106 protein-coding genes (1 of these 106 cut by a window edge) are annotated in these 105,048 nt (G+C 70.1%); 47 read left to right on the forward strand and 59 right to left on the reverse strand.

The annotated features are described in order from the left end of the window. Nucleotides 1-364: the final stretch of an MFS transporter gene (locus ABC271_RS16920; protein WP_412926002.1), read on the forward strand. Its footprint begins 860 nt before the window's first position; only the last 364 of its 1,224 coding nucleotides appear in the window; its start codon lies off the left edge, out of view; its stop codon occupies nt 362-364. A gap of 26 nt (nt 365-390) precedes the next feature. Beyond that, nucleotides 391-1,857 (forward strand): sucrose phosphorylase, encoded by a 1,467-nt coding sequence (gene gtfA / locus ABC271_RS16925; protein WP_412926003.1) that lies wholly within the window; start codon nt 391-393, stop codon nt 1,855-1,857. A gap of 17 nt (nt 1,858-1,874) precedes the next feature. Here the strand turns inward: gtfA and ABC271_RS16930 are convergent, their stop codons facing one another. From ABC271_RS16930 to ABC271_RS16970, 9 genes are all read right to left on the reverse strand, one after another. Further along, nucleotides 1,875-2,963 carry a helix-turn-helix domain-containing protein gene (locus ABC271_RS16930; protein ID WP_412926004.1) on the reverse strand — a complete coding sequence of 363 codons (1,089 nt, stop codon included), beginning with the start codon at nt 2,961-2,963 and terminating at the stop codon, nt 1,875-1,877. A 152-nt stretch (nt 2,964-3,115) separates the two neighbouring features. Beyond that, complete coding sequence (locus tag ABC271_RS16935) at nt 3,116-3,949, reverse strand: alpha/beta hydrolase (protein ID WP_412926005.1); 834 nt, start codon at nt 3,947-3,949, stop codon at nt 3,116-3,118. A gap of 43 nt (nt 3,950-3,992) precedes the next feature. Further along, nucleotides 3,993-5,009, reverse strand: coding sequence for an alpha/beta hydrolase (locus ABC271_RS16940; protein ID WP_412926006.1), 1,017 nt, complete (start codon nt 5,007-5,009; stop codon nt 3,993-3,995). A 5-nt stretch (nt 5,010-5,014) separates the two neighbouring features. Next, nucleotides 5,015-5,839, reverse strand: a complete 825-nt coding sequence (locus ABC271_RS16945) for a carbohydrate ABC transporter permease (RefSeq protein ID WP_412926007.1) — start codon at nt 5,837-5,839, stop codon at nt 5,015-5,017. A 3-nt stretch (nt 5,840-5,842) separates the two neighbouring features. Further along, on the reverse strand, nt 5,843-6,745 hold the full coding sequence (locus tag ABC271_RS16950; RefSeq protein ID WP_412926008.1) for a carbohydrate ABC transporter permease: 903 nt from the start codon (nt 6,743-6,745) through the stop codon (nt 5,843-5,845). Continuing rightward, a complete protein-coding gene (locus ABC271_RS16955) occupies nt 6,742-8,115 on the reverse strand; it encodes an ABC transporter substrate-binding protein (protein ID WP_412926009.1) in 1,374 nt (457 codons plus the stop codon). Before ABC271_RS16955 ends, ABC271_RS16950 begins: the two co-directional genes overlap by 4 nt. A 222-nt stretch (nt 8,116-8,337) precedes the next feature. Next, nucleotides 8,338-9,651, reverse strand: coding sequence for a dihydrolipoamide acetyltransferase family protein (locus ABC271_RS16960; protein WP_412926010.1), 1,314 nt, complete (start codon nt 9,649-9,651; stop codon nt 8,338-8,340). Nucleotides 9,652-9,763: 112 nt separating this feature from the next. Continuing rightward, the gene (locus tag ABC271_RS16965) at nt 9,764-10,741 is read right to left on the reverse strand and encodes an alpha-ketoacid dehydrogenase subunit beta (RefSeq protein ID WP_412926011.1); all 978 of its coding nucleotides are present in this window, start codon (nt 10,739-10,741) and stop codon (nt 9,764-9,766) included. Continuing rightward, complete coding sequence (locus ABC271_RS16970) at nt 10,738-11,868, reverse strand: thiamine pyrophosphate-dependent enzyme (RefSeq protein WP_412926012.1); 1,131 nt, start codon at nt 11,866-11,868, stop codon at nt 10,738-10,740. Before ABC271_RS16970 ends, ABC271_RS16965 begins: the two co-directional genes overlap by 4 nt. Nucleotides 11,869-12,072: 204 nt before the next feature. Between ABC271_RS16970 and ABC271_RS16975 the strand changes: the two genes are divergently transcribed. Further along, on the forward strand, nt 12,073-12,999 hold the full coding sequence (locus tag ABC271_RS16975; protein ID WP_412926013.1) for an NHL repeat-containing protein: 927 nt from the start codon (nt 12,073-12,075) through the stop codon (nt 12,997-12,999). Here ABC271_RS16975 and ABC271_RS16980 read toward each other — a convergent pair. Beyond that, nucleotides 12,975-14,450, reverse strand: a complete 1,476-nt coding sequence (locus ABC271_RS16980) for a glycoside hydrolase family 43 protein (RefSeq protein WP_412926014.1) — start codon at nt 14,448-14,450, stop codon at nt 12,975-12,977. The two genes, ABC271_RS16975 and ABC271_RS16980, sit on opposite strands and share 25 nt — an antisense overlap. A gap of 8 nt (nt 14,451-14,458) precedes the next feature. Next, nucleotides 14,459-15,535 (reverse strand): histidinol-phosphate transaminase, encoded by a 1,077-nt coding sequence (locus ABC271_RS16985; RefSeq protein ID WP_412926015.1) that lies wholly within the window; start codon nt 15,533-15,535, stop codon nt 14,459-14,461. Between the two features lie 59 nt (nt 15,536-15,594). Here ABC271_RS16985 and ABC271_RS16990 point away from each other — a divergent pair, with 59 nt between their 5' ends. From ABC271_RS16990 to ABC271_RS17005, 4 genes are all read left to right on the forward strand, one after another. Continuing rightward, nucleotides 15,595-15,999, forward strand: a complete 405-nt coding sequence (locus ABC271_RS16990; protein ID WP_412926016.1) for a phage holin family protein — start codon at nt 15,595-15,597, stop codon at nt 15,997-15,999. Between the two features lie 34 nt (nt 16,000-16,033). Then, nucleotides 16,034-16,540 (forward strand): low molecular weight protein-tyrosine-phosphatase, encoded by a 507-nt coding sequence (locus ABC271_RS16995; protein ID WP_412926017.1) that lies wholly within the window; start codon nt 16,034-16,036, stop codon nt 16,538-16,540. A gap of 27 nt (nt 16,541-16,567) precedes the next feature. Next, entirely contained in the window at nt 16,568-17,947 is a 1,380-nt protein-coding gene (gene purB, locus ABC271_RS17000) for an adenylosuccinate lyase (protein ID WP_412926018.1), read from the forward strand. A 113-nt stretch (nt 17,948-18,060) separates the two neighbouring features. Further along, a complete protein-coding gene (locus ABC271_RS17005; RefSeq protein WP_412926019.1) occupies nt 18,061-19,101 on the forward strand; it encodes a zinc-dependent alcohol dehydrogenase family protein in 1,041 nt (346 codons plus the stop codon). A gap of 349 nt (nt 19,102-19,450) precedes the next feature. Here ABC271_RS17005 and ABC271_RS17010 read toward each other — a convergent pair whose 3' ends face one another. The 4 genes from ABC271_RS17010 to ABC271_RS17025 all read right to left on the reverse strand — a co-directional run bounded on the left by ABC271_RS17010 (nt 19,451) and on the right by ABC271_RS17025 (nt 24,708). After that, entirely contained in the window at nt 19,451-20,080 is a 630-nt protein-coding gene (locus ABC271_RS17010) for an acyl-CoA synthetase (protein WP_412926020.1), read from the reverse strand. A 187-nt stretch (nt 20,081-20,267) separates the two neighbouring features. Beyond that, nucleotides 20,268-21,329 (reverse strand): WxL protein peptidoglycan domain-containing protein, encoded by a 1,062-nt coding sequence (locus ABC271_RS17015; RefSeq protein WP_412926021.1) that lies wholly within the window; start codon nt 21,327-21,329, stop codon nt 20,268-20,270. Nucleotides 21,330-21,388: 59 nt separating this feature from the next. Beyond that, nucleotides 21,389-23,377 carry a purple acid phosphatase family protein gene (locus ABC271_RS17020; RefSeq protein ID WP_412926022.1) on the reverse strand — a complete coding sequence of 663 codons (1,989 nt, stop codon included), beginning with the start codon at nt 23,375-23,377 and terminating at the stop codon, nt 21,389-21,391. A gap of 116 nt (nt 23,378-23,493) precedes the next feature. After that, nucleotides 23,494-24,708 carry a HupE/UreJ family protein gene (locus ABC271_RS17025; protein ID WP_412926023.1) on the reverse strand — a complete coding sequence of 405 codons (1,215 nt, stop codon included), beginning with the start codon at nt 24,706-24,708 and terminating at the stop codon, nt 23,494-23,496. A gap of 126 nt (nt 24,709-24,834) precedes the next feature. On the opposite strand from ABC271_RS17025, the gene ABC271_RS17030 reads away from it, so the two are divergent. Together ABC271_RS17030 and ABC271_RS17035 are read left to right on the forward strand one after the other, a co-directional pair. Continuing rightward, the gene (locus ABC271_RS17030) at nt 24,835-25,485 is read left to right on the forward strand and encodes a type 1 periplasmic-binding domain-containing protein (protein ID WP_412926186.1); all 651 of its coding nucleotides are present in this window, start codon (nt 24,835-24,837) and stop codon (nt 25,483-25,485) included. Nucleotides 25,486-25,719: 234 nt separating this feature from the next. Beyond that, on the forward strand, nt 25,720-26,739 hold the full coding sequence (locus ABC271_RS17035) for a serine/threonine-protein kinase (RefSeq protein ID WP_412926024.1): 1,020 nt from the start codon (nt 25,720-25,722) through the stop codon (nt 26,737-26,739). Nucleotides 26,740-26,772: 33 nt separating this feature from the next. On the opposite strand, the gene ABC271_RS17040 is transcribed toward ABC271_RS17035, so the two are convergent. Beyond that, nucleotides 26,773-27,117, reverse strand: a complete 345-nt coding sequence (locus ABC271_RS17040; RefSeq protein ID WP_412926025.1) for an LPXTG cell wall anchor domain-containing protein — start codon at nt 27,115-27,117, stop codon at nt 26,773-26,775. 192 nt (nt 27,118-27,309) lie between these two features. Between ABC271_RS17040 and ABC271_RS17045 the strand changes: the two genes are divergently transcribed. Beyond that, on the forward strand, nt 27,310-28,179 hold the full coding sequence (locus ABC271_RS17045; protein WP_412926026.1) for a pyruvate, water dikinase regulatory protein: 870 nt from the start codon (nt 27,310-27,312) through the stop codon (nt 28,177-28,179). Beyond that, nucleotides 28,176-30,593 (forward strand): phosphoenolpyruvate synthase, encoded by a 2,418-nt coding sequence (gene ppsA, locus ABC271_RS17050; protein WP_412926027.1) that lies wholly within the window; start codon nt 28,176-28,178, stop codon nt 30,591-30,593. The genes ABC271_RS17045 and ppsA overlap by 4 nt, the downstream gene beginning before the upstream one ends. Nucleotides 30,594-30,644: 51 nt before the next feature. On the opposite strand, the gene ABC271_RS17055 is transcribed toward ppsA, so the two are convergent. Further along, entirely contained in the window at nt 30,645-32,774 is a 2,130-nt protein-coding gene (locus tag ABC271_RS17055; protein WP_412926028.1) for an MMPL family transporter, read from the reverse strand. 76 nt (nt 32,775-32,850) lie between these two features. Here ABC271_RS17055 and ABC271_RS17060 point away from each other — a divergent pair, with 76 nt between their 5' ends. The 5 genes from ABC271_RS17060 (at nt 32,851) to ABC271_RS17080 (ending at nt 36,470) form a co-directional block, all read left to right on the forward strand. Beyond that, nucleotides 32,851-33,345 carry a MarR family winged helix-turn-helix transcriptional regulator gene (locus tag ABC271_RS17060; protein WP_412926029.1) on the forward strand — a complete coding sequence of 165 codons (495 nt, stop codon included), beginning with the start codon at nt 32,851-32,853 and terminating at the stop codon, nt 33,343-33,345. 114 nt (nt 33,346-33,459) lie between these two features. Beyond that, nucleotides 33,460-34,215 (forward strand): ABC transporter ATP-binding protein, encoded by a 756-nt coding sequence (locus ABC271_RS17065; RefSeq protein WP_412926030.1) that lies wholly within the window; start codon nt 33,460-33,462, stop codon nt 34,213-34,215. Further along, nucleotides 34,212-35,537 carry an FtsX-like permease family protein gene (locus ABC271_RS17070; RefSeq protein WP_412926031.1) on the forward strand — a complete coding sequence of 442 codons (1,326 nt, stop codon included), beginning with the start codon at nt 34,212-34,214 and terminating at the stop codon, nt 35,535-35,537. The genes ABC271_RS17065 and ABC271_RS17070 overlap by 4 nt, the downstream gene beginning before the upstream one ends. A 54-nt stretch (nt 35,538-35,591) precedes the next feature. Beyond that, nucleotides 35,592-35,999 carry an NUDIX hydrolase gene (locus tag ABC271_RS17075; protein WP_412926032.1) on the forward strand — a complete coding sequence of 136 codons (408 nt, stop codon included), beginning with the start codon at nt 35,592-35,594 and terminating at the stop codon, nt 35,997-35,999. 120 nt (nt 36,000-36,119) lie between these two features. Continuing rightward, nucleotides 36,120-36,470 (forward strand): hypothetical protein, encoded by a 351-nt coding sequence (locus tag ABC271_RS17080; protein WP_412926033.1) that lies wholly within the window; start codon nt 36,120-36,122, stop codon nt 36,468-36,470. 32 nt (nt 36,471-36,502) lie between these two features. Here the strand turns inward: ABC271_RS17080 and ABC271_RS17085 are convergent, their stop codons facing one another. From ABC271_RS17085 to ABC271_RS17110, 6 genes are all read right to left on the reverse strand, one after another. Further along, nucleotides 36,503-37,990 (reverse strand): SDR family NAD(P)-dependent oxidoreductase, encoded by a 1,488-nt coding sequence (locus tag ABC271_RS17085; RefSeq protein ID WP_412926034.1) that lies wholly within the window; start codon nt 37,988-37,990, stop codon nt 36,503-36,505. 50 nt (nt 37,991-38,040) lie between these two features. Beyond that, nucleotides 38,041-38,391: a hypothetical protein gene (locus tag ABC271_RS17090; RefSeq protein ID WP_412926035.1), complete on the reverse strand. Its 351-nt coding sequence runs from the start codon at nt 38,389-38,391 to the stop codon at nt 38,041-38,043. 56 nt (nt 38,392-38,447) lie between these two features. Continuing rightward, a complete protein-coding gene (locus ABC271_RS17095; RefSeq protein WP_412926036.1) occupies nt 38,448-39,077 on the reverse strand; it encodes a nucleotidyltransferase domain-containing protein in 630 nt (209 codons plus the stop codon). 198 nt (nt 39,078-39,275) lie between these two features. Beyond that, the gene (locus ABC271_RS17100) at nt 39,276-39,428 is read right to left on the reverse strand and encodes a hypothetical protein (protein ID WP_412926037.1); all 153 of its coding nucleotides are present in this window, start codon (nt 39,426-39,428) and stop codon (nt 39,276-39,278) included. Nucleotides 39,429-39,677: 249 nt separating this feature from the next. Beyond that, nucleotides 39,678-40,823 (reverse strand): acyltransferase family protein, encoded by a 1,146-nt coding sequence (locus tag ABC271_RS17105; RefSeq protein ID WP_412926038.1) that lies wholly within the window; start codon nt 40,821-40,823, stop codon nt 39,678-39,680. A gap of 276 nt (nt 40,824-41,099) precedes the next feature. After that, nucleotides 41,100-41,708, reverse strand: a complete 609-nt coding sequence (locus tag ABC271_RS17110) for a TetR/AcrR family transcriptional regulator (RefSeq protein ID WP_412926039.1) — start codon at nt 41,706-41,708, stop codon at nt 41,100-41,102. 106 nt (nt 41,709-41,814) lie between these two features. Between ABC271_RS17110 and ABC271_RS17115 the strand changes: the two genes are divergently transcribed. The 3 genes from ABC271_RS17115 to ABC271_RS17125 all read left to right on the forward strand — a co-directional run bounded on the left by ABC271_RS17115 (nt 41,815) and on the right by ABC271_RS17125 (nt 45,548). Further along, nucleotides 41,815-42,651, forward strand: a complete 837-nt coding sequence (locus ABC271_RS17115; protein WP_412926040.1) for a sugar phosphate isomerase/epimerase family protein — start codon at nt 41,815-41,817, stop codon at nt 42,649-42,651. Then, nucleotides 42,648-43,775: a Gfo/Idh/MocA family protein gene (locus tag ABC271_RS17120; RefSeq protein ID WP_412926041.1), complete on the forward strand. Its 1,128-nt coding sequence runs from the start codon at nt 42,648-42,650 to the stop codon at nt 43,773-43,775. Before ABC271_RS17115 ends, ABC271_RS17120 begins: the two co-directional genes overlap by 4 nt. Before the next feature lie 342 nt (nt 43,776-44,117). Beyond that, nucleotides 44,118-45,548, forward strand: a complete 1,431-nt coding sequence (locus ABC271_RS17125) for an HNH endonuclease signature motif containing protein (RefSeq protein WP_412926042.1) — start codon at nt 44,118-44,120, stop codon at nt 45,546-45,548. Between the two features lie 415 nt (nt 45,549-45,963). Here the strand turns inward: ABC271_RS17125 and ABC271_RS17130 are convergent, their stop codons facing one another. Next, entirely contained in the window at nt 45,964-46,713 is a 750-nt protein-coding gene (locus tag ABC271_RS17130) for an MBL fold metallo-hydrolase (protein WP_412926043.1), read from the reverse strand. A 68-nt stretch (nt 46,714-46,781) separates the two neighbouring features. Between ABC271_RS17130 and ABC271_RS17135 the strand changes: the two genes are divergently transcribed. Continuing rightward, entirely contained in the window at nt 46,782-47,126 is a 345-nt protein-coding gene (locus ABC271_RS17135) for a hypothetical protein (RefSeq protein WP_412926044.1), read from the forward strand. A 23-nt stretch (nt 47,127-47,149) separates the two neighbouring features. Here the strand turns inward: ABC271_RS17135 and yicI are convergent, their stop codons facing one another. From yicI to ABC271_RS17185, 10 genes are all read right to left on the reverse strand, one after another. Beyond that, nucleotides 47,150-49,381, reverse strand: coding sequence for an alpha-xylosidase (gene yicI, locus ABC271_RS17140; protein WP_412926045.1), 2,232 nt, complete (start codon nt 49,379-49,381; stop codon nt 47,150-47,152). 58 nt (nt 49,382-49,439) lie between these two features. Next, nucleotides 49,440-50,327: a carbohydrate ABC transporter permease gene (locus ABC271_RS17145; RefSeq protein WP_412926046.1), complete on the reverse strand. Its 888-nt coding sequence runs from the start codon at nt 50,325-50,327 to the stop codon at nt 49,440-49,442. Next, entirely contained in the window at nt 50,324-51,289 is a 966-nt protein-coding gene (locus ABC271_RS17150; protein WP_412926047.1) for a carbohydrate ABC transporter permease, read from the reverse strand. Before ABC271_RS17150 ends, ABC271_RS17145 begins: the two co-directional genes overlap by 4 nt. Further along, nucleotides 51,289-52,611, reverse strand: coding sequence for an ABC transporter substrate-binding protein (locus ABC271_RS17155; RefSeq protein WP_412926048.1), 1,323 nt, complete (start codon nt 52,609-52,611; stop codon nt 51,289-51,291). Before ABC271_RS17155 ends, ABC271_RS17150 begins: the two co-directional genes overlap by 1 nt. A 160-nt stretch (nt 52,612-52,771) precedes the next feature. Continuing rightward, a complete protein-coding gene (locus ABC271_RS17160) occupies nt 52,772-53,788 on the reverse strand; it encodes a LacI family DNA-binding transcriptional regulator (protein WP_412926049.1) in 1,017 nt (338 codons plus the stop codon). 108 nt (nt 53,789-53,896) lie between these two features. Next, a complete protein-coding gene (locus tag ABC271_RS17165) occupies nt 53,897-55,171 on the reverse strand; it encodes an FAD-binding oxidoreductase (RefSeq protein ID WP_412926050.1) in 1,275 nt (424 codons plus the stop codon). Continuing rightward, nucleotides 55,171-55,905 carry an SDR family NAD(P)-dependent oxidoreductase gene (locus ABC271_RS17170; RefSeq protein WP_412926051.1) on the reverse strand — a complete coding sequence of 245 codons (735 nt, stop codon included), beginning with the start codon at nt 55,903-55,905 and terminating at the stop codon, nt 55,171-55,173. The genes ABC271_RS17165 and ABC271_RS17170 overlap by 1 nt, the downstream gene beginning before the upstream one ends. Next, on the reverse strand, nt 55,902-56,369 hold the full coding sequence (locus ABC271_RS17175) for a MarR family winged helix-turn-helix transcriptional regulator (protein ID WP_412926052.1): 468 nt from the start codon (nt 56,367-56,369) through the stop codon (nt 55,902-55,904). The genes ABC271_RS17170 and ABC271_RS17175 overlap by 4 nt, the downstream gene beginning before the upstream one ends. A 56-nt stretch (nt 56,370-56,425) precedes the next feature. Next, entirely contained in the window at nt 56,426-57,571 is a 1,146-nt protein-coding gene (locus tag ABC271_RS17180; RefSeq protein ID WP_412926053.1) for an epoxide hydrolase family protein, read from the reverse strand. Then, entirely contained in the window at nt 57,568-58,011 is a 444-nt protein-coding gene (locus ABC271_RS17185) for a nuclear transport factor 2 family protein (protein WP_412926054.1), read from the reverse strand. Before ABC271_RS17185 ends, ABC271_RS17180 begins: the two co-directional genes overlap by 4 nt. 48 nt (nt 58,012-58,059) lie before the next feature. On the opposite strand from ABC271_RS17185, the gene ABC271_RS17190 reads away from it, so the two are divergent. After that, entirely contained in the window at nt 58,060-58,563 is a 504-nt protein-coding gene (locus tag ABC271_RS17190; protein ID WP_412926055.1) for a MarR family winged helix-turn-helix transcriptional regulator, read from the forward strand. A gap of 29 nt (nt 58,564-58,592) precedes the next feature. Continuing rightward, nucleotides 58,593-59,207 carry a hypothetical protein gene (locus tag ABC271_RS17195; RefSeq protein WP_412926056.1) on the forward strand — a complete coding sequence of 205 codons (615 nt, stop codon included), beginning with the start codon at nt 58,593-58,595 and terminating at the stop codon, nt 59,205-59,207. A gap of 7 nt (nt 59,208-59,214) precedes the next feature. Here ABC271_RS17195 and pdxH read toward each other — a convergent pair whose 3' ends face one another. Beyond that, nucleotides 59,215-59,856, reverse strand: coding sequence for a pyridoxamine 5'-phosphate oxidase (pdxH, locus tag ABC271_RS17200; RefSeq protein ID WP_412926057.1), 642 nt, complete (start codon nt 59,854-59,856; stop codon nt 59,215-59,217). Between the two features lie 107 nt (nt 59,857-59,963). Between pdxH and ABC271_RS17205 the strand changes: the two genes are divergently transcribed. Beyond that, the gene (locus ABC271_RS17205; protein WP_412926058.1) at nt 59,964-60,572 is read left to right on the forward strand and encodes a hypothetical protein; all 609 of its coding nucleotides are present in this window, start codon (nt 59,964-59,966) and stop codon (nt 60,570-60,572) included. 84 nt (nt 60,573-60,656) lie between these two features. After that, on the forward strand, nt 60,657-61,733 hold the full coding sequence (locus ABC271_RS17210) for an alkene reductase (RefSeq protein ID WP_412926059.1): 1,077 nt from the start codon (nt 60,657-60,659) through the stop codon (nt 61,731-61,733). A gap of 489 nt (nt 61,734-62,222) precedes the next feature. Here the strand turns inward: ABC271_RS17210 and ABC271_RS17215 are convergent, their stop codons facing one another. Beyond that, nucleotides 62,223-62,882, reverse strand: coding sequence for an MBL fold metallo-hydrolase (locus ABC271_RS17215; protein ID WP_412926060.1), 660 nt, complete (start codon nt 62,880-62,882; stop codon nt 62,223-62,225). A 324-nt stretch (nt 62,883-63,206) separates the two neighbouring features. Between ABC271_RS17215 and ABC271_RS17220 the strand changes: the two genes are divergently transcribed. Further along, nucleotides 63,207-63,488, forward strand: coding sequence for a winged helix-turn-helix transcriptional regulator (locus tag ABC271_RS17220; protein ID WP_412926061.1), 282 nt, complete (start codon nt 63,207-63,209; stop codon nt 63,486-63,488). 23 nt (nt 63,489-63,511) lie between these two features. On the opposite strand, the gene ABC271_RS17225 is transcribed toward ABC271_RS17220, so the two are convergent. From ABC271_RS17225 to ABC271_RS17240, 4 genes are all read right to left on the reverse strand, one after another. Next, a complete protein-coding gene (locus ABC271_RS17225) occupies nt 63,512-64,216 on the reverse strand; it encodes an SDR family oxidoreductase (RefSeq protein ID WP_412926062.1) in 705 nt (234 codons plus the stop codon). Then, nucleotides 64,213-64,731 carry a YbhB/YbcL family Raf kinase inhibitor-like protein gene (locus ABC271_RS17230; RefSeq protein WP_412926063.1) on the reverse strand — a complete coding sequence of 173 codons (519 nt, stop codon included), beginning with the start codon at nt 64,729-64,731 and terminating at the stop codon, nt 64,213-64,215. The genes ABC271_RS17225 and ABC271_RS17230 overlap by 4 nt, the downstream gene beginning before the upstream one ends. Nucleotides 64,732-64,805: 74 nt before the next feature. Next, nucleotides 64,806-65,852: a zinc-binding alcohol dehydrogenase family protein gene (locus tag ABC271_RS17235; RefSeq protein ID WP_412926064.1), complete on the reverse strand. Its 1,047-nt coding sequence runs from the start codon at nt 65,850-65,852 to the stop codon at nt 64,806-64,808. 167 nt (nt 65,853-66,019) lie between these two features. Next, nucleotides 66,020-66,841: a helix-turn-helix transcriptional regulator gene (locus ABC271_RS17240; protein ID WP_412926065.1), complete on the reverse strand. Its 822-nt coding sequence runs from the start codon at nt 66,839-66,841 to the stop codon at nt 66,020-66,022. A gap of 130 nt (nt 66,842-66,971) precedes the next feature. Between ABC271_RS17240 and ABC271_RS17245 the strand changes: the two genes are divergently transcribed. Together ABC271_RS17245 and ABC271_RS17250 are read left to right on the forward strand one after the other, a co-directional pair. Continuing rightward, complete coding sequence (locus ABC271_RS17245) at nt 66,972-67,814, forward strand: SDR family oxidoreductase (protein ID WP_412926066.1); 843 nt, start codon at nt 66,972-66,974, stop codon at nt 67,812-67,814. After that, nucleotides 67,811-68,581, forward strand: coding sequence for an SDR family NAD(P)-dependent oxidoreductase (locus ABC271_RS17250; RefSeq protein WP_412926067.1), 771 nt, complete (start codon nt 67,811-67,813; stop codon nt 68,579-68,581). Before ABC271_RS17245 ends, ABC271_RS17250 begins: the two co-directional genes overlap by 4 nt. A 366-nt stretch (nt 68,582-68,947) precedes the next feature. Here ABC271_RS17250 and ABC271_RS17255 read toward each other — a convergent pair whose 3' ends face one another. Beyond that, nucleotides 68,948-70,123: an FAD-binding oxidoreductase gene (locus tag ABC271_RS17255; protein WP_412926068.1), complete on the reverse strand. Its 1,176-nt coding sequence runs from the start codon at nt 70,121-70,123 to the stop codon at nt 68,948-68,950. On the opposite strand from ABC271_RS17255, the gene ABC271_RS17260 reads away from it, so the two are divergent. Genes ABC271_RS17260 through ABC271_RS17270 form a run of 3 tightly spaced genes read left to right on the forward strand, consistent with a single transcriptional unit; the run spans nt 70,122 to nt 72,185 of the window. Next, on the forward strand, nt 70,122-71,330 hold the full coding sequence (locus ABC271_RS17260) for an MFS transporter (RefSeq protein WP_412926069.1): 1,209 nt from the start codon (nt 70,122-70,124) through the stop codon (nt 71,328-71,330). The two genes, ABC271_RS17255 and ABC271_RS17260, sit on opposite strands and share 2 nt — an antisense overlap. Nucleotides 71,331-71,358: 28 nt before the next feature. Then, nucleotides 71,359-71,820 (forward strand): MarR family winged helix-turn-helix transcriptional regulator, encoded by a 462-nt coding sequence (locus ABC271_RS17265; protein ID WP_412926070.1) that lies wholly within the window; start codon nt 71,359-71,361, stop codon nt 71,818-71,820. Then, complete coding sequence (locus ABC271_RS17270) at nt 71,817-72,185, forward strand: hypothetical protein (protein ID WP_412926071.1); 369 nt, start codon at nt 71,817-71,819, stop codon at nt 72,183-72,185. The genes ABC271_RS17265 and ABC271_RS17270 overlap by 4 nt, the downstream gene beginning before the upstream one ends. 49 nt (nt 72,186-72,234) lie before the next feature. Here ABC271_RS17270 and ABC271_RS17275 read toward each other — a convergent pair whose 3' ends face one another. The 10 genes from ABC271_RS17275 to ABC271_RS17320 all read right to left on the reverse strand — a co-directional run bounded on the left by ABC271_RS17275 (nt 72,235) and on the right by ABC271_RS17320 (nt 83,152). Then, nucleotides 72,235-72,924 (reverse strand): cation efflux transmembrane domain-containing protein, encoded by a 690-nt coding sequence (locus ABC271_RS17275; RefSeq protein ID WP_412926072.1) that lies wholly within the window; start codon nt 72,922-72,924, stop codon nt 72,235-72,237. Beyond that, entirely contained in the window at nt 72,921-73,259 is a 339-nt protein-coding gene (locus ABC271_RS17280) for an ArsR/SmtB family transcription factor (RefSeq protein ID WP_412926073.1), read from the reverse strand. The genes ABC271_RS17275 and ABC271_RS17280 overlap by 4 nt, the downstream gene beginning before the upstream one ends. 140 nt (nt 73,260-73,399) lie before the next feature. Continuing rightward, on the reverse strand, nt 73,400-73,696 hold the full coding sequence (locus ABC271_RS17285; RefSeq protein ID WP_412926074.1) for a hypothetical protein: 297 nt from the start codon (nt 73,694-73,696) through the stop codon (nt 73,400-73,402). After that, nucleotides 73,696-73,971 carry an ArsR/SmtB family transcription factor gene (locus ABC271_RS17290; RefSeq protein WP_412926075.1) on the reverse strand — a complete coding sequence of 92 codons (276 nt, stop codon included), beginning with the start codon at nt 73,969-73,971 and terminating at the stop codon, nt 73,696-73,698. The genes ABC271_RS17285 and ABC271_RS17290 overlap by 1 nt, the downstream gene beginning before the upstream one ends. A 365-nt stretch (nt 73,972-74,336) precedes the next feature. Next, on the reverse strand, nt 74,337-75,866 hold the full coding sequence (locus ABC271_RS17295; RefSeq protein ID WP_151487482.1) for a multicopper oxidase family protein: 1,530 nt from the start codon (nt 75,864-75,866) through the stop codon (nt 74,337-74,339). Next, nucleotides 75,859-78,480 (reverse strand): heavy metal translocating P-type ATPase, encoded by a 2,622-nt coding sequence (locus ABC271_RS17300; RefSeq protein WP_067165129.1) that lies wholly within the window; start codon nt 78,478-78,480, stop codon nt 75,859-75,861. Before ABC271_RS17300 ends, ABC271_RS17295 begins: the two co-directional genes overlap by 8 nt. Next, nucleotides 78,477-80,930 (reverse strand): phosphoketolase family protein, encoded by a 2,454-nt coding sequence (locus ABC271_RS17305; RefSeq protein WP_412926076.1) that lies wholly within the window; start codon nt 80,928-80,930, stop codon nt 78,477-78,479. The genes ABC271_RS17300 and ABC271_RS17305 overlap by 4 nt, the downstream gene beginning before the upstream one ends. Before the next feature lie 58 nt (nt 80,931-80,988). Continuing rightward, entirely contained in the window at nt 80,989-81,849 is an 861-nt protein-coding gene (locus tag ABC271_RS17310; RefSeq protein ID WP_060959933.1) for a F510_1955 family glycosylhydrolase, read from the reverse strand. A 117-nt stretch (nt 81,850-81,966) separates the two neighbouring features. Next, complete coding sequence (locus tag ABC271_RS17315; RefSeq protein ID WP_056207384.1) at nt 81,967-82,581, reverse strand: DUF305 domain-containing protein; 615 nt, start codon at nt 82,579-82,581, stop codon at nt 81,967-81,969. Nucleotides 82,582-82,681: 100 nt separating this feature from the next. Then, the gene (locus ABC271_RS17320) at nt 82,682-83,152 is read right to left on the reverse strand and encodes a DUF6153 family protein (RefSeq protein ID WP_036286051.1); all 471 of its coding nucleotides are present in this window, start codon (nt 83,150-83,152) and stop codon (nt 82,682-82,684) included. A 164-nt stretch (nt 83,153-83,316) separates the two neighbouring features. On the opposite strand from ABC271_RS17320, the gene ABC271_RS17325 reads away from it, so the two are divergent. The 9 genes from ABC271_RS17325 (at nt 83,317) to ABC271_RS17365 (ending at nt 91,624) form a co-directional block, all read left to right on the forward strand. Continuing rightward, nucleotides 83,317-83,772: a DUF6153 family protein gene (locus ABC271_RS17325; protein ID WP_412926077.1), complete on the forward strand. Its 456-nt coding sequence runs from the start codon at nt 83,317-83,319 to the stop codon at nt 83,770-83,772. 394 nt (nt 83,773-84,166) lie between these two features. Further along, on the forward strand, nt 84,167-84,838 hold the full coding sequence (locus ABC271_RS17330; protein ID WP_005049595.1) for a M23 family metallopeptidase: 672 nt from the start codon (nt 84,167-84,169) through the stop codon (nt 84,836-84,838). Beyond that, entirely contained in the window at nt 84,838-85,728 is an 891-nt protein-coding gene (gene lgt, locus ABC271_RS17335) for a prolipoprotein diacylglyceryl transferase (RefSeq protein ID WP_005049593.1), read from the forward strand. The genes ABC271_RS17330 and lgt overlap by 1 nt, the downstream gene beginning before the upstream one ends. After that, on the forward strand, nt 85,706-87,352 hold the full coding sequence (resB, locus tag ABC271_RS17340; RefSeq protein WP_056518810.1) for a cytochrome c biogenesis protein ResB: 1,647 nt from the start codon (nt 85,706-85,708) through the stop codon (nt 87,350-87,352). Before lgt ends, resB begins: the two co-directional genes overlap by 23 nt. Continuing rightward, nucleotides 87,336-88,334, forward strand: coding sequence for a c-type cytochrome biogenesis protein CcsB (gene ccsB, locus ABC271_RS17345; protein ID WP_005049590.1), 999 nt, complete (start codon nt 87,336-87,338; stop codon nt 88,332-88,334). Before resB ends, ccsB begins: the two co-directional genes overlap by 17 nt. A gap of 25 nt (nt 88,335-88,359) precedes the next feature. Then, nucleotides 88,360-88,635 (forward strand): hypothetical protein, encoded by a 276-nt coding sequence (locus ABC271_RS17350; protein WP_005049588.1) that lies wholly within the window; start codon nt 88,360-88,362, stop codon nt 88,633-88,635. Nucleotides 88,636-88,654: 19 nt separating this feature from the next. After that, complete coding sequence (locus ABC271_RS17355; protein ID WP_005049587.1) at nt 88,655-89,284, forward strand: TlpA family protein disulfide reductase; 630 nt, start codon at nt 88,655-88,657, stop codon at nt 89,282-89,284. Continuing rightward, nucleotides 89,284-90,012 (forward strand): cytochrome c biogenesis CcdA family protein, encoded by a 729-nt coding sequence (locus tag ABC271_RS17360; protein WP_005049586.1) that lies wholly within the window; start codon nt 89,284-89,286, stop codon nt 90,010-90,012. The genes ABC271_RS17355 and ABC271_RS17360 overlap by 1 nt, the downstream gene beginning before the upstream one ends. A gap of 100 nt (nt 90,013-90,112) precedes the next feature. Further along, nucleotides 90,113-91,624 carry a hypothetical protein gene (locus ABC271_RS17365; protein ID WP_412926078.1) on the forward strand — a complete coding sequence of 504 codons (1,512 nt, stop codon included), beginning with the start codon at nt 90,113-90,115 and terminating at the stop codon, nt 91,622-91,624. Between the two features lie 183 nt (nt 91,625-91,807). Here ABC271_RS17365 and ABC271_RS17370 read toward each other — a convergent pair whose 3' ends face one another. Further along, nucleotides 91,808-93,688 (reverse strand): multicopper oxidase domain-containing protein, encoded by a 1,881-nt coding sequence (locus ABC271_RS17370; protein ID WP_412926079.1) that lies wholly within the window; start codon nt 93,686-93,688, stop codon nt 91,808-91,810. Between ABC271_RS17370 and ABC271_RS17375 the strand changes: the two genes are divergently transcribed. Next, nucleotides 93,680-94,687: a flavin-containing monooxygenase gene (locus ABC271_RS17375; protein WP_412926080.1), complete on the forward strand. Its 1,008-nt coding sequence runs from the start codon at nt 93,680-93,682 to the stop codon at nt 94,685-94,687. The genes ABC271_RS17370 and ABC271_RS17375 overlap by 9 nt on opposite strands. Continuing rightward, a complete protein-coding gene (gene lnt / locus ABC271_RS17380) occupies nt 94,684-96,291 on the forward strand; it encodes an apolipoprotein N-acyltransferase (RefSeq protein ID WP_156454718.1) in 1,608 nt (535 codons plus the stop codon). The genes ABC271_RS17375 and lnt overlap by 4 nt, the downstream gene beginning before the upstream one ends. Before the next feature lie 27 nt (nt 96,292-96,318). Here the strand turns inward: lnt and ABC271_RS17385 are convergent, their stop codons facing one another. The 7 genes from ABC271_RS17385 to ABC271_RS17415 form a co-directional block, all read right to left on the reverse strand. Further along, on the reverse strand, nt 96,319-96,807 hold the full coding sequence (locus ABC271_RS17385; RefSeq protein ID WP_198553659.1) for an alpha/beta hydrolase: 489 nt from the start codon (nt 96,805-96,807) through the stop codon (nt 96,319-96,321). Between the two features lie 405 nt (nt 96,808-97,212). After that, on the reverse strand, nt 97,213-97,830 hold the full coding sequence (locus tag ABC271_RS17390) for a hypothetical protein (RefSeq protein WP_036286071.1): 618 nt from the start codon (nt 97,828-97,830) through the stop codon (nt 97,213-97,215). A 30-nt stretch (nt 97,831-97,860) separates the two neighbouring features. Next, nucleotides 97,861-98,019 carry a YHS domain-containing protein gene (locus ABC271_RS17395; protein ID WP_327037316.1) on the reverse strand — a complete coding sequence of 53 codons (159 nt, stop codon included), beginning with the start codon at nt 98,017-98,019 and terminating at the stop codon, nt 97,861-97,863. Beyond that, complete coding sequence (locus ABC271_RS17400) at nt 98,016-98,138, reverse strand: hypothetical protein (protein WP_268768652.1); 123 nt, start codon at nt 98,136-98,138, stop codon at nt 98,016-98,018. The genes ABC271_RS17395 and ABC271_RS17400 overlap by 4 nt, the downstream gene beginning before the upstream one ends. A 25-nt stretch (nt 98,139-98,163) precedes the next feature. Beyond that, nucleotides 98,164-100,455, reverse strand: coding sequence for a heavy metal translocating P-type ATPase (locus ABC271_RS17405; protein WP_056518818.1), 2,292 nt, complete (start codon nt 100,453-100,455; stop codon nt 98,164-98,166). After that, a complete protein-coding gene (locus ABC271_RS17410) occupies nt 100,452-100,802 on the reverse strand; it encodes a heavy-metal-associated domain-containing protein (protein ID WP_056207403.1) in 351 nt (116 codons plus the stop codon). The genes ABC271_RS17405 and ABC271_RS17410 overlap by 4 nt, the downstream gene beginning before the upstream one ends. Before the next feature lie 45 nt (nt 100,803-100,847). Then, nucleotides 100,848-101,132: a metal-sensitive transcriptional regulator gene (locus tag ABC271_RS17415; RefSeq protein ID WP_056207405.1), complete on the reverse strand. Its 285-nt coding sequence runs from the start codon at nt 101,130-101,132 to the stop codon at nt 100,848-100,850. Nucleotides 101,133-101,192: 60 nt separating this feature from the next. On the opposite strand from ABC271_RS17415, the gene ABC271_RS17420 reads away from it, so the two are divergent. The 6 genes from ABC271_RS17420 to ABC271_RS17445 all read left to right on the forward strand — a co-directional run. Further along, a complete protein-coding gene (locus ABC271_RS17420; RefSeq protein ID WP_056518820.1) occupies nt 101,193-101,780 on the forward strand; it encodes an AAA family ATPase in 588 nt (195 codons plus the stop codon). Then, nucleotides 101,780-103,435, forward strand: coding sequence for an ABC1 kinase family protein (locus ABC271_RS17425; protein WP_056207406.1), 1,656 nt, complete (start codon nt 101,780-101,782; stop codon nt 103,433-103,435). The genes ABC271_RS17420 and ABC271_RS17425 overlap by 1 nt, the downstream gene beginning before the upstream one ends. Nucleotides 103,436-103,515: 80 nt before the next feature. Continuing rightward, nucleotides 103,516-103,662: a hypothetical protein gene (locus ABC271_RS17430; protein ID WP_235557379.1), complete on the forward strand. Its 147-nt coding sequence runs from the start codon at nt 103,516-103,518 to the stop codon at nt 103,660-103,662. Between the two features lie 5 nt (nt 103,663-103,667). Continuing rightward, nucleotides 103,668-104,159, forward strand: a complete 492-nt coding sequence (locus ABC271_RS17435; protein WP_235557380.1) for a hypothetical protein — start codon at nt 103,668-103,670, stop codon at nt 104,157-104,159. Beyond that, nucleotides 104,156-104,413: a DUF2933 domain-containing protein gene (locus ABC271_RS17440; RefSeq protein WP_056518825.1), complete on the forward strand. Its 258-nt coding sequence runs from the start codon at nt 104,156-104,158 to the stop codon at nt 104,411-104,413. Before ABC271_RS17435 ends, ABC271_RS17440 begins: the two co-directional genes overlap by 4 nt. Then, nucleotides 104,410-105,048, forward strand: a 639-nt coding sequence (locus ABC271_RS17445) for an EamA family transporter (protein ID WP_412926081.1), incomplete at its 3' end; no start/stop codon positions are given. The genes ABC271_RS17440 and ABC271_RS17445, both read left to right, overlap by 4 nt.

The raw sequence follows: 105,048 nt of genomic DNA on the forward strand, positions 1-105,048 counted from the left end.
CGTCATCGCCAACGTCGACACGCTGCTCGGGTTCCTCATCGCCGGCGCTGTCGCGGCCCTCGGGTACGGGATCTGCCAACCCGCCGTCCAGACGCTCGCGCTCACTTCCGTGCCCCCGCACCGGCGCGGTCTCGCGAGCAACACCAGCTACATCGGTGTCGATCTGGGGTACTTGATCATGCCCATCATCGGAGGATGGATCGTCTCGGCCGACATGAACGCCGGCGCCTCCGCCGAGGGCGCGTACTCATCGATGTACCTGCTGTCCATCGTTCCGATCGCGATCGGGCTGTGCCTCTACCTGGTGAGCCGCCGCCCGCACCCTCCCCGGAGCACCGCTGCTCCGGCCCCCACCGAGACCTGAGTCCGACCTCCCCCGAAAGGACCGCCATGAGACCCGTCGCCAACGAGGCCATGCTCATCACCTATGCCGACAGCATGGGCGGAAACCTGTCCGAACTCCACCGCGTGCTGCGCACGCATTTCGCTGGGGCCTTCGGCGGCATCCACGTCCTCCCGTTCTTTCCGTCCTCCGGCGACCGGGGCTTCGCCGTCATCGAGTACGACATCGTCGACCCGGCCTTCGGCACGTGGGATGACATCGACGCGCTCGGCGAGGATTACTACCTCATGGCCGATTTCATGATCAATCACGCCTCGATCCGCTCGGCGGAGTTCATCGACTACATGCAGCGGGGCGACGAGTCCCCGTACAAGAGCATGTTCATCGACTGGAACGAGTTCTGGGGCGGCGGCGAGCCCACCGAAGAGGAGATGGCGGCCCTCTACCGACGCAAGCAGCACGGTCCGTACCTCGACATGACCCGTGCGGACGGCAAGGTCGTCTGCCTGTGGAACACCTTCTTCGCCGAGCAGGTCGACATCGATCCGTGGCAGCCGGTGACGCAGGAGTACTTCGCACGGAACCTGGGGCGCCTCGCCGATCATGTCGCCCTCATCCGCTTCGACGCCTTCGCCTACGCGGCCAAACGTCCGGGAACGAGCTGCTTCTTCGTCGAGCCCGAGGTGTGGGACGTCCTGGAGATCGGGATGGCTCCGATCAAGGACCGCGGCACGCAGATGCTGCCCGAGATCCACGAGAACTACGAGATCCAGCTCAAGATGTCGGCGAAGGGGCACTGGGTCTACGACTTCGCGCTCCCGATGCTGACGCTGCACACGCTGTTCACGGGCCGGACCGACCGGGTGCGCCACTGGCTCGAGATCTGCCCCCGCAAGCAGTTCACCACTCTGGACACGCACGACGGAATCGGCGTGGTGGACGTGGTCGGCCTCCTCGAAGACGACGAGATCGACTCCATCGTCGACCTCGTGAACGCCCGCACCGAGCACCTCCGCGAGATCCTCCCCCTGCCGGCATCCGTCATCCGGCGGGGCGAGAAGGGAGCTCAGCGCTATCAGCTGATGTCGTCGTTCTACTCGGCCCTCGGCGAGGACGACGCGGCCTACCTGCTCGCCCGCGTCTTCCAGCTGTTCGTGCCCGGAATCCCGCAGATCTACTACGTCGGCGCGCTGTTCGGCGCCAACGATCCGGAGGCCCTCGCCGCCGCCGGCGACGCCCGCGCCGCCAACCGACACGACTACACCGCCGCGGAGATCGCTGAACGTGTCGAGAAGCGTGAGATCCAGCAGTTCCTGGACATCCTCCGCTGGCGCAACACCTTCCCCGCCTTCGACGGCGACTTCGACGTCACAGACGAGGCGCCCGGCATCCTGGTCCTGACCTGGACGGATGCCGACAGTGAGGCACGGCTGCGCGCGGACTTCGTCGGGCACCGCTTCACGATCACCGCCGCACGCGGTGCGGACCAGCCGACGCTCGTCTTCGAGTCGTGAGCGGGCTCACGCCTCGCTCAGGACGACGGATCGTCGAACGGGCGAGGCGTGAGCCGGACGTCGAGCTCCATGTTCTCGGGGGTGCCGAACGACGCGTAGCGGTGCGCGGCGCACGCCAGCCACAGATGGTAGGCGTGCCGGGCATTGCCGAGGTTGAGGTCGAACTGCTGCTGAAGCTTGTCGATGCGCTTCTGAACCGTCGAGTGATGCAGGCCGAGGAGATCCGCCGCGCCGCGGATCGATCCGGTCTGCGTCACCGCCGTGACGGTCTCGTCCAGCCACGGCAGATTCCCGTCCTCGATGGCACTGATGATGGGGGATGCCAGGAGATCGCTCGTCTGGGCGTGAAGGAACAGCGGGGCCAGGACACCGAGCCGATCCCAGGTGAGCGCCTCGCCGGGGCGAGCCATCCGGAGCACGATCACCGCGCGCTTCCACGAACTGCGCAGTTCCTCGACCGGAACGGCGGGGCCGATACCGAAGCGCGCCTTCCCGCCGACCTGCGGCCCCATGGCGAACGGCGCGGGCTGGATGGTCGCGCCCACGGTGGCGCCACGGACCACCGCTGACGCTCTCAGGCCCTCGCCCCACTCGACCGGGAGATGCGCGACCACGTGATAGCGCCGGGTCGAATCGAGTCGGAGAGCGGCGAACAGCTGACGACTGCGCTCCTCCGGGATGGGGTCGTTCAGGAGCGTCGCCCACGCCTGCTCGGGTTCGGGGGCCAGGGCGTCCAGGCGGTCCGCCCAGCGCTGCACGCCCTGCGCGATGCGCTCGAGGACGAGTCCGTGCGAGGTGTCCGCGTCGGTCGATTCGATCCACACGAGATCGGCAGTAGCGGGACCGATCGAACGGGACGGCCACTCCTCGTTCTTCTCCTCCGCCCCATCCCCGCGAAGGCGATCTCCGCCCGGGCCGACACGCAAAGAAAGCCGTCGACCCGCCAGCGCCACACCGACCACGCGAGATGTCAACGCCGCCGCACCGCGGACATACGCTTCGGGACCGACACCCCGGGCATCGAGGGCGTCGAAATAGTCCAGGACGCGGAGGGCGGCCGCGACGGACTCGTCCTGCAGCGCCAATCGGGCGAGGAAGTCTCTCATGTCACGGCACCTCCAGGGGTCGACCTACGCACCCGGGGGAACGTGATCGCGTCAGGGGAGACCGCGGCACGCGCGGCCGACGAAGGAACGCTAGCAGGCGCGGCCGCGAGAGCGCGGGGATTCGAAGGTCATGACCGGCCTCGCGCCCGGCCTCACGCCATGTCGACGTCGATGTCCGGCAGCCCGAAGAACTCGAAGGCCTCCTGGATGGCGAGATCCCAGAAGTCCCATTCGTGGGTGAACCCCTCACGGATGGAAAACGTCGCGTCCAGGCCGATCTCCTCGGCGTGTGCGCGGAACGGTCGCAACGTCGTCATGACGTAGTCGTCGTCCGCTCCGCTGGCGAACAGGAGCCGCGGCAGCCGACCGGTGCCGGCCTGTTCGTCGAGCACGCGCCACGAGTTCTCCTCCGACGCGAGGAACGCCTCGAGGCCGCCCGCGTTCTCGACCATGCCCTCCAAGCGCGCGGCGAACACGTCGCCCGAACGGAAGAACTCGGGTGTCAGATCCGAGAAGTCCCTCGGGCTGGCCGAGAGCACGGCCGCCGCTGCGAACCGCTCCGGATTGCTCGCGGCGATCTTGATCGTGCCGCGACCCCCCATCGAGAGACCGGCGAGGAAGTTGTCCTCACGCCGAGAGGAGATCGGCAGCCAGTTGTAGACCAACGGCATGAGCTCGTGCAGGAGGTAGTCGTACATGTCGTAGCCCAGCATGAATCGACTCCAGTTGGAGTAGTTGCTGTTCAGACCGGACGGCATCACGACGGCCACGCCCTTGCGGGCCGCGTACCGCTCGACGTTCGTCTTGCGCACCCAATCGGTGTGGTCGCCGAACGTTCCGTGCAGGAGCCAGACCACCGGCAGCGCGCGCCGCTGCGAATAGAACTCCTGCGGATCCTCCTCGCGCGGCATGTCCGGGAGGATCACGGTGAACGCCTGGTTCGAGCGGAGGAACTTGCTCTCGGTGTTCATCGTCAACAGGGCCATGGTGCGACTCCTCGGGGTGTGGCGCGTCGTGCAGGAACAGGGATCATGATGCGGGGCGAACCGGCGCGGTCTCGTCGAGGGAGGAGGCTTCGGCGAGGACGCGACCGAAGCGGCGCGCGAGCCAGTTGGTGCGAGCGGCGAGCGCACCCTGGGTCACAGCAGCGTGCGGGTAGGCGGTGAACCCGTGGAATCCGCCGCTCCACACGTGCAGCTCGGCGTCGCCGCCGGCGGCCCAGAGGCGGCCCGCGTAGTCAATGATTTCGGAGCGGAAGATCTCGGCCGACCCGACCTCCAGCAGTGCCGGAGGGAGGTTCGCGAGGGAGGTGGCCCGCCCTGGCGCGTTGGCGCCCGCGTCCACCACATCGCCGTCTCCCAGCACGAGCCGCCATGCGGCCGTGTTCTCGTCACGGTTCCAAGGCCCGTGGGGCAGCTGCCGTGCCGAGTCCCCGTCGGCGAGGGGATCGAGCATCGGCGCGAGAAGGAGCTGTCCGCACAGAGCCGGGCCGCCCCGCTCGCGCGCCAGCTGGGCGACACCGGCCGCGAGACCTCCGCCGGCGCTCATCCCCGCGATGATGAGGGATTCGGGGTCGATGCCCCAGTCCGTCGCGCGCGCGAAGACCTCGCAGAGCGCGGCGTAGCAGTCCTCGACGAGCGATGGAGCCGTCACCTCGGGAGCGAGGCGGTAGTCGATCGTGACGACGCTGGCTCCGAAGTCCGAGATCCACCGCCGGAAGTCGGGGGACGCATCCCACGGTGTTCCGAGCACCATTCCCCCGCCGTGGATGTACACGATGCAGGGACGAGGCTCGCGAGTGTCCACTCGGGAGATGTGGTGAAGGGGGATGGCCGTGCCGTCGGGTGCCGTCGCGGTCGCATCCTGGATGCGGAACCCGTCGTCTGCGAGCTGCGCGCGCGCCGAGCCGGCCCACGCCCGCAGGTCCCTCTGCACCGCAGCGAGGTTCTCGGGAGCGAAATCCAAGACGTACACGCCGGATACCCGAAGGGATGCCTCGAGCTCCGGGTCATAGGCCGGGCGTACCGGAACGTCGGGTTCCGCCACGTCGCTCACTCCTTCACCGACCCTTGCAGGAGGGCCGCACTGAACTGCCGCTGGAAGATGAGGAACACCAGCAGGGTGGGGACCATCATGAGCAGCGCGGCGGCGCACAACATGACCACGTCGGTCGCGTGCGCTCCCTGGAATCCCGCCAGGGCGCCTCCCACCGTCCGGTGGGACGGGTCGTCGATCATCACGAGGGTCAGGATGAAGTGGTTCCACGTCCAGAGGAAGCTCAGGATGAGCATCGTCGAGATGGCCGGCCGCGCCAACGGAAGCTGGACCTGCCAGAAGGTGCGGAACGGCCCGGAGCCGTCCAGCTGAGCCGCTTCCTCCAGCTCTCCGGGCATGCCCAGGAAGTGCGAGCGCATCCAGAACACGCCGAAGGGGATCTGGAGAGCGGCCAGGGGAAGCGCGACGCTCCACACGGTGTTGACCAGGCCGAGGTTGTGCATGGTCAGATACAGCGGCGTGATCAGGCTCTCGGTCGGGATGGTCAGTCCCAGCAGGAAGAGCAGGAAGATCGGACCCGCCAGCGGCACGCGAAGCCAGGTGAGGCCGTAGGCCGCCATCGTGGCGGTGAGGACGACCACCGGGACGACGATGATCACCAGCGTCGCACTGGAGAGCATGAGGGTCGGGAAGTTCGCCAGCTGGAACGCCGTGACGAAGTTCTCCCAGTGCAGCTCTCGGAAGAAGGAGATGCCGCTGGGAAGGGTGTTCGCCGGCGAAAGAGCCACCGACAGCAGCGCCACGAACGGCAACAGCGTGAAGAGGACGAGAAGGACCAGGACGACTCGGCTGCTGATCTTCTCCGGGAGGGAAACGCGCATTCGTCAGTCCTTCGCTGCAAGTCGCTGGAGGGGGATGATCACCAGGAGCACGACGCCCATGAGCACGATGCCCATCGCGGCCGCCCCACCGACCTGCTGTTGCCCGAACGCCAGGTTGTAGATGTCGATACCCGGCACGATCGTCGCGCGGTTCGGGCCGCCCTGCGTGGTGATGTAGACGATGTCGAAGCTGGCCAGGGCCGCGATGATCGTCAGGGTGGCGCTCACGACCAGCTCACGGCGCAAGCCCGGCAGCGTGACGGCGAAGAACTCCTGAACGGCGTTCGCGCCGTCCAGTCTCGCCGCCTCGTACAGCGAGGAGTCGATCTTGCTGATGCCCGCGGTGAGCATCATGGTCACCAGGCCGAGCAACGCCCAGGTCCCGATGAAACCGACCGCCGGCAAGGCGGTGTTCGGATCGCCGAGCCAGGCCCGCGTGACGCCCCCGAGACCGATGGCATCCAGGATCTGGTTGAGGGCTCCCTCACGGGAGTAGATCCAGCTCCAGCCGACGGCGGCGGCGACGATGGGGATGACCTGCGGCATGAACAGAATCGTGCGGACCGCGGCTGCGGACCGCCGGCCCACCGCCGCCCGTGTCAGGACGGCGGCGGCCAGCGCCAGCACGAGCGTGACACCGCAGAAGAACACCATCAGCTCGAAGGCGTGCAGCAGGGAGACGAGTCGGGCCGGGGAGGTGAAGACGTCGAGGTAGTTGGAGAACCCGACGAAGGTCGCCTTCCCCACCCCGTTCCAGTCGTAGAGCGAGTACTGGACGGCGTTCCCGAACGAGCCGAGGATCAGCCATCCGTAGAGGGCGAGCGCCGGCGCGACGAAGGCCACGCCGATCAGCGCACGCCGACGCTTCGCTGGTGTCTTCAGGATTCCTCCCCGGCCGGCCCTCATCGGGACAGATCCTTCTCGTACCCGCTCTGAACGGTGTCGATGAAGTCCTGCGGCGTGCGCGAACCGAGCACGAGCGCCTGCATCTCCGGGTTGAGCACGTCGAGCGTGAACGCCGCCGAGCCGTTCGCGATGAAGTCGACCGCGCCGTCATCGGCGAGGACCTTCTGGAAGGCGGCGAGCGTGGAGTCCACCAGCGCGCTGGTGCTGAGCGGGACAGCCATGTCCGCCGGGCCGCCGGGAGAGCTGCCGAGGACGTCCACGACGATCTTCCGAGCCTGCTCGTTGCTCTGCACCCAGTTGAGGAAGTACGCGGCTACGTCCTTGTTCTTCGACCCCTGCGGGATCGTGTAGTTGGCCGGGGATGCCATTGTGTACTGCTTCGCGCCCGCGTCCACCGGCGGGATCAGGAAGAAGCCGACGTTGTCGCCCATGGCGGCGGTCAGACGCGCGTTCTCCCAGTCGCCGACCGGTACGTAGAGCGCCTTACCCGCCTGGAAGTCCGCCATCATCGTCGGGTAGTCGACCGACGTCGCGTCGGGCGAGATCACACCGTTCTTCGTCCATTCCTGGAGCTTCTGGGCAGCCGCGAGCATGCCGGGCTGATCGAAGGTCGCGTCGGGGCGCTGGTAGATCCAGTCGTTGATCTCGGGCGCGTTGCCGTAGGCGTTCTGAAGTTCTTGGAGGAGGAACGGCGTTCCGGCATCCTTCGCCGCGAGCGAGACTCCGAGGTAACCGGCGGCCACGGCATCCGTCGCCGCCTTCTCGAACTGGTCGAAGGTCGTGGGCGGGGCGGTGAGGCCGACCTTCGCGGCGATCTCCTTGTTGTAGTAGATGCCGGTGACGTTGTAACCGATGCCGACCGCGTAGAGAGAGCCGGTGCCCCGGTCTCCCTCGGGGCTGAGCCGCGCGATGCGCAGAAGCTCCTGCGACCAGCTGTTCCACCCGTAGGCGTCGTAGTAGGGGTCGAGATTGGTGAGGAGGCCATCACGTGCGGGCTGCGCGAGTGCGGGAGTGAACAGGATGTCCGGCGGGGTGTCGCGCGTGAGGATGCGCGAGAGGTTGGTGTTGATGTTGGAGTTGGCCTCGGCGACGACGTCGAAGGTGACCGTCGGGTTCTGGCGCGTGAATTCCTGCCCCAGCTGGGTGACGACGTCCGCAGCCTCCTGGCTGGTGAGGATCTGCAGCTTCACCGGATCGCTGGGCAGAGTCGTCGAAACGCTGGAGGCGGCCGTCGCCGGGCCCTCCGTGCCGGACGATCCGGGGGGCGCGCAGGCGGCCAGCACTGCTGCTGCGGACGCGAGAAGCGCGACGGCCGCGAGCCGGCGATGTGATCGTCCAGCCTGAGAGGGGGCTGCTGTGATCGGGCTCATGAGTTCTCCTTCGGGTGATCGACACTGACCCTTTCCCAAATTCTCTTCACCCCTCTTGCGCGCTGTAGCCGCAACTCGTGCGCACTCGACCGCGCGGTGTCCGCCGGGTGGCGGGGGCCTGCGGGATCGCGGGGAAAGGCGCACCGAGGCTCGGACGCACAGGCATCCGTCTGCGTTGACGGACCGCAGCGGCCGGCGCCCGCCGATCGCCCCCGACCGGCGTCAGTCGAGCAGCAGCGCCGGCTCCTCCAGAACGGATGCCACGTCCGCGATGAACCGCGAGATGCCGTCGCCGTCGACCACGCGGTGATCGAACGAGCCCGAGACCGTGGTGACCCAGCGGGGGCGCACCTCTCCGTCAACGACCCACGGCTTCTGCCGGATGGCACCGAGGGCGATGATGCCGGCCTCGCCGGGGTTGATGATCGGGGTGCCGGCATCCACTCCGAACACTCCGATGTTCGTGATGGTGAACGTGCCGCCGGTCTGATCGGCGGGACTCGTCTTGCCCTCGCGGGCGGTCAGCGTGAGGTTCTCGAGCGCCTTGGCGAGTTCGCGCGTGTTCATCGCCTGTGCGTCCTTGATGTTCGGCACCAGCAGGCCGCGCGGGGTCGCCGCGGCGATGCCGAGGTTGACGTAGTGGCGCACGCGGATCTGCGCGCCGTCCTCGGTGTCGACCCACGCCGCGTTGATCATCGGCGTCCGGCGCAGCGCCCACATCACCGCGCGCGCCATGATCAGCAGCGGCGAGATCTTCACGTCCGCGAAGTCGGGCGAGGCCTTCAGACGCTTGACCAGCTCCATCGTGCGCGACGCGTCGACGTCGACCCACACCGACACGTGCGGGGCCGAGTACGCGCTCGAGGTCATCGCGTTGGCGGTGGCCTTGCGGACGCCGCGGACGGGGATCGACTCCTCGCGGGCGTCGTCGACGGGCGCCGGTGCGGCCGGAGCCGGGACGGGGATCGTCTCCTCGCGCACGGCACCCCACTCGGGCGTCTCGATGTTGCGGAAGACGCTGGCCTGCTCGGCGTGCTTCACGACGTCCTGGCGCGTCACTTCGCCGGCGGGGCCGCTCGGGGTGACCGCCGACAGGTCGACGCCGAGGTCGCGCGCCAACTTGCGGATCGGGGGCTTCGCGACGACCCCGACGGATGCCTGGACGGGGCGCTCCGCGGGCTTGCGGCGCCGCGACGACACCGCGCCGCCGGTGCCGTAGCCGACGAGCACCGCTCCGCCGGGATCGCTGGGCTCGGGGACCGTGGTCGGCTCCGCGGGCGCCGGGGGCGTGGCATCCGCCGACCCGATCGTGATGATCGGGGCGCCGACCTCGACCGTGGCCCCCTCGGTCGCGAGCAGTTCGCCCACGGTGCCGGAGAACGGCGAGGGGAGCTCGACCAGCGATTTGGCGGTTTCGATCTCGACGAGGACGTCGTTGACGGCCACCTCGTCGCCGGGCGCGACGCGCCACTGGACGATCTCGGCCTCGGTGAGTCCTTCACCGACGTCGGGGAGGACGAAGGTCTGCTCGGTCACGGTGTGTCCTTTGCTCGCGAGACTGCATCGCGCCGACGAGACAGCGGTCGAGGGTCGCGGTTTCGTCGGTGAAATGAAGTCTCGCGGTTCATGGCGGGGAGAGGAAGAGCGGTCAGTAGGCGAGGGAGCGGTCGACGGCCTCGAGGATGCGGTCGGCATCGGGCAGGTACGTGCCCTCGAGCTTCGCGGGCGGGAACGGAACGTCGAAGCCCGACACGCGCAGCACCGGCGCCTCGAGGGCGAAGAACGCCTTCTCGGTGACGGTCGCGGCGACCTCGGAGCCGAGCGACGTGAAGCCCGGGGCCTCCTGCGCGTAGACCATGCGGCCCGTGCGGCGCACGGAATCGAGGATCGGGCCGTAGTCGATGGGCGACAGCGAGCGCAGGTCGATGACCTCGCAGCTCGTGCCCTCGCTCTCGGCGAGCGCCGCGGCCTGCAGCAGCGTCGTCACCATCGCGCCGTGGCCGACGAGGGTCACGTCGGTGCCGCGGCGGACGATCCGGCTCGCGTGGAGCGGCAGCGCGGGGGCGTCGGTGTCGACCTCGCCCTTCTGCCAGTACTTCGCCTTGGGCTCGAAGAAGACCACCGGGTCGGGCGAGTCGATGGCCTGCTGGATCATCCAGTACGCGTCGTTCGCGGTCGAGGGGCTCACGACCCGCAGGCCTGGGGTGTGCGTGAAGTACGCCTCGGGGCTCTCCTGGTGGTGCTCGATCGCGCCGATGTGCCCGCCGTACGGGATACGGATGACGACGGGGAGCTGCAGCGCGCCCTCGTGGCGGTTCGTGAGCTTGGCGAGCTGCGACGTGATCTGGTCGAACGCGGGAAAGACGAACCCGTCGAACTGGATCTCGAGCACGGGCCGGAAACCGCCCATCGCGAGACCGATCGCGGTGCCGACGATGCCCGACTCCGCGAGCGGCGAGTCGATGACGCGGCGCGGGCCGAAGTCCTTCTGCAGGCCCTCGGTGACGCGGAAGACGCCGCCGAGCGGACCGATGTCCTCGCCCATGAGCAGGACGCGGTCGTTCGTCTCGAGCGCGCGACGCAGGCCGGCGTTGAGGGCGCGGCTGATCGGAAGGTTCTCGGTCATTCCGCTCCCCCTTCCATCGCCGCCTCGTAGTCGTCGAGCCAGCGCTGCTCCTCGGCGATGAGCGCGTGCGCCTCGGAGTAGACGCTGTCGAACATGTGCCCGCGCGGCAGCGTGCCGAGCTCGTTCGTGCGTACACGGACGTCGTCGGCGAGCGCGCGACCCTCGGCATCCGCGTCGTCGAAGAACTGCTGCGACGCGCCGCGCCGCTCGAGGAACGTGCGGAGGCGGGCGATCGGGTCGCGGTGCGCCCACGCCTCCTCCTCGGCGGACGTGCGGTACTTCGTCGGGTCGTCGCTCGTCGTGTGCGCGCCGCGGCGGTAGGTCATCGCCTCGATCGCGCGCGGGCCCCCACCGGCGCGGGCCTCGTCGAGCGCGAGCTTCGACACCGCGTAGCTCGCGAGCACGTCGTTGCCGTCGACCTGGACACTCGGGATGCCATACCCCGCCGCCCGCTTGTAGAGCGGGGTGCGCGACTGGGTGGCGACCGGGACGGAGATGGCCCACTGGTTGTTCTGCAGGAAGAACACCTCGGGAGTCTGGAAGCTCGCGGCGAACACCATCGACTCGTGCACGTCACCCTGACTGGACGCGCCGTCGCCGTAGTAGACGATGACGGCTTCGTCGCGCTCGGGGTCTCCGGTGCCGCACTTTCCGTCGAACACGAGTCCCATGCCGAGGCCCGTGGCGTGCAGCGTCTGCGCGCCGAGCACGAGCGTGTAGATGTGGGTGTTGCCGTTCTTGGGGTCGGTCGGATCCCACCCGCCGTGCGTGAGCCCGCGCATCAGCCGGATGATGTCGATCGGGTCGACACCGCGGATGCGGGTCACGACGTGCTCGCGGTACGACGGGAAGATGTGGTCCTGGGCGCGGGCGGCGCGGGCGGAACCGACCTGCGCGGCCTCCTGCCCGAAGGACGGCGGCCACAGGGCCAACTGCCCCTGGCGCTGCAGGTTGGTCGCTTGCACGTCGAAGGCGCGGATCGAGACCATGTCGCGGTAGAACGTCTCGAGTTCCGCGTCGGTGAGGGCCTCGATCAGGGGCAGATAGCGCTCGGCCTCAGGGGTGGGCGCGAGCGTGCCGTCGGCCGCCAGAACGCGCACGAGAGCCGGGTCGTCGAGCGGGGTCATGTTCCCACGCTAACGGTCGCGTCATGCCCTGTACCGCATGAGGTGCACAACGGATGCCGCGTTCCGGCGTGGATTTCCGACAAGGCGTCTCGACTCCCCGGAGAGGTGAGTGCGGGCTGACGGACCGGTTCCGTAGGGGTGAACGGATGCCGAGAGAGTGCCCTACGCCCGGATGAGGCTTGCGGGAAGCGACACACTGGGGGCGTGGCATCCACCGGGGGGACGATGTTCGACGGGTTCGACAGCCGAGGGGCGATCGCGCTGGCGCGCCGCGCCTCCGTCGCGGCGATCGCCTCGCTCGCGGCCGCGGTGATCCTCGCCGGCTGCGGCGGCACGGCGCAGGCAGGCGGAGACGCGCCCACGGGCGGCCCCGGGTTCCCGGTCGCGCTGGACCGCGGCGTCGACGGCGACATCTGGGGGTTGGGCGGGTCGACGGCGGTCGAGATCGACGACACCGGTCGCGTCGAACGGCGGATCGACCTCGATTTCCTCCCCTCGCCGTGGACGATCACCGCGGTCTCGGTGGGCACCGACGACCGACTCTTCCTCAGTGCCGTGTGGAGCGACGGCGACGCTTTCGGCGACATCGTCGCGTACGACGTCGCGACGGAAGAGCACACGGTGCGTGCCCATCAGGAGGGCCCGGTCGGAGACCTCACCGAGGTCGGCGACGACATCGTCTTCATCTCGTTCGCCGCCGACGACGAAAGCTCCTTCACCGTGCGCCGGGCGAACCCGACCGGCGAGATCGCCGACCTCGCCGTGCTCCCGGGCGACGGCCGCCGCGCCGCGATCGACGCAGACCCTGCCGGAACGGTCGTTGTGACGACGGCGGCCGGTCTCACCCGACTGAGCACGACGGGAACGACACTCGAGGAGTGGCCGCTCCCCGCGGACGCGGCGGATCTCGCGGTGAGTCGCGAGGGGCGGATGCTGGCCACGACTCGAGACGGTGCGTCCTGCGTCGACTGGTTCCGGGTGGATGCCACCGGGCCGGTGCCCCTCGACGGACCGTGCGACGCGGCCGGTTTCGTGTGGCTCGACGAGCAGACGGTGCTCGTCTCCACGGGCGATGAGAACGGCGCGGGACTGGTGCAGATGGCGGCTCACTCGTCGCCGAGCGGCAGGTAACGCGCGCTCACGACCCGGGCCGGGGTCGCCCCGAGCGCGCGGAGGGAGAGCACGCGGCCGGTGAAGCCGCCCGCAACCTCCGTCGAGAGGTAGCGGCCGTCGAGCGCGGCGAGCCACCGCTCACCGTCGGCGTCGACCAGGCCGAACCGGAGGTCGTCGGGCCCGTCGTGGGTGGCATCCACCGCCTCGACCACGAGCGTCACGACATCGCCGGTCGCGCGGGCGGAACGCATGGATGCCGCGAGCGGACCGATACGCGCCCGCACCTCGGCCGCGTCGCCGTCGAGCGTGATCTCGTACCAGTGCTGATCGTCGAGCCGGACCCGCAGGGCCACGGGGGCCGAGGCGTCGACGTGTGCCTCGAACCGCCAGCGCAGGTCGCGCACGCGGACGGCGAGGTCGTGGGATCCCAGGGCGAGGCCACCGGCGGGATGCGGGCCGGGGAGCGTCCCATCGGCCGACACCCACCGCGGGTGCAGCTCGGTGCCGGAGAAGTCGTCGGTGAACGACGTGTCGGGGCGGGCGGGCAGCACGTTGTCGGTGTGCACCACGGGCCAGCCATCGGCCCAGGCGATGCGGGCGAGGAACGTCTCGCGTCCGACGACGTGGAACCCGGGCGTGAAGCCGCGCGGTCGCACGCCGAGGTAGACCATCGCCCACGAGCCGTCGGGGCGTTCGACGAGGTCGGCATGCCCGGTGTTCTGGACGGGGAAGCCGGTGCTGCGCCGACTGAAGATCGGGTTCGCCGGCGCCGCCTCGAACGGACCGTCGATGGCCCGCGACCGCGCGACGCACACCGCGTGTCCGCGCTCCGTGCCACCCTCGGCGGTGAGCAGATACCACCAGTCGCCGCGCCGGTACAGGTGCGGCCCCTCGGGATGCGCGAGGCCCGAGCCCCGCCAGATCACGCGCGGCTCCTCGAGCCGGATGCCGCGATCGAGGTCCACGCGCACCTGCGCGATCACCGGCAGTGACCCGTCCTCGGGCCGCAGCGCCTCATCGAGCGCGCAGTACGTCAGGACGCACGAGCCGTCGTCGTCCCACGCGAGGTCGGGGTCGATGCCGCCGAGCCCCTCGAACACGATCGGGTCGGACCACGGCCCCGCCGGATCCGTCGCCGTCACGACGAACTGCTCACCCCCGCGCTCGACGTTGGTGCCGACGACGAAGAACGTGCCGTCGCGGTGCCGGATCGTGGGCGCATAGATCCCGCGGCTCGCCGCCGACACCCCGGCCGGGAACTGCGTCTCGCGCGTCAGGACGTTGCCGAGCTGCGTCCACGTCCGGAGATCGCGACTGTGCCAGATCGGGATGCCGGGGGCGTACTCGAACGACGAGTTCACGAGGTAGTAGTCCTCGCCCACGCGACACACCGAGGGGTCGGGGAAGAGCCCGGGGATGACGGGGGTCGTCGCGGCATCCCGGATGCCGGCTCCCGAGGGCTCCGTCACGACTCGGCTCAGCGCGGGGCGACGGAGGCGGCGACCTCGACGAGGCGGTCGATCGACTCCTCCTCGCCGATCGAGATGCGGACGCCGTCGCCGGCGAACGGGCGCACGATGAGCCCGGCATCCTCGAACGCGGAAGCGACCTCGAGCGCGCGGTCACCCGCCGGGAGCCACACGAAGTTGCCCTGGGCGTCGGGGACGTCCCATCCGGCCTCACGCAAGCGCGCCACGAGCGCGTCGCGTCGCTCGGCGAGGACGGCGACACGGTGCAGGAGTTCGCTCTCGGCACCCAGGCTCGCCAGGGCCGCCTCCTCGGCGGCGGCGGTCACCGACAGCGGGATGGCGGTGCTGCGGGCCGCATCGAGGACGCGCGTGTGTCCGATCGCGTAGCCGACGCGCAGGCCCGCCAGGCCGTACGCCTTCGAGAACGTGCGGAGCATCACGACGTTGGGGCGCGCGAGCAGAGCGCGGACGCGGTGGCCCTCGACGGCATCTGGATCGGTCACGAACTCGGCGTACGCCTCATCGAGCACGATGAGGATGTCTGCGGGCACCGCCTCGACGAACGCGGTGAACTCGTCGAAGCCGACGGTCGGACCCGTCGGGTTGTTGGGGCTGCACACGATGATGAGGCGCGTGCGGTCGGTGACCGCCGCCGCCATCGCGGGCAGATCGTGACGCGCGTCGGCGGTCAACGGGACCTGGACGCTCGTCGCGCCGGACACGGCGACGAGCGACGGGTACGCCTCGAACGACCGCCACGCGTAGACGACCTCGTCTCCCGGTCCGGCAGTGGCGAGCAGCAGCTGCGCGAGCAGCGACACGCTCCCGGCGCCGATGTGGATGTCGTCGGCCGGCACTCCATAACGGGCGCCGAGCCTCTCGCGCAGGCGTGCGGCCGTGGCATCCGGGTAGCGGTTGATCGCCGTGGACGCGCGCACGGCGTCGAGGACGCCCGGGAGCGGGTCGAACGGGTTCTCGTTGCTCGACAGCTTGAAGGCATCCGGGCTCGCCTGCCGCCCCTGCCGGTAGGCCGGCAGCGCGGCGATCTCGGGACGGATACGGGGCAGGACGGGCTCTTCGCTCACGGGTCGAGCCTAACCAGGACGCCGGTGCGCGCGTCAGACCCCCGTGCCACGATGGGGGCATGCGCTTCGTCATTCGCGTGGCCGTCAACGCCTTCGCCATCTGGATCGTGACCCTGCTGCCGGCCCTGCAGGTGACGCTCATCCCCTTCGCCCCCGGCGAAGGACTGCAGGTGGCCCTCACGCTGCTGCTGGTCGGGCTGATCTTCGCCCTGGTCAACACCATCGTCGGGACGGTCGTGAAGATCGTCGCCTTCCCGCTCTACATCCTCACGCTCGGGCTCATCTCGCTCGTCATCAACGGCTTCCTGCTGTGGCTGACCGGGGTCATCACGTCGAACTGGGACTGGGGCCTGCGCACCGGGGAGTTCTGGCTCACCGTCGTCGCGGCGCTGCTGATCGGCATCATCAACGCCGTGCTCGGCGGCATCCTCCGCCCCCGGCGTGACGAACGCTCACGCCGCTGATGCGCTTGCGGCGCGTCCCGGCCATGATGGAGGGATGACCGCGAGTGCCGACGCTCCTTTTCGCGTCGTCTTCGTGTGCAGTGGCAACATCTGCCGATCGCCGATGGCCGATGTGGTCTTCCGCCGCATCGCGGAACAGGCGGGCCTCGGGTCGCGCGTGGTTTCGACCTCGGCCGGCACGGGCGACTGGCACGTCGGCGAGCGCGCCGATCACCGCACTCTCGCGGCCCTCGAACGGCTGGGGTACGACGGTGCCGCGCACCGGGCGCGACAGTTCACGTTCGCGGACTTCGAGCACAACGATCTCGTCATCGCCCTCGATCGCAGCCACGAGCGCGTGCTGCGCGGATGGGCCCGCGACGAAGACGACGCCGACAAGATCGCGCTGCTCCTCTCCTTCGTCCCGGATGCCGAGACCCTCGACGTCCCCGACCCCTACTACGCCGGGCCCCCGATGTTCGACGAGGTGCTCGGTATGATCGAACGCGCCAGCCGCGCCCTGTTCCGGCAGCTCGAGCCCGCCATCCGTTCTGCGGGCTGACCTTTTCGCGCGACCCCCGGGAGACCCGTGTCCGCTCTGCCCCCGCAGCCCCTCAGCCCGCTCGACGGACGCTACTTCGCGACCGTCTCGGAGATCGGCGACTACCTGTCCGAAGCGGGCCTGAACCGCGCGCGCGTCGAGGTCGAGGTCGAGTGGCTCCTGGCCCTCACCGACCGCTCGCTGTTCGGCACCTCGCCGGTGTCGGACGCCGACCGCGCCCACCTGCGCGCGCTGTACGAGGAGTTCGGCGCCGACGAGATCGCGTGGCTGAAGGAGAAAGAGGCGGTCACCCGCCACGACGTCAAGGCCGTCGAGTACCTCGTGCGCGATCGTCTCGACAGCCTCGGCCTCGCCGCCCTCGCCGAGCTCACGCACTTCGCCTGCACGAGCGAGGACATCAACTCCACCGCGTACGCCCTCACCGTGCAGCGCGCGGTGCAGCGCGTGTGGCTGCCGAAACTCCGCACCATCACGGCGGCGCTCGCCGAGCTGGCGGTCGAGCACCGGGATGCCGCGATGCTCTCCCGCACCCACGGCCAGCCGGCGACGCCGACCACGATGGGCAAGGAGATCGGCGTCTTCGCGTGGCGTCTGGAGCGTGTCATCCGTCAGCTGGATGCCGGCGAGTACCTCGCGAAGTTCTCCGGCGCGACCGGCACGTGGTCGGCGCACGTCGCCGCCGAGCCCGACGTCGACTGGCCCGAGCTCACGCGCACCTTCATCGAGTCGCTGGGCCTCGGCTTCAACCCGGTGACGACCCAGATCGAGTCGCACGACTGGCAGGTCGAGCTGTACGACCGCGCGCGTCACGCGGGTGGCATCCTGCACAACCTCGCCACCGACATCTGGACCTACATCTCGCTCGGGTACTTCACGCAGATCCCCGTCGCGGGAGCGACCGGCTCGTCGACGATGCCGCACAAGATCAACCCGATCCGGTTCGAGAACGCCGAGGCCAACCTCGAGATCGCCGGCGGACTCTTCGCCACCCTGGCATCCACCCTCGTCACGAGCCGCCTGCAGCGCGACCTCACCGACTCCACGACGCAGCGCAACATCGGCGTCGCTTTCGGTCACTCGCTGCTCGCGCTCGACAACCTGCAGCGCGGCCTCACCGAGATCTCGCTCGCCCAGGACGTGCTGCTGGCCGACCTCGACGCGAACTGGGAGGTGCTTGCCGAAGCCATCCAGACCGTGGTGCGCGCCGAGATCGCCGCGGGTCGCTCGACCATCACCGATCCCTACGCGCTGCTGAAAGACCTCACGCGCGGCCGCCGGGTCGGCGCCCCCGAGCTCGCCGAGTTCGTCCGCGGCCTCGACATCGGCGATGCCGCGAAGGAACGCCTGCTCGCGCTGACGCCGGCCACGTACGCCGGGCTGGCGTCGTGGGTCGTCGACGCGCTGTAAGCCAGGGCCATAAACGCGATTCGCCACCAGAAACGCCGCGACGGCGCGTTTCTCAGCGCGAATGGCGTTTATCGCGAAGAGCGGCGGCGCACGCGAACGGGAGAATGGATGCCGTGCGCGCGATGATCATGGACGCCCTGGCCGAACCCCTCGAGGTGCGGGAGGTGCCCGCGCCGACGGCGCCGGCGGGTGGGGTCGTCGTCGAGGTGCACGCGACGGGGCTGTGCAAGAGCGACTGGCACGCGTGGGTGGGCCACGACGACGTCGCGCTCCCCCACGTCCCCGGGCACGAGCTCGCGGGCCTGATCGCCGAGGTCGGCACGGGCGTGCAGGGCTGGAGCGTCGGTGACCGCGTCACGGTGCCCTTCGTCATGGGGTGCGGCGAGTGCGAGTGGTGCCGCGGCGGCAACGCGCAGGTGTGCCCGCGGCAGGAGCAGCCGGGCTTCACGCAGTGGGGCTCGTTCGCCGAACGCGTCGTCGTGCGGGCGGCCGACACCAACCTCGTCGCAATCCCCGACGGAGTGTCGTTCGAGGCGGCGGCGGCCCTCGGATGCCGCTTCGCCACCGCCTACCGGGCCCTGACCGGCCGCGCGCGCGTGCGTGCCGACGAGTGGGTCACCGTCGTCGGGGCCGGGGGCGTGGGGTTGAGCGCCGTCATGATCGGCGCCGCCCTGGGCGCGCGCGTGATCGCCGTCGACCGGACGCCCGCGGCGCTCGAGGTGGCCCGGCGTCTCGGCGCGGAGCACACGATCCTCGCCGACGGCACCGATGTCCCGGCCGCCGTCGCCGCCCTCTCCGAGGGCGGGAGCCACGTCTCGATCGACGCCGTCGGCAGCGCGCAGACCGCGCGCGACGCCGTGCTGAGCCTGCGCCGACGCGGCCGTCACGTGCAGATCGGGCTGCTTCCCACCGACAACGGGATGACGCCGATGCCGATGGCGCGCGCGATCGCGTGGGAGCTCGATCTCCTCGGCAGCCACGGCATGGCGGCCGTCGACTACCCCGAGATGCTCGACCTCATCGCCCGCGGGGTGCTGCGCCCGCAGGATCTCGTCGAGCGGGTCGTCGGGCTCCGTGAGGCCGCCGAGATGCTGCCGCGCATGGACACCGCCGCCCCGGCGGGCATGACGATGATCGACCCGCGACGGGCCTGAATCGGCGGGATGTCAGGAGCGGGGGACTCGGGGGCGTCGTCCGGACGAGCGGCGTCGGTCGGAGCCACCTCGTCCTTGGGGAGAAGCAGCGGGCGATCGACCTGCTTCGCGACCTGCGCGGGGTCGACGGCGAGCAGCAGCAGCGCGACGCTGACGAGCACCACGATGAACGTGACACCGGCGGCGATGGCTCCCACCACGAGCGCACGCTGCACCTCTTCGGCGGGGCGGGCCTGGAAGGCTCCCATCGACACGAGCGTCACGACTCCGGCGAACAGGGCCGCGATGAACGCGAGACCCAGCAGCTGGATGGGCTTCATGAGATCGCGGCGGGTGGGCTTGTCGTCGGTCATGATGCGGCCTCCTCGGCGGGTGCGGCCGGAACCGGTTCGGGGCGGCGCGGCGAGAACCCGGCGATCGCCAGGAAGACGGCCACGATCGCCGTATAGGCCCCGAAGATGCCCACGGCGATGGTGATGCCGGTGAGCGTGAAGGTTCCGGCGTCGTCGATCGTGTAGTCGTACGAGAAGGCGGGACTCGTCAACAGGAAACCGACCGCCAGGATCAGCGTGATGATCCCCACCGTGATCCCGTCGCGGAAGTCGGCGCGCCCCGCGCGACGATCGCGCACGGCCCCGATGAGCTCGATCGCTCCGGACACCACCGCCCACACGATCACGAGGATGAAGAAGAACGTCGTGGTCCGCCAGGCGCCGATGCTCGCCGCGAGCCCGGCGATCCCCGTCACGACCGCCAGCAGGATGGGCGTCGTACGCTGACCACTCGGGTACACAAGCCAGACGGACAGGGCCAGGACGAGCGCTGTCGCGAGAGCGAACCCGCTGAACACGCTCGCGCCGACGACCGCGGAGTGATCCGACGAGAACGTGACCATGACCGCCGCCAGTGCGGCGAAGAGCGCGCGCGCCAGTTGGACGTGGCGCACGTCGAAGGCGCGCACAGAAGAAGAAGTGGTCACGGAGGGTCCCGGAAAGACGGAGTCGATGGCATCCAGTCTATTCCCCGGCGGCTGAGCGCCCTCCGTGTGCACCGACGTCGAGATATCGCGGTCGGTCCAACCTCAGCGATCCGCGCACGCTCAGCCCGAGACGCTCGATACCGACCGAGGGTGCGCAGACCACTGAGCGAACGCAGCGACACCGGCCTCAGCCCGCGGGAGTCGCGACGTCTTCCTTCTCGGCGAGTGTGCGCGCCACCGCCTCGGCCACGCGGGCGTCCTCGGCTTCCTGCCGACGGCGCCGACGGGCGCGCAGCCAGCGCGGGCCGAGGATCACCGCGGCGACGATCAGCAGCAGAACGACGAGGATCGGCCACGGCACCGCCCAGCCCATCGCGGACGCGGTCACCGGGTCGAGGTCGGTCGTCGAGCCGGAGGCATCCGTGACCGTGGGGATCGCCGTGACGGAGGCCCAGACCAGACCCATCGCGGCCACCGCGGGCACGCGGACGTCGCGCTGCCACGACTCGCCGGGCAGAAGCACGGGAGCGGCCTCGCCGGGCGTCGCGTCCACCTCGCCCCAGCCGAAGGGGCCCGCGACGGCGTCGGTGTCGTCGGCGGAGAGCGAGACGTTGCCGGCGTTGTGCAGGCTGTAGTGCACCGTCGCATCACCGAACAGGAACGGCACGAGACCGCCGTCCCAGTCGACGCGGACGCCGTCGAGGGTCAGCGCGGGCGCGAGGTCGCCCCCGACGCGGATGCCGGTGCGGATGCCGAGGCGACGGTCGACGTTGACGTTCGCGGTCTGGTCGGCCACGGTGAGCGAGGTCACCACGCCGCCGGCGTAGTCACCGGGGGTCGCGTCGGCGGGGATGTCGATGGCGAAAGGCACCTCGGCGGTCTGTCCGGCCGGCACGGAGACGTGGCCCTGCGGGACGGAGATCCACTTGCCGACGCCGACGGGCGAATCGCCGACCAGCCGCAGATCGAGCGCGCCCGTGGAGGTCGTGTAGCCGTCGGCGGCGTAGACGTCGAGCTCGACCGTCTCGGTGCCGCGGTTGGCGATGACGATGCCGTCGTCGAGGTGCGCACCCGGGTTCAACGTGTACGAGAAGTTCGTGCGCTCGGCGCCGAGGGAGTTCGACGCGGTGCGCACCGTCCAGGTGACGTCGTCGGTGGCCGCCGACGCGGCGGCGGGAATGCCGATCAGCGCGGCGGCGGCGAGGAGGGGCGCGAGAGTCAGCGCGACCAGGCGGGGGAAGTTGTTCATGGGGGTCCTTCGGGAAGGACCGGCGGGGAGGGTCGCTCCCCGCCGGTCCGGTTCGCTGGTCAGCCGGCCAGCGCGGTGAGGGTCAGGGTCGCGCGGTAGCTACCCTTGTCGATCGAGTTGGGGATCTTCAGGTCGAGGTCGGCACCGACGACGCCGGCACCACGGTCGTGGCCCATGGCGGCCGAGCTCAGCGAGCGCGAGGTCGACAGACCCTCGCCCCCGTCGTAGCCCGAGGCCACGGACTCGCCCGCGATCGCACCGGCACCCGGCGTGACGACCTTCGGCGTCCAGCCGAGGTACTTGCCCTCGAACGTCTTGTCGCCGTCCACGAAGTCGCCGACCGACGCCGAGATCGACCACGCCGCCTTGCTGGCACGGGTGTCGGTCACCGTGATCGGGTTGATCTCGCCGGTCGCCTCGAAGTACTGGAGGTTCTTCTCCTCCGCGGTGCCGAGGTCGACGAGACCGTTGTGACCGTTGATCGTCCAGCCGAACTCACCCGGAGCCGTCGTGGGGACGTCGACCTGGATGTCCTGGCCGTCGCCGTGGTTCGGGTGGATGGTGACCTCGTCCTGGATCGAGCCGACGGCCTCGGCCGGCTTGGTGCCGTTCTCGGGACCGCACCACAGGACCTTGTTGAGCTCGACGGCCGCGTTGGGCGCCGCGCAGTCGCCGGAGCGGATGTTCTGCACGACGAGCTGGTCCTTCTTCACCTGGACCTTGACGTACGTGCGGACGTGCTCCTGGTTCTGCACCGAGTTGTACCAGTAGCTGCTCGGGTTCAGCGGGTCGGCGCCGTTCCCCGCACCGCTCGTGCCGCTGTTGTCGGGCGCGGTGATGTCGTAGTACTTCGAGCCGGATGCCGAGTTCGCCGTGACGTAGACGACACCGCCGGGTCCTTCGAACACCTCGTCCTGGCCGGGCTGCTCGTCGGCGTTGGCCTTCGCGCCGTTCTTGATCTCGTACGAGCGCGAGTAGCTGTGGTCGTGGCCCTGGAGCACCAGGTCGACGCCGAGCTTCGAGAACGTCGTCGGGAAGTCGACGCGACGCACCTTGTTGTCGCCGTCCTTCGCGTGGTCGGCCGGGGAGTAGATGGCGTGGTGGTAGACGAGCACCGTGTACTTGGCCTCGGCACCGTGCTTGTTCACGACGTCGGTGACGTACGCCACGTGCGCGTCGTCGCCGCCGCCGCCCTGCGAGGTGGCGTAGCTGTTGCTGTTCAGGTCGATGAACAGCGTGTCCTTGTAGATGAACCAGTAGTCGCCACCGGACTCGACGCCGATGCTCGAGGCGCCCTTGCGGTAGTACGCGGCGGAGCGGTCGGTGTTCGGCGTGTAGAAGTGCTGCTCGTACGCCGTGCCGCCCACGTCGTGGTTACCGATCGTCGCCACCCAGGGGTACTGGCGCAGCTCGTCGGGGGCGAGGAACGCACTCCACTGGTCCTCCCGGTTCGCGGAATCCACCTGGTCACCACCTGAGACGAGCAACTCCGCGTTCGGGTTGGCGTTCACGGCCACCGTGGCGGTGTCCTGCCATCCGGCCTGGTCCTTGGGGATGTCACCCGACGAACCGATCTGCGGGTCACCGAAGAACAGGAAGTCGTAGTCGCCCTCGAACGACTGCGTCTTGAAGGCGTACGTCGACGACCAGTTGCCGTCCGAGCCCACGCGGTACGAGTACGCCGTGTTCTCGGCGAGACCCGTGATCGTGGTGTGGCGGTTGAAGCCGGTGGTGGAGGTGTTGGCGGTCCCGGATGCCGAGAACGTCGTGGCCGTGGCGGGGAACTCGCCGTTCACCAGCGTCGAGGTCGGGGCGACCTGAACCGTCTGAGCGGTGTCGGCCGAGGAGTACCAGCTGACGTTGCGCTGCGATTCGTCGGCTCCGACGCCGAGGATGATGCCGGAGAGGGTGGCCGTGGTGTCGGCCAGGGCTGCCGGAGCGGTCGCAGCGCCCGAAAGCACGAGCGACGCGCCGACGGCGGCCGTTGCGATCCACGAGACACGGCGACGCGTACGCGCCCCGTGCGACGTCGATGCTGTGAGGAGCATGGCTGTCCATTTCTCTAGGTGAGGGGCCCGCGGTCGGGCGGGCCGTTCCACGCTCTGCCCGCCGGGTGACCATCGCGTGAATGGTTGACCGAGCACATCTATCGATCAGGGCAACGTCACTCGATGCCGAGGACGCGCTGCACGAACCAGACGAGACCGGCGACCGTGACGATGACCGCCAGGAGGCCGCTCGCCCACATCCCGATGCGGGGAGCGCGACGGCGCAACAGCACCAGCAGCGGGAAGACGATCACGATGATGGCGATCTGCACCGCCTCGATGCCGACGTTGAACACGAGCAGCGACCACAGCAGCGTCCACGACCACGGTTCGTCGATGCCGAGAGCAGAGGCGAAGCCGAGCCCGTGCACGAGGCCGAAGAGGAACACGACGCCGACGCGCAACCAGCCGGCGCGGTCGAGACGCAGGAATCCGTGGGCGTGCGAGAGGTCCTGATCGACCTTGCCTCCGCGCCAGAGCCGCCAGAGGTACCAGGCGCCGACCACGGCGATCGAGAGCGCGATCGTCGGTTCGACGATCTCGGCGGGGGCGGCGACGACCCCCGTCGCCGCGAGGATGAACGTCACCGAGTGCGCGAGGGTGAACGTCGTCGCCGCGATCACGACCTCGCGCAGCCGACGCGAACCGACGATCAGGGCGAGCAGGAACAGGATGTGGTCGATACCGGTGAGCAGGTGCTCCGCGCCGAGCCGGAAGAACTCCCAGAAACGCTCGAGCGTCGACTGCGCCGTGGTGAACGACGGGTGCTCGGCATCCAGGACCGTGCTCCCCTCGTGGATGTCGAGCGAGTAGGTGAGGATCGTCTTCGTGTCGGTGACGAAGCCTTCGTCGTCCGGGAACAGGGTGGAGACGACCTCGTGCCCGTTCTCGGACGGCGGGCACGCGTAGTCGAAGGCGAGCACGGCGTAGGGGACGCCGTCCTGGCGCGTCATCGTGATGTTCTCGGCGAGCACGGGTGTGCACTCCTCGCCGCCCGCGTCGACACGGAAGCGCTGCGCGACGTAGCTCGACACGTCGTCGCGGTACTGCTCCAGCGCGGCGGCCTGCTGGGCCGCGTCGTCCGCCTCGAACGCGGCCGTCCCCGCCTGGTAGAGCGGGTCGTCGTGCGCCGCATCGGCGGCCGACACCACCAGCAGGTCGTACTCGAGCTGGAGCTCTGCGCGCACGACGCCCGTCCCGCCGCTGGAGAGGTCGGCGTACGCCACCGACGACATTCCGTGCGCCGACGCGGGGGTCGCCGAGAAGAGAAGCGCGAGGATCCCCGCGCCGAAGAGGAGGACGCGCGCGGCGCGCCGAATCACTGCAGACATGAAGGCCTTTCCGCGACGACAGTGCCCCGCGGGTATGAACGGCTGTGCCCGGTGGGGAGAACGGAAACGGAACGTGTGCCTCGCGTTTTCCCCCGCGCCACCCGCGTCCCGCAGGGTGGAGCGGTGATGCGCAGATGGACGACGGTGGCGACGCTCGTGGCGGTGATGATGCTGACGGGGTGCTCGTCGGCATCCGGGTGGAGCGAGATGCGTGCGGCACCGGCTCCGCTCGGGACGCCGGCGGCGGGATTCGCCCCCACGGCGCCGCTCGCGCCCGAGGCGACCTACGCGCCCGAACCCGGATCCTGGGAGGGGGTGCGCCCGCCGGCCGGTTACCGGGTGGTGCTCCTGACGGTGGGCGACGATGCTCCGACGGCGGTCCTGGTCGACGCGGTCGAGGACTGGGCGGCCGAGACCCACGCCGATCTGCGCGTCGTCCACGCCGACGCCGACATGATCGACGGGGCGGTCGAGGCGATGCGGATGAACCCCGACCTCATCATCAGCGCGGGTGACGCGCTGGTCGACCCGCTCGCGACGGTGACGGCGAACCACCTCGACCGGCAGTTCCTCATCATCGGGGCCGAACTCGCCGAGCCGACCGAGAACGTCACCGCGGCCGACTGGACCGGTGCCGCCTACCGCGGCGAAGGCCTGGGCACGGCATCCGCCTACGACCCCTCATCGTTCACCCCCGAGCGCGCGGGCGCGGCCATCCGGGCGGGCGTGACCTCGGTGCTGACGGGTCAGCGCGGCATCGTCCTCTGGATCGATTGAGGCGCGAGTCGCCAGAACTCGTCGACTCCGGGGGCCGTGAGGCGACGGATCTCGGCGACGCGTGAAATGCGCGGCCAACATTATGGACCGGCGGATTGCTCCGTGTCATCCGCGAGCGCCAGGAAAATCCGCTCAGTAGCGTGAGAAGTCCCCGGCGCGCGGAGTCCTCCGGCACTCGCGCGTCGGGGCACCGGGACGACAGGCCACCGCGGCGCCCCGGGAGGAGGACCCGACATGCGCGAACGCGGAACGACACCCGCTCCCTTTCTCGGCGATGTCTTCGCGCGGCGATACCGACTCATCGAGCGACTCGGCGCCGACCGCGACGGAGACGTGTTCCGCGCGCGCGACGACATCCTCGCGCGGGACGTCGCCGTGAAGGCCTTCCACGTCGGCCCCGCGGGAGCCGCGGATCCGCGCCAGCTGCTCGCGCGGGCGCGGGTGCTCACCGCGCTTGACGACCCGGCCCTCGTGACGCTGTACGACGCGCACCTCGCCCGAGACGGGCAGGGGTACCTCGTGATGGAGTACATCAACGGCCCCACCCTGCGACAGCACCTCGACGACCGCGGTCCTCTGCCCGCGCGGTTCGCCGCCGCGATCCTGCGGGATGCCGCCCAGGGTCTCGCCTCCATCCACGAGCTCGGCATCATCCATCCGCACCTCACGTCGTCCAAAGTGCTGCTCCGCCCGCTGCGGAACGCCGGGCGACCCTTCCGGGCGATCCTCACCGATTTCGGTGTCACCGGCCTGCTCGGCGCCCACCCGGACCCCGCGATGAGCCCGAGCGCATCGACCTACCTCCCTCCGGAGAGGCTTCGCGGCGACGCGCCCGACGCCGCGTCCGACATCTACGCCCTCGGCCTGCTCGCGGTGGAGGCACTCACGGGGGAACGCCCCCTCAGCGGAGGCCCCGTGCAGGAGTTCCTCCTCGCGCCACTGTCGTACGACCCCAAGATCCCGACCCGCTTCGGATACGGGTGGGAGGTCCTCCTCACCGCCATGACCGACCCGGACCCTCGCGCCCGTCCCACCGCGGCCGAGGCCGCCGCACTCGCGGCCGAGCTGCACGAGGATGACATCGCGGCGCCCTCGGTGGCGGGGGCGGCGGCGTCGGATGGGGTGGATGCGTCAGCGGAACCCTCCCACGACGCGGAGCCGGTCGCCGCCCTCAGGGCCGTGCACCAGTCGCAGGAGACCGCCGCACGGCGTCGTCGCCCCGCCGTATGGGCGTGGGTCACGCACTACCGCTGACCGACCTCACGCCCCGGGGACCGGCGCCGCGCCTCACGCTCGGCGACGGCGCGAGCGGCGGACGAGGACGCCCACGCCGAGCGCCGCGACGCCCAGCGCGGAGGCGATCGCCAGGCCGACGGCATCCACCCCGGTCGCGGGCAGGTGGCCTCCGGTGCCGGGATCGGCCACCGCGGGCGTGGCGGCCGGAGTCCGCGTCGGCGACGGCGAGGGCGTGGGGGATGCCGTGGGCGTGGGGGATGCCGTGGGGGTGGAGAGCGAACTCTCCGGCACCTCGACCACGATGATCTGGCTGTCGGCCCATCCCGGGGAGGACTCCGCGGGTGCCGGGGAGGCGATCGCCGCGAGAGCCCACACGACCATCATCGCCAGTGACATCTCTCACCACCTCTCGGCGGACCACTGTGCCGGTCGGACGTGTCCGGCATCACGGCGGCGAGTGAACGCGAGGCGAAGAACGCCCGTCGCACGACGGGCCCGCGGCCGCGCCATTATCGGAGACGCAAGATTGCGTGTTCTTTCGGTCATATTGGTTGGCAAACCCGCGCGAATGGTCCTTAGCGTCTTCGCATGGGGCTTCCTTTCGACTCTTCCGCCGTGCTCGCGACCGCCGCGCGACCGGTGTTCTTCGTGTCGGACAGCACGGGCATCACGGCCGAGACCCTCGGCAACGCCCTTCTCGCGAACTTCCCCGGCGCGCAGTTCGAGCGCCGGACCATCCCCTTCGTTGCGAGCGCGAACGCCGTCGACGCCCTCGAACGCGACCTGCGGCGCGCCGCCGCGAACGGCGAGGCACCGATCGTCTTCGCCACGATCAAGGATGCCGGCATCCGATCCCGTCTCGTCGGGGCGGGCGCCGTGGTCATCGATCTGCTCGCCGGTCACCTGACCGAACTGGAGGCCGAGCTCGGTGCGACCGCCGAGACGCGTGCCGGCCAGTACCACGGTCTCGGCGACCTCGAACAGTACTTCCGTCGCATGCGGGCCGTCGAGTTCGCCATCGAGCACGACGACGGTCAGAGCGGACGTGACCTGGCGAACGCCGACGTGATCATCGTCGCGCCCTCGCGCTGCGGGAAGACCCCCACCACGATGTACCTCGCGCTGCACTACGGACTGCTCGTGGCGAATTACCCGCTGACCGACGACGACTTCCCCACCGACGGCCTGCCGCGCATCGTCGCGCCGCACGCCGACCGCTGCTTCGGCCTCACCACCACCGCGCTGCGCCTGAGCCAGGTGCGCCACGAACGTCGGCCGCACTCGACCTACGCGAGCCTCGCGCAGTGCACCCTCGAGATCCGCCGGGCCGAAGACCTGTACCGCCGCACCCACATCCCGTTCCTCAGCTCCGCGACCCGGAGCGTCGAGGAGATGTCCGCCGTGATCCTGCAGTCCATGAACCTGCGGGACCGACCCCACGAAAGGCCCACCCCATGACCACCATCCTGCGTTTCGACGAGATCGGCATGAGCGACCTCGCGCACGTCGGCGGCAAGAACGCCTCGCTCGGCGAGATGGTCTCGCACCTGGCATCCGCCGGCATCCGTGTGCCCCCGGGGTTCGCGACGACCTCGGATGCCTTCCGCCGCTTCCTCGCCGAGGGCGGCCTCGACGCGCGCATCCGTGAGGCGGTCCAGGCCGTCGACGTGGAGGACGTGGCCGCGTTGAGCGGGCTCGGCGCGCGTGTCCGCGCGTGGATCGAGGAGCAGCCGTTCCCGGCCGACCTCGAGGCCGACATCCGCACCGCGTACGGCGCGCTCGTGGACGGCGAGGCCGACCCGAACGCGGTCACCTGGGCGGTGCGCTCCAGCGCCACCGCGGAAGACCTCCCGGATGCCTCGTTCGCGGGCCAGCAGGAGACGTTCCTGAACATCGGCGGGATCGAGAACATCCTGCAGGCGATCCGTCGCGTGTTCGCCTCGCTCTACAACGACCGGGCGATCGCGTACCGCGCCCACCACGGCTTCGACCATCACGAGGTCGCCCTGTCGGCCGGCGTGCAGCGGATGGTGCGCTCGGACATCGGCGCCTCGGGCGTCATGTTCACGCTCGACACCGAGTCGGGCTTCGACGACGCGGTGTTCCTCACGAGCTCGTACGGCCTCGGCGAAGCCGTCGTCCAGGGCGCCGTGAACCCCGACGAGTTCTACACCTACAAGCCGGCCCTCCGCGCCGGTCGTCCCGCGATCCTCAAGCGCTCGGTCGGCGAGAAGGCGATCGCGATGCGCTACGCCGACGGCCAGCACGTCGACGGCAGCACCGCCTTCGTCGAGGTGGATGCCGAGGCCCGCGGCCGCTTCTCGATCACCGACGCGGAGGTCGAGGAGCTCGGCCGCATCGCGCTGGTGATCGAGGCGCACTACGGCCGCCCGATGGACATCGAGTGGGGCAAGGACGGGGTCGATGGGCAGCTGTACGTGCTCCAGGCGCGGCCCGAGACGGTCGTGTCCCGCCGATCGGCGAACGTCCTCCGCCGGTTCGTGCTCGCCGAGCGCAGCGCGGTGCTCGTCGAGGGCCGTGCGATCGGGCAGCGCATCGGCGCCGGACGCGTACGGGTGTTGAGCTCGATCGAACAGATGGCCGACTTTGCTCCCGGTGACGTGCTCGTCGCCGACATGACCGACCCCGACTGGGAGCCGATCATGAAGCGCGCCTCGGCCATCGTCACCGACCGCGGCGGCCGCACGTGCCACGCCGCGATCATCGCCCGCGAGCTCGGCATCCCCGCCGTCGTCGGAACCGGTGTCGCCACCCGCTCGCTGAAGGATGGCCAGGAGGTGACGGTCTCGTGCGCCGAGGGCGACGACGGCGTCGTGTACGACGGCATCCTGGCCTTCGCCGAGGAGGTCACCGAGCTCGACCGGATGCCGGACGCCCCCGTCAAGATGATGATGAACGTCGGCACGCCCGACCAGGCGTTCGCGTTCTCGCGCCTGCCGCACGCGGGGGTGGGGCTCGCGCGCCTGGAGTTCATCATCAACCGGCAGATCGGCATCCACCCGCGAGCGCTGCTCGAACTCGACCGGCTCGAGGGCGACCTCGCCGACGACATCCGCGCCCGTATCGCCGCTTACCCCTCACCGGAGGAGTTCTTCATCCAGCGGGTCGCCGAGGGCGTGTCGATGATCGCCGCGGCCTTCGCACCGGAGCCCGTGATCGTGCGCCTGTCGGACTTCAAGTCGAACGAGTACGCCAACCTCCTCGGCGGTCCGCTCTACGAACCGCACGAGGAGAACCCGATGCTCGGCTACCGCGGCGCCGCCCGGTACGTCTCCCCGGAATTCCGCGCGTGCTTCGACATGGAGTGCGAGGCACTGCGGCGCGTGCGCGACGACATGGGCCTGACGAACGTGCAGATCATGGTCCCCTTCGTGCGGACCGTGGCCGAGGCGGCCGCCGTCATCGAGCTTCTCGCCGCGAACGGCCTGCGACGGGGGCAGAACGGCCTGCGCGTCGTGATGATGTGCGAGCTGCCGGCCAACGCGATCCTCGCCGAGCGGTTCCTGGAGCACTTCGACGGCTTCTCGATCGGCTCGAACGACATGACGCAGCTGACCCTCGGCCTCGATCGCGACTCGGCGCTCATGGCCTCCGCCTTCGACGAACGTGATCCGGCGGTCTTGCACCTGCTCGGGATGGCGATCGACGCGTGCCAGCGTCACGGGAAGTACGTCGGCATCTGCGGGCAGGGACCCAGCGACCATCCCGACTTCGCGCAGTGGCTCGTGGCCCGTGGCATCCAGTCGCTGTCGCTGAACCCGGACACCGTCGTGGAGACCTGGCTCGCGCTCGCGGCGAACGAGCGACCGAAGGCCGAGATCCTGGCGCAGGCGCACCTGTCGCGGTTGTGAGGGAGGCTCCGGGCCGGGGCGGTTTGGGGGCCACGCCCCGACCCGGAGTTCTCAGGAGACGGGGGTCCGTTTGCGCTCGGCGCGAGTGCGCGGGACCTCGGTCTCGGTCGAGGGGGCGGCTTCGGCATCCGTGACGGGCGGACGTCGCGGCCACCAGAACTTATCCCCAGCGATGAAGGCCATCGCGGGGACGATGACGGTGCGCACGAGAAGAGTATCGATAAGCACACCGATGCACACGATGACGCCGATCTGCGTAAGCGTGATGAGGGGCAGCACCCCGAGCACGGCGAACACCGCCGCCAACAGGATGCCGGCACTGGTGATGACCGCACCGGTGGCGGCGAGCGCGCGGACCATGCCGTTCGTGGTGCCGAGGGTGCGCGTCTCCTCCTGCGCGCGGGTGACGAGGAAGATGCTGTAGTCCACGCCCAGGGCGACGAGGAACAGGAAGCTGAACAGCAGCACGTTCGTGTCGATCGCGGGGAAGCCGAACAGCGGCGTCTGGAACAGCCACCACGCCGCACCGACCGCCGAGAAGAAGCTCGCCACGACGGCGATCAGCAGCAGCACGGGCGCGAGGAGCGCGCGCAGCAGGATCACCAGCACGATGAACACCAGCACGAGGATGAGCGGGATGATCAGCGCCTGGTCGCGCTCCTGGGCACCCGCGACGTCGAGGGCCTGCGCGTCGAGACCGCCGACGAGCGTCTGACCCGAACCGATCGAGTCGACGTCGGCGCGCAGACGCTCGATCGTCGCGAAGGCCTCCGGTGTCTCGGCCGAGGCGTTGAGGGTGACGTCGATGCGGGTCCAGTCGGTGGTCTCCTCGACGATGCGCGCGGAGTCCACGCCCTCGACCTTCCCCACCACGTCCGCGACCGCTGCGGCGTCGGCCACCGGGGCCATCACGGTAGCCGGTGACGTCGCCCCCGCGGAGAACGCCGCGGCGAGCACCTCCTGCCCCTTCACGGCGTCGGGCTTCTGCAGGAACCGGTCGTTCTGCGACAGCCCCGTCTGGACGAAGAACATCCCGCTCGCGAGCGCACCGAGCACGACGGCGCCCGTGAGAGCCACCACGACCGGACGCTTCGAGACGGCGCGGCCGAGCTTGCCCCACGGGCTGCGCGGGATCGCGTCGGGCGAACCGAACCGCGGCACGTAGGGCCAGAACAACCAGCGACCGAAGAGCACGAGCGCGGCGGGCAGCACGAGCAGGGCGAAGGCCATCGCGACGATGACCCCCACGGCGCACGCCAGCCCGAGCGCGCGGTTGCCGGACAGCTCGCCCAGCAGGAGGGTCGCGAGGGCCAGGGCCACGGTGGAACCGCTGGCGATGATCGCCGGTCCCGCCCCACGGACCGCGCGGCGCATGGCCTCGCGTCGGTCCTCGGCGAGACGCAGCTCGTCGCGGTAGCGGGCGATCAGCAGCAGGGCGTAGTTCGTTCCCGCACCGAACACGAGCACGGACAGGATGCCGGTGACCGAGGCATCCAATTCCACTCCGGCGAGAGCGGCGACGCGGCGGGCCACGATGCCGGCGGAGGCGTCGGCCGTTCCGATCACGATGAGCGGAACCAGCCACAGCCACGGGCTGCGGTAGGTGATGAGCAGCAGGATCGCGACGACGATCACGGTGGTCAGCAGCAGCGTGAAGTCCGCGCCGTCGAACACCGCGGCGATGTCGACCTCGAAACCCTCGGGGCCGGTGAGGTAGGTGCGCACCCCGTCGAGGCCGTCGGCGGCGAGGGTGCGGATCTCGGCGGCGCGGTCGGCCTGGGCGGCGACGTCGGTCTCGGGCGTGAGCGGCACGACGAGCAGCGCGACGGTTCCGTTCTCCGACACCTGCGCCGGCGGGATGAAGCCGTCGGGCGTGAGGTCGACGAGGTCTCCGAACGCCTTCTGCTGGATCGCGGCGACGGTGTCGGCGGGGAGCGCCGCGCCGTCGTCGGACGCGAAGACGAGCAGGGCCGAGGTCGTGTCGGCATCCGGGAAGGTGTCGAGGATCTTCTGCACCTGCACGGACTCGGCGGAGTCGGGGAGTCCCGAGCCCGGAGCCGTCTCCGAATCGGCGCCCGAGCCGAGGACGAAGAGCGCCGCAACCCCCGCGAAGGCGACGACGAGCACGATCCACGACGTGCGGGCCGAGGTGAGGAAGCGGAGGAGGCTGTTCATCGTCATCTTTCGCTAGGTTTTGAAGTATCTAGAAAATCGAGATACGAGAAAGGTAGCGTAATCCGGACGTAGGATGCCAGTCATGGAAGCGACGGAATCTTCCACTCCCCCTGTCGCGGCGGGCGTTCCCCCGGTGAGACCCGCGACGGCGCTCGTGCGCGCGCTGTTCGCGGCCGGCGCAGAGTTCGAGAAGTCCCTGCAGCGCGAATTGTCGGTGAACCCCACGGGCCTCGACGCGATGGGGCACCTCGTGATGTCGGGCCCGCTCTCGCCCGGAGAGCTCTCGCGCCGCCTCGATCTGACGACCGCCGCGACGACCGCCGCGATCGACCGGCTCGTCGCGCTGGGCCACGTCACCCGGGCACCGCACCCCACCGACCGCCGCAGCCTGCTCGTGGTGCCGACCGAGGCGTCGGTGCAGCGCGCGATGAGCCGACTCGCGCCGATGATCGCCGGGGTGGACGCCGTGCTCGACGACTTCAACGATGACGAGCAGGCCGTCATCACGCGGTACCTCGAGCGGGTGGTGACCTCGTACGGGGAGCCGGCCGACGACGGCACCGCGCGGCCCCGGTAACCGGGACCGCACGGGGGCGGATCGGCCTCGCCGCGGCCGAGATCGTCCTTCCGGCGTACTCGGATACACCCGGGGACGGACGACCCGGATGCCGAGCCTCGGTGGGATGGAGTCATGTCCACTTCCACCCCTGCCGTCCTCTCCGCGTCCGGCCTGATCAAGCGCTACGGCGACGTCCGGGCGCTCGACGACGTCTCACTGACCATCCACGCCGGAGAATCGGTCGCCGTCATGGGCGCCTCCGGTTCCGGCAAGACGACGCTGCTGCACTGCCTCGCCGCGATCCTCCCGCCCGACGCGGGCTCCGTGGTCCTGAGCGCGCCGGGCGCCGAACCGCGCGAGCTCGTGGGCCTCGACGAGAGCGAGCGGGCGAGGGTCCGCCGCACCGCCCTGGGGTTCGTCTTCCAGGAGCACCTGCTGCTGCCCGAGCTCACCGCGGTCGAGAACGCCGCCCTTCCACTGCTGCTCCAGGGCCAGCGGAGACAGGATGCCGAGCGGCACGCCGCCGCGTGGCTCGCGACCCTCGGACTCGCCGGACTCGAGCAGCGCCGCATCGGTCAGCTCTCCGGCGGGCAGGCGCAGCGCGTCGCGATCGCCCGCGCGCAGGTCACCGGCGCACCGGTGGTGTTCGCCGACGAGCCGACCGGGGCGCTGGACTCCGCGACATCGTCCGAGGTGCTGCGTGCTCTCCTGGGCGCGACGACGGGTCAGGGGCGCACGCTCGTGATGGTCACGCACGACGCCGAGGTCGCCCGGCGCTGCTCCCGCATCGTGCGGCTGCGCGACGGACGGATCGTGGATGACTCCGCGGCCGCGCCGGGCACCGCCGCCGCTGCCGCGCCCCACGCCGCCGGCGAGGCCGTGCGATGAGCGCCGTCGTCCCCCTCACCCGGATGCTGGCGCGGCCGAGCCGACAGGGCCGGGCGGCGATCGTGCTGCCGATCGTCGCGTTCGCGGTGACGACGGCTCTGCTCCTCGTCGTCGTCGGCGGTGCGCGGATGTTCCTCGTCGACGCCCGCGCGACGGAGAACGGCATGTACGGGACGCTCGCCGTGCTGGCCCTCCTTCTCCTCGCCGTGCCGCTCGCCACACTCGGCGCCGCCGCCGCGCGATTGTCGAGTCGGCGCCGTAACGACCGCCTCGCGACGCTCCGCCTCCTCGGCGCCAGCACGCGCGAGATCTGGGCGCTCACGGTGATCGAGGCGACCGCGACCGCCGCCGCGGGAGCCCTCGCGGGCATCGTGATCTACGCCGCCGCGCTCCCGGCCGTCGGCATGCTGCCGTTCTTCGGCGGCCCCGTCGGCGTCGGAGCCGTCGCCGCCGATCCGCTCCTGACCGCGGCGGTGGTCGCCGGTGTCGTGGTCGTCGCGGCCGTCAGCGCCGCCGCGGGGCTCCGCCGGGTCACGATCACTCCGCTCGGAGTCCGCACGCGCAGCGCGGCGCCGCCGAAGCGCCGGTGGCTCCTCGTGACGGGCGGCATCCTGATCGCGGTCGTCGCGATCGCCGTGGCGAACGTCGGCCTGGTGGGCGACGTGTTCGGCCCCGCCATGGTGACCACCGCGCTGCTCGTCCTGTTCGCGGGCGGTCTGGCACTGCTCAACGTCGTGGGCGCGCCGATCATGGCCGCCCGAGGGCGCGCGATGGCCCGCAGTGCACGGACGGCCGCGCGCCTCATCGCGGGCCGCGAGCTCGCCGCGCACGCGGGACCCGCGTGGCGGCGGGTGTCAGGCATGGCGCTGGTGTCGTTCATCGCCGTGGTGGCCGGGTGCGGCCTGGCGATCGCCGGCGTGTCCGGCGACGGCCCCACGCTGCTCCTCGACATCCGCACCGGTGTGCTCGTCACCCTCGCGATCGCGTTCGTGCTCCTCGCCTGCGCGGTGGGCGTCACGCAGGCCTCCGCGGCCCTCGAGGACCGCGAGCTCATCGTGGGCCTCGACCGCCTCGGCATCCCCGATGCCGAACTGCGACGCGCCCGTCGACTGACGGTCATGGTCCCGCTGCGGTGGGCCGCGGTGGGCGGGGCGGCCGTCGGCGCCGTGCTGTCGTTCCCCATCGTGGGACTCAGCCTGGTCGTCGCGCCCCTGTCGGTCGCGACCGTCGCCGCGACCTTCGTCGCCGGATTCGCCCTGGTCGCCGGGGCCCTGGCGTCGACGCGGCCGATCGTGACCGGCATCCGTCGCGGCACGCTCTGACGCGGTTGGACGCCACGACACGGGCGAGAAACGCGCCGGTGCTACCGTGCGGGGGTGACTCCGGATGCCACGACCCCGCGCCTCATCCACGTCTCGGCGGCGGTCATCACCGACGCGGGCGGTCGTCTGCTGCTGGTCCGCAAGGCGGGCACGACCGCGTTCATGCAGCCCGGCGGCAAGCCGGAACCGGGCGAGACGCCGGCCGAGACCCTCGCGCGCGAGCTCGCCGAGGAGGTGGGGCTTCGGGTCGACCCCGACGCCTTCGAGCCGCTCGGGTCCTTCACGGCCACGGCGGCGAACGAGCCCGGCTTCGCGGTGGTCGCCGATGTGTTCCGGGTCGACATCGGCGACCAGCAGCCCGCACCGGATGCCGAGATCGCCGAGCTCCGCTGGGTCACGGGCGCGACGGCATCCGGGATCGAGATCGCCCCGCTCGCGCGGGAGTACTTCCTGCCGGCCTGACGCCGCCATGTTCGGTGCCCAAGACACGCGGATGTCACGGCGGCGACCACGTCCGCGCGTCTTGGAACACTCCACGCACCGGGTGCGCGCCGGCACCCGGTGTCCGCGTACGCTGACCTGGTGCGCGAGGACTGGATAGAACACCGCCGCGCGGGCGATGGCGAACTGCTCGGCTGGATCGAGCCCGAGGGCGAGGACTTCGTCGCGATCGACCTGCTCGGGCATCGCCGGACCGACCCGGTCGACTGGTTGACTGCCGAGGAGACCCTCGACGCGCTCGGCATCTCGTACCTCGCGGACCTCTTCGACCTCCGCCTCGACGAGGGTTCCTGGCTGCGGGTGCGGATCGCGGAGGTGTCGGTCGGTGGCATCCGGGTCAAGAAGGACGACTTCGGCGCCGTCGGCGCCCCCCAGCTGTACTACGACGTCGAGTTTCCGGTCGACCCCGAGCGATTGCGCCCCGCGCGCTGAACCCGCCCCGACGTCACACCCGGGGCGCCGCGTCACCACGAGCCCTTGCGGTAGTCCTTCAGGAAGATGCCGAAGAGGTCTTCGCCGCCCTCGCCGCGCACGATCGGGTCGTAGACGCGCGCGGCACCGTCGACGAGGTCGAGCGGAGCGTGGAAGCCCTCCTCCGCCAGGCGCACCTTCGTGTAGTGCGGGCGTTCGTCGGTGATCCAGCCGGTGTCCACTGCGGTCATCAGGATGCCGTCGCTCTCGAACATCTCGCGGGCGCTCGTGCGCGTCAGCATGTTCAGCGCGGCCTTGGCCATGTTCGTGTGCGGGTGGCCGGGGCCCTTGTACCCGCGGCCGAACACGCCCTCCATCGCCGAGACGTTGACGATGTACTTGCGCCGCGCCGTCGAGGCCGCCATCGCGGGACGCAGTCGACTGACGAGCAGGAACGGCGCCGTCATGTTGGCCAGCTGCACCTCGAGCATCTCGAGGGGCTCGACCTGGTCAACGTGCTGCGTCCAGCTGTTGATGCGGTCCTCGTCGGGGACGAGGCCGCCCGCGTCGATCGCGGTCCCGGCGGCGAGTCGCTCGAGCGACGACGATCCGGCGGCCATCGCCTCGGCCGTGAGTTCCTCGGCCGTCCGCGCGGCCGAAGCGAGGATCGGATGCGCTGACACCGACTGCGCGAGCGCGAGCGGGTGGGCGTCGTTGGTGTGGCCGAACGTGAGCAGTTCGGGCAGCGGTCCGTCCGGGAGCGGTGCGAGCTCGGCATCCACCAGGGGTTTGTACGCGCCCGGCGAGCGCCGCACGGTCTGCGCGGCGTTGTTGATGAGGATGTCGAGCGGACCCGCGGATGCCACCGACTCGGCGAGTCCGATCACCTGGGCGGGGTCGCGCAGGTCGATGCCGACGATCTTCAGCCGGTGCAGCCAGTCGGCACTGTCGGGCAGCGACGAGAACCGCCGCACGGCGTCGCGCGGGAAGCGCGTCGTGATGGTGGTGTGCGCGCCGTCGCGGAGCAGACGCAGCGCGATGTACATGCCGATCTTCGCGCGACCGCCGGTGAGCAGCGCGCGCTTGCCGGTGAGGTCGGTGCGGGCGTCGCGCTTGGCGTGGCTCATCGCCGCGCAGTCGGGGCACAGCTGGTGGTAGAACGCGTCGACGAGCGTGTACAGCTCTTTGCAGATGTAGCAATTGCGGGCCTTGAGGAGCTCGCCCGCGTACGGGGTCTCGACGCGGGTCGCGAGGGGGATGCCGCGCGTCTCGTCGTCGATCCGGTCGGGCGCGCCGGTCGCGGTCGCGGCGACGACGGCCTTGTCGGCGTCGGCGACGCGCTGCCGCTTCTCCTTGCGGGACTGCCGCTTGACGTCCTTGTAGAGCTTTCCGGTCTGGCGACGCAGCGCGATGTAAGCCGGATCTTCGGGGTCGAGACCGGCGGCGGCGTCGAGCACGCGCAGCGCGATCTCGAGCTCGTGAGGATCGATGGATGCCACGCGGCCGGCCTCGCGATCGGGTGTCGGGAGTGTTTCGGGCACGGGAGAGTGTACCGAGGTGCGGCTGGGAGGCCGCACGGCCCGTGCGCTCGTCAGGAACGCAGGATGGTCGTCGCCGCCTCGACCAGGCGCCGCGCGTGCAGAACCAACCGTTCCGCATCAGAACGGGTCGGGAGCCGATCTCCGTAGGACTGCGTGGATTTCGCCGCGACGAGGACTTCGAGGTGCTTGGCGACCGCTGACGACGAGGCCTCCCGCAGCGCCGTCACCGCGTCACGGTGGGAGTCTGCCGCGATCTTGTAGCCGAGGACGTGCCCGCAAATGGCGTCACTCGCAGAAATCCCCGCGCTGACCGCGACCTCTGCCGCGTGTTTCCACTCGTGCGGGCTGTTTCCGGCGAGTTGCAGCTCCGCCGAATCCAGACGAGTGCGGGCATCGTTCATGCGGACAAGGACCGCAGCTGCGTCCATTGAGTGTCGACGTGGACTCATCCGCGGGCTCATGCTGCTGCCCACGTGTCGAGGTGCGGGCCGAAGAGGTGGATGCCGTCACGGAGAACGTTCGCCAGGAAGGGGTCGCCCTCAGCCGCACGACCGACGAGCTCGCGCCGGTCCATGGCGTTGACCTGAGCAGCGTTCCCCGTGAGCTCCTCGATCCGCTCGGCGAGTGCGAGGAGCAGCTCCGCGCGCGCGTCGATGTCGAACCGGTCGGGGAAGACCACGAGTACGTCAACGTCCGACTCGGAGGTCGACGTTCGGCGCGCGACCGAGCCGTAGAGGGTCGCGGTGACGCGCGAGTCGGCCGGGACCTCCTCGGGTATCTCGTCGACGAAGAACAGACGAATCTTGTCGATCGCGTCATCGCGAGCGTTCAGCCCACGCTCGACCGCCGTCCAGAGGACGTGCGCGCGGTTCGGTCGATAGATGAGCGCCGGGGGTCGCGATTCGACACGCACGAGGCCCGTCCGCGCCAGACGCGTGAGCGCCCGGTGAACGCCGGACGTCGACCCGACTCCCGCGACCGCGTGCACCTGCCGGCCGGACATCCCGGCATCCGTCCGACTGAGAACCCGGAGCACTGCCGCCTCCACCGGGGGCACGAGGCCCTCGAGAGGTTCGGAGAGGTTCATGTGTCCATATTGACACATTTGTCCGCATTTGGGGACGATCGTGCGCGGTGGGGGACGATTGCGCGTGAATCGGGTCGATCTTCCGTGTATGGGGGCGATCTTCCCCTCCCGGGTCCCCGTGGGTGGAAACCGGGCCCGTGGATCACTCCAGCGGGGCCGAGCTCGGGATACGAGGTCAGGCGCCTGCGGCGGACGTCCTCACCGGGCAGGTTTGCCGTTGTCGACCCAGCGCGTGTGCGACTTCAGCGCGTGCGTCACGGCCAGCCGCACCGCGAGGTAGATCGCCCCGATCGCGACCGCGAGGCCCACCGCCCAGACCAGAAGAAGGATGATCGCGTGCAGTCCCATCATCCGGCGACTCTAGCTGCGGCCCCGCACACCCGCCACCCGCGTCCCGCGACGGGGGATCGCTCCGGGACAGGGCGATCCGCGGCGGATCGGCCTGTCCCCGCGGCATCCCCTCTGTTCGCGACAGCCCGGCATCCACTGTCAGCCCGGCATCCCTGGATGCCGCGACAGCCCGGCATCCCTGTCGCCGCGACGACCCGGCATCCATTGATGTCGCGACGGCCTCCGCGCCGCGAAGGAGACGCGCCGTCCTCAGCGCGCCAGCACGCCACGCCGATCGGGGTCGAAACGCAGCAGCACGCGCTGCATCCGGACCTCGACGCCGCGGTGCAGCAGCCACGCGACCCCGAGCGAGATCACGAAGGCGAGCGCGGCGAGCGCGAGCCCGCGGGGCCAGTGCAGCTCGGGATGACCGTCCGGCCAGGCCGACGACACCGACGCGATGACGAGCAGGTGCACGAGGTAGAACGCGAATGACAGGCGGCCGAGCTCCTGCCACAGGGGCTGGGCGAGGAACGTCGACGAACGGTGCGCGTCCGCCGACGCGAGCGACGCGACGAGCAGCGCGAAGCCGCCGACCGTGATCGCGAGGCCGGGGTGGATGTCCGTGCCGGGGAGGGGCGGCGCTTCCGACAGCGCATACCCGAGCACCGCGAGGGGCACGGCGATCCGCAACGGCGCGGGACGCCACGCGGTCTGCTTCATCAGCAGCGCGAGCACGACCCCCAGCACGAACTCGGGCAGGCGCAGGAGAGGGGTGGATGCCGCCGACATCGGCACCGGAGAAACGGCGGCGATCTGCGGCGCCGCGGCGACGAGCACGAGCGCGGCCGCGGCGACCGCCCAGAGTACGCGCGCCGAGCGACCGGCGACGAGGCGGATCACGAGCGGGAAGGTCAGGTAGAAGAACGCCTCGCACACGAGCGACCAGCTCGCGGGGTTTCCGGCCTGCCACCAGTCGGGGATCCAGCCGCTGAGGAGCAGCAGGTTCGCCCCGACCGGCGCGGCGCCGTCGGAGCGGATCTCGGGCACGAGCGTGGCCGCCGCGACGAGCGCGAGGCCGACACCGGCGACGTGCAGCGGGTAGATGCGCGCGGCACGATGCAGCCAGAACGACCGCGCGCTCTGCGCGGGCTTGTATCCCCACGCCAGCACGAACCCCGAGAGGATGAAGAACAGTGTCACGCCGGTCTTCCCGGCCTCGAACAGCAAGCCCCACACGGTGCCGGCCTGCCCGCCGATGTACTGCACGGCCATGATGTGGTGGCCGAAGATGAGCATCGCCGTCGCCCAGCGGAGCCCCGTGAGCGAGGGCAGGTGGCGGGCTGCGAGCGGGCCGGCGGATGCCACGGGCCGTGCGGCGACGCGAGGGGCGGTGGTGGTCGTGCTGATGGTCATCGCCTCCCGGAACGCTCGCGTCGGCGGCACGCGGGCGCGCAGACGCGGGAACGTTACCCGTTCGTGATGTAGAGGAGCCTGGGAGCAGCCGGGGCTTGACGTGTGGCCGAGCGACGTGGCACCCCGGCAACCTCGTCCCACTTCTGGCGACGCATGTCCCACTTCTTGCCACCCTGACCGCCCCACACCCACAAAAAGTGGGACATGGATGCCAGCACCTGCCGCAGCGCCGGCGGGGCCGTCAGCTCCCGCGCGGAAGCGCCTGTCGGCGCGGCCTCAGCTCTCGCGCGGAGGCTGCAGCAGCATCCCGAACGTGCGGAGGGTGTCGCTGAGGCCGACCGACTCGTCGAGGAGCCACTGGATCTGCAGGCCATCGGATGCGGCGATGAGCAGCGCCGCGAGATGATCGGCGGGCACGTCGTCGCGGATGCGCCCTTCGGCCTGCTGCACTCGGAAGGTCTCGCCCAACTCGGCGCGCAGCCGCTCGAACCGCGACGTGAAGTAGTCCTTGCCCACCCCGCTGTCGACCTCGAGCGCGGCCGCGACGAGCGTGGAGTAGAGCTGCACGAACCCGGGCACCTCGACGTTCCGGGTCGCCGCCGCCATCATCCCCTCCACGCCGGGTTCCGTCGGGTGGGCGGCCTCCTCCTCGCCCTGCTTCGCCGCGGCGTGGTCGTACACGGCGACGAGAAGTTGCTCGCGCGAATCGAAGTAGTGCAGCAGGGCCGCGTGCGAGACGCCGATCGATTCCGCGATGCGGCGGAGCGAGGTGCCATCGGCGCCGCGGCGACGGAACACCTCGATGGCGCGGTCGAGGATCTCCTGCCGGCGCTCGACGCCGCGGCGCCGCTGGCCCGGGCGGCCGATCGTGGCATCCTCGCTCATCCGCCCACCCTCTCGCATCCGTCAGGGCTAGCGTAACCTCCATGTGGAGGTTAGAGTAGCGGCACGGCCACCCGGCCCCTTGGACGACGACGTGCAGAAGGACCCCATGACCACTCCCGCCTCCCTTCCCGAAGCCTCGGTGCAGCTGTACACGCTGGCATCCGAGTTCTCGGCCGACATGCCCGGCTCGCTCGAGAAGCTCGCCGCCCTCGGCCTGCGCAACGTCGAGGCGTTCGCGTTCGTCGACCGCCCCGACGAGATCCGGGCGGCCCTGGATGCCAGCGGCCTCGCCTCTCCCACCGGCCACGCCCCGCTGCTCAAGGACGAGCTGTGGACGCCCGACGGCTCGATCCCGACGCCCGCGCCCGAGGTGGTGTTCGAGGCGGCCGCGACGATCGGCATCCAGACGGTCATCGATCCGTTCGTCTCGCCCGACCGCTGGCTCACCGAAGAGGGCGTCGCCGACATCGCCGAGCGACTGAACCGCGCCGCCGACGTCGCCGCAACCTTCGGCCTGAGCGTCGGATACCACAACCACGCGCAGGAGTTCGTGGCCGACTTCGACGGGCAGAGCGCCTACGAGCGTTTCGTGTCGCTGACCGACGAACGCGTGCAGCTCGAGCTCGACCTGTTCTGGGCGCTCACGGGCGGCCAGGACGTTCCGGCTCTCGTGGCGAAGCTCGGCGACCGGCTGACCGCGGTGCACGTCAAGGACGGCGTGGTGCCGACGTCGAACCCGTGGGCGCCCGGCGCCGGCGAGATGTCGTCGGCCACGCTCGACCAGCGCCACGCGGGTACCGCCGACGTGCCGCTCGCCGAGGCGCTGCGTGCGGGCAGCGGCATCCGCTATGCCGTGATCGAGTACGACCGCGCCCCCGGCGACGTGTTCGCCGACGTCGCCGCGAGCCTGGCGTTCCTGCGCGACGGCGGGTTCGTCGCATGACCGGGCCGCTCGGAGTCGGCGTCATCGGCGCCGGCGTCATCAGCCAGACGTACCTCGAGAACCTCACGTCGTTTCCCGACGTGAACGTCGTCGCGGTCGGCGACCTGGTGCCCGACCGCGCTCGCGCGAAGGCCGATGAGCACGGCGTCGCCTCCGCCGGAACGCCCGACGACGTGCTCGCGAACCCCGACGTCGACCTGGTCGTGAACCTCACCATCCCGCAGGTGCACGTCGCGGTGTCGTCGGCCGCGATCGCCGCCGGCAAGCACGTCTGGACCGAGAAGCCCATCGGCCTCGACCGCGACGCGACGCGTGCGCTCCTCGCGCAGGCGGATGCCGCGGGCCTGCGTATCGGCTCGGCTCCGGACACGCTGCTCGGACCCGCCTTCCAGTCGGCCAAGCGTGCGATCCAGAAGGGTGTGATCGGCGAGCCGCTGTTCGTGCAGTCGTCGTTCCAGACGCAGGGCCCCGACCTGTGGCATCCGGACCCCGCCTTCCTCTTCGCCCGCGGCGCGGGACCGCTGCTCGACATGGGTCCGTACTACTTCTCGGCGCTCGTCAGCCTGCTCGGGCCGATCGCGGCCGTGACCGCGCGCGGTTCGCGGCCCCGTCTGGAGCGGACGATCCACACCGGACCGCGTGCCGGCGAGACGTTCCCGGTGGAGGTGCCCTCGACAGTCCAGGTGCTCACGTCGTTCACCGCGGGTCAGCACGGGACGCACCTGCTGAGCTTCGACTCGGCGCTCGAGCGTCACGGAGTCGTCGAGATCCACGGCTCCGAGGGCACGATCGTGCTGGCGGACCCGAACCGCTTCGAAGGGCGCATCGCCTACGTGAAGCCGCTGGGCGTCTTCCGCGACGGCATGAAGACCGATCAGGAATGGATCGAGATCCCGAACGAGGGTGTCGTGACCGGCCGCGGACTCGGCGTGCTGGACATGGCCCGCGCGATCGCCGCCGACCGCCCGCACATCGCCACGGGCGAGCTCGGCTTCCACGTGCTCGACGTCATGCTGTCGGCCGAGGAGTCTTCGGCATCGGGCCAGACGCTCGAGATCGGCAGCACCGTGGCCCCCGTGCCGCTGCTCGACGAGGGCTTCGACCCCTTCGCGCGAACGCTGTAACCCCCCTCGCGCGCTTTCCCGCCCCGTGGTGTCGTGTGGATGCCACGGGGCGGGGGCGTTTGTGGGCGGGGTGCTTATGGGGCCGGGGGTGTGTGGGCGGGGTGTGTGGGGCGGGGTGTGTGGGGCGGGGTGTGTGGGGCGGGGTGTGTGGGGCGGGGTGTGTGGGGCGGGGGTGTGTGGGGCGGGGTGTGTGGGGCGAGGGTGCGGGGCGAGGGTGTTCGCGGTCGGTCGCGGCGACGCCGTTTGCGCACCCGTCCTCCACAGCCGACGGATTCCCCGAGCTGTCCCCATCTGGCCCCTCGGAGGGCTCCCGATGTCGGAGGCCCTCGCTAGCATGCATACATGACTTTCGAGACACCTCCGCCGACTGAGGACGGGGCCGACGCCCTGTCGTCGGTGCTGGCCGAGGTACGCGGAGTGGATGCCGAGGTCGCGTCCGCCGAAGCCCGGCGCACTCGTGCGCTCGCCCGGGCGGGGCACCTCGCTCTCGACGCGACGGCCGGGATGCGGGCGTCGTCGAAAGCGGCGGAGATGGCGCTACGGGAGGTCGCGTCCGAGATCGCCGCAGCATCTTGCCTGTCGGATCGCAGCGTGCAGTCGCAGATCGGCCGAGCGATGACCGTCGCCGATGACTTCCCGGCCACCCTCGACGCGTGGGAGGCCGGGGCGTTGTCCCGCGCGCACGTCCAGGTGATCGTGGATGCCGGGATGCCACTGCCGCTCGAACGTCGACACGAGTTCGACGTGCTCGCCGTCGCGACCGCCGACGGGCTGAGCCCGGGGCGATTGAAGCCCCGCCTGGCTGCGTTGGCCGAGTCGTTGCAGCCCACCACGATTACGGAGCGGCATCGTCAGGGTCGCGAGACGCGGTGCGTCCGGGTCGTGGCGGGTGAGAACGGCATGTCCGACCTCGTCGCGACGCTGCCGACCGTGCTCGCGGTGGGAATCTACGACCGACTCGTGCAGCAGAGCGCGGCGTTGATCGACGCCCGCGCCGAGAGGCACCACGCCAGCGAGGGCGAGGTGCGCGGCGCCAGCGCGAGAGGCCGGGTCCGCGACGTGAGCGGCCCGGTCGGCAACGCCGGCGGCAGCAGCGCGACGACACCCGATGCGCGAAGCGCCGACCAGGTGCGGGCCGACATCCTGGCCGACCTGCTCCTCACCGCCGCTCCCGAGGCCGATCCCACACGGGTCGACGACGGCCCGGGCACTCTGGGCGCGATCCGCGCGAGAGTGCAGGTGGTCGTGCCGGCGTTGACGATGCTCGCGCCCACGGCTGAAAACCTCGACCCCGCTGAGCTGGTTGGGCATGGGCCCATCGACGCCACGACGGCCCGCGCCCTCGCCGAGGCCACCGCCCTGCCTTGGGACCGAGTCGTCACCCACCCCGTCAGCGGGTCGGTGCTGCGCACCGACACCTACCAGCGCACCGCGGCGATCGACAGACATCTCCGCGCTCGCGATCGGCACTGCCGCTGGCCCGGGTGCATCTCCCCCGCCGTGCGATGCGAGGTGGATCACACCCACGACTACGCGCTCGGCGGCGCCACCGACGTGGGAAATCTGAGCCACCTCTGCCAGCGGCACCACACACAGAAGCAATTCACGCGCTGGAAGGTCAGGCAGCTCGCCGGCGGAGTGCTCGAATGGACCTCTCCGACGGGCCGCGTGTACATCGACGAGCCCCTGCCCTACGCGTCGGCGGTGAGGTTTCTGCCCGACGAACAGCCTCCGCCACCTTCGCCCGGCGACCGCGAGCCCGCACCGTTCTGACCCCGCACCGTTCTGACCCCGCACCGTTCAGAATTCGCAGCGTTCTGAACCCGCACCGTTCAGAATTCGCAGCGTTCAGAATTCTCGCTGTTCAGAACGCCCACCGTTCTCAAACCGCGCCGTTCTCAACCGCGCCGTTCTGACACCGCCCAGCTCGAAGAATTGGCACCGCCCCCCAACTGGCACCGCGCCCACAACCGGCACCCACCCTCAACCGGCACCGCCCCCATAACCGGTACCGTCCTCACCGGCGCGCGTTTGTCGGGCCCCCTCGGGCACCGGCGCCACAACGCCAGCCCGCGCGCGACCACATCAGAGCCACCGGATCACGGCCCCCAGATCACGGCCCCAAGATCACAGCCACCACATCAGCCTGACCCTCGGAAAGTTCAGCGGCGGGTGCCCGGCGAACGCGTCAGTGATACCCGAGCACCGCACGCAGGTGCGTGTACTCCTCCTCCATGCCCGCGTTCGCGCGCCGCGGGTCGTCCGACTTCCCGGTCCGTCGCATGTCGGCGAGGTACCGACGGTCGGCCTCCCACCGCGCGAACGCATCCGACCCCACCGACCCGTGCCCCGGAATCACGACTCGTGCGGCCCGCGCGAACGGTTCCAGGATCTCGAGCGCCCGTTCGTACGACGGCACATCGTCGGGCCAGAACGGCAGCGGAAGCTCGACGTCGCTGAGCATGTCCCCGGCGACCAGCACACGCGATTCCGGCAGCCAGACGGCCGTGTGTCCGGGAGCGTGCCCGTCGTGCACGACGAGCTCGACGCCGAAGCCCGGGGAGCCGGCATCCACCCGCCCCATCAACTCCACCAGCTCGGCGGGGAAGTCCGCACCGAGCGCCGCAACCAACGCCTCCCGTTCGTCCCGGGCGAGCTCGGCCGTCCGCGCCGACGCCCACCGCGGCACATCACCGAACCCCGGATGCCACAGCAGATGGTCGTGATGCGCGTGGGTCGAGAAGCCCTCCACCACCGTGAGACCACGCTCGCGCAGCGCGCCGGCGAGAGCATCGAGCTCGTCGGGCGTCCACGCCGGATCGATCAGCAGAACCCGACCGGATGCCACGACCACCGTCGTGTTCGTCTGCATGACAAGGCTCGTGGCGACGAGCACCCCGGGTGCGACCTCGCGGAGCGGAGAGCGGAGCGAAGACATGTCGTCAGCGTACGGCGCGACGAGACGTCCGCCTCACGTGCCGAGGAGCGCATGGGCGACCTGCAAGCATGAGCGGACCCATCGATCGGGAGGGGGCCGCGATGGCCGGATCGCACCGAGTTGTCACACTGAGCCACCTCTGTGGAGGAGCACTCGCGCTCGTGACGGGGATCCTCATCATCGTCACGATGGTGCTCCACCTCGCCGGTGCGGGTGCGGCGGTTCTGGGGGCCTGGATCAGCTATGTGACGCTGTTTGCCGAACCGGACCCCGTCCCCATCCCGGTCTTCGAGTTCTTCTGGCCGTCCCTCGGTCTCGTCGGAGGCATCACCCTGTTCCTCGTGGGCTGGACGCTCATCATCCGGGGTGCGGCGCTCGCGTGGCCGTCGCGATTCGACCGCTCAGCTTCGTAAGGCCGTCGCGCCTCCCCTGACCGCTACTCCGTCACCTCCGCACGATCCACGCGGAACGTCTCCGACCGTCCGTCGGGGGCCGTGACCGTCACGTCGGCGACACCCGAACCGCCGGGGAACACGCGCAGCGTCAGCCCGTCGAGGTAGTCGTAATCGGGCCGATCGTCGCGCGCACCCCACGGCAGCACGGCACCGGGACGCACGTACAGCGGCAGCGAGTCGAACCCGTGCGTCTCGCGCCGCCACCCGCCGCCGACGACCCGCTCTCCGGTCAACAGGTGGGTCCACTCCCCCGCGGGCAGATAGAACGTCACGTCACCGGATGCCGAGAAGACCGGCGCCACGAGAACGTCGGGCCCGAGCATGTACTGCCGGTCGAGGTGCAGCGTCGTGGGATCGTCGGGGAACTCCAGCGCCATCGGCCGCATCACGGGAACACCCGTCGCCGCCGCCGAACGCGCCGCCGCATACAAGTACGGCATCAGCCGCAGCTTCAACCGCGAGAACTGACGCGTCACATCGACCGCCTCGTCGTCGAACGCCCACGGCACCCGGTACGAGTCCGAGCCGTGGAAACGGCTGTGCGACGACAGCATGCCGTATGCCACCCAGCGCTTGAACACGGCCGGATCGGGCGTGCCCTCGAAGCCACCGATGTCGTGACTCCAGAAAGAGAACCCGCTCCACGCGAGCGACAGGCCGCCGCGCAACGTCTCGGCCATCGACGCGAACGTCGAGGAGTTGTCACCGCCCCAGTGCACGGGCATCGTCTGCCCCCCGGCGGTCGCCGAGCGGGCGAAGAGCACGGCTTCCCCGAGACCACGCTCCTCGACGAGCACGTCGTGCACGGCCTGGTTGTACAGCTGCGCGTACAGGTTGTGCATGCGCTCCGGATCCGTGCCGTCGTGCCACACGACGTCGGTGGGGATCCGCTCGCCGAAGTCGGTCTTGAAGCAGTCCACGCCCTGCGAGATGAGACGCCGCAGGTACGACTGGTACCAGCGCACGGCATCCGGGTTCGTGAAGTCGACGAGCGCCATGCCCGGCACCCACAGGTCCCACTGCCACGGCGTGCCGTCCGGACGCCGCACGAAGTACCCGTTCGCGACCCCCTCGGCGAACAGCGACGAACGCTGCGCGATGTACGGGTTGATCCACACCGACACGCGAAGGTCCCGATCGTGAAGGCGGCGGAGCATGGCATCCGGATCCGGGAACACCCGCTCGTCCCACGTGAAGTCGGTCCAGTTGAACTCGCGCATCCAGAAGCAGTCGAAGTGGAACACCGACAGGGGCAGGTCGCGCTCGGCCATGCCGTCGATGAACGAGTTCACGGTCGCTTCGTCGTAGTCGGTCGTGAACGAGGTCGTGAGCCACGTGCCGAACGACCACGCCGGCACGACCGGCGGACGACCCGTGAGGGCGGTGTAGCGCTCGAGCACGTCCTTCGGCGTGGGCCCGGCGATGACGAAGTACTCCAGCGCCTCGCCCGAGACGGAGAACTGCACGCGCTCGACGTTCTCGGAACCGACCTCGAACGAGACGTGTCCGGGGTCGTTGACGAACACGCCGTACCCGCCGGACGAGACGTAGAACGGCACGCTCTTGTACGCCTGCTCGCTCGACGTTCCGCCGTCGGCGTTCCAGATGTCGACGGTCTGACCGTTCTTCACGACGGGGCCGAAGCGCTCACCGAGACCGTAGACCGTCTCGCCGACGCCGAGGTCGAGCTGTTCGTGCACGTAGTGCCGCGCGTACGGCACACCCGTCTCGGCCCCGGCGTTGGCGATCACGCCCGTCTCCACGTCCGCGCCGTCGGCGAGGCTCACACGCCCAACCGAGCGGTGACCGCTCCCCGTCACCCGCACCCCGTCGACCTCGAACGACAGATCCCAGGGCGCCCCCGGCGCCACGCGCGCGGTCAGCCGCCCGGACGAAAGGATGCCACCCGCCTCGGTCACCTCGACCGATCCGCCGCCCGCGACCGCCCCCGGCAGAGCGAACCCGGCGCCGCGCGCCGCCCCGTCGTGGTGCACGATCCGCACCCGCACGATGCCCTCGAGCGGCGACGACAGGGTCACGGTCAGCAGCGTCCGGTTGAGCACGTCGCCGCGCTTGGCGATGACCTTGGTCGGAGCGTGCACGATCAGGCCGGGCCCATCGGCGGTTTCCGTGGGGCTGATGTCGTACGCCTCGGCGGCGTAGTCCACCGCGACGCCGGGGCGCATGAGCCAGAAACCATCGGTGAACTTCATTGCGTGACTGCTCCTGCCGTGATGCCGCGTGTCGGCGTGGGTGGGGAAAGTAGGACCTTCACTTCACAGCTCCCGCCGTGATGCCGCGCGTCAACGTGCGCTGGAAGATGAGGAAGAAGATCAGCGTCGGGATGATGCCGAGCAGGGCCGAGGCGCTGATCGTCGTGACATCCATGAGTCGGTCGCCCTGCAGGACGCTGATCGCGACGGGCACGGTCTGGTTGTCGTTGGATGCCAGGAACGTCAGCGGAATCAGGAACTCATTCCACGTCCAGATGAAGAAGAAGATGACGAGCACCGACAGGGTCGGGCGGCTGATGGGGAAGATCACGCGCCACAGGATCTGCCAGCGGCTCGCCCCGTCGATCGCGGCGGCCTCAAGGATCTCGCGCGGGAACGTGCCGTAGACCGACGACAGCAGGTACGTCCCGAAGGCGGCCTGGATGACGGTGAAGACGATGATGACCGACCACACGTTGTCGTACAGGCCGACGGATTTGAACATGTAGTACAGCGGATACAGCAGCGCTTCCTGCGGCAGCAGGTTCGCCATGAGGAACAGGAGCACGATCCCCGTGCGGCCCCGCACGCGTCCGATGCCGATCGCGAAGGCGTTGAGCACCGAGATGAGCACGGCCAGCACCGCGACGACGCCCGAGATGAGGATCGAGTTGCCGACCTTGCGGGGGAAGTCGACGCGGTTCCAGAAGTCGATGATCCCGCCGAAGTCCAACTGCTGCGGCAGCGCGAGCGGCCCGGACGTGGCGTAGTCCACCGGCGACTTGAACGAGTTGACGAGCACGAGGTAGAAGGGCGCGAGCACGAGGAGCGCGCCGACGACAACGAGCGCGAGCAGCAGCCAGTCCACGGGGCGTCGGCGGGTCATGCCGCCGCGACCGGCGCGGCGCTGCGGACGCCCGGTGGTGATGACGGCGGTGGAGGTCACAGTCCCGCCCTTTCCTTGCGTTCGAGCGAGGTCTGCACCCGGATGAACACGATCGACACGACGACCACGAGGATCGTCAGCACCGTCGCGATGGTCGCGCCGTAGCCGACGTTCCGCTTGGTGAAGAACTCGAGGTAGGCGTAGTACGCCGGGACGATGGTGGACCCGGCGGGGCCGCCCTGCGTGATGACGTACACCGGGCCGAAGACCTTCAGCGCGGCGATCGTGCAGGTCAGGGTGACGACGAAGATCTCGGGCCGGATGATGCTCACCGTGATCGCGGTGAACCGCTGGAACCAGTTCGCCCCGTCGAGCTCCGCAGCCTCGTACAGTTCGGGGTCGACGCGCTGCAGGGCGGCCATGAACACCACCACGGGGTAGCCGATCTGCACCCACACGAGCACCACCATGAGCACGATGAGCGCGGAGGGCATCTGCCCGAGCCAGTCATACGACGGGATGCCGAGCCCGCCGAGGATCTGGTTCAGCGCACCGGTCTCGCCGGGGCGGACGATCCAGCCGATCACGATGCCCGCCACGGCGACCGGGAGGATCTGCGGCAGGTAGTAGGTGGCACGGAGGAAGCTGCCGACCTTGCCGCCGAACTTGCGCCCGACGACGTCGAACAGGAGGGCCGCGACGGCGAGGCCGACGAGCGTCGGGACGACGACCATGGCGAGGACCATCCACACCGAGTTGGTGAAGGAGGTCCAGAAGTCCTCGTCGCCGAGGAGCTTCGTCCAGTTGTCGAGGCCGATGAACTCGGGGTCGCCGACGCCGCGCCACTTCGTGAAGGTGAGGAACACGTTCCACACGAGCGGCACGATCACGATGACCAGCAGCAGCACGAAGCCGGGCAGGAGGTAGAGCCAGTAGCCGGCGGTGCCGCCACGGCGTTGGGGGATGGCCGGCTGCTCGGGCGGGAGTGCCACCCGAGCAGCCGGTCGCGTGAGAAGCGACATCAGCGGAAGTCCGCCGTGCCCTCGTCGTACTTCTCGCCGAGGTTGGCGTTCGTGGTCGCGGCATCCTGGCTGCCGGTCACCAGGCCCTGCAGCTCCTGCACGAGCACGTCGTAGAAGCCGGGGGCGGGCCAGTCGGGGTAGAACGACAGACCGTCGTCCTCGAGGATGCCGTTGAAGGTGTCGATGAGCTCCTTGCTCTTGGCATCCGTGATGTCGGCGGTGTCCGCCGCGACGGGCACGCCGCCGTTGTTGCCGATGATCGCCTGGATCTCGGGGCTCATCGTGATGTCGATGAACTCGTACGCGAGGTCCTTGTTCTTCGAACGCTCCGGGACGACCCACAGGTTGCCCGACGAACCGAGCGAGAGCTTCGAGCCGGGGAAGGCCGAGAGCGTCCAGTCGAACGTGGCGTCGGAAGCGAAGCGGCCGTACCACCACGAGCCCGACACGAAGATCGGCGAGGTGCCGTTGATGAACGAGACACCGGCGTCCTCGGCCTTGACCGACGAGACGTCCTTGGCGATGTAGCCCTTGTCGACGTAGTCCTTGAGGGTGTCGGAGGCGTAGGTCACCTCGGAGCCCTTCCAGTCGACCGGGTTCTTGTAGAGCTGGTAGTCGTCGACCCACGAGCGATCGGCCTTGGTCAGCGCGAGCTGGTACCAGAGCTGTCCGAGCGGGTACTCGGCGCCGGCCTCGGCGAGGGGCGTGATGCCCTTCGCGACGAACGCGTCCAGCACCTTCACGAACTCGTCGTACGTCTTCGGCACCTCGAGGCCTGCAGCCGTGAACGCGTCGAGGTTGTAGTAGACGCCGACGAACTCGCCGTAGTTCGGCACGCCGTACCAGGTGTCGCCACCCATGACGCCGTCGGAGGTGTACTTCGCGGTCGTCTGCAGCGACGGGGCGAGCTTGGCATCCCACCCGTACTGGGTGACCGCGTCGCTGATGTCGGCGATGAGGCCCGTGCTGGCGAGGAAGCCGGCGGTGGCATTGCCCTTGTTGAACTCGAGGAGGTCGGGCGCAGCGTCGGTGTCGAGCACCTGGCTGGCGGTCTTCTGGATCTGCTCGAAGGACTTCTCTTCGACCTTCACCGTGGCGCCGGTCTTCTCTTCGAAGATCGGGATGGCGGCGTTCCAGGCCTTGGCCATCGCGCTATCGGCACCTTCGTAGTGCCAGAGCGTGAGGGTCTTGCCGGCGCCATCGCTCGAGCCGGTGTCACCGCCACCGCCGCTGCAGGCGGAGAGGGCGAGGGCGGCGACGGCGATCGAGCCGACAGCCGCGAGGGCTCGGGTCGCGCGTCGTTGTGCGTTCGTGCGTGCCATCGTTGGCACTCCTTTCACTGTGATCCGCTGGTTGATGGGTGTCCGCTAGCGGGGGCGGATGCGTTGGACCCGTCATCGAATCGGGTGTCGAAACGCCGTCGAAATTGTGTCGAAGCGCTTCGATGATGGGCGAACAACGCAGGTTGTGGAGTTGGGAGGGTCAGGCGGAGCCGGGCGCGGCGACGGAGCCGCGCTCGAGGTACGTCGGTGGGATGAGATGGAGGCCGGATGCCACGGGGCGTCCGGCGACGAGCTCGATCGCCAGGTCGACCGCGAGCTCGCACGAGCTCTGCGGCACCAGTGGGATCGAGTCGACCGGGGTGGGCAACGTGTCGGTGTCGAAGCTGCTGCCGACCGACACGATCGAGACGTCGCCCGGCACGCTCTTGCCGAGCGCGGTGAGCTCGACGAGCACGACCTGCAGCACCTCCTCGGGGGCGTGCAGCAGGATGCCCGTAACGCCCGCGGCGACGAACTCGCGCACCGAGGCCCGCACGTGCGAGCGGTCGGTGACGACCTCACCGGATGCCACGGCGCGCGCGTTCATGCCGCGCTCGGTGGCCCGCGATGCCACGGCACCGCGGACGCGCGGCGGGAAGTTCGACTTCTCGTATGCGCGTCGCGAACCGCCGATGAGACCGATCTCGCGATGCCCCGCGTCGGCAAGACGATCGACGGCCTCGACGGCCGCTCGCTCGAAGTCGAGGTCGACGCAGACGAGGTCGTCATGGTCGTTCGGGATGCCGACGAACAACGTCGGCGTCGCACTGGCGCGCGCGATCTCGACGCGCGGATCGTCGGGGGCGACGTCCAGCACGAGGATGGCATCCACGAGTCCGCTCGCCGCGACCCGCTTCATGCCGGCCGAGGCGTCTTCGTCGGTGAGCAGGAGCATGTCGTACTCCTTGCGACGGGCCGCGACGGTCATCGCGTGCATGAACGCCATGTGGCTCGGCGCGTGAGAATCGGCACGCAGCGGCTCGGACAGGGCGAAGATGTTCGTCTGGCTGCCGGCGAGCATCCGCGCTCCCGCATTCGGGCTGTACCCGAGCTCGAGCACTGCGTCCTGGATGCGACGCCGCGTGTCGGCCGAGACCGGACGCTTGCCGCTCAGCGCGTAGGAGACCGTGCTGATCGACACGCCCGCAGCGCGGGCGACCTCGTCGATCTTGGCCATAGTGACTCCTTCGTGCTTTGTCTAAGCGCTTCCGGGAAGCGCTTCGACGGCCAAGCTAGACCAGGTCCGGCACGGAGCGCAAGGGGTAAGTTGCGGAGGGCAACAAACTCACGCCGTCGGCACGCCCACGTCGAAGTTCTGCGAGAACACGTCGTCCGGGTCCCACTCCCCCTTGATCCGCCGCAGCCGCTCGAGGGTCGCCGGGGGGAACGCCCGATGCACGTCGTCGGGCCGATGCGTCGACTCGAAGCTCAAATACAGACCGTCGAGCACCTCGCGCACCGGCCCCCATGCCGCATCGAACGCCGCACCCGCACTGCCGGCGACGGCGGTCACCGAGAAGTTCTGGTGCCGGTGGGCGTAGGCCGTGGCATCCGGGGCCGTGTCGTTGATGGCTCCGCCGGCGCTCCGGATCTGCAGCATGTCGACACCCGGCGAGCGCAGCAGGTTGCCGAGCCGCCCCGCGAGCTCGCGGTCGAGGTGCGTCGCGAGACCACCGTGCATGACCGCGGCCTGCTGCCCCGTGTGCGGAGCGCCCGAGGCGAGCGGCACCTCGGGGTACGGCACGAGCTCGGCACGCTGACCCGTCACGCCGGGGAGGGCGACGAACGGCTGCAGTGCGCGGGTCGCGGCATCCGTCCCGTCGCCGGCGTAGACGATCGTCGCCTGGGCGAACGGCCGCGGACCCCCGCCGACGTAGAGGAACGCCGAGACCTCGCGCGGAGCCGCCTCGACCGTCGCTCCCCACCGCTCCAGGAACCCGACCGGATCGGCGAGGTCGAACATGACGTATGCGCGAGCGACCACCGGCGTCGTCCCGGCCTCGAACTCGAACGACGTCACGATGCCCACGTTCGCCCCCGCGCCCCGGACGGCCCAGAACAGGTCGGGATGCTCGTCGGCGGAAAGCCGCAGCACGCGCCCGTCGGCCGTCACCATCTCCGCCGCGCGCAGCCGGTCGATGGTGAGACCCTGCGCCCGCCCGAGCAGCCCGATGCCGCCCGTCGTCGCAAGGCCGCCGACACCGACGTCACCGGAGTCGCCCGAGGTGAGCGCGAGTCCCCAGCCGTACGCCGCGCGGGCGACGGCTCCCCATCGCGCGCCGGGCCCGACCCGCAACCGGGAGCCGCCGAGGTGGTGGACGGCATCCATCCGGCGCAGATCGATCACCGTACCGCCGTCGTTGGTCGAGATGCTGCTGATGCCGTGACCGCCGCTGCGGATCGCGAGGGGTCCCGGCTGCGCACGCGCGAACTCCAGCGCCCGCGCGACCTCGACGCTGGAACGGGGAAGCGCGACCGCCGCCGGCGAACCGGTCGCGGAGTACACGTGCCGAACCGATCCGTACGCGCGATCTCCGGGCCGGATGATCTCGAGTGTCATCAGAACCGTCCCAGCTCGGCCTGCGGCCCGGCGGCCTTGTCGACGAAGTACTGCACTGTCGCACCCGACAGCGGGCTGCTCCCGTCGACCAGGGCGCCCAGGTGCGCGCCGATCTCCTCACCGTCGAGCCAGCGGAGGTCGTCGACTCCCGCCTCCTGTCTCGCTCGCGTGCGCACGACCCCGAGGATGACCTCGTAGATGCGCGGCCCCCGCCCGCCCAGTTCGGCGGCCACCGTACGCATGAGCGACTTTGTCGCGGCGCCGCTCAGGGCCACCACCGCAGCTCCGGGGAAGGGAAGCTCGGCGCTCATTCCGTCGAGCCGCGCGATCATGCCGGTGCGTTTCGTCACGGGAACGAACGCCCGCAGCAGCCGGAACCCGCTCGTGAGATTCGCGTCGATGAGGTGGTCCCACTCGTCGTCGGTGATCGCGAGCGCGGGCTTGCGCCCCTGGTCGCCCCACGATGCGACGCTGAACACCACGCCGTCGAAAGGTCCGTGCCGCTCCGCGAGCGCGCGCACCCGCGCGTCGAGCTCGACGTCGGTGTCGAGCACCTCGGTGACGAGCCGCCCCGGGCCGGCGATGCGCTCACGCAGGGCGGCGAGCCGCCGCTCTTCCCGCCCGGTCGCGATGACCGTGGCACCGGCCGCGACGAGCGCGCGCACGACACCCTCACCGACACCGCCGGATCCACCGACGACGACGACCACCGCGCCGGTCAGGTCGCCGCTCACGCGTCACGCTCCTCGGCCGTCGCGGCGATTCGCGCCGCGTGGGTCTCCAGGGCCGACAGGATGCCACGGAGCTCCTCGACCTGCTCGGCATCCAGCGCGTCCGCGAACCAGCGTTTGGCCGCGCGAAGGTGGGGCCCAACCGCGCGCCGGTGCGCGTCGCGCCCCGCCGTCGTGAGGGTGATGCGCTGCGCGCGCCCATCGTCCCCGCCACCCGCGGCCCGCTCCAGCAACCCACGGCGCTCAAGCCGCCCGAGCTGATGCGCGACGCGGCTGGACTCCCAGCCGATCGACCGCGATACCTCCGACGGCCGAGCCTCTCCCCCGGCCTCGACCAAGTGGGCGAGCACGGTGAACTCGGCGTCGGAGAGGTCGGCGTCCGACCGCAGTCCGCGCCCAACCTCCCGCCGCAGCATCTCGGTGACGGATTGCAGACGCTGCCACGCGTCGAGTTCTGAGGCGTTCAATCTTGCTGACACGTCAGGTAAAACGCAGAGCTGCGCGAGGTATTCCCGCCGGTCGGTCAGCGGTACGCCCGGAAGAAATTCCTCAACTCCGCGGCGTACTCGTCGGGAACCTCGCGCGGCGCGAAGTGGCCGCCCCGTCCCGCGACGCGAAAGCTCTCGACCGCGGCGATGCGCTCCGCCCAGGCTCGCGGCGGCGCGAGCAGGTCGCCCGGGTAGAGCGTGAAGCCCGACGGCCGCTCGACCTTCCGCAAGAGCTCCGTCGGCGGAATAGCCCCGTTCGCTCGGTACATCCGCATCGAAGGGCCGATGTTGTTCGTCACCCAGGTCGTCGTGAGCAAGGTCAGCACGGCATCCCGTGAGATGCCGCCCAGAACTCCCCCGCGCGCGTCGGTCCACGACTGCAGCTTCTCGACGATCCAGGCCGCGAGTCCGGCCGGCGAATCCGACAGTGCGGCGGCGATCGTGGCGGGTTTGGTGCGGTGCATGGCGGCGTACGCCCCCTCGGCCGCCGACCACGACTGCACCGCGGCGAGGAACGCGCGCTCATCGGGTGCGAGCGTCGCCGGGTCGCCGGTGAAGACCGGGATGCCGACATCCATCCGGTGCACGGCGATCACACGGTCGGGGTGGTTCAGCGCCACAAAGCGCGCAACCGAGCTGCCGATGTCACCGCCGGCGACGACGTACCGGTCGTGACCGAGGCTCTGCATGAGCGAGGCGAACGCGTCGGCGACACCCCTGGCATCCAGGGCCGGATCCGCGGCGGGCGAGAACCCGTACCCCGGCATCTCGGGCACGATGACTTCGAACGCGTCACCGGGGTCGCCGCCCGACGCCGCCGGGTCGGCCAGCCTGTCGATCACGTCGGCGTATCGCCACGCCGAATCGGGCCAGCCGTGGCAGAGCAGCAGCGGGATACGCGCACCGACGCCCTCGCGATGGATGAACCGCAGCCGTACCGAAGGCGACACCTCCGCCTCGAACCACGGGAAGCGCTGGATGCCGGCGAGCGCGGCCTCGAAATCGAAGCCATCGCGCCAGTAGGCGAGCAGATCCGCGAGGTACTCGGCATCCACCCCCTTCGACCACCCCGTGTCGGGCGGGGTCACGGGCGGGCGGGTGCGGGCGAGCCGCGCGCGGAGGTCGTCGATGGCGGCCGCGTCCCAGGTGGGGACCCAGGGCGAGGGGACGGGCTCGGTCATGCGGCCACCGTATCGAAGGGCTCGTAGCAGTCGAAGGTCTCGTGCTCGACGACGAGTCCGTCGCGCACGACCAGCATCGCGGCGACGTGCGCAATGAGCGCCTGACCCGCCCGGAACGGGCCGACGTCGTGCGCGATGACACCCGTCCACGTCGCGCGAACGGCGGCACGGTCTCCCTGCACGAGGACGTCGTGCACGTCGAAGGTCTGCGCGCGGAGGATCGCCTTGCCGCGATGGAATCCCTCGAGAGTCTGCGCGAGGTCGCGCCGCGCGCCCGAGCGGACGAGGGCGTTGGGGTGCTCGACGACGGAGACGTCGGGTGCGAGCACCCGGCGCAGATCATCCTCGGCGGATGACAGGTCGGACACGAGGGCGTAGTAGCGCCGGACGACGTCCTCGACGCAGGTGGAGAGGGCGGGATTTGAGTTCGCTCCGTTCATGGCGACATAATTGCACAACCGTGGTTGTGAATTCCAGAAGGGATGCCGATGGCTCATGGAACCGACCCGACGTCGCCCGCCGATCTCGACACGGCGACGCTGCTCTCGCTCGCCGGGACGGTCGCGAACGACGCCGTCCTGTCGGCCCTGCGCGAGAAGGGCATCGAACTCCGTCCGGCGCACGGCTACGTCTTTCAGCGCCTCCTGACGGGCGAACAGTCGATCACCGACCTGGCCGCCGACCTCGGCATGACGCAGCAGGGCGCGTCGAAGCACGTCCTCGAGCTCGAGCGACTGGGACTGGTCACGCGCATCGTCTCCCCCGACGACAGACGCGCCCGCCACGTGCGCCTCACCGACGCCGGCCGTGAGGCGATCGCCGTGGCACGCGCGGCGCGGGCGGCGTTCGAGGAACGTCTACGGCACCTGCTCGGCGGCGACGTGCTCCGCGCCACGCGCGACGCCCTCGCGACCCTCCTCGACGATGAGGGCGTCTCGGCGCAGATCGCCGGCCGCGAGATCCCGTGGAGCCGGCGCTCGAGCGCGGACTGATTACGGGGTTCGCCTGGCAGACTCCCGGAATGACCCGCCACACGATCCTGCTCGGCGTGGAGGGAGTGCTGCTCGTCGAGATTGACTCGCCCGCCCACGACTACGCCGCGATGAAGGAAGGGCGGGACTACGCGTCGCTCCCGGTTCCCGACGACGGCGCGGTAACCCCGGACGGGCGGTTCTTCGTCCGTATCCCCGTGGTCGAGGGCATCCGTGAACTCGCGGGCGCGGGCGCCGACATCGTCTGGCATACCCGCCGCCTGACCGACCCCGACGCCCTGCGCGAGCTCGCGGAGCACCTCGGCCTGGCCGACACCGTCCGGTTCCCGGACGCCGCCGAACTCCCGGCAGCCCCCACCGAAGACCGCATCGACACGGGGCCGAACGTGCTGTGGGAACACTGGAAGGTGCAGGCGCTGATCCAGCGGGCTCGGGATCTGCCCTCGGGCGACGAGGTCGTGGTCGTCGACTCGACGCTCGACTTCACCGCGCACCGGATGCCCGACGGGCTCGCCCGCCGGTCGGGACGGAAGGATGCCGACGGCATCGGCGGAGTGAAGACGGTCGACGTGGTCGGCCTCGACGAACCGCGCCTCGACGCGCTGCGCGCCTGGGTCGCGGGCGGGGCGGTGCCGCGGATCTAGCGGCCACTCACGGCTGCCTACGCACCGCCGCCCACCCGTCGCCGTCGCGCGTGAAGACGATCCGGTCATGCAGTCGCGACGGACGACCCTGCCAGAACTCGATCTCGCGCGGCTCGATGCGGTAGCCGCCCCAGTGCGGCGGTCGCGGCACCGGCTGATCATCGCCGAAGCGAGCTGAGACGGCGGCCATCTGCTCCTCCAGGGCGGCTCGGGATGCCACGACCTCCGACTGGTGGCTCGCCCAGGCCGACAGCCGCGAACCCCGCGGTCGTGACGCGAAGTACGCGTCATCACGCTCGGCCGGCAGCGGCGTCGCCGTGCCCAGCACGATGATCTGCCGCTGCAGCGCGTACCAGGGGAACAGCACCGACACCGCCGGATTCTCGGCGAGCGCGCGCCCCTTCCGCGACTGCCGGTTCGTGAAGAACCAGAGCGCGCCGTCGTCGTCGATCCCGCGCAACAGAACGGTGCGCGAGGTCGGCGAGCCCGTGGCATCCACCGTCGAAAGCACCATCGCGTTCGGCTCGGGCAGATCGGCGGCATCGGCCAGCCACCGCTGGAACAGCGCGATCGGAGAGGCGGCGAGCGCGCCGTCGTCGAGCTCGGCGAGGGTGTAGTCGAGCCGGTGGGCGAGGGGGTTCTCGGTCATCGCGGGGTCCTCCGGTGGGGCTCGGGAGGCACCATCGTACGGCCGAGCGTCGCGAGTCGTCACCGCCGGGTGTCACGCCGGAAACGCCGCCGTGGCACCCTGAGTGCATGAAACGTGCCGGCGTGATGACGCTTGTCGCCTCCGCCCTCGTCGTGGCCGGCCTGGTTGCCCTGGCGGCACCGGTCGTGTCGATGTTCGGTTCCGACGTGACACCCGTTCCGGTTGCGGCGGCCGGCCCTGCGGCGTCGGCGTCGCCCGTGCAGCAGAAGACGCCCACGGTCACCGAGCTGCCCGACTGGGCCAAAGCATCCAGCCCGTGGATCATCTACCCCGAGGGCTTTCGGTGCCAGGGCACAGAGGGCTGCCCGAACGACTTCCGCGCGCTGATCGGCGAGCCCGGCGACATCCTGCCGCCCAACGTCCACTACTACGACCCGGCCGTGGACGACTACGACCCCGCGAATCCCGGCAAGTTCTCGGTGTTCCCCTCCCCCGCACCGGGCGCCGATATGGGTCGGCGCCCGGGGGCGAACGGCTTCGTTGTCGTGTCGGGAGCCAGCGGCAAGGTGACGTCGTACCTCGTGGGCACGGACGACACGCTCACCGACATCGGCGTCCGATTCGCGGTCGATCCGGCCACGCTGACACTCGACGGCGAGCCTGTCTCACCCGACGAGACGCGCATCGTTCCCGGCGATGTGCTCGTCTTCCCCTGACCCCGCGGGGTCCGGATAGGGGAATACCCGCCGCCCGCCCCCGGTTGGGGAGAGCCTGCCCCGCTTCCCCCCGAAAGGACACCCGTGAGCCTGTTCAGCCCCACCACCGTCGGCGCCGTCGACGTCCGCAACCGTGTCGCCCTCGCCCCGATGACCCGCCTGCGCGCGAGCGCCGACGGCGTTCCCGGACACCTCATCGCGACCTACTACGCGCAGCGCGCGGGCATCGGGCTGCTGGTGACCGAGGGCGTGTTCCCGAGCGCCGAGTCGCGCTCGTACGCGGGCCAGCCGGGCATCGTCACCGACGAGCAGGCGGCGGGTTGGGCGAAGGTGGCGGATGCCGTGCACGCCGAGGGCGGCACGGTCTTCCTGCAGCTCATGAACGGCGGGCGCGTCTCGCACACCGACATCACCGGCACCGACCGCATCGTGGCCCCTTCGGCGATCGCGATCGAGGGCGAGACCCGCCTCGCCGACGGTTCGAAGGTCGCCTACCCCGTGCCGCACGCACTCGAGACCGACGAGCTCGCGACCGTCCGCGACGAGTTCGTCGCCGCGGCTCGCAGAGCAGTGGATGCCGGCCTCGACGGTGTCGAGCTGCACTCGGCGAACGGCTACCTCCTGCACGAGTTCCTCTCGCCCGCGTCGAACCAGCGCACCGACGGCTACGGCGGTTCGCCCGAGGCTCGCGCCCGATTCGTCATCGAGGTCGCGCGAGCCGTGGCCGACGAGATCGGCGCCGGTCGCGTCGGCATCCGGATCTCTCCCGCCCACAACATCCAGGACGTCTGGGAGAAGGACGACGTCGAGACCCGCGCCACTTACGCGGCGCTCGTCGCCGGGCTCGCGCCCCTGGGCATGGCGTACCTCAGCGTGCTGCACCACGACCCGGCGAGCGACCTGATCCAGGACCTCCGCCGCGCCTTCGGCGGCGCATTCATCGTGAACACCGGCTTCTCGCGCGTCACCACCCGCGACGAGGCCGTGCAGGCCATCGACGACGACATCGCCGACCTCGTCGCCGTCGGGCGCCCCGCCATCGCCAACCCCGACCTCGTCACGCGCTGGGAGCGCGGCGCCGAGCAGAACACGGTGGATCAGGCCTCGGTCTACGGTCCGGACGAGCGCGGATACACGGACTACCCGTTCCTCGAGGGCTGAGCGGACCGGCGGCCGCGGCGCGAGCGAGGGCGTCTGTCGGCATGGGTCGTCGTCAGTGCGTGTCGAAGATCTGCTGGTAGCGCGCGACGGCAGCGGCTGTCGCTACGCGCTCCTCCGCGCTCGGGTGGGAGGGATCGTTCGCGATCGGCAGTGCGCCGAACTTCATGAGAGCCGCCATCAGGCAGCGTCAGGTCGATGAGGAGGTTCAGCCAATACGCCGTCTCGTCGATCTGCGGGCTCCCCTGGGTCCAGATCATGCCGTCGTACTCGCCCGACGAGGCGATGCGCTGGACGTCGTTCGTGATCTTGGCGACAGCGGGGCGAGCGGGAGCGGTGGCGAGGGGGTTCAGCAGGGCCCCGATAACCATGGGCACGGCGAGTCGCCGTGGGAACGAAGGTGTCTGCGGCTGATCGGGTTGTCATGGGTGTCCCTTCGGTGGCGCGGTGCCCCTCTCCGTGCCTGGTCAGGGGCACCGCGCTGGCGCACAATCAGCTGAGCGTGGCGTCGGTCCAAGTGTTCTGGGCGCTGATACGCCGGAACACCGGGTTATCGAGATGCGCGGCGGCGATCACGATCGCCTCCCCCTTCGCCTGAGCGAAAAGGCGGGCGCGCTCGCTCGCAGGAAGGTCGCGGTCCACATCCGTCATGAAGTGGATGCCCGCGTCGATGAGCTGCCCAGGGTGCTCGATGAGGTCTCCAACGAACCAGATCTTCTCGCCCTTCGACTCGAGCTGGATCATCACGTGCCCTGGGGTGTGCCCGGGGACATGGATGGCCGTCACCCCGGCAAGTACCTCGACGTCTTCCGGCTCGTAGGTGCGAAGGATTCCCGCGCTTTCCGCCTGGTGCATGAGCACCCGTGCCGGATCATCGTCCGGGACGTCTTCGACGAGCTCGGCCCAGTCTTCGCGCCCGAAGTACGCGGTCGCGCGAGGGAAGAACGGCTGACCGTCCTTCATCAACCCGCCGACGCGGTCAAGGTGAAGGTGAGTAATGAAGACGTTCTCAATGTCCTCGGGAGCGACACCCGCTGAGCCGGCGCTCGGCGCCGGCACCTTCAGCAGCAGGATGAATGGATCTCGCGCCTGCAGTCCGCCCTCACCGAGCGAAACTCTGACCGCGATGATCACTCCGCCGCGCGGATGCATTGCGCGATTGTGCTGCAGGCCTCGGAGAAGGCCCTGCTCGCTTGCCTTGAGAAAGACGACTTCACCATCGTCGGTACGGAGCTTGCCTGGCACTCGAGCAGATGCGATCCTTCCTCGCCGAGTAGCTCAGGAGCGCAGCTGCGCTCGATCACGGTCACAAGGCCCACGCATCCGCCGCCCCGCCGCTGGTATACATTTGCTACCTGAGATCGTTGAGATATCGGGAGGCGCACGTTGTCACTGATCGCCGGCCATGGTGATTCGAATCACGAAGAGGACTGCAGTCGCAATGATGTCTACGCCGCAGCCTGCCCGTGCCGCGACATGCTGGACCTTCTGGCGAACAAGTGGACCGCCCTGGCAATCGGCGCACTCGAAGACGGCCCACTGCGGTTCGGCGAGCTGAAGCGCACGCTTGAAGGGGTGACCCCGAAGGTGCTGTCGGCGACGCTGAAGCGCCTTGAGGCTGCCTCCCTGGTCGACCGAGTGGTGTTCGCCGAGGTGCCGCTGCGGGTCGAGTACTCGCTCACCCCTCTGGGCTTGAGCGCGGCGTCCCCGCTCGCTCATCTCCGCAACTGGGTGAACGAGACCGTCACCCAGCACTGACGAGCCGGGACGCCGCGGCAATCTCAGGCGAGTCGGCCGCCGCCGTCGATGTGAAGCGTCGTCGCGGTGAGGAACGGGTTGGTCAGTGCGAGGATGACCACATCCGCGACATCCTCCGGCGAGCCGATCCGTCGCGCCGGATTCGCTGCGGCCCTGGAAGAGAAGAACTGCCTCTTTTGATCCACGCCCATCGCGTCCCATGCCCCCGAGTCAATGATGCCAGGGGACACCGCCACGACACGGACAGGTGCCAGTTCGACGGCAAGGGCATCGGCGAGACCCTCAGCAGCGCGGTTTCCGGTCGCCATCACAACCAGATCTGGGCTGGGCCGACTTGCGGCGACGCCGGAGAACAACACGATCACACCATCCGCCGGCATCATTGGCGCGAAGTGCTTCGCCAACAGGATCGGCCCGATTACCTTCGCGTCGAAGGCGCGCCGCACTCGATCGGCGTCGAGCGTCGCGAGCGGTCCATTAGCGTGATCGGCAGCTAGCGCGACAATCGCATCGACGGCTCCGAGCTCCGCTGAGGCGCGCCTGATCGACGACTCATCCGCCAGGTCGAGCGAGATGGCATGGATACCGTCGGTCACGTCGAGGTCCTCCACGTGCCTGCCCGCGACGAAGACGTCAGCACCGTCGGCGGAGGCCCGGGAGGCTATCGTGCGACCGATTCCCGACCCTCCGCCGACGATGAGGACGCGACGTCCTCGGAGCGACGTCATCGGCGGCCGATCGCGGTGATCACACCGCGGGCGACGACGTGGGGAAGGATGTTGAACGACACGAAAGCCGGCGTCGCCTCGGAGTCGAGCCCGAGCTCCGTGACACTGGCGATGTCAAGAGCCTGAACCGCGATCGCATAGTGGTCGGTCGCCCCTACGGGAGGCGCCGATCCGATGAACTGCGCTGCACGGGCGTCGTTCTGGACCGTCCATGCCTGCCCGGGCAACTCGGTAACGCCGGAAGGCAGCTCGGTCGTTTCTGCGGGGATGTCGACGACCATCCAGTGCCAGAAGCCGGACGGGGTGGGAGCCTCAGGGTCGTACACCGAGACCACGAAGCTCTTCGCGGTCTCAGGTGCCCCGCTCCAGCTGAGCTGCGGAGAACGGTCCTGCCCGCCGGGGACGCCGAACACGGCCGAGTACTGGGCGGTCGCGAACTCGCCGCCATCCTCGACGTCGGCGCTGGTCAGAGTCAGCGCGGGGACGGTGGGCAGGTGGTCATAGGGGGTGGTCATGATGTCTTCCTTCTTGTAGGTGGACCGGCACACGCGAGTGCACCGGAGTTCGGTGATAAGCGGCAGCAGGCGCGTCACTCGTCGGAGATGACGACCTTGCCGATCGCGCGCCCCGACTCGACGGCCCTATGGGCGGCGACCAAGTTCGGAGTATTGATCGGCGAGAGACGCTCGGTAGCCGTCGTCCGGACGCGTCCCTCGTCCACCAACTCGGCAACTCGGTTGAGGATGCGGTGTTGCTCGATCATGTCGGCGGTCTGGTGGAGCGATCGGGCGAACATGAACTCCCAGTGCCAGGACAGCGCCTTGCTCTTCAGGCTGACGACGTCGAGGCGGTGAGGGTCGTCGATTGCGACGATGTGCCCGAAGGGCTTGGCGATACGCACGTAGGAGGAGATAGCGCCGGGCTTGGCCGACGCGGCCGTGAAGATCCAGTCGACGCCATCCGGGGCTGCGGCAAGGACGCTCTCCGCCAGGTCTCCGGCGTGATCCACGACCTCGTCGGCTCCCAGCGATAGCACCCACTCCCGCGTCTCGGGGCGAGACGCGGTCCCGATGACTCGAACGCGAGGATCGAGGACTTTAGCGAGCTGGATCATGATCGAGCCGACCCCGCCAGCAGCTCCGACGATCAGTAGTGTGCCGACGCTCGCATCTGTCAGTCGGAGCTTGTCGAACAGCGCCTCGTAGGCCGTGAGGGTGGTCAGCGGCAGCGCGGCAGCATCCGCCCAGGACAGAGACGCGGGCTTGCGTCCTGTGATGCGCTCGTCCACGGCCTGGTACCGCGCGTTCGAGCCCGGTCGGTCGATGGCACCGGCGTAGTAGACGTGGTCTCCTTCTTCGAACAGAGCGACCGACTCGCCCTTGGCGACCACGACACCCGCGCCGTCGTAACCCAGGACTCGAAATCCGTCGGGGTTCGCGTGCGCGCGCTGCTTCACGTCGACGGGGTTGACGCTGACGGCACGCACTTCGACGAGCAATTCGTGTGGGCCGACCTGCGGGACCGGGATCGTCTGAGAGACGAGCGCGTCAGGGGCATCGACAGGCCGGTTAGCGGTGTAGCCGATGGCCGTCATCGAGGTGGGCAGCGGTTCTTCCGTCTTTTGTTCTGAGGTCATGGCGAAATGCTCCTCCCGGGATAGTGGTTACCCGCAAGGGCATCAAGTATCTTTGAGATACCAGAAAAGCAGGGGCGAGATCAGCTTTCCCGCGTGCTCGACCAGCGGCGTGCCCCCGACAAGGCCACCCAGCAGTGACTGAGACGCTGCAGCGAACGAGCGCCGGGTCAGCGCGCCGTACCGGAGAAGAGGCGTTGGAGCGAGTTCGCCGACGCAGACCCGGGCGCGGCGTGATAGATGACCAGGACGAGACCATCGGCGCCCACGGAGAGTTTTTCCCTCATGAGGTGCAGCCTCCCGAGCTCGGGGTGGTCGATGAGAGCCGCGGCTGATCCCCCGACATGCACCTCGTGACGCGACCACAGCATGAGGAAGCGGTCGCTTCTGAGCGACAGCTCACCCACGAGCGCCTGAAAGCGTGGATCGCCATAGTCCGTTCCGATGTCCGCTCGAAGCTGCCCGACCACGGAGGCGGTGCTCGATTCCCAGTCGGGATGGTAGGAGCGGGCTGTCTCGTCCGTGAACAACGAGATAAGCCGGTTGCGCCCTACTTTCAACGACGGCTCCAAGGCTGACGCCGTGCGGTTCACCGCCAGTACGTCGCGGTAACGATTCATAACGAAGGCGGGGACATTCAAGGTCTCGAGCAGCATCGCGATTCCCTGCGGAACCAGGTCCGACGGCTGCAGGGGACGGTCCAGCTGTCGACGTCCCCTATCGCGTGCGAGCTCGTTCGCGTGAGCGCGACTCTCCCGATCCAGGAGCAAAGCGTCGCCGAGGGCGTCCAGCACTTGCTGTGAAGGATGCCTGTCTCTCCCCTGCTCGAGCCGCAGGTAGTACTCGGCGCTGATCCCAGCAAGGGTGGCGACTTCCTCACGCCGAAGCCCAGGGACGCGACGGCGCGATCCGGAGGGCAGGCCCACCTCCTCCGGTCGGACCAGCTCGCGACGAGCCCTCAAGAACTCGCCGAGCGGGTTGTCCTTCTTCATGCAATGACGATACGGCCGGAGGCCCCTCATGTACCCCGGAGCCTGGCCCCGCTTCTACCAGTAATCGAAGGGCCTGGGTTGCCTCCCGCATCGGCCGCACGATGAGGTCGTGAACGACAACGAGAGGAACATGACAGTGGAACGTCGTACCTGGCTGATCACCGGCGCCAGCAGTGGCTTCGGCCGACTCATGACCGAGCAGCTCCTTCGCCGCGGGGACCGCGTAGCCGCGACCGCTCGACGCACGCAGGCCCTGGACGATCTCGCCGCCACCTACGGCGGTGCACTCTGGACCGCACACCTGGACGTCACCGACACCGATGAGCTCCGGGCCGTCGTCGAGCGTGCATTCGCGGAGCTCGGGCGCATCGACGTGATCGTCAGCAATGCCGGCTATGGCCTCTTCGGCGCGGCGGAGGAGCTTTCCGACGAGCAGATCCAGGCTCAGCTTGCGACCAACCTCGTCGCTCCGATCCAGCTGCTGCGCGCCGCGGTGCCGCACCTGCGCGAGCAGAAGGGCGGGCGCATCATCCAGGTGTCGACCTACGGTGGCCAGGCGACCAACCCCGGGGCTTCCCTGTACCACGCCAGCAAGTGGGGCGTGGAAGGCTTCATGGAGGGCAACGCGCGCGACCTCGCTCCGTTCGGCATCGGCGTGACGATCGTCGAGCCCGGGAGCGCCGCGACCGGCTTCCGTGTCGATAGCTCGCAGCTTCCGACGCCCCTGGCGGCGTATGACGGCACACCCGCCGCCATGAGCCGCGGGATCCAGAACCCCGCGCTGCCCTCGATCAGCGATCCCGAAAAGGTCGCAGCCGCGATCATCGCCTCGGTCGACGTAACTCCGGCGCCGCTCCGCCTGGTGACCGGAAGCGACTCGCAGAAGTACATCCGAGATGCTCTCGCCGAGCGCCTGGCAGACATCGACTCCCAGAAGACGAGCGCCGCGTCGACCGACCTGGCCAGCGCATGACTTCCCTCGAATCCGACTCACCCCGCGTCGCCGTCGTCACCGGCGGCACGCAGGGCATCGGATTCGCCATCGCGGCCTCACTCGCGCGACGCGGACACACCGTGGCCATGCTCGGACGCTCTGTGGATACCGGGCATGCTGCTGCCGAGCGGCTGGGTCCCGGACACCGATTCTTCCCGTGCGATGTCGGCGACGAACAACAAATCATCGACGCGTTCGAAGCCATCGAGCGAGAACTTGGTCGCGCGCACGTCCTGGTGAACAACGCGGGCGTGGGACGAGCTGCCTCAATCGACGATCTCACGAGCGAGGATTGGGACTGGCTCATGTCCGTCGATCTCAAGGCGGCCTGGCTGTGTACCCGGGCCGCTCTTCCCGCCCTGCGCGCCGGCGGTGGCTCAGTGGTCAATATCGCGTCCATTCATGCCCATCTGACAAGGAAGGGATTGTTTCCCTACGCCGCTGCCAAATCGGGGATGCTGGGTCTCACGCGATCAATGGCACTAGAACTGGCGAGCGACGGCATCCGAGTCAATGCCGTCTGCCCGGGCTACGTGCGCACCCCTCCCATGGTCGCGCAGTACCAGGAACGCCCCGACCCTCAAGCGGCCTGGGAGCATCTGCAGGACGTGCAGCCACTCGGGCGCGTCGGCGAGCCGGAGGAGATCGCCGCCGTGGTCGCCTTCCTGGCATCCCCAGAGGCAAGCTTCGTGACCGGCGCCTCGTGGGACGTCGATGGCGGGTTGGGGGCACGCTTTGCCACCTGAGAGGCGGGAGCTTCGCCTCGTGGAATACAGCTGGACGAGAGATCGTGAGCCAGCCATCCGTGCGGCGTACCCGAGACATCGAGCCCATGTGGATACCCTCCAGGGCCTCTGGATGATCGGACTGGTCAACACCGGGGTCGAGACCGACGATTCACACGTCACGCGCGCCATGGCCGTTTTCGTCGATGATCGATCAGCATCGGAGTTCGTGACGGACGACCCCCTCTTTCGAGAAGGGCTGGTCTCCGCGCCGATAGTGAGCGAGTGGCATCCCCTTGACTACGGTTCGGTGGGGAGCGCTCACTCCGTGGGCTCCAGCGCGATGGGGAGATTGGATCGGAACCCCGTGTAGTACCGATCTCGGCATCACGTCACGGGGTTCCCCGCGGCGAACACGCCCCGCGGGTCCCAGTGCTCCTTCAGGGCGCGCAACCGCTCGAGAGCCGAGTCGAAACCGGCCGCGCGATCCATGCCGCCGTCGAGGAACGTGAGCGCCAGCGCCTCGCCGGTCCACGGCTCGAACGCGTCGACGAAGGCGCTCACGGCCCCGTGAGCGGGCACCGCCGCCTCGGGCACCGGAACCACCGCGATCCCGTGCACGATGTACTCGCCCGCGACCGCCGAGACCGCCCCGCCGCCCGGCACGGGCCGCGCGATCGCGCCGCCGATGTGCCGCAGTTCGGCGACGAACAGCCCCGGATCGGTGGATGCCGAGACGAAGGCCGCGACCGCTTCGGCGGGCAGCGCGTCGAGGACGCGGTGGCGGGTCGCCGCGGGCGTCGGCTGCGGCGGGTCCATGTGCATGTGCACCACCGCGGCCGATGGGATGCGGGTGAACGTATCGATCTCGGGGCCGAGCTCGCGCAAGGGCCGCAGCAGTTCTGCCGCCCGCTCGTCCGACTCCAGCACCGCCCCGTCGACCACGACGATCGAGCGTCCCGACAGGAACGGCGGCAGCTCGGGCAGCGGCGGCAGGTGCAGCACTCGCAGCGAGGAGGTGACGGATTCCGGCACGGATGCCGTCCACTCCGCCCACGCCTGACTGACGGCCGCGGTGTGCGTGGCATCCCACAACAGCATCCCGGCGAACACGTCGGCGTAGGGCAGCAGCTCGATCTCGAGCGAGACGACGATGCCGAAGGCACCCGAGCCGCCACGGACCGCCCAGAACAGGTCGGGGTTCTGGTCTGCGCTCGCGCGGACCAGCGAGCCATCGGCGGTCACGATCTGCACGGATCGCACCGCGTTGACGGCGAGGCCGTGCGTGCGGGCGTAGAACGAGATGCCGCCGTTGAGCGAGTAGCCCGCGACCGAGACGTCGCCGGCGCTGCCGTGCAGGGCGGTCAGGCCGTGCGGCGCGGCGGCCTCGATGACGTCGTTCCAGTGCGAACCGCCGAGCACGATGGCTGCCTGAGCCTCGGGGTGGACGGTAACGCCGCGAAGGCGGGTGAGGCGCACGAGCACGGCATCCGAGAGGTCGGTGTCGGCGAGCGCGGCGGCTCCGTGTCCGGTCGACTGGGGCGCGACGCGCAGGCTGGCCATGACGGGGGTCAGTATCACCGTCGGCGCCCTCGGCGACCGGTGGGGACGACGACGGATCCTCCTGGTCGGGATCGCCGTGTTCACCCTCGGGGCCGTGGTGGGAGCCCTCGCGCCCACACTGCCTGTGCTCATCACGGCGCGCGTCGCCCAAGGAGTGGGAGCAGCCGCCATGACAGCGCTGCCCCTCGCACTCGCTCGCGACGTCACCGCAGACGGTCAGACCGGGCGCATCATGGGGGTGCTCGGCACCACGTCCGCCATCGGCACGGCACTGGGTCCCGCTCTCGGCGGCACCCTCATCGGGTGGGGCGGCTGGGCGGCCGCCTTCTGGATGATGGCTCCTCTGGGAGCGGCATCCCTGCTGCTCGCCACCGCCCTTCCCTCGTCCGACACCACGCCTCGTCCGCGCGGCCGCTTCGACATCAGCGGAAGCGTTCTGCTCACAGCCGGCGTCGCCACCTACGCGTTCGCGCTGACCTCCCCCGGATCGAACTGGCCCACCGCGCCGTTGCTCCTCGGAGCGGTCGCGCTGCTCGGCGGCTTCGCCGCCGTCGAAAGACGCGCGGCGCACCCCGTTCTGCCGCTCGCGACTCTGCGCCACCGGTCGATCACCACCGGCATGATCACGAACGTCCTCGTTGCGACGGTCATGATGTCGACGCTCGTCGTCGGCCCCTATGCCCTTCACAACGGACTCGAGCTCTCCCTCCCCCTCGTCGGTCTCGTCATGTCGGTCGGTCCCGTGACCTCCGCGGTCAGCGGCATCCTCGCCGGGCGGCTCGTCGACCGCACCACGCCCGCCGTCATGATCACCGCGGGTCTCGCGCTCGTGACCCTGGGCGCCGCATGCCTCGCCCTCCTGCCCTTATGGTGGGGGGTCGTCGGCTACATCGTCGCGCTCATCGTCCTCACGCCCGGCTACCAGCTCTTCCTCGCCGCGAACAACACTCACGTCCTCAGCGACACCGACCCGGCCCACCGCGGCAGGATCGCCGGCGCGCTGGGGCTCTCCCGCAACCTCGGACTCATCACCGGCGCCTCCGCGATGGGTGTCCTCTACGCTGCCATCGACGCGGGGATGGATGCCGCATCGACCGGGTCACTCAGCGCGATGCGCGCGACGTTTCTCGTCGCCGCGCTGCTGGCCGCGATCGCCACCGCCGTCTCGCTGGTTCCTTTCGCGAACAGAAGAACGTTGACACGATGACCCCGGAAACAGTTAAGTGATTAACGAAATGGACAGCTTGCCCCCCGGCCAACGCCTCGCGCTCGCCCTTCACCGCGCCACCGCACTGGTTGATCGCGTGGCCGATGCCTATCTGCAGCCGGCGCACGGAATCACCGTCTCGGCGTTCCGCATCCTCATCACCATCCAGGCGCTGCAGCCCACTCGCCAGAGCGACATCGCACGTGCGCTCGACGTGTCACGCGCCTCCGTCACCCAGCGCTTGAGCGCCCTCACGGGGCGCGGTTGGGTGGAGGTGACCCCCGACCCCGCGGACAGCCGAGCCCACACCGTTTCGCTCAGCCCCACCGGAACCGAGCTCCTGACCGCAGCCTGGGCGGGACTGGATCGCTCTCATGACGGGCTCGAGAACGGTGTCGATCTCGCTGCGTTGGAACAGGCTCTCGACGCGCTCGCGGTCAACGCCCGCCGCCACCTCTCGACCATCGCCGCGACGGGCCACCGGCCATGATCGCCGCCGTCGTGGCGACCGCCATCCTCGCCGCCCTCAGCGGACTCCAAGTGCTGGTCGCGGCCGGCCGCCCCTACGGCCGACTCGTGTGGGGAGGTCACCATCGCGTACTCCCCCGGCGCCTGCGCGTCGGCAGCGCGGCATCCGTCCCGGTCTACGCCACCATCGCGAGCCTGCTGCTCTGGCGCTCGGGAGCCTGGGGCGCTCCGCCCGACTTCGCCGTCATCGCCACCTGGGTGGCGTTCGGCTATTTCGTGCTCGGCATCGCGCTGAACGCGATCTCCCGCAGCCGGCCGGAACGCCTCGTGATGACACCCACCTGCGTCGCACTCGCGGTGTGCAGCCTTCTCGAGGCGTTGTCCTGACGACGCCGCGCTGAGCCGCCGCAATCAGATCGGTGCGAGACCTCAGAGATCACTGCTCATGCTCACCGAGTGAGGAGGCGAGCCGCGACGCGTCGGGGTCGTCGCGGATCATTCCGACCGAGGTTGCGCAGGCATCGCCGCGCCAGGCCTCCAGCCCCTCGCGAACCGCGAAGGTAGCGATCACGATGCCGGCGATCGGGTCGGCCCACCACCAGCCGAAAAGGCTGTTCAGCAGAAGGCCGATCAGAACAGCAGCCGAGAGATATGTGCAGATGAGGGTCTGCGCGGAGTCCGCGACGGCCGCGGCAGACCCGAGCTCCCGTCCCGCGCGGCGTTCGGCGAGCGAGAGGAACGGCATGACGACCACGCTGAGCGCGGTGATCGCGATCCCCACCGGAGAGTGCTCGACTTCAACCCGAGCGAGAAGCGCGAGGACGGAGCTCGCCGTGACGTAGGCCGCGAGAGCGAAAAATGCGATCGCGATGACGCGCAGCGTGCCCTTCTCCCAGCGTTCGGGGTCGCGGCGGGTGAACTGCCAGGCGACGGCGGCGGCAGAAAGCACTTCGATCGTCGAGTCGAGCCCGAAGCCCACGAGCGCGGCCGAGGAAGCGACGGTGCCGGCCGTGATCGCGACGACCGCCTCGACGAGGTTGTAGCCGATCGTCGCGAAGACGATCCACCGAATCCGGCGCTGAAGGACGAGCCGGCGGTGATCGATGGGCGCGTGCGTGGCGCTCATGCGCAGCGGCAGTTCTCGCCGGCGCAGCATCCGGGCTCGACGTACAGCACGACGCGCAGGAGCTCGTCCAGCGCCGGCGCCAGGTGCTTGTCGGCCAATCGATACCAGGTGCGTCGCCCCTCGGGAATCGACTCGACGAGCCCGCAGCCGCGAAGGCACGCGAGCTGATTCGACATCACCTGCCGTGAAACTCCCAATGCGTCAGCCAGATCGGAGGGGTATGCCGGCGCTTCCCTCAGCGCGAGCAGGACACCGGCCCGTGTCGGGTCCGAGAGCGCATGGCCGAGTCTGGCTAGCGCGGCGGTGTGCGTGACGGTCGCGGTCATGGTCGGCATAGCCCTTACAGTACACGGAACGCTGAACTCACTTCGTCCCACCCGCGCCACAGGGCGGCACCGGCGGCCCGAGCACGAAGAAGGGGCCAACGGTTGCCCGTCAGCCCCTCGTCGATGTGCGCGCTCGGCGTCACCGAGGCTCAGTGCTCGTCGTAGTGCTCACCGTGGGAGGCGTGCTTGTGTGCGTCGTGCACGTAGTCGACGTGATCGTCGTGCGGAACGGTCTCGTGTCCGCAGTCCGCACCATGGGCGTGGTCTGCGACCGTGTGCTCGGCGACACTCTCGTGCTCGTCGTAGTGGTCGTCGTGGGCCGCGTGGTGGTGCGTACCGTGCACGTAGTCGACGTGGTCGTCGTGCTGGACCGCCTCGTGGCCACAGTCGGTTCCGTGCTCGTGCTCGGACACCGTGTGCTCGGCGTGAACCTCAGTCGTGCTCATCAGATCTCTCCTTTGTCAGAGGCGTCCTCTTCGAGGACGTGAGTGATCGCGTCGTCGACGACGTGCGCGATGTGGTGATCCGCGAGCTGGTAGATCGCTTCACGCCCGGCGCGTGACACGGTTACGATTCCCGCCTGCCGCAGCGTCCGAAGGTGCTGCGACACCAGCGGTTGCGACATCTCACTGCGCTGCACCAGCGCGCTCACTCCCGAGGGCTCCGAGGCGAGCAGCCGGACGAGATAAAGGCGCGACGGCGATCCGAGAACCTTGAACAAGGCCGCCGTTGCTTCTAACCCCGCTTCGCGTTCCACCTGATCAGCACATCACAACACATAAACAAATCGCAATACGTGCATGCACTTGATAACGATGATCGGAAGCGGCACGCGGGACCTACGTCAACGCGCCGGGTGCCGTGCGAGCGCGCGACGGGGGTGAACTCAGAGCGATGTAGGTTCCCGGTCAAGGTGGCGGAGAACTCGGGGATTCCACGCTAATTGGCAGCAGTTTCGTCAGCAGGATTCCGCGCGAAATGGCAGATCCCTACATAAGAGTAGGAAGTCCACTTAGACTTGACGTCCGCCGCCGCCGTCCGATCGCCCGCGCGATCATCCTCCCGTGCAGGGGGTGAACGCGCGGTTCATGACTGGTATCCGAGCACCGTGGTCATGCCGGTCTCGGCGTGGTAGATGTTGTGGCAGTGCGCGACCCACTGGCCGGGGTTGTCGGCATCGAAGTCGACCGTCAGGGTCTGGCCCGGGAGGATGATGGAGGTGTCCTTCCGGGGGCCGCCGTTCGCGTGCTGGTAGGTGTGGCCGTGCAGGTGGAACGGATGCCACATCTCGGTGTCATTGCGGATCCGCAACTGCACCCGCTCCCCCCTACTGATCGCGTGCGCGTCCCGCAACGGGTCGTTCATGTCGAACCGGCGCCCATTGATCCCCCAGTCGTACGCCTCCATCCCCCCGGTCAGCGCGAGGTGCACGACCCGGTCGGGGGATGCCTGGTGGAGGGTGACGGAGGCGGTCGCGCTCAGTCCGGCAGCGGTGCCGACCCTGCCGGTGCCGAGCTCGGCGACGGGGACGTCGCTGGCCGGAGCCGTGCCAGCGGCGGTGCGAACGAGCGCGAACGCGCGATCCTGCTTGCCTTCCGCGTCGGCGACGACAGGGAACACCCCATCGTCCAGGGTGACCTGCAGGTCGTAGCGTTCGCCCATCCCGATCAGGACACTGTCGACCTCGACAGGATCCACCGGGAACCCGTCGGTGTGGGTGATCGTCAGGGTGTGGCCGCCGATCGCGAACCGGAACGCGGTGTCGCTGCCGGCGTTGATGACACGGATCCGCACCCGGGCACCAGGAGTGCCGGTGAATTGGGCGGGGTCGGCTTTGGGTTTGCCGTTGATGAGGTAGTGCGGGTAGTAGACGTCGCCGGCGTCGCCGCCGAGCAGGTCGGAGGTGGCGCCCATCAGCAGGTTCCCCATCCGCATGAACATGTCGCCCATCCCGCCCATGTCTCCCATGCCCTTCGAGAGGTCGGTGAGGACCTGGTCCGGGGTGGCGGTGACGCCGTCGAGCCAGTCGTCGAGGATCAGCACCCATTCGTCGTCCCACGTCACCTTCTCGTCCGGGTCGTCGATGATGAGCGCACCGTAGAGGCCGTGGTCCAGTTGCGGGCCGACGTGGGGGTGGAACCAGTAGGTGCCCGGATGCGGGGTGACGAACTCGTATGCGAACTGTCCGCCCGGGGCGATGGGGGCTTGGGTTACCGGAGGGACCCCATCCATGTCGTTGCGGAGGGCAAGTCCGTGCCAGTGCACGGAGGTGTCCGCGTCGAGCTGGTTGCGGACGGTCGCTTTCAGCGTGTCGCCTGCGGTGAGCCGGATTACCGGGGCGGGGATACCTCCGAACGCCCAGGTGGCGGCGGCGGTACCGGCCAGGTCGAGCGTGGTGGGGGCGGCGGTGAGGTCGACGGTGGTGACTCGGCCGGTGCCGCCGCGGTTCTTCTCCGTGCCGGACACCGCTGCGCCGGTGGGTGTCACCCATTGCGGCGCGGGGGTGCAGGAGGCGAGCACGGCTGCCGCGACGGCGCCCAGTCCGAGTCCGAGCACACCTCGTCGGGTCAGCAGCATCGGGGAGGACGGTGTGGGAGAGAGCGGACGGTCAGGCATGTTCGGGCTCCTTCTGCATGGTCGTCGCAGCGGGCGCCTGGGCGGGCAGGCGGAGCCGCTTGAGGAGGAGGGCGTTGACGGCGACGATCACGGAGGAACCGGACATCGACAGGGCGGCGATCTCCGGGGACAGCATGATCCCGAACGCCGGGTAGAACACGCCAGCGGCGATGGGGAGGGCGGCGGCGTTGTATCCGATGGCCCAGCCCAGGTTCTGCCGCATCTTTCGCAGTGTGCCCTTGCCGATCTTGAGTGCGATCGCAACATCGAGCGGGTCCGAGCGCATCAGGACCACGTCGGCGGTCTCGATGGCGACGTCGGTGCCGGCGCCGATCGCGATGCCGAGGTCGGCCTGGGCGAGGGCGGGGGCGTCGTTGACGCCGTCGCCGACCATCGCGACCTTCTTGCCCGTCTTCTGCAGCTCGGCGACCTTCGCGGACTTGTCCTCGGGGAGCACATCCGCGATCACGGTGTCGATGCCGAGGAGAGCGGCGATCCGGTCGGCGGTGGGCTTGTTGTCCCCGGTGAGCATTGCGACCTCGACGCCCTGCTCGTGGAGAGCGTCGATCGCGGTCTTTGCGGTGTCCCGGGGTGCGTCGGCGAGACCGATGATCCCGGCGACTTGCCCGTCCACGGCGAACAGGATCGCGGTGCGGCCGGACCCAGCCAGGTCCTGCTGAGCGGCCTGCACCCCGCTGATGTCGATCCCCTCCCCGGTGAGAAGGCGCGGGTTGCCGAGGACGACCTGTCGACCGTCGACGGTGGCGATCGCGCCCTGCCCGGTGACGTTTCGGAACGCGGTCGCGGTGCGACGGGGGACGTCGCGGGCGTCGGCGTAATTCACGATCGCTTTCGCCAGAGGATGCTCGGATTCCCGCTCCAACGCGACCGCGAGGGAGAGAGTCTCGAGGTCGTCGCCGCCGACGGGGATGTAGTCGGTGACCTCCGGCTCCCCCTTGGTGAGGGTGCCGGTCTTGTCGAACACGACCGTGTCGATGTGGGCGGCGGTTTCGATCCCGGAGGCGTTCTTGAACAACACGCCCCGTTTCGCGCCGAGCCCGGTGCCGACCATGATCGCCGTCGGGGTGGCGAGGCCGAGCGCGTCGGGGCAGGTGATGACGACGACGGTGATAGCGAACAGGATCGCCATCGGGATTGCAGCGCCGGCGAGCAGCCACACCAGGAAGGTGAGGGTGCCGCCGATCAGGGCGACCAGGACGAGCCAGAACGCTGCCCGGTCGGCGAGGCGCTGCCCGGGGGCTTTGGAGTTCTGCGCCTCTTGCACGAGCTTCACGATCTGCGCCAACGCCGTGTCCGAGCCGACTTTGGTGGCTGTGACGCGGAGGGTGCCGACGGTGTTCACGGTCGCTCCGATCACCTCCGACCCGGGCGCTTTGTCCACCGGCATGGACTCGCCGGTGACCATCGACTCGTCCACCTCGGACTCTCCGGATTCCACGACACCGTCGGTGGGGATCTTGGCCCCCGGCCGCACCAGCATCAGATCCCCCGGGACGACCTCGCTGGTGGGGATCTCGACCTCCTGCCCGTCACGGATCACGACCGCCTGCGAGGGTGCGAGCTCCAGGAGGGTGCGGATGGCGTCGTTCGCGCCGCCGCGGGCGCGCATCTCCACCCAATGCCCCAGCAGCACGAAGGTGGCAAGCACCGTGGCGGCTTCGTAGAACACTTCACCGCCGCCGGTGAGGGTGACCGCGAGGGAGTACAGCCAGCCGGCGCCGACACCGACCGCGACGAGCACCATCATGTCGAGGGTCTTCGCGCGCAGCGCCCGGTAGGCGCCGTCGAAGAAGATCCACGCCGAGTAGAAGATCACCGGCAGCGACAGGATCAGCATGAACACGTCATCGCGCAGCCCGAACGGTGCCGGCACCTCGAATCCGATCACCTCCCGCCCGATCGGAGACCACAGGGTGATCGGGATCGACAGGATCAGCGCGACCAGGAACCGGTTGCGCATGTCGCGGATCATCGCGTCCATCGACATCCCGCCGTGATGCCCACCGTGGCCCATCATCTCCTGCGCACTGTGACCCGACGCTGCACCATGATCGTGCCCACCCGCGGCCGCGGTGTGACCGGCGTGCTCGACGTGGTGACCGGCATGCTCACCGTCATCCGCCGTCGCCGACGGGGCGTGCGTGTGGTCGTGGCCAGCGGCGTGATCGTGGACGGGGTCGTCGTGATAGCCCGCAGGACCCTTATGGCCCGCGTGGCTGGCGTGACCCGTGGCATCCGTGTGGCCCTCGTGCGCGTCGTGACTCGCGTGCGGTTCTTGTGCGCCCTCAGCTGCGGGGCCGTGGTGGGCGCTGTGGTCGTGCGCACCCTCGTCGTGCGGGTCGTGCGCGGGGTCGCAGATATGGTCGGGGACGGACTGGCCGGCGCAGTGATACCCGCAGTCGATGACCCACTGCTGCAGGTGCGCGACCGAGGTGGTCTCGGGGTCGTAGGTGACGGTCGCGGTCTGCGAGACCGGGTTCGCGTCCACGGCGATCACCCCGGGTTGGCGGCTCAGGTGGGCTTCGGTGACGTTCTTGGAGGTCGCGCGGATCATGCCGCTGACCTGCAGGGTCACGGTTCTGGTGTCGCTCATTTCGGTTCCTTCCCGAGGGTGGGGTCGGTGGTGTCGGGGTGGGGCCATTGCCAGTCGGCGACGGCGGGGATGTCGGTGCCGTGCTCGCGGGTGTGGGCGCGGGCGTGCAGGCGGGCGTCCTGCAGCTCCTGCCGCAGGCCGGCGTGGCGGGCGGCGAGGCCCGGGACGTGGTCGAGGACGTCGATCGCGAGCCGGTACCGGTCGAGGTCGTTGAGCATGACCATGTCGAACGGGGTCGTGGTGGTGCCGCGCTCCTGGAAGCCGTGCACGTGCAGGTTCTGGTGCCCGGCGCGCTTGTAGGTGAGTCGGTGGATCAGCCACGGGTAGCCGTGGTAGGCGAAGATCACCGGCTTGTCGGGAGTGAAGATCGCATCGAACTCCCGGTCCGGGAGACCGTGCGGGTGCTGGTCCTCGGATTGCAGCCGGGTCAGGTCGACCACGTTCACCACCCGCACTCTCAGGTCGGGGATGTGCTCGCGCAGCAGCGCCGCCGCGGCGAGGGTCTCGAGGGTGGGGACGTCGCCGGCGGCGGCGAGCACCACATCCGGCTCGGTGCCTTCGGTTTCGGTGCCCGCCCACGGCAGGATCCCGAGCCCGCGGGTGCAGTGCTCGATCGCCTCGTCCATCGTCAGCCACTGCGGAGCGGGCTGCTTCCCGGCGACGACGACGTTGATGTACCCGGCCGAGCGCAGGCAGTGGTCGTAGGTGGACAGCAGCGTGTTCGCGTCGAACGGCAGGTAGACGCGGACGATGTCGGGGCTCTTGTTCAGGGCGAGGTCGATGAACCCGGGGTCCTGGTGAGAGAACCCGTTGTGGTCCTGCCGCCAGACGTGGCTGGAGAGCAGGTAGTTGAAGCTCGGGATCGGGTCCCGCCACGACACCTCCCGGGCCGCTTCGAGCCATTTGGCGTGCTGGTTGAACATCGAGTCGACGATGTGGGTGAACGCCTCGTAGCAGTTGAACAGCCCATGCCGGCCGGTAAGGACGTAGCCCTCGAGCCAGCCCTGGCACTGGTGCTCGCTGAGCACCTCCATCACCCGCCCAGTCGGGGCCAGGTGCTCGTCGACGGGCTCCACGGCCGCGTTCCACTGCTTGCCGGTGGCCTGGTAGACGGGTGGGGCGAGCCGGTTGGAGGCGGTCTCGTCCGGGCCGAAGATGCGGAAGTTGTCCGGGTTGTCCCGGATCACCCCCGCCAGCCACTCGCCCAGCACGCGGGTCGCTTCCCCGGTTCCCGCACCCCGCTCGGCCGGGTCGACCGGCTGCGCGTGCTTGTGGAAGTCCGGGAGCCGCAGCGGGACGGTGAGTTGTCCGCCGTTGCCGGCCGGGTTCGCGCTCATCCGCCGATCCCCGTCCGGGGCGATCGCGACCGTGGCCGGGCGGGGGGCGCCGGTCACGTCGAACAGCTCGTGCGGGCGGTAGGACGCCAGCCAGTCCTCGAGGATCCGCAGGTGCTCGGGATTGTCGCGGACCTCGGCGAGCGGCACCTGGTGTGCCCGCCAGGTGCCCTCCACCGGCAGACCGTCGATGATCTTCGGGCAGGTCCACCCCTTCGGGCTGCGCAGCACGATCGCCGGCCACGCCGGCCGCCCCTCCAGCGTCCCGGCCGCCGCGGCGGCCTTGATGTCCGCGATCTCATCCAGCACCGCATCCAGGACCGCCGCGAACGTCGCGTGGGACTCCTGCGGGGTCTCGCCATCGAAGCCGACCGCGACGACGTGGGGGTGATGGCCGTAGCCGCGCAGCAGCGCGACCAGCTCTTCCTCGGGGATGCGGGACAGCACGGTCGGGTTGGCGATCTTGTACCCGTTCAGATGCAGGATCGGCAGCACCACCCCGTCATGGGCGGGGTTGAGGAACTTGTTGCCGTGCCACGCGGTCGCCAGCGGCCCGGTCTCCGCCTCCCCGTCACCGATCACGCAGGCGACCAGCAGGTCGGGGTTGTCGAACGCGGCCCCGTAGGCGTGCACGAGGGAGTAGCCCAGCTCCCCGCCCTCGTTGATCGACCCGGGCGTTTCCGGGGACGCGTGCGAGGGGATCCCGCCCGGGAAGGAGAACTGCCGGAACAGCGCCCGCAGCCCCTCTTCGGTGCGGTCGATGCCCGGGTAGCGTTCGGTGTAGGTGCCGTCGAGGTAGGCGTTGGCGACCATGCCGGGTCCGCCGTGCCCGGGCCCGGTCACGTACAGGGTGTTCAGGTCGCGGTCGCGGATGGCGCGGTTCAGGTGGGCGTAGAGGAAGTTCAGGCCCGGGGTGGTGCCCCAATGCCCCAGCAGCCGCGGCTTGATGTCGTCCCGGCTGAGGCGGTGGCGCAGCAGCGGGTTACCCTGCAGGTAGATCTGCCCGATGCTCAGATAGTTCGCCGCCCGCCACCACGCATCCACCGCCGCCAACTGCTCGGCGGTGGCATCAGTGGTGCGGTGCGCCCACGCGGGGGGTGCCGGTGTGGGGGTCATGGTCGGTCTCCTTCCGATCCGCGACCGCTCGGGTCGCGCCAGGTGCGAATGACGGTGGTCATGGTGTTGCCGCCGGGATGAGAACGGTGGCGGTGGTGTCGCGGATCCAGACCACGCCGCGGTCATCGACCAGGACGATCGCACCGTCCCCGGTGACCCCGAGGGCTTGGACGGTTCCCGTGGTGGTGCCGACGTTCTCCCAGCCGGTGCCGACTAGGCGTCGCAACGTCCCGTCGGTGTCCACTCCGACCACCCCACCGGTTGGGTCGGTCTCCACCAGGTACAGCACTGGCGCGTCCGGCGCCGGGGTGAAGGTGGCGCCACCGTCGGTGCTGTGCTGCAGCCCGTCCTGGGTGGCGGCGTACAGGGTGCCGTCGGTCGCGGCGGCCAGGTCGACGGCGGGCAGCTCGGCACCGTCCGCCCAACTCTGCCCGCCGTCGCTGCTGGTGCGCAGCAGCAGCCGGGAGGATCCGATCCCGTACAGGGTGCCGTCGCCGGTGACGGTGAGGACGTGGAAGTCCTCTTCCCCGGTGAACGCGACCGGTTCCCACGAGGCGCCGGCGTCGAGGCTGCGGATGATGCCGAGGTTGGGGGCGCCGAGCTCCGCCGGGGTGGACGGGCCGGGGTGCCCGGACGCGTAGAGGGTGTCACCGGTAGCGGTCAGTCCCATCGCGTCCAGGTCGATGCCACCGACCGGGCCGGTGACGGTGCCGTCCTCGCCCAGCGTGTACAGGCCGGTGTGGGTGCCCAGCAGCACGGTGCTGTCACCGGCGTCGACGATGCCGTGCACATGCCCGAACCCGGCCGCGGTGCCCGCGGGGGCATCGGGCTCCGCAGGGGTGGTGCTGCAGCCCGTGAGCAGCAGCGCGACGGTGACGGTGGCCGTGATCGCCAGTCTGCGGGTGGTGGGAGAGATCATGAACGGAGGTCCTTTCCGTGCGGGTACGCCGGATACCGGTGACCGCACAGGGGTCGAGGGTGGGGCCTCGGACGGGACCGGCATCGGGAGCGCGGGTCCCGTCCGAGGGGTACCGGGTCAGAGGCTGGCGAGGATGTCCTGCATCGTGGTGATCTCGGCGGTCTGCCCGTCGATGATCTGCTGCGCGAGGGCGGCCACGTCCGGGTTCTGTCCGTCGGTGAGCACCGACTGCGCCATCGTCACGGCGCCCTGGTGGTGAGCGATCATGCCGTTCAGGAACAGGCGGGTCGCCTCGACCCCGGTCGCGGCATCCAGAGCGGCCATGTCGTCCTCCGACATCATCCCGCCGCCCATGTCCATGCCGTCCATCCCGGACATGGAGTCGTCGTACGGGACGCCCCACTCCTCCAGCCAGCCCTTCATGGTCTGGATCTCCGGGTCCTGTGCGGCCTTGATCTGCTCGGCGAGGGAGACGACTCGCTCGTCGATGCCGTCTTTCGCGAGGATCTGATCGGCCATCTCGATGGCCTGCTGGTGGTGCGGGATCATCATGGTCACGAACATCTCGTCCGCGGCGTTGAACGCGGCGGCGGACTGGGAGGGGGCGGTGCTGGTCATCCCCCCGGGTCCGTGGTCCATGCCGGGCATGGTGCCGTCGGTGGGGGCGCAGCCGGCGAGCACGAGCACGGTGGCCAGGGCGCCGGCGGTCAGCGTGAGAGTACGAAAACGCATCAGGGGTGTCCTTGTCTATTCAGTCGGTGAGGGTCTGATTCAGTGCCCGGGAGGGCAGGGTGCAGCATCCCCGGCAAGGGTCGCCGGGGTTCAGGCGGAATCAGGTGCGACTGATGGACAGGACAAGCAGTGAAGGCGGGCGGGGATGCGGCAATCCGACCAGCAGAGTCCGGGTATGGGAGCGCGAGCGGGCTACGGCGTATGTGAGAAGGGCACGGGACGTCGGGGCGAGCAGGACGATCACCGCGGCCAGCAGCGCCAGCACGCACACCATCATCAGCATCGAGTGATCCGGCATCCCCGCAGGGCTGCCGCACCCGTCCTGGCAATGCCCTCCAGCGCCCTCCGCCGCAGCTGCGGTCATCGGCGTATCGTCGGCGGCGGCTGGTGCGGAGCCGACCTGGCTGTGCGTGCTCATCGCGCTGGTCTCTGATGCCAGGGCGGGCTGGTGGGAACCGGTCAGGACGTGCATGGACAGCAGCCCGGTGATGATCGCCAGGGCGATCGGAGCGGCCAGCAGGAGCCGTCGCACCCCGGGGGTCAGACGCGCGTGCGAGCGAATCACGTTCACGACCGACCTCCTTCCCGTCCAGGGTAGCGGTGCCTTGCCTCCGCGACACGGTCAGAACACCACGCACGGGAGCGGGTGCCCCCTACCACTCAGCATATACCCATCCGGGGTATCCAGGATGGGTATCGCTTCGGGGATGGCTACCCGCCCGGGGTATGCTGGGCGTGATCGAGGAAGGGGCGTCGACGGTGAACCAGGTGGTGGCGCGACGGCGGGCACTCGGGTCCCGGCGTGCCCTGTGGTTCTACCTGGCCGCGGTGACCGCGATCATCGCGGGGCTGCTTGCGATGCATTCGCTGAGTCTGGAAGAGGACCAGGCGGGCACTGTCGTGTCCGCCTCCGCAGTCGTTGCGGCCCCCGATGCCGCCGCTGATGTCCTGGTCAGCGGGGTGGTGACGCCCTCGTGCGATGAGACGGTCTGCGGGACGTCTCATGCTTTCGCTGCCGTGACGTGTCTGCTCGCGTTGCTGACCCTGCTCATCCTGGTGCTCCCGGCCCGGGACGGGTGGATGTCGCTGCTGGCGTGGCTGCGATCCGTCCCCGGCAGGTCGAGCTCGTTCACGTCCGGGTCGCCTCTTCTGCGGCCCTCCCTGATCGTGCTGTCGATCAGCCGCACCTGATCAGCACCCCGCCCGCGCCCGCCGCCTGAGCCGCCGCCGGCGCGTGATGTCGCCGACGGTCCACGATGTGCGGCCCGCAGGCGAGCGCGACCCGTCTGCGGCAGCGCCATGGGTGATCCGATCCCGGATTCTCGCCGTGCACTCCGGGCCGCGGCTCCCGGTTGGACCGTGTGACGGCGACCGTACGCACCTTCATCGTCCCCCTCATCCAGGAAAGTCTTGTATGCCCGAACCCGCCCCCTCCACCCCGACTCCCGGTACCGGAACGCGCCGTGCGGCGAGAGCCGCCCTGTCTTCCCCACCCGTCCAGACGCGACGCGATCGACGCCGTCGGCCCACCCGTGCCGCCCGGACACCTCGACACGCGCCGCGCCGCACGCTCACCCGATCCCGGATGCTCGCCGGCGCGGTGATGCTCCCGGTCGCGTCGATCGCCGGACTGCCGTTGCTGATCCCGTTGACGCCGGAGCCGGTGTTCGCCGTCGAGGCGACCCGCACCCCGGTGCGCGCCCAGTCGTTCACCACCCCCGACACCGTCACCGGGACGGTGATGGTGCGCGGGGACTACACGGTGGCGGTGACCGCCCCCGTCGGGACCGAGTCGTACGCGCACACCGCGGACACGTTCACCAATGACCCGGCGTCGGCGGTGCAGTGGCCGTTCACGGTGGGGGTGCCGATCAGCAGCACGTTCGGGTACCGCACCCCGCCATGCCCGTCCTGCTCAAATTTCCATGCCGGACTGGACATGACCCCCGGGATCGGCACCCCGATCCAGGCGATCGCCGACGGGGTGGTCACCACCGCGACGGAGCAGGGCGGCGCGTACGGGGTGTACGTGGTGATCCGGCACGAGATCGACGGGCAGGTCGTGGAAAGCGCGTACGCGCACATGCGGGAAGGGTCCCTCGCCCTGACCCCGGGACAGACCGTGCGGGTGGGGCAGATGGTCGGCCGGGTCGGGGACAGTGGACGCAGCTTCGGCGCACACCTGCACTTCGAGATCCGCACCGGAGGCGAAGCGGTGGACCCGCTGGCGTGGCTTCCGGCGAGGGTGAGGCCCTGATGGACGCACTCCTCATTGTGGCTCCGGCGCTGATCCCGAGCCCGGGGATCAGCTTCGTTCAGGTCGGTCCGTTCCAGATCCGGTTCTACGCGCTGGCGATCCTGGCCGGGATCGTGCTGGCGGTGCTGATCACCGGCCGTCGGCTGCGGGCGGTCGGGCACCCGGCCGGGGTCGTGGTGGATGTGGCGATGTGGGCGGTGCCGTTCGGGATCCTCGGCGCCCGGATCTACCATGTGCTCACCCATCCCGGCGACTACTTCTTCCCTGGCGCGGACCTGTGGCGGGTGCTCTACATCTGGGAAGGCGGGATCGCAATCTTCGGTGCGATCCTGGGCGGGCTGGTCGGGATTGTGATCGGCACCCGTCGCGCCGGGATCCCGGTGCTGCTGTTCCTGGACGCGCTCGCGCCGGGGATGCTGGTCGCCCAGGCGGTGGGACGGCTGGGGAACTACTTCAACCAGGAGCTGTTCGGCCCGCCCACCACCTTACCGTGGGGGCTGCAGATCGACCCCTCAGCCCCCGCGATCCCGCCGGGGACCCCGGCGGGGACCCTGTTTCATCCGCTGTTCCTGTACGAGCTGCTGTGGAACCTGGCCGGTGCCGCCGTGATCGTGCTGCTCGAGCAGCACCGCCGCCGGCACGGCCGGATCACGCTGGGCGCCGGGCGGAGTCTGGGCGTGTACCTGCTGTGGTACGGGGCGGGGCGGGCGGTGCTGGAGTCCATCCGGCTGGATCCCACCGAGCTGCTCGCCGGCGGGCTGAAAGCGAACGTGCTCACCGCCCTGGTGGCCGCCGTACTGGGGGTCGGGCTGCTCGCCCACGCCTCCTGGCGCGCCCGCCGCCGCGCACCCGTCCGGGGGAGGGGGGATGCGCGTGTCGATCCGCAATGAGCAGGCCCCGCAGCTGCCCGCCGATCACGTCGACCGGCCGGTGGAGGAGCGCACGAATCCGCGCCTGAGCGTGTCGGGGTGGGCGCGGTGGGCGTGGCGGCAGCTGACCAGCATGCGCACCGCCCTGGTGTTGTTGCTGCTGCTCGCGGTGGCCGCGATCCCCGGGTCGTTGATCCCGCAACGCTCCTCCGACCCGAACGGGGTGATCCAGTTCGACAAGACCAACCCGGGCTGGATGTGGGCGGTGGACCTGCTGCAGCTGCACGACGTGTTCGGGTCGGTGTGGTTCTCCGCGATCTACCTGCTGTTGTTCGCGTCGCTGATCGGCTGCGTCATCCCCCGCATCCGCCACCACCTGACCGCGCTGCTCGCCCCGCCCCCGGCCACCCCCCGCAACCTGTCCCGCCTGCCCGCCCACACCCGCCGCGTCCTCCCCGACACGCCCCCCGGTGCGGTCTTGGACGCGGCCGAGAAGGCGCTGCGTCGGCAGCGGTACCGCACCCGCCGGGTCCGCGGCGACGACGGACGGGACTCGGTCGCAGCCGAGCGCGGCTACCTGCGGGAGACCGGGAACCTGCTGTTCCACGTGGCGCTGCTGGCGGTGCTGGTCGTGGTCGGCGTCGGCGGCGGGTTCCGGTTCACCGGGCAGCGGGTGCTGGTGGAGGGGCAGACGTTCGCGTCCACCCGGATCGCGTACGACTCGTTCACCGCCGGCCGGTTCATCACTGACACGCAGATCCCGGCGTTCTCCCTCACCCTGGACCGGTTCCGCGTCGACTACGTCCTGGACAACGTCAACGCGCTCGGCATGCCGAAGACGTTCGACGCGCAGGTCACGACCACCACTGGCGGCACCCGGCAGGCCTCCAGCATCCAGGTCAACGAGCCGCTGCCGGTGGCTGGCACCGACATCTATCTGCTCGGCAACGGGTACGCCCCCACCCTCACCGTCCGAAACCCGGCCGGGAAGATCGTGTTCCGTGACACGGTCCCGTTCCTGCCGCAGGACGCGAATTTGACCAGCTTGGGCATCGTGAAGGTTCCCGACGGGCTGGCCGAGCAGGTCGGCCTGGTCGGGATGCTGTACCCCACCCGCGCGACCACCGCCTCTGGGGCGTTCGCGTCCAGCTACCCGGACCTGCTGGACCCGGTCGTCACCTTCAACGTGTACGTCGGCGACCTGGGCCTGAACACCGGGGTCCCGGTGTCGGTGTACGCACTGGACACCAGCACCCTCACCCAGATCGCCGGGCGGGGCACCCCCACCCCCGCCCTGCAGTTGGTCCCCGGCACCCCGGTTCCGCTGCCGGACGAGCTGGGCACGATCGAGCTCGGCCCGATCCCCCGATTCGCGTCGCTGGAGATCGCCGCCGACCCCACCCAAACCCCCACTCTGATCGCCGCGGTCGTCGCGATGGCCGGGTTGGCCCTGTCCCTGTTCGTGCCCCGCCGCCGCCTTTGGGTCCGCGCAACCACCGGCCGGGACGGCGGCACGGTGCTTGAGGTCGCCGGGCTCGCCCGCGGCGACGACCCCCGCCTGCAACCCACCGTCGACACCCTCGCCACCCGCCTCACCCCTTCCCCCGCACCCCTTCGAGGAGGCTCTGATGACCCCGTTCCTTGACGCCCTGTCCCTGCTGCTGGTGTACTCGGCGATCGCGATCTACGCCGCCGCATTCGTCGCCTACACCCTTCACCTCGCCCGCCGCGCCAGCACCCCTGCCGTCCCGGTCACCGTCCGGGTGCCGGTCACCGCCGGCGCCACCAGCACCACCGACCCGGACCTGGCAGGCACACCCACCGCCCCCGCCCCCGACACCGCACCCGGTGCCGCCGCTGCCCCGGGGGGCGGACGGGGGGCGGGGAAGGCGGCGCGGGTCGGGTTCGTGTTGACCGTGCTGGGCTGGGTGTTCCATCTTGCCGGGGTGGTGCTGCGCGGGGTCGCCGCGGACCGGGTGCCGTGGGCGAACATGTTCGAGTTCTCCCTCACCGGCACCGCCCTGATCATCGCCACCTTCCTGGCCGTGTCGCTGCGGGTGCGGCTGGCGTACCTGGGCAGCGCCGTGCTCGGGCTGACCGTGCTGCTGCTCGGCGTCGCGACGGTTAGCTTCTACGTCCCCGTCGTCCCCCTGATGCCCGCCCTGCAGTCCGGGTGGCTGGTCATCCACGTGCTGGTCGCGCTGCTGGCGACCGCGTTCTTCGGGCTCGCGTTCCTCGTCTCCCTCACCTACCTGCTCACCACCCGCCGCCGCGGCCTCCCCTCCCGGCTCACCCGGCTGCGGGACAGTCTGCCCGGGCCGGAGGATCTGGACCGACTCGCATACCGGCTGACGATCGTCGGGTTCATCCTGTGGACCTTCACCCTGATCGCCGGGGCGATCTGGGCCGGCCGCGCCTGGGGCAGGTTCTGGGGGTGGGACGTGAAAGAGGTGTGGACGTTCATCATCTGGGTGCTCTACGCCGGATACCTGCACGCCACCGCCACCCGCGGCTGGGCCGGCACCCGCGCCGCCTGGCTGTGCATCGTCGGCTTCGCCGCCGTGCTGTTCAACTTCGGCGTCGTCAACGTCTTCTTCACCGGGCTGCACTCCTACTCCGGACTGTGACCCGCCCCCTGCGAAAGGACCGCTCATGACCCGCACCACCCCCCGCCCCGCCCCAGCTGAGGACCCACAACGCGCCTGGCGGCGACACCGCCTGCTCGTCCGGGTCGGCCAGGCCCTGATGGCCGCCGGCGCGATCGTCGCGATCATCCACTGGCTCGCGCACCTGGAAGTGTTCGGCCCCGGCCAGCCCTCCGGCTGGCTCGACCTGGTCGCCGGGTACCCGACCGGGGCGCTGCTGCTGATCACCGGCGCCATCCTCGCCGGCCGCCGCCGCCCCACCAGCAAGAGCACGAACACCTGACCGACCGGAGTGATCCCGCATGCGCACCCCCACCACCCTGACACGCCCACCCCGCCGCGCCGTCACCGCCGCCGCGGTCGCCGTGTTCGGCGCGCTCGTCCTGCTTCTGGCCGGGTGCACCGCCCAGACGCCCGGCCTGTTGTCCTCCTCCCCGTCCCCGGGGTATCTGTCCGCGGACGAGACCGTGCGGGAGATCCCCGCCGACCAGCGCGACGACCCGGTCACCTTCACCGGCACCACCGACACCGGGGAGCAGGCGGATTCCACCGCGTGGGCGGGTTCGGTCGTTGTGGTGAACTTCTGGTACGCCGCCTGCCCGCCCTGCCGTGCCGAAGCGCCCGACCTGGAAGCCCTCGCCCAGACCTACCAGCCCGACGGTGTCGTGTTCATCGGCGTCAACGTGCGCGACAGCGCCGACACCGCCGCCGCGTTCGAGAACCAGTTCGGCATCACCTACCCGTCGATCCTGGACGCCACCACCGGCACGGTGCAAGCCGCGTTCGCCGGGAAAGCCGCCCCCGGCGCCGTGCCCACCACCATCGTCCTGGACCGCACCGGCCGGATGGCCGCCCGCATCATCGGGCAACTGCCCACCCGCACCACCCTCGCCGCCCTCATCGACACCGTCCTCGCCGAGACGAGCCCCTGATGGGGGAGATCATCACCGCCGGCAGCATCTGGGCCGCCCTCCCCCTAGCCCTCCTCGCCGGGCTGGTGTCCTTCGCCTCCCCCTGCGTGCTCCCCCTCGTGCCCGGCTACCTCGGCTACCTCACCGGCACCACCACCACCGCGGGGGTCTCCCGGTGGCGGGCGCTGGCCGGGACCGGACTGTTCACCCTCGGCTTCTCCGTCCTGTTCATCGGCTACGGGGCCGCGTTCGGCGCCCTCGGGGCCTGGCTCATCCGCTGGCAAGATCTCCTCACCCGCATCCTCGGGATCGTGGTCCTGCTGATGGGGCTCGTGTTCCTCGGCGTGTTCCGGCTCTTCCAACGCACCGCGAAACCCGCCATCCACCCACCCAGCGGGCTGGCCGGAGCTCCCCTGCTCGGCATCGCGTTCGGGCTCGGCTGGACCCCGTGCCTGGGCCCCACCCTCGCCGCGATCTCCGCCCTCAGCCTCACCACCGGCAACCCCGCCCGCGGCGCCCTCCTCGCCGTCACCTACTGCCTGGGCCTGGGGTTGCCCTTCATCGCCGCCGCCGCCGGCCTGAACTGGGCCACCGGAAGCATCACGTTCCTGCGCCGCCACATCCGCACCATCAACATCACCGGCGGGGTCCTCATGATCGCCACCGGCATCGCGATGATCAGCGGAGCCTGGACACTCCTCACCTCCAGCATCCAGAACCTCATCGGAGCCACCGTGCTCCCCCTCTAACACACCTCTAACACCCCGCTGCCGCCGGGAGCGGGGCCATGGCGTTAGCCGCCTGGCAGGGGCGGACCGGCTCCCTGCCGCATCACAGAAAGGACAGACCATGCGACCACACGGCAGCCGTGACCGCGCCCCCATCCCGTCCGAGCCGGACCCGGCCCGCGGTTCCCCGGCGCTGGGGGCCGGGGGCGTCTGGGTCGCCGCAGCGGCCGCGGCCGCCGGGGTTGGGTCGGCGTATTGGGACGACTCCCGGCACACCACCCTCGGCCGGGACAGCACCTTCATCCCTCCGCACCTGCTGCTGTATGCGTCGATCCTCACCGTCGGGGTCGTGATCGCCGGCTGGGGGTGGCGGCGGCTGGCCGCGACACGATCCGTGGCCGCCGTGTTCCGCACGCCCGGGTTCGCGGTCGCGGTCGCTGCGGCGGTCGCGACCGCGGCGGCCGCGCCCGCCGACGCGTTCTGGCACACCGCGTTCGGGCGTGACGCGGTGCTCTGGTCGCCCCCGCACCTGCTGTCGGTGATCGGCACCCTGTGCGTGCTGATCGGCCTGCTCACCGGCACCGACCGGCTCGTGCCTGCCCCGCCGCGGATCGCCCTGGCCGCAGGCGTGCTGGGGGCGGCGCTGATCATCGTGATGGAATACGACACCGACGTGCCCCAGTTCACCGAGACCCTGTACCTGCCGCTGCTGCTGGCGACCACGCTCGGCGCGGCATGGGTGATCACCACCCTGGTCCCCGGCCGCACCCGCCTTGTCCTCGTCGTCGCCGTGTACCTGGTGTTCCGGGTGGTGCTGTGGGTGCTGCTCACCACCTCTGGGTGGCTCGCCCCCGACCTGCCGGTCGCGGTGGCCGGGCTCTTCCTGCTGGCCCTGCCCGTCCCCCGGTGGCGGTGGCCGGTGGCCGCCCTCGCCGTGACCACCCTGCAACTGCTGGCCTCCGGGACCGGGATCAGCAGCGTCCCACCCACCCCCGTCGCCTGGTCCGCCGTCGGCACCACCACGGTGATCATCGTCAGCATGATCGCCCTCACCGTGCGGCCGGGGACTCGCCTCCGATCCGGGGCCGCGGCCGCGGCCCTCACCCTTCTGCTGGTCGCCCTCGCCCCGCCCCCACCCGCGCAGGCGCACGACCCCGGCCAGGGCACCGCCTACGGCACCGCACAGATGACCGTCACCGGCGACGGCACCGGGCAGCTGACCGTCACCATCACCGGCATCCGCCTCACCGACGACACCGACCTCACCCCGTCCCGTCTGGTCGCCCGCCGCGCCGGAGAGGACCTCACCGCGCCGCTGCGCGCACAACCCGGCACCCCGCCTCCCGGTACCTTCACCGGGGAACTGGCACTGCCGTCACCGGGGCTGTGGTTCGTGTACGCCCAGTTCGCCACCGGCGAACGCACCCTCGAGGTGTGGGTGCCCGTCGATCAGCAACTCACCGGCCCGCAAAGCCAGCAGCGCAACCTCTACCAGCCCGTCACCGCTGCCACCCCGCCACCGGGGCAGATCCTCCTCGGCGCCGTGCTCCTCGCCGTCTCGGCGGCGCTCACGGTCGCCGCGGCCGTCACCGTCGCCCGCCGCCGACGCGTCCTCCCTCCCGCGACCACCTGACCACGGCGAGGTCACCGCGCCCCGTTGCGGGCGGGCGGGCGATCTCGGCCTCCGGCAACCGAAACGGTCGGGCACGATGAGCTGAGCACCTCTTGCATCCGCCTGCTGTGCTGCCGGAGGGCGCGGACGTGACTCGACGCGGCAACGGCGACCACAACGGCGGCGGTTCTTCGGTTCGTGGGGTTATTCGGTGACGTTGATGATCATGGTCAGGCCGCCGGCGCCGTCGGTTTCGACGTTGTTGTTGGTGGTGTGGTGGTTGATGTGGCAGTGGATGAGCCACTGGCCGGGCTCGAGCGCGTTCCAGAGCACGTCGTAGCGTTGTCCCGGCCCGACGTTGATCGTGTCGGCCTGGAACTGCTGCGCCGTGGTGAGGGCCGCACCGTCGCGGGCGACGACGGTGAACGGGCCGCCGTGGATGTGCATCGGATGGATGTCGATGGTGTTCGAGCCGATGAACCGCACCCGGAGGGTCTCCCCCACCTTCATGTCGATGGTCTCGGTGGCCGGGTACGCCTTCCCGTTGATGGTGAAGTAGTTCGGCATGCCCCCTTCCATCGGCATCGCCGGATAGGTCAGCCCCTCCCGAGACAGCCACTCCTGCAGCTGAATCGTGTACTCGCGATCGGCAGGCGGCTGCAGGCCAGGGTCGGCGGGGTCGATGATCAGCGCCCCGTACAGGCCGAGGGCCTGCTGCCGGTCGGCGTGATCGTGGGAGTGGTAGAAGAACGTGCCCCACTGCTTCACCGTGTACTCGTACCGGTAGGTGTCGCCGGGTTGGATGGGATCCTGGGTGATCCCGGCGGGCCCGTCCATCTCGTTGGGCACGTCCAGGCCGTGCCAGTGCACGGTCGTGGACTCGTCGAGCTCGTTGGTCACGTCGATGCGGATCCGGTCGCCCTGGGTGACCTGCAGCCGAGGCCCCGGGATCTGCCCGTTGTACGCGTACGCGTCGACGGTGACGCCGGGGAGGATCTCCCAGCGGATCTGCGACACGGTCAGCTCGAACACCCTCACCCCGTCCTCGACGCGGGCAGGTTCCAGCACCTCATCACCGCGGGTGTCCACGTCGTACGCGGCGGTCGCGGCCCGCGGGTCGACGGCGGCCATGTCCCGCATCGCCTCGGCGGGGGTGTCACGGGTCATGATCATCCCGGGCGGCATGATCAGCCCACCGACGTCGTGCGCGCTGAGAGTCATGTTGACGGCGTTCGCGGGGGCGACCATCCCGACCACGAGCGCGATCGCGGAGAACGCGCCGACCACGGTCAGCTGCGGCACGGTCACCGCTCCGGCGCCAGAAGGCTGGTGCGCCTCATGCCCCGACCCCGGCGACGACGCAGCGCCCGCCGCCTGGTCGTGGCCGGCGTGCGCCTCCGGCGGCTGCGGGTTGTGCTGCGCGTGCGCGTCATGCTCCTGGGGGTGGGTGGCGGGCTGGGGGCGGACGGTCATCAGACCGTGCTTGAGGCCCTTCTTCACCATCCACACGTTCACGGGGTAGGCGAGCACGAACCCGACCGCGATCCCGAAACTCATCACCGCCCAGAACAGCAACTCGGTGGGCAGCATGGCCCGCATGTCGCGGCCCATCATCAGCAGCGACATCACCGGCGCCATGCCCGCCATCATCAGGTTCATGCTGATGAACTCGGGCAGGAACGAGCGGCGCACGTTCTGCCAGTAGCTGCCGCCCATCATGTTTTTCATGAACAGGGCCTGGAACACGAACAACCCGAACGCGAACCCGGCGGCGTACTCGATGATCAGATCCAGCCACATCGGCAGGCCCAGCGACGCGACGACGACGGCGGCGACGATGATGCCGGTGGCATCGCCCGCGACGCAGTGGATGGTCGAGCCGATGCCCTGCTTCCACAGCGGCCGGGTGAACTCCTCATGCTCTCCCGGCCGTGGCTCCTTGTCCGCGAGCACATACAGCAGCGCCCCGATCGGCCCCAGGTAAAGGGTGACCAGGATGAAGCCCCACTTCATCACCGCCGGCTCCGGGTTGTGACGGAACTGGTCCACCCCGACCCAGATCGTGCTGATCGCGGGTTGACGCATCGGCGGGCGATCATCGTCGGGGCCGGGCAGGCCGGGCTCGCGGTGGCCGCCGCGCTGATCGGGTTGGGGTTCCGGCCGCAGCAGGAGTTCGTGGTCGTCGACGCCGCCACGGACCGGCAACGCAGTTGGGCGTCCCGGTGGCATTCGATGCGGCTGCTGTCCGACGCCCGCCACAGCACGCTTCCGCTCCGGCCGCTGCCGCTGGACCCGCACGAGCATCCCCGGGCCGATGAGATCGCGAACTACCTGGACCAGGTGCAGCACACCCTGGGGGTGGACCCGTTCTGGGGGTTGCGTGTGGTCGGGGTGGAACGCCGCGGTCACGGGTCGGTGCTGCAGCTGCAGACCGCGGAGGGCGACGTGCAGACCCGCAACGTGGTGTGCGCGACCGGCGCCGCCACCCACCCCCGCATCCCTGCGTGGGCGCAGCAGCTGCGGGTGCCCGGGGTGGTGCTGCACAGTGCCCACTACCAGTTCCCCCGGCAGGTGCCCACCGGGCGGGTGCTGATCGTCGGCGGAGGGAACAGCGGGGTGCAGCTGGCGCGAGAGCTGTCCGCCTCCCACGAGGTCACCCTCGCGGTCCGCACCCGACGGCCGCACCGACCCGCCCGTACCTTCCCCGTCCACGCCCGGGCAGGCTCGTCCTGGCTGGGTCGCCCACCCGCCGTGCAGCCGGTGTTCGGCGACAGCTACCATGCGCTGCGTCACGCGGGTGTGGCGGTCGCCCCGGCGGTGACCGGCGCGGACGGCGGGCAGGTCACGTTCGCCGATGGCAGCACCCTCGCCCCGGACTCGGTAATCCTCGCCACCGGGTACGACCCCGGCGACGACTGGCTCCCCGCCGAGGCGACCGCAGCCCGGTCCCGCCCGGCGATGACCGGGCTGCCGGGCTTGTTCGTCGCCGGGATCCCCGCCCACAGCCGCCCCGGAGCGGACACCCTCGCCGGGGTGTCCCGGGACGCCGCCGTAATCGCCCGCACCATCGCGGACCGGCCATGACCGCCACCCCGACGACCCTCCAGGACCCGCACGGACGCCCCCAACCCACCCCGCCGAACCGCCGCGCCCGGGCGGTGATGCCGTTGGCGATGGCGTTGCCGGTCGCGGCAGCCGCGGCGGTGCTGATGGATCTCGCCTACCCGGAGGTGGGATTCTGGCCGGCCGCGTTCGCCGCGACCGGGCTGCTGCTTCTCGCCCTGATCGGCCGGAGCGTGTGGGGGGCGGTGGCGGTCGGGGCGGTGTTCGGGTTGCTGTTCTTCGGGCTGCTGGTGTCCTGGACGACCCGGTATCTCGGGCCGGTGCCGTGGGCGGCACTGACCGTGGTGGAAGGGACCCTGACCGCGGTCGGGATCATCCCGCTGGCACTCGCCTACCGGTGGGTGCCGCGCGCCGCCCCCGGCCCGGTCGGACGCCTGCTCCTGCTGCCGGGCCTGGTGGCCGCGTTGTGGACGGGCCGGGAGGTGCTGCTGGGCGCCTGGCCGTACGGGGGGCTGCCGTGGGCGCGGCTCGGGATCACCCAAGCCGACAGCCCCCTCGTTCAGACGGTGTCCTGGGTCGGGGTGAGCGGGCTCACCTTCCTGATGGTCTTCACCGTCGCCGCCGCGATCGAAACCATCCGGACCGGCCGGTGGCGTCGCCCGTTCCCCGCCGCCGTACCCGCCGTCACCACCCTGATGCTGGTCCTGGTCCCGGCGTTTCCCACCACACCGGCCGGGACGATGCGGGTCGGGGCGGTGCAAGGCAACGGCCCGTCCGGGTACTTCGACCAGCGCACCGTGGGGGCGATCGCCCGGGCGCAGGGGGACGCGACCGGCCCGGTGCTCGACGCGGATGTGGATCTGGTGGTGTGGCCGGAAGGGCTGGATGCTGACCCGTTCCAGACCCCGTGGCTGGCCGAGCATCTCACCGGCATCAGCACCCGGGCAGGTGCCCCGCTGCTGGCGAACGCGGCCACCACGGCGGGCGGCAACATCTACAACACGTCGTTCCTGTGGGACCCGGCCACCACCGGTGCCACGCCGCAGCGGGAGCAGGTGCAGACGCACGCGAAACGCCACCCGGTGCCGTTCGGCGAGTACGTGCCCGATCGGGCGTTCTACACCCTGCTCGCTCCCGACCTGGTCGGGCTGCTGCAACGCGACTACGCGCACGGCACCGACCTGCCCATGGTCACCGTCGGCGACGTGCCGGTGGGGTTGGCGATCTGCTTCGACGTGATCTACGACGAAGTCATCGCCGAGAGCGTCACCGCCGGCGCGGAGCTGCTGGTGTTCCAGACCAACAATGCCGACTTCCGCGGCACGGACGAGAACCTGCAGCAGCTCGCGGTCGCCAGAATCCGCGCGGTGGAGACCGGCCGCACCGTGGTGAACGTCTCCACCGTCGGCGCCAGCCAGATCATCCGCCCCGACGGCAGCACCCTCACCGGTCTGCCCGCCGGACAGGCCGGGGCGATGATCGCCGACACCGACCTGCGCGCCGGGCTCACCCCCGCCGTCCTCATCGGGCAAGGCGTTTCCACTGTCACCCTATGGGGTGGGCTGGGTGGTCTCGCCCTCACCGGTGCGATCGCCCGGCGGCGACGCCCCCCTGCCGTGGCCTGACCAGGCATGCCCGCCAGACAACCCGGGCTATCCGACGGGCGGGAGGACGAGGCGGCGGATCTCCGCAGCGATCAGGTCCGATTCTGTGGCGGGGATGTAGTGGCCGGAGCGGGCAGCGACCACGTGCCGGCCCTGCCGGGACTGTGCGGCCCGATACCGCCCGGCGGCGGTCGCGGCATCCCGGACCCGTCGCGGCATCCCGTCCGCGAGACTGCCGGAGATGACGGTGACCGGGACATCGGGCAGCACCGGCGGGTCGCCGCGCCAGGCGTGCAGCTCGGTGAGGAACGTGCGCGCCTGCCGACCCTGGGTGACCACCACCGCGGGCCGGAACGCCTCCCGGTGAAGATCCGCCCGCACATCCTCGGGCATCCCCTCCCCGAGGAACCGGAAGAACCGCTCCAGCAACCCCACCCGTGCCAGCACCCACTCCACGGCGATCACGATCTTCTCCCCGACCCGGAACGGCACACCGAACTGCTGGGTCGCTGCCTCGTCGGTCGGATCCACCAGCACCAGACCGGCCTCCCGGTCCGGGCGGCCGGTCTGCTGCCTGCCGCACGATCGGGCCGCCCGCGGAATGCCCCACCTGCACGAACCCGCTGCTCGGCTCGAGGCCGTCCAGCAAATCGTTCAGGTCGTCGGCCATCCGGTCCAGGGTGCGCCCTGCACTATCCGGGGCGGACCGGCCCAGCCCTGCCCGGTCATACACCACGGCCCGCGTGAACGCGGCGACCCGGGTCTGCAGCAACGCCCAGGTGGAGCGGGTCGCCGCCCATCCCGCCTCGAACACCACCGTCGGCGCCCCGGGGGTCCCGGCCGGGGCGGGCAGCACCATCGTATACAGGGCGCGCTCGTCACGGGTGCGCACCCACACCGGCTCCCCCTGCGTGTGCACACGCTCCCCCGCCATGACCCGCCCTACCGGTCCGTGCCCTGGCGGGAGGCGCCGGTCGCGGCGCGGTGGGCCTTCTCCCGCAAGGCCAGCAGGGCGAGGGTGTCGTCCTTGATCTGGGTGCGGCCGAGGATGCCCCAGTGCGCGCTCAGGTGGTCTTCGAGGTAGCGCAGCACCCGGGCGAACGGGACGGTGTGCCACGGCGCCCCCGCCCCGGGCGGGGAGGTGGGGTTGCCGAACACGACCGTGCGGATCGTGTGCCCTTCCGGCGCCACCGTCCGTCCCGTTTCCAGCAGTTCGGCGACCAGCCGGGCGGCATCGGTCGGGGCGCAGCACCCGAACCGGGTGAACGCGGCTTCCAGCACGGCCGGGTCCCGCATCGCCGGGTTGGGGTGCGGGCGGCCTTCCTTGACCTCGCCGAGGATCATGTCCGCTCCGCCCCCGGCGCCCAGGGCCGGGTCCAGCGGTGCGTCGACGGTCCCGGACGCTCCCGGTGCGCGGTGCAGCCGTACGGCGAGGATGTCCAGGTCGGTGATGGTGCGGGGACCGCCGGGACCGGTGGCGTCCAGCACGGGGTATTCGGCGACGGTGAAGTAGCCGTTGACCCGCAGGTACGCCTGCACCAGCCCGACCGCCGTGTCCACCCTCTATCTCCGACCGGGTTATCTGGCCGGTCAGGCGGCGTGCGCGTAGCGGGCCGGGTCGGCGTCGAACAGCGGCCCGCACTCGGCGCAGCAGAACCAGTACCGGCTGCCCTGGTAGTCGCGGAACAGGCCGCGCTGCTCGGCCCAGGCCGGGTCGACCTGGTTGCCGGGCATCACCGGACAGGTCACCAGGTTCGTCGCCCCCGCCGGCGGCTCGTGATGGTGATGCTCGTGCGCACCATGCTCGTGTCCTCCACGGTCGTGCCCGTGCGTGGGTCGTGCCCGGAGTGGTCGTGGTCGTGGGACATGGTGTGTCTCCTTCTCGAGCGATGGTTAGGCCTGGACGGGCGCGGGCTCTCGGGTGGCGGGGGCGCCGGCACGGGTCGGGGTGGGCAGGGGGCGGAAGCGGCGCAGGCGGAGGCTGTTGGTGACGACGAACACGCTGCTGAACGCCATTGCCGCGGCGGCGAGGATGGGGTTGAGCAGGGCGAGCATCGCGACCGGGATCGCGGCGACGTTGTACGCGAACGCCCAGAAAAGGTTCCCCTTGATCGTGCCCAGGGTGCGGCGGGCCAGCCGGATCGCGTCCGGGACCAGCATCAGGTCGCCGGAGACGATGGTCAGGTCCGCGGCGGTGATGGCCGCGTCGGTGCCGGTGCCCATCGCGATCCCGAGGTCGGCGGCGGCGAGGGCTGCGGCGTCGTTGACGCCGTCGCCGACCATCGCGACCACCCGGCCCGCGGCCTGCAGGTCGCGGATGGTGTCGAGCTTGCCCTGTGGGGTGACCCCGGCGCGGACGTCCTCGATCCCGGCCTGGTTGGCGATCGCGCGGGCGGCGCCGGGGTTGTCGCCGGTGAGCAGGATCGGGGTCAACCCGAGCTCTCGGAGCCGGGTGACCGCCTCACGGCTGGTGGGTTTGATGGTGTCGGCGACGCTGATCGCCCCGCGCACCTGCCCGTCCCACGCCACCACCGTGACCGTCGCTCCCGCCGCCTCGTCCGCCGCGATGGTGTCGGCGAGCTCGGCGGGGATGGGGAGCGCCCATTGGGTGGTGATCCAGGAGGCGCGGCCGGCGGCGACCAGGCGGCCGTCGACGATGCCCTGCACGCCCTGCCCGGCCACCGCGGCGAACGATTCCACTGCCGCGAGCGGGCCGCTGGCCGCGTTGGTGATGGCGCGGCCGATGGGGTGTTCGGAGCCGTGCTCGAGCGCCCCGGCGACCTGCACCAGCTCCGTCTCGTCGGTCCCTGCGGCGGGGTGGGTGGCGGTCACGGTCATGGTGCCGGCGGTGATGGTGCCGGTCTTGTCCAGCACCACGGTGTCGATGCGGCGGGTCTGCTCCAGCACCTGCGGTCCGCGGATGAGGATGCCCAGCTGCGCGCCTCGCCCGGTGCCGACCAGCAGCGCGGTCGGGGTCGCGAGCCCGAGCGCGCAGGGGCACGCGATGATCAGCGTCGTCACCGCGGCGGTGAACGCGACCTCCGGGGAGGCGCCGACCAGCAGCCACACCGTGAACGCGACGATGGCGAGGGCGATGACGATGGGGACGAAGATCGCGGAGACCCGGTCGGCGAGGCGCTGCACCTGCGCCTTCCCGGTCTGCGCCTCCTCCACCAGCCTGGCCATCCGGGCCAGCTCCGTGTCCGCGCCGACCCGGGTGAGCTCTACCAGCAGTCGGCCGCCGGTGTTCACGGTCGCTCCGACCACCTTCGAGCCGGGGGCGACTTCGACGGGGACGGACTCGCCGGTCAGCATCGACTCGTCCACCGCGGAGACACCCTCGGTGACGACACCGTCGGCGGGGATCTTCTCCCCGGGCCGCACCACCACGATGTCGCCGGGCACCAGCTGGGCGACGGGGACGCGCTGTTCGCTACCTGTGCGGAGGACGACGGCGTCTTTCGCACCCAGCTCCAGCAGGGCGCGCAGAGCCTCCCCGGATTGCCGCTTCGCGCGGGTCTCCAGGTAGCGGCCGAGGAGGATGAACACCGTCACCAGGGCGGCGACCTCCAGATACACCTCGTGGCCGCCGGACTGCGGGGTGCCGACGAAGGTCACGCTCATCCGCATCCCGGGCATCCCGGCACCGCCGAAGAACAGGGCGTAGAGGGACCAGCCGAACGCGGCCAGCACGCCGAGGCTGATCAGGGTGTCCATCGTCGCCGCACCGTGGCGGGCGTTGATCGCCGCGGCACGGTGGAACGGCCACGCCCCCCACACCACCACCGGCGCCGCAAGGGTCAGGGTCAGCCACTGCCAGTAGGTGAACTGCAGCACCGGGATCATCGACAACACCGCCACCGGCACCGCCAGGACCGTCGAGACGATCAGCCGCTGCCGCAACGACACCAACTCCGCATCCCGCGGCACCGTGGCCTGTTCATCGGGGGCTTCGGTGGCCGGTGGGGCGGGGACGGAGGCCCCGTACCCGGCCTGCTCGACCGCCGAGATCAGCTCCTCCAGCGGCACCGGGGACTCGGCGTGCACGCGGGCTTTCTCGGTGGCGAAATTGACCGTCGCCGCCACCCCCGGCAGTTTATTCAGCTTCCGCTCCACCCTGGTCGCGCACGACGCGCAGGTCATCCCGGTGATGTCGAGATCAACATCCGTCGTCGTCGTGGTCATGACACTGAGGCGAGGCTGTAGCCGGCCTCCTCCACCGCCTCCCGCACCCGCGCCGCATCCACCGGCGTCGCGCTGGACACCGTCACCGTGGACACGCCACCGGCGCGCAGATCGACGGCGACGTCGGAGACACCGTCGATCGCGGAGACCTCCTCGGTCACGCTGCGCACGCAGTGCGAGCAGGTCATCCCCTCCACCAGGAACTGCGCCGACACAACGTCACCCGTCGCCGGGACTGCGGTGGTGTCGGTGGCTGCCGCGCCGTGTGAGGTGGGGCTGCAACACGCGCACCCCGCGCCGGTGCTCGTCGCCTGCAGTCCGAGGTCCTGGAATCCCTGTCCGGTCATGATGTGCTCCCTTCAAGAGCGTTGAACGATGTGAGTGGGGCGAGGTTAGGAGCGCACGAGGCGCGCGATCGCGGCGTTCGCCTCACGCAGCTTCTCCTCCGCGACCGGGCCGCCTTCGGCGGTCGCCTGCGCGACGCAATGCGCGAGGTGGTCTTCCAGCAGCGCCAGCGCGACGGACTCCAGCGCCTTCGTCGCCGCCGACACCTGGGTCAGCACATCGATGCAGTAGACGTCCTCGTCGATCATCCGCGCGATCCCGCGGACCTGCCCCTCCGCGCGGCTCAGCCGCGCCAGCAGCGCCGGCTTGTTGTCCACATACCCGTGTGCCATCTCGTACCTCCACCTACAATCTACCATACCCTGTAGGGGTACAGGGTGTAGGGTGAGGTCATGACCGGCATCCAGGAGCCGCGGCCCGCACAGCCCACCCGTTGGCACGTCGTGACGGGCGGTCCCAGCTCGGGCAAGACCACCACGGTCAACCTGCTGCGGGGCCGCGGGTACACGACCACGATCGAGCACGCCCGGCACTACATCGACCTGCAACGGATCACCGGGCGCAGCACTGCGGAGGTGCGGGCACGGCAGAGCGAGTTCCAGCGCGCGGTCGTAGACATGCAGATCGAGCAGGAGCACTCCCTCGACCCGCAACAGACGGTGTTCCTGGACCGTGCCCTGCCGGACTCGCTCGCCTATTACCGCTTCCTCAACCTCGAGCCCGACACCGCCCTGCTGGGCGCGCTGGCCGCCACCCGGTACGCGACGGTGTTCCTGCTGGACCTGCTCCCGCTGGCGCCCGACTACGCGCGCACCGAGGACCCCGCCGCGCAGCGGCGCATCCACGACCTGCTCGGGCAGGTGTATGAGGAGCTGGGTTTCCCCGTCGTCACCGTCCCCGCGCTCGCCCCGGACGTGCGCGTCGAACTCATCCTGGAACGAGCATCGGCCGACGGGCCAGCTGAGAGGGGCGTGAGCTGATGGGCGCGGGGGGTAGCCGGTACCGGCAGATCGGGGCCGTGCTGCGCCGGCACGGACTCGGCGTCCTGGCCGGCGTGCTGGGCCTGGGCGGCTTGGTGCCGTTCCACCGCGGCGCCCTCGGACACGCCCGGCAGGAGGACCCCTACACGAACCCGGAGCATGTGCGGGTCGCGTTGGAGGAGCTCGGGCCGACGTTCGTGAAACTGGGCCAGATCCTCTCCACCCGGCACGATCTGCTCCCCGCGGCATGGGTCGCCGAGTTCGCCAAACTGCAGGACGACGTCGCCGCGGCACCGTGGGAGGGCATTCGGGACGTGCTCCGTGAAGAGCTCGGCGCCGACCCAGAGCACGTGTTCGCCCAGTTCGACCCGGTGCCGCTGGCGGCGGCGTCCATCGGGCAGGCGTACGCGGCAACTCTTCACGACGGCACCGAGGTCGTCGTGAAGGTGCGCCGGCCCGGCGTGGTCGCGCAGGTGCACGAAGACCTGGACATTCTCCGCAACCTCGCCGACCGCGCCGACCGGCGCTGGGATGCCATCCGGCAGTACGACCTGCCCGGGCTGGTGGAGGAGTTCTCCCGCACGCTGCGTGCCGAGCTGGACTACCTGCAGGAGGCCCGCAACGCCGAACGGTTCGCGCAGGAGTTCGCCCACGCGGCGCGGGTGCGGATTCCCCGCGTGCACGGGGAGACCACGACCTCGCGCGTGCTGACCCTGGAGCGGATGAGCGGGGTGCGGATCGACGACCTGGAGGGCCTGGACGCCGCCGGCATCGACCGGGTCGCACTCGCGCGGCTGGGTGCCGACATCGTGCTCACGATGGTGTTCGACAACCGGTTCTTCCATGCCGACCCCCATCCCGGGAACATGTTCGTGCAGCCCGACGGCGCGCTCGCGCTGATCGACTTCGGGATGGTCGGGGAGCTCACCGAACAGACCACGGACGGCCTCGCCGGCATCGTGCTCGCCTTCACCCGCGACGACCCGGACGCCCTCACCACCGCCCTGATAGAACTCTCCCGGACCGCCGACGTCGTCGACCGGGCAGGGCTGCGGCAGGCGATCACCGCGTTCACGGCCCGCTACCGGGGCCGTTCGCTGTCGGAGATCAGCCTCGCAATCATGCTCCAGCAGCTGCTCGGCATCCTTCAGCAGCACCAGCTGCACCTTCCGCAGGAGACGGCGCTGCTGTTCAAAGTGCTGATGATGGCCGAAGGGACTGCGGCGCGGCTGGATCCGGACTTCCAGATGCTCGACGCCCTGCAGCCCTACGCTGAGCAGCTCACCCGCGCCCAGCTGTCCCTGCCGGCTCTGGCCCGGCGATGGGCGCGCGCGGGAGCCGACACCGGGGCACTGCTCACCGAGCTGCCCGCCACCCTGAGCCGGCTCCGGCATCTCCTCGAAGACGGCGGGTTCGAGGTGCACCTGCGCGCGACGGAGCTGGAACCTCTCGTCGGGCGCGCCGAACGCGTCGGCAACCGTGTCGTCGCGGGAATGATCGCCGCCGCGCTGATCGGCGGGATCGGCACCCTCGTCGGCGGGAACACGAAATGGCGCTCCCGGGAAGGCGTCCTGATCGGCGCCGGGACCGGCACGATCGGCGCGCTCGGCGGCTACCTGCTGTGGACTCTGCGGCGCCGCCGGCCCCGCCACTAACCCGTGCGCGGCCTCGAGAACACCATGAAAAGGGGAAAGGGAGATGGGACAGGATCAAAGTCGGCGTCAACGGATACGGCGTGATCGGCAAGAGGGTCGCCGACGCCGTCCACGCCCAACCCGACATGCAGTTGACTGGCGTCGCGGACACCATCACCGACTGGCGCATCAGATCCGCCGCCCGCCTCACCCCGACCCGTGGGAATCGCACCTGGGCGGCATCATGAACACGATGGTTCCCGAACCGGTCATTCCCTCCCACCAGGGTCCGGACGCGCGCACCGTGATTCCCGGCCTGGACGTGGTCACGATCGCCGCGAAGGGCGCGCGCACGCATACCCACAACCACTACTGGACCCTGCAGCTGACCCGCCGCGCCTCACGCGACCCGATCCTCGACGCGTTGCGCGCCGCCCCCCGCATCGCGTTCATCCGCATGTCCGACGGGCTCGTCGCCCTCAACTCCACGGTCGAGCTGATGCGCGACTTCGGCCGACCCCGCGGGGACATGTGGGAAGTCGCGGTCTGGGAAGACCTCGTCACCGTCGACGGCGACGAGGCATACCTCACCTACCAGGTGTGCAACGAGGCGATCGTCGTCCCCGAAACCATCGACGCGATCCGTGCCCTCACCGGCACCGTCACCGACCCCGCCGCCTCCATCCGTCTCACCGACAACACCCTCGGCATGAGACACGACTTCCTCGCCGCGGAGCGGTCATGACCACCCCGCACGCCGGACCGCCCCGCCCTGGACGCGTGTGGATCTGGGGGATCATCGCGCTTGCCGTCGCCGGGATCGTCATCTACCTGGTCATCGACCACTGGACCCACCTCGCCGCGGCCGCCCCCTACGCCGGCATCATCGTGATCGCCCTACTGCACCTGTTCAGCCACCGCGGACACGGAGGCCACGGACGACACCGTGAACAGACCCGTCACGACCACACGAACCCGCCCCCCGACGACGACGCATGAGCACCCCCACCGCGGCCGGCACCGGACGGCGAGCGCCGAGCCCGTGGCGGATGCTGTGGATCACCTTCGCGTGGGGGTCCTGCTTCGTCGCGATCAGCGTCGGGCTGCAAGATGCGCCGCTGCTGTGGCTCGCAGCACTGCGCGCCCTCGTCGCCGGTGCCGCTCTGCTGATCCTCACTGTCATCCGCCGCGCGCCCGTCCCCCGCGAGGTACGCAGTTGGACGCTGATCGGCGTGCTCGGCGTCGTGAACGTCGCCATCGCCTACGCCGCCATGTTCGGCGGCACCATCGGCCTGACAACGGGCGTCGCGTCCGTGCTGGCCAACGTCCAGCCCGTCCTCATCCTGCTGCCCGCCTGGTGGCTCTACCGCGAACGTCCCTCCCTGCGATCGGTGGCCGCGATGCTCACCGGGCTCGCCGGACTCCTGCTCATCGTGCTGCCCGCCGGCGCCGGGACCGGGGCATGGCTGTCCCTCACCGCCGCCGCCGTCACCGCCGGCACCCTCATCAGCCGCGCCGTGCGCGCCGACCCGTTCCTCGTCGCCACCGTGCAGCTGCTGCTCGGCGGCGGGATCCTCCTCGTCGCCGCCGCGATCGTCGAAGGTCCGCCGGTCATTGAATGGACGCCGGGATTC

The organism is Microbacterium canaveralium (assembly GCF_047238045.1).
In the GTDB taxonomy this organism is placed as follows: domain Bacteria; phylum Actinomycetota; class Actinomycetes; order Actinomycetales; family Microbacteriaceae; genus Microbacterium.

Coding starts and splice junctions, on each gene's coding strand:
- gtfA (WP_412926003.1), top strand. CDS start 391: ATGAGACCCGTCGCCAACGAGGCCATGCTCATCACCTATGCCGACAGC.
- ABC271_RS16930 (WP_412926004.1), bottom strand. CDS start 2,963: ATGAGAGACTTCCTCGCCCGATTGGCGCTGCAGGACGAGTCCGTCGCG.
- ABC271_RS16935 (WP_412926005.1), bottom strand. CDS start 3,949: ATGGCCCTGTTGACGATGAACACCGAGAGCAAGTTCCTCCGCTCGAAC.
- ABC271_RS16945 (WP_412926007.1), bottom strand. CDS start 5,839: ATGCGCGTTTCCCTCCCGGAGAAGATCAGCAGCCGAGTCGTCCTGGTC.
- ABC271_RS16950 (WP_412926008.1), bottom strand. CDS start 6,745: ATGAGGGCCGGCCGGGGAGGAATCCTGAAGACACCAGCGAAGCGTCGG.
- ABC271_RS16955 (WP_412926009.1), bottom strand. CDS start 8,115: ATGAGCCCGATCACAGCAGCCCCCTCTCAGGCTGGACGATCACATCGC.
- ABC271_RS16965 (WP_412926011.1), bottom strand. CDS start 10,741: ATGACCGAGAACCTTCCGATCAGCCGCGCCCTCAACGCCGGCCTGCGT.
- ABC271_RS16970 (WP_412926012.1), bottom strand. CDS start 11,868: ATGACCCCGCTCGACGACCCGGCTCTCGTGCGCGTTCTGGCGGCCGAC.
- ABC271_RS16990 (WP_412926016.1), top strand. CDS start 15,595: ATGCGCTTCGTCATTCGCGTGGCCGTCAACGCCTTCGCCATCTGGATC.
- ABC271_RS16995 (WP_412926017.1), top strand. CDS start 16,034: ATGACCGCGAGTGCCGACGCTCCTTTTCGCGTCGTCTTCGTGTGCAGT.
- ABC271_RS17015 (WP_412926021.1), bottom strand. CDS start 21,329: ATGAACAACTTCCCCCGCCTGGTCGCGCTGACTCTCGCGCCCCTCCTC.
- ABC271_RS17020 (WP_412926022.1), bottom strand. CDS start 23,377: ATGCTCCTCACAGCATCGACGTCGCACGGGGCGCGTACGCGTCGCCGT.
- ABC271_RS17025 (WP_412926023.1), bottom strand. CDS start 24,708: ATGTCTGCAGTGATTCGGCGCGCCGCGCGCGTCCTCCTCTTCGGCGCG.
- ABC271_RS17030 (WP_412926186.1), top strand. CDS start 24,835: ATGCGCAGATGGACGACGGTGGCGACGCTCGTGGCGGTGATGATGCTG.
- ABC271_RS17035 (WP_412926024.1), top strand. CDS start 25,720: ATGCGCGAACGCGGAACGACACCCGCTCCCTTTCTCGGCGATGTCTTC.
- ABC271_RS17040 (WP_412926025.1), bottom strand. CDS start 27,117: ATGTCACTGGCGATGATGGTCGTGTGGGCTCTCGCGGCGATCGCCTCC.
- ABC271_RS17045 (WP_412926026.1), top strand. CDS start 27,310: ATGGGGCTTCCTTTCGACTCTTCCGCCGTGCTCGCGACCGCCGCGCGA.
- ppsA (WP_412926027.1), top strand. CDS start 28,176: ATGACCACCATCCTGCGTTTCGACGAGATCGGCATGAGCGACCTCGCG.
- ABC271_RS17055 (WP_412926028.1), bottom strand. CDS start 32,774: ATGACGATGAACAGCCTCCTCCGCTTCCTCACCTCGGCCCGCACGTCG.
- ABC271_RS17060 (WP_412926029.1), top strand. CDS start 32,851: ATGGAAGCGACGGAATCTTCCACTCCCCCTGTCGCGGCGGGCGTTCCC.
- ABC271_RS17065 (WP_412926030.1), top strand. CDS start 33,460: ATGTCCACTTCCACCCCTGCCGTCCTCTCCGCGTCCGGCCTGATCAAG.
- ABC271_RS17070 (WP_412926031.1), top strand. CDS start 34,212: ATGAGCGCCGTCGTCCCCCTCACCCGGATGCTGGCGCGGCCGAGCCGA.
- ABC271_RS17090 (WP_412926035.1), bottom strand. CDS start 38,391: ATGAACGATGCCCGCACTCGTCTGGATTCGGCGGAGCTGCAACTCGCC.
- ABC271_RS17095 (WP_412926036.1), bottom strand. CDS start 39,077: ATGAACCTCTCCGAACCTCTCGAGGGCCTCGTGCCCCCGGTGGAGGCG.
- ABC271_RS17100 (WP_412926037.1), bottom strand. CDS start 39,428: ATGATGGGACTGCACGCGATCATCCTTCTTCTGGTCTGGGCGGTGGGC.
- ABC271_RS17105 (WP_412926038.1), bottom strand. CDS start 40,823: ATGACCATCAGCACGACCACCACCGCCCCTCGCGTCGCCGCACGGCCC.
- ABC271_RS17110 (WP_412926039.1), bottom strand. CDS start 41,708: ATGAGCGAGGATGCCACGATCGGCCGCCCGGGCCAGCGGCGCCGCGGC.
- ABC271_RS17115 (WP_412926040.1), top strand. CDS start 41,815: ATGACCACTCCCGCCTCCCTTCCCGAAGCCTCGGTGCAGCTGTACACG.
- ABC271_RS17120 (WP_412926041.1), top strand. CDS start 42,648: ATGACCGGGCCGCTCGGAGTCGGCGTCATCGGCGCCGGCGTCATCAGC.
- ABC271_RS17125 (WP_412926042.1), top strand. CDS start 44,118: ATGACTTTCGAGACACCTCCGCCGACTGAGGACGGGGCCGACGCCCTG.
- ABC271_RS17130 (WP_412926043.1), bottom strand. CDS start 46,713: ATGTCTTCGCTCCGCTCTCCGCTCCGCGAGGTCGCACCCGGGGTGCTC.
- ABC271_RS17135 (WP_412926044.1), top strand. CDS start 46,782: ATGAGCGGACCCATCGATCGGGAGGGGGCCGCGATGGCCGGATCGCAC.
- yicI (WP_412926045.1), bottom strand. CDS start 49,381: ATGAAGTTCACCGATGGTTTCTGGCTCATGCGCCCCGGCGTCGCGGTG.
- ABC271_RS17150 (WP_412926047.1), bottom strand. CDS start 51,289: ATGTCGCTTCTCACGCGACCGGCTGCTCGGGTGGCACTCCCGCCCGAG.
- ABC271_RS17155 (WP_412926048.1), bottom strand. CDS start 52,611: ATGGCACGCACGAACGCACAACGACGCGCGACCCGAGCCCTCGCGGCT.
- ABC271_RS17160 (WP_412926049.1), bottom strand. CDS start 53,788: ATGGCCAAGATCGACGAGGTCGCCCGCGCTGCGGGCGTGTCGATCAGC.
- ABC271_RS17165 (WP_412926050.1), bottom strand. CDS start 55,171: ATGACACTCGAGATCATCCGGCCCGGAGATCGCGCGTACGGATCGGTT.
- ABC271_RS17180 (WP_412926053.1), bottom strand. CDS start 57,571: ATGACCGAGCCCGTCCCCTCGCCCTGGGTCCCCACCTGGGACGCGGCC.
- ABC271_RS17185 (WP_412926054.1), bottom strand. CDS start 58,011: ATGAACGGAGCGAACTCAAATCCCGCCCTCTCCACCTGCGTCGAGGAC.
- ABC271_RS17190 (WP_412926055.1), top strand. CDS start 58,060: ATGGCTCATGGAACCGACCCGACGTCGCCCGCCGATCTCGACACGGCG.
- ABC271_RS17195 (WP_412926056.1), top strand. CDS start 58,593: ATGACCCGCCACACGATCCTGCTCGGCGTGGAGGGAGTGCTGCTCGTC.
- pdxH (WP_412926057.1), bottom strand. CDS start 59,856: ATGACCGAGAACCCCCTCGCCCACCGGCTCGACTACACCCTCGCCGAG.
- ABC271_RS17205 (WP_412926058.1), top strand. CDS start 59,964: ATGAAACGTGCCGGCGTGATGACGCTTGTCGCCTCCGCCCTCGTCGTG.
- ABC271_RS17215 (WP_412926060.1), bottom strand. CDS start 62,882: ATGCATCCGCGCGGCGGAGTGATCATCGCGGTCAGAGTTTCGCTCGGT.
- ABC271_RS17220 (WP_412926061.1), top strand. CDS start 63,207: ATGCTGGACCTTCTGGCGAACAAGTGGACCGCCCTGGCAATCGGCGCA.
- ABC271_RS17225 (WP_412926062.1), bottom strand. CDS start 64,216: ATGACGTCGCTCCGAGGACGTCGCGTCCTCATCGTCGGCGGAGGGTCG.
- ABC271_RS17230 (WP_412926063.1), bottom strand. CDS start 64,731: ATGACCACCCCCTATGACCACCTGCCCACCGTCCCCGCGCTGACTCTG.
- ABC271_RS17235 (WP_412926064.1), bottom strand. CDS start 65,852: ATGACCTCAGAACAAAAGACGGAAGAACCGCTGCCCACCTCGATGACG.
- ABC271_RS17240 (WP_412926065.1), bottom strand. CDS start 66,841: ATGAAGAAGGACAACCCGCTCGGCGAGTTCTTGAGGGCTCGTCGCGAG.
- ABC271_RS17245 (WP_412926066.1), top strand. CDS start 66,972: ATGACAGTGGAACGTCGTACCTGGCTGATCACCGGCGCCAGCAGTGGC.
- ABC271_RS17250 (WP_412926067.1), top strand. CDS start 67,811: ATGACTTCCCTCGAATCCGACTCACCCCGCGTCGCCGTCGTCACCGGC.
- ABC271_RS17260 (WP_412926069.1), top strand. CDS start 70,122: ATGACGGGGGTCAGTATCACCGTCGGCGCCCTCGGCGACCGGTGGGGA.
- ABC271_RS17255 (WP_412926068.1), bottom strand. CDS start 70,123: ATGGCCAGCCTGCGCGTCGCGCCCCAGTCGACCGGACACGGAGCCGCC.
- ABC271_RS17265 (WP_412926070.1), top strand. CDS start 71,359: ATGGACAGCTTGCCCCCCGGCCAACGCCTCGCGCTCGCCCTTCACCGC.
- ABC271_RS17270 (WP_412926071.1), top strand. CDS start 71,817: ATGATCGCCGCCGTCGTGGCGACCGCCATCCTCGCCGCCCTCAGCGGA.
- ABC271_RS17275 (WP_412926072.1), bottom strand. CDS start 72,924: ATGAGCGCCACGCACGCGCCCATCGATCACCGCCGGCTCGTCCTTCAG.
- ABC271_RS17280 (WP_412926073.1), bottom strand. CDS start 73,259: ATGCCGACCATGACCGCGACCGTCACGCACACCGCCGCGCTAGCCAGA.
- ABC271_RS17285 (WP_412926074.1), bottom strand. CDS start 73,696: ATGAGCACGACTGAGGTTCACGCCGAGCACACGGTGTCCGAGCACGAG.
- ABC271_RS17295 (WP_151487482.1), bottom strand. CDS start 75,866: ATGCCTGACCGTCCGCTCTCTCCCACACCGTCCTCCCCGATGCTGCTG.
- ABC271_RS17300 (WP_067165129.1), bottom strand. CDS start 78,480: ATGAGCGACACCAGAACCGTGACCCTGCAGGTCAGCGGCATGATCCGC.
- ABC271_RS17305 (WP_412926076.1), bottom strand. CDS start 80,930: ATGACCCCCACACCGGCACCCCCCGCGTGGGCGCACCGCACCACTGAT.
- ABC271_RS17310 (WP_060959933.1), bottom strand. CDS start 81,849: ATGATCTCTCCCACCACCCGCAGACTGGCGATCACGGCCACCGTCACC.
- ABC271_RS17315 (WP_056207384.1), bottom strand. CDS start 82,581: ATGCGTTTTCGTACTCTCACGCTGACCGCCGGCGCCCTGGCCACCGTG.
- ABC271_RS17330 (WP_005049595.1), top strand. CDS start 84,167: ATGCTCGCCGGCGCGGTGATGCTCCCGGTCGCGTCGATCGCCGGACTG.
- lgt (WP_005049593.1), top strand. CDS start 84,838: ATGGACGCACTCCTCATTGTGGCTCCGGCGCTGATCCCGAGCCCGGGG.
- resB (WP_056518810.1), top strand. CDS start 85,706: ATGCGCGTGTCGATCCGCAATGAGCAGGCCCCGCAGCTGCCCGCCGAT.
- ccsB (WP_005049590.1), top strand. CDS start 87,336: ATGACCCCGTTCCTTGACGCCCTGTCCCTGCTGCTGGTGTACTCGGCG.
- ABC271_RS17350 (WP_005049588.1), top strand. CDS start 88,360: ATGACCCGCACCACCCCCCGCCCCGCCCCAGCTGAGGACCCACAACGC.
- ABC271_RS17355 (WP_005049587.1), top strand. CDS start 88,655: ATGCGCACCCCCACCACCCTGACACGCCCACCCCGCCGCGCCGTCACC.
- ABC271_RS17360 (WP_005049586.1), top strand. CDS start 89,284: ATGGGGGAGATCATCACCGCCGGCAGCATCTGGGCCGCCCTCCCCCTA.
- ABC271_RS17365 (WP_412926078.1), top strand. CDS start 90,113: ATGCGACCACACGGCAGCCGTGACCGCGCCCCCATCCCGTCCGAGCCG.
- ABC271_RS17370 (WP_412926079.1), bottom strand. CDS start 93,688: ATGCGTCAACCCGCGATCAGCACGATCTGGGTCGGGGTGGACCAGTTC.
- lnt (WP_156454718.1), top strand. CDS start 94,684: ATGACCGCCACCCCGACGACCCTCCAGGACCCGCACGGACGCCCCCAA.
- ABC271_RS17400 (WP_268768652.1), bottom strand. CDS start 98,138: ATGTCCCACGACCACGACCACTCCGGGCACGACCCACGCACGGGCACG.
- ABC271_RS17405 (WP_056518818.1), bottom strand. CDS start 100,455: ATGACCACGACGACGACGGATGTTGATCTCGACATCACCGGGATGACC.
- ABC271_RS17410 (WP_056207403.1), bottom strand. CDS start 100,802: ATGACCGGACAGGGATTCCAGGACCTCGGACTGCAGGCGACGAGCACC.
- ABC271_RS17415 (WP_056207405.1), bottom strand. CDS start 101,132: ATGGCACACGGGTATGTGGACAACAAGCCGGCGCTGCTGGCGCGGCTG.
- ABC271_RS17420 (WP_056518820.1), top strand. CDS start 101,193: ATGACCGGCATCCAGGAGCCGCGGCCCGCACAGCCCACCCGTTGGCAC.
- ABC271_RS17425 (WP_056207406.1), top strand. CDS start 101,780: ATGGGCGCGGGGGGTAGCCGGTACCGGCAGATCGGGGCCGTGCTGCGC.
- ABC271_RS17435 (WP_235557380.1), top strand. CDS start 103,668: ATGGTTCCCGAACCGGTCATTCCCTCCCACCAGGGTCCGGACGCGCGC.
- ABC271_RS17440 (WP_056518825.1), top strand. CDS start 104,156: ATGACCACCCCGCACGCCGGACCGCCCCGCCCTGGACGCGTGTGGATC.